Origin of the sequence: Chryseobacterium sp. FH1 (genome assembly GCF_000735135.1) — a bacterium.
Taxonomy (GTDB): domain Bacteria; phylum Bacteroidota; class Bacteroidia; order Flavobacteriales; family Weeksellaceae; genus Epilithonimonas.
Genome location: NZ_JPLZ01000001.1, coordinates 1 through 115,343 on the forward strand (window position 1 = coordinate 1; position 115,343 = coordinate 115,343).

The window sequence follows — 115,343 nt, forward strand, 5'->3', positions numbered from 1 at the left end:
GCACTGATATCAATGCCGATTGCCGTTTTTTTCATAATTTTGAATTTACCAATTAAACAAAAGGAAAGAGAAACTTTCATTCAATTCAACTCCTTAATAATGGGCTTAGATCCCTAATTTCTATTTGAATCTCAATGAAAGAAAGAGCATTTAATTCTAAATCAAGCCATCGGTTTTTCCCGGAGCGGAGCAAAGTTTAATTAAATGCTTTTCTCTTTTCTAAATTTAATATTTTCCAATCATATTTTATTATTGCAAATCTAAAGGAGCGGAAATCCTTTTTTGTGGCTGGAATTAGCGATGGCAAAAAGATTGGGAGCGGAAGACGGATAAAGGCGCCCAAATAATTACCAGGCTTTCTCTCTTGATTCTTTTTACTTTTCTCTTGTTTCTTCCTCAATTTCCTTGGCTTGATATTTTCATAGAACGGAATATCTAATTAAATAATTTGAAAAAATCTACATTCTTATGAACGGAACGATGATACAGTTTTTCCATTGGTACACCGATGGCGACTCATTCCTTTGGAAACATACAAAAGACCAAGCAACATATTTGTCGGACCTTGGGATTACTTCGGCCTGGCTTCCGCCTGCTTATAAAAGTACGAACGCAGGTTTTTCTGTTGGGTACGACCCTTACGATTTGTTCGACTTGGGGGAATTTGACCAGAAAGGTGGCGTTGCTACAAAATATGGAACGAAGGAGCAATATCTGGAAGCCGTGAAAGCGCTCAAAGAAAATAAAATTCAGGTGATTGCCGATGTGGTTTTGAATCACAAAGCAGGCGGTGACGAATTGGAGAAATTCCGTGTGGTGAAAGTGGACGAAAATGACCGCGACAAGGTGATTTCTGATGTGATGGAAATTGAGTCTTACACCAAATTTACATTTCCTGGAAGAGGTGACAAATATTCTAATTTCAAATGGGATTTCACTTGTTTCTCGGGTGTGGATTATGCGGAAGGTTTGGACCAGGCAATTTTTCAAATCTTCAATGATTTTGGCGATGGCTGGGATGAGATTGTGGATACGGAAAAAGGAAATTACGATTATCTGATGTACAATGACATCGAGCATCGCAGTCCGTTTGTGCGCGAAGAACTGAACCATTGGGGGAAATGGTTTCACGATGAGACGGGATTTGATGGCGTGAGATTGGACGCTGTGAAGCATATTTCGCCCGGATTTTACAGAGAATGGCTGACGCTCTTGCGCTCCAACACAGGGAAAGACATCTTTGCCGTTGGTGAGTATTGGGCGCCGGGATTGTTGCCACACTTGGAAGCCTATATTGATTCTACGGAAGGTTGTATGAGTCTATTTGACTCGTCGCTTCAGCATAATTTTCATACAGCTTCTAAAACGCCAGATTACGATTTGAGAAAGATTTTCAGCAAAACATTGGTAGGTTCTCATCCGGACAAATCTGTCACTGTGGTGGACAATCACGATACGCAACCGCTTCAGGCTTTGGAAGCGCCGGTGGAGACTTGGTTTAAGCCATTAGCTTACGCTTTGATTTTGTTGAGGAAAGATGGTTATCCTTGTGTTTTCTATCCAGACCTTTATGGCGCAAGCTACAAAGACAACGGGAGTGATGGGAATGAATATGAAATCCATCTCGAGAAAGTGGATGCGATAGAAGAACTCATCAAAGCGAGAAGGGATTTTGCTTATGGCGAACAGAGAGACTACTTTGAAGATGCGAATTGCTTAGGCTGGATTCGTGAAGGTGATGATGAGCATTCTGGTTGTGCCGTCGTTCTAAGCAACAAAGATGCTTACCACAAACCAATGGAAATCGGGAAGCGATATGCTGGGCAAATCTTCTATGACTTCACCGGACATTTGGAAGATAAAATCACGATTGACGAAAATGGCTGGGCAGATTTTCCTTGTCCTGCGGGAAATGTGAGTATTTGGGTGGCAAATTAATATTATATTTGATTTATAATTAATTTATGCCAATGGAAAACTCAAACAAACCTCCAAAAGTAACGGGCATAGGCGGAATTTTCTTTTTGTCTGATGATCCAAAGGAAACCAGAGATTGGTACGCAAAGAACCTTGGTCTTGATATGACCGAATGGGGCTCAACTTTCGAGTCCAGAAATATAACTGACCCAGACGAAGTGAATCAATTGCAATGGAGTCCGTTCAAAAGCGGAAGCAGTTATTTTGAGCCTTCCAAAAAGGAATTTATGGTCAATTACCGCGTTCAGAATATCGAGGAATTGGTGAAAAATCTAAGGGAAAATGGCGTCACTATCCTTGATGAGATTGAGGAATCTGATCATGGGAAATTTGTTCATATCCTGGATTCTGATGGGAATAAGTTAGAGCTTTGGGAGCCGACTGATAATTAAAATAATTGTAGCTAACACAATAAAAAAACCTCTCGAAAATCATTTCTGAGAGGTTTGCATTTTTATATTAAGGATTCAATTAATATCCACTTTCGCTTGAGCCTTCGCCAAGAAGTGCTTTTGCTGCAGACGTTCCGATTCTTTGGATTCCTAAATTTATCATTTTTTCTGCATCTTCAGGCGTTTTTACGCCACCAGCCGCTTTCACGGGAAGTTTACCTGCATTGTCCAACATGATTGCCACACCTTCAAAAGTAGCGCCGTTTGGTTTTCCGCCTTCTGTCACATAAAAACCTGTTGAAGATTTCACGAAGATCTTTGAAAAATCTTTTTCCTCAAAGTTTTCTTGTGCCCATTTCCAAATGCTGGCTGTCAGATCCGCAATTTGAGAATCTGTAAGTGCAGCGATCTCGATGATCCATTTTACAGTCTTGTCGAAATGCAGACCCAATTTGGTTCCTTCCACAAATTCTTTTTCGACCAAATCTAAATCTCCAGCTTTGAAAGCTTCATAATTAATGACGTAATCCAACTCGTCCACGCCATCCAAAACCGCTTGGTTTGCTTCAGCTAATTTTTCATCCAAAGAATAAGTGCCTTCGTGAAAGCCGATAACCGTTCCTACCAAAACTTCGGAATTCTGAGCTGTGAGGTAATCTTTAATTAACTTGACATAATTCGGACGGATCATTACTTCTTTAAAATTGTAAACGATTGCTTCATCTGTCAATTCTCTTACTTTTTCAAAGGTTTGTTCTTCTGACAATCCAGACTGAGCGGGCGTTTTGAGATATGTTGAATCTAAAAATTGATTGATTTCCATAGAAATATATTTATTGATTTTCACTAATAATGAATAAAGTTAAAGCCTATTGATCAATAGCAAATTTGTAATTACAAAAATAAAAAAAGGACACAAATAATTGCATCCTTTTTATGATTATATTGGTTCTTATCAAACTTTTAGCTGTCTGCTGATGCTTTGCTCGAGAGAAAGAATTGTTTCTGTTCTGGTAACGCCTTTCAGTTTTTGGATTTTGTTCAGAATCTCCATCAAGTGATCATTGTCTTTGCAAAGTACTTTTAGAAAAATGGTGTAGTTTCCGGTTGTGTAATGCGCTTCCACCACTTCATTCACCATATTCAAATTTTTGATCGCGTCTTGGTAATGGCTTGGTTGATCCAAGAAAATTCCTATATAAGAAACTACTTTGTATCCAATTTTTCTAGGATTAAGAAAAGAAATTGAATTTTCTATAACGCCTGCCTGTTCCAGTTTTTTGATTCTCTGGTGAACCGCCGTTGTAGAAATCCCTACATGTTTGGAAATGTGTGCAAGGGAAGTTTTTGCGTTATCCATCAACATATAGACTATTTCTTTGTCAACTCCGTCTAAATGGTATCCGGATTCAGATGCACTTTTCATAATTTATAATAGATTTTAATGTTTTAAATATAACAAAAATAAAACAACAAAATAATTCTCATTAAATTTTAATTTTTACATTAATTTAAAAAAAATTAAAATTTAATTAAAATAATTGTTTATTGTTTTTCATTTGGTTGTAAAATTATAGAAAATAATATGAATTATAAAAATATATCATACTTAATTTTTCAAAATCATATAAAATAGATTAAAAATAAACTTAGTTTCAAGTTGAGTTCAATGTTAAATTTGGGTTAATTCAAAATCAATAGATTATTAATAAAAAGATTAATTTTAAATTTAAAACAAACATAAAACATTATTAAACAACGAGTTAAAAACAAAAATCACCATTGATTAAAAAAAGTATTTTGAATCATGGAAAAATGATATATTTAAAAACTTATATATAGACCCAATGAAAAATTTTTACAACCTGATCGCATTCTTTTTTGCGATCCTAAGCTATGCGCAGACGCAGACGGTCACGTACTCGATCAGCCCACCTGCCTTCAACGAGGATGAATCTATTACCATCACTTTCAACGGTAGTAGCATCAATGAATCTACCTGGGGCGTTGCCAACAACGCTTTGTATCTGTGGAGCTGGTCATTTGACATCAACGATTCAAATAGCCAAGACTGTCCTACAAACGGATCATGGAATGCTTCCAGCGAAACCAACAAATTAACTTACAATGCTGGAAATGACACTTACAGCATCACATTTGTCCCAAGAACTTTCTACAACAGAAATGGAATTGGAAAAATCGGATTCCTCCTTAAAACTAAGACTGGAAACGGACAATCCCAAGACATCTTCTCCGAAGTTGGAAGATTCCAATTTGTGAATGCTAATCCGAAAAATGGATCCGTTAATTTCGCACCTTCCGGAAGCAATTATCCAATCATCTACAGTACATCTCTACCTGCAAATTATGAGATCAAAGCTAATGGAACAGTAATCCACACAGCAACAAATGTGTCATCCACAATTAAAACTTTTAGTTTGACTGCCGATACACAAGTCGAATTAACTGCAACCAGTGTTGCGGATGGAACAGTTTTAACCTCGAAATTTTCTGTTTCTCCAACACCGGCTGTACAGACAGCAACGATGCCTTCTTACATGAGGCAGGGAATTAATTACGATCCAAATGATCCTACAAAAGTTGGTTTGGCATTGTATGCGCCTTTTAAAAGCTATGTTCACGTGATTGGAAGTTTCAACAATTGGCAGATTTCTTCTAACTATGTGATGAAGAGAGATACAAACAACACCAATTTATATTGGTTAGAAATCACAGGATTGACACCTCAACAGGTTTATACTTTCCAATACAGAACCAGTGATGGTGTGAAAGTGGCGGATCCATATTCTACTTTGGTACTTTCTCCGGATGACGATCCTTGGATTTCTTCTACTACTTATCCTGGATTGCCCACTTACCCAGCAGGACAACAATTTGATGTTTCTGTAATCCAAACAGCAAAACCTGCTTACAACTGGACTGTTACAAGTTTCCAGAAACCAGCAAAACAAAACCTTATTATCTACGAAGCATTAGTAAGAGACTTCACGGCAGAACAAAACTGGCAGTCTATGATTGATAAAATCCCTTATATCAAAGGATTGAACGTCAACGCTATCGAGCTAATGCCAATTATGGAATTTGATGGAAACAACTCTTGGGGTTATAATCCTGGATTCCACTTAGCTTTGGACAAAGCTTACGGAACACCGGAAAAATTCAAAGAATTTGTAGACAAGTGTCACCAAAACGGAATTGCCGTAATTTTGGATATTGCACTAAACCACGCGACTGGAAGATCACCACTTCAAAGACTTTGGATGAATGATCCATCAGGAACTGGATATGGTTCTACAGCATCCAATAATCCTTATTTCAACCAATTGCCTACACACAGTTACAATGTGTTTAATGACTTCAACCATTCAAAACCAGACACAAGATATTTTGTGAACAGAGTTTTGGAACAATGGATCAAAGAATATAAGGTGGACGGATTCCGTTGGGATCTTACAAAAGGATTTACCCAGAATTGTACTGCTTCTGACGAAGGTTGTACAGGTTCTTACCAACAAGACAGAGTGGACGTTCTGAAATTATATTCAGATTACCAATGGTCTCACGACCCAACTTCTTACATTATTTTCGAACATTTGGGAGGAAATCAAGAAGAGAAAGAATGGGCAAATTACAGACTGAACGAAGGAAAAGGCGTAATGATGTGGGACAACATCACTGGACCATACGGACAAAACACGATGGGTTATGATGCCAACAGTAACTTCAACAGAGCTGATTTCGAAAACCACGAATTCAACGAAAGAAGAAATGTAACTTACGGCGAAAGCCACGACGAAGAGCGTTTGATGTACAAAAACCTAACGTTCGGAAACGGAAATGTGAAAAACCTTTCTACAGCATTGGAAAGACAAAAAGCATTTGGCGCAGTGTTTCTAACGGTTCCAGGTCCAAAGATGATTTGGCAGTTTGGAGAACTTGGGTACGAATTCAGTATCAACAGATGTGAGAATGGAACCATCAGCAACGATTGTAGACTTTCTCCAAAACCTGTAGCATTCTCATTAGGTTACGATACCAATGCAGAAAGAAAATCCATCTACGACACCTGGGCAAAAATCTTGGAAATCAGATTATCAAGCCAAGTTTTTGACACAACTACCTTCACTGTAGAATCTGGAAACTTGTTGCCAAGAATCTTCATTTGGAATGACGCTTTACCTACAAGCTCTTTGAAAAATGTTGTCGTAGTTGCCAACTTCACGACTACTGCACAGACAGTGACACCTAGCTTCCCATATTCCGGAACTTGGTACAACTTGATGAACAATACTTCTATGTCTGCAAGCGCTTCTACGACGGTAGTTCTACAGCCGGGAGAGTTTAGAATCTATGGTAACCAAACAGCTTTGGCAACAGACGAAACTAAAATTGACATCAACAAAACTTCACTTCAAATTACTCAAAATCCATCAACAGATGGATTGTTGAAAATCAGATACAACAAAGCGAAAAACGGACAAATCAACGTTTTCGATATCAACGGAAAATTGGTTAAAACATTCGGCGTAAAATCTGCCAAAGGAGACGAAACACTCTCTGTCAATGGATTGACTTCTGGCATTTATCTGGTCCAGTTGAAATCAGATGACGGCTTGGCAGTTTCCAAGCTGATCATCAAATAAGACAAAATAAATTTTTCAAATCAAAATGAAATCGCCTCGAACATTCGAGGCGATTTTTGTTTTTTATTTTTCTGCAAGTTCCTTCAGTTTTCCAAGACCTTCCGAGAATGACTTGTTCATTTGCCAGGTCATCATCGGTTTCATCGGTTTGAAAAGCGTTTCGATTTCATAATCAATATTCCAGGTCACTTTTGTTCCGGAACCTTCCGAAGCCAAAAGCAAATCAGAAGTTGCTGTATCATCCATTGGTTTGATGAAGTGCATACTTGTCGCCACTTTTTCATTAGGGACAATCGCAGTAATTTCCTGTTCGCCTTCGCCCACATCATCATTTCCTTTCCAAGTGTAGCCGTCACCCACTTCGCCAGTTGTGCCTTTGTAAGTCACAACCAGATTTGGGTCGTACTTCATCCAAGGATTCCAAGTGTTAAAAGCTTTCATAGAATTCACATTCTGCCAAACTTTTTCTTTCGGAGCATTGATAACGAGAGATTGTTCGTTATGACATTTGCTGTCGAAAAACAACATTGCAATCACGCAATAAGCAATGAAAATCGCTAAGATTATGCCAATAATTTTCAAAAATTTCTTCATAATTTACATAGTTTGAGTTACTAACAAATCTAAAAAGAAATTAAATACAAAAACTTTTCTTAGGGCAATATTTATTTGGGCGCCAATTTCCGCCTTCCACTCCCGCTTTTTTGTCATTGCGAACCACGTTTGGCAATCAGTAGAACTTTTACAAAATCGCAATGACAAAAAGAGCTCCGTTCAAACCTAACGAAGTGGTTCGCCGATTCAAATAAAATATATTCAAAATAGAGAGGCAAGTCGGGGCGCAATTTTGTCATACTTTCAACTTTAGGTACTAAATTTGTGATTTCAACCAAATAACAAAAAGGCTTCGACTCCGCTCAGCCTGACAGTTCGCATATAACAATTTATTAGCGATGTCACTCTCAGCGGAGTCGAAGAGTCTCACATTAAATTTAAATAGTAAAAATTCAAATCAAAATATGAATCCACTTTTAGAAAAATTCAACACCAAATATACCTCATCACCTTTCAGCGACATCAAAGAAGAACATTACCTTCCCGCATTTCAGGAATTGGTAAAAACCGCTGAAAAAGAAATCGACGAAATCACACACAATCCAGAAAATCCATCTTTCGAAAATACAATTGAGGCAATGGCATTTTCCGGCGAACAATTGGACAGAGTTTCCAGTATTTTCTTCAATCTTAATTCAGCCGAAACCAACGACGAAATCCAGAAAATCGCGCAAGATGTTTCACCACTTTTGACCGAATTCTCTTCCAAAATTTCTCAAAACGAAAAATTATTCGAAAGAATCAAAAACGTTTACGACCAAAAAGACACTTTGTCATTGAACGAGGAACAAAAAATGTTGCTCAATGAAACTTACAAAGGTTTTGTGAGAAGCGGAGCTTTATTAAATGAAGAAGACAAAAAGAAACTGGAGAAAATCAATATGGATTTGTCCATCAAGTCGCTTCAATTCGGACAAAATGCTTTGGCTTCGACCAACGCTTATTTCAAACACATCACAAAAAAAGAAGAATTGAAAGGAATTCCGGAAGCGATTCTTGAGCAATACGAGGAAGATGCAAAGGAAAAAGATTTAGAAGGTTACGTGATTACACTTCAATATCCAAGTTATCTTCCTGCACTGACTTATGCAGAAAACCGTGAATTGAGAAAAGAATTGGCATTAGCAAACGGAAAAAAATCCTTTGATGGCGGCGAATTTGACAATCAAAACCTCATCAAAGAAATCGTGAAACTTCGTCAGGAAAAAGCGGAATTGTTGGGTTATAAGAATTACGCAAATTTCGTTTTGGAGGAAAGAATGGCAAAATCGCCGGAAAAAGTGTTTGAATTCCTGAACGAACTTCTGGACAAAGCAAAACCATTCGCTCAAAAAGAAATCGAGGAATTAAAAACCTTAGCAAAAGCCGACGGAATCGAAGAAATCCAAAGTTACGACCACGCTTTCTACGCTGAAAAATTAAGAAAACAAAAATTCGATATTGATGATGAAGAACTGAAACCTTATTTCCAATTGGAGAAAGTTCAGGAAGCAGTTTTTGGGTTAGCAGGAAAGCTTTTCGGATTAGAATTTAAAGAAATCAATGACGTTCAGAAATACCACGAAGATGTGAAGACTTATGAGATTTTTGAGGTTGGAAGCGGGAAGTTGGAAGATGGAAATGCAGAAGGCTTCGAGAACCTCAGCCTGACAAACGAAAAGCAAGAAGCCAAAAGCCAATCGCTAAAAGCAATTCTTTACGTCGATTATCATCCTCGGAAAGGAAAACGTGCCGGCGCTTGGATGACGAGTTATAAAAATCAATACAAAAAAGACGGCGAAAATTCCCGTCCGCATATTTCAGTGGTTTGTAATTTTACAAAACCGACGAAAGACACACCAAGTTTACTGACTTTCCAGGAAGTGACTACCTTGTTCCACGAGTTTGGTCACGCACTTCACGGCGTTTTGGCAGACACACAATATCCGAATCTGTCCGGAACATCCGTGAAATGGGATTTCGTGGAATTGCCTTCTCAATTCTTAGAAAATTTCTGCTACGAACCAGAATTTTTGAAAACCTTCGCCAAACATTATCAAACCGGAGAAATCTTACCAGACGAAAAAATTGAGAAGTTATCTCAAAGCAAATCGTTTATGGAAGGCTATCAAACGATGAGACAAGTTGGTCTCGGCTTGTTGGATATGGCGTTTCATTCGGAAGTTGGAGAGTTGGAGCGTTTGAGCGTGAAAGAGTACGAAGTTGAAAAAACTGAGGCTACAAGTATCTATCCTTCGAATCCGGAAACGGCGACTGCACCTAGTTTTTCACATATTTTCCAAGGTGGATATTCGGCTGGTTATTATTCTTACAAATGGGCGGAAGTTTTGGATGCGGATGCGTTTCAATATTTCAAAGAGAATGGAATATTCAATCCGGAAATTGCTTCAAAATATAAAATCCTTCTTTCTTGCGGCGGAACCAAGGACCCGATGGAATTGTTCAAAGCGTTCCGTGGAAGTGAGCCGAAAGTTGAGAGTTTATTGAAAAGAGCCTTCGGATAGAATGAGAAATACAGAAAACAAGAGTGAAAATCACTTAATTTATTTAAAGAAAGTTGACTTAATAGAGGACAATGGTATTTCGTTAAAATTTGACAACTTACCTGATTGGAACAAAAAGAACAATTTTTACAGGAATGATAGGTTTTACGATTACTATGATACTATTGAAATTTATTTTATTAAAAACATTTCAAACTATTATTTGAATCTTAAAAGACTAATTGGCGAAATTATTTTCATTGAAAAAGAATCGATAAATATAATAAACTTTTGGGATGAGGATTTTGGCTCTGAAGATGCAAATACATTTGATTATTTGGACAATATCGAAATTAATAATTTGGAAATAAAAAGAATTCCGAAAACTGAATATGACTGGAAAACTGATTATGTAAATCTTGAGAAAGTTTACTTAGAACTAATAAATAAAAAATCTAACTATTGAATTGTCCCTGCTGTTCCGGAAAATCCTACAAAGATTGTTGTCAACCTTATCACAAAAAAGAAAAATCTGCACCAACTGCTGAAGCTTTGATGCGTTCTCGTTTTTCAGCGTTTGCCATTCCAAATGGTGAATATTTGTGGGAAACAACGCTTCCATCGAAACGGAAATTCCATAACAAAAAAAGCTTGCAAGAATGGGGCGAAATCAATGATTGGACGAAGTTGGAAATCGTGGATACGCCGTCAATGAACAAGGTGGAGTTCAAAGCGTTTTACACGGATGAAGATGGAAATCCGCAAGTTCATCACGAGTTATCGACTTTCAAGACGATTCAGAATCGCTGGTATTATGTGAGCGGAGTATTTTTGGATTGATTTTCATTAATGGGCTTCGAGAGCCTCAGCCTGACAATGGATAAAATTATCTACTCTTAGAAATGTCACTGAGGATGGAAATGTTCTTTACAATCCTTTTTTCTTCTTCTGTCTCAAAACATACAGATACAAACTTTCCACTTTTGCTCTTGCCCAATCGGTTTTTCTCAGGAATTTCAGTGAGGAATTGATGCTTGGATTGTCGGCGTTGAAACATCGGATGTTGATTTGTTTCCCCAATTCTTCGAAACCATTATAATAATCCACCAATTCTTCCAAAATCGCGTCGAGTCTTTTGCCGTGTAAAGGGTCTTTCGAAGTTTGTTCCATTTTGTAAAATTATTGATTTTAATGTAATTTTAAACGCAAAGTCTGCAAAGATTTTTTTTATAATGATTTAAAAAATATGTGAGGTTCGCAAAGGCGCTTCGCTCAGCTAAGGCTTGAAACGTATTAAAGCCTTTTTAAAATACTTAAACCACAAAAGTCACAAAAGAATATTTTACAAAAGCTTTTCAAAAAGAACAAAAAAGGAAAGCTTAAGTATTACTCTTTTTTGAACTTCTGCTAAAGTTAAAAAACGTCATCACCTTTTGTAACTTTTGTGGTTGATGTAGAACTCAAAAAAGCTGTTAAAGACATTTTATTTTCTTGATGTAATTTCCGCTTCTCCTTATTTCATATATTTGATTATAAATCAGAAAAAATGAAAATCCTAACTTTTATTATCCTTTTATTTTCTACAATGTCTCACGCTCAGGACTTCGCCAACTTCGGCAAATATCAGAAACAAAATCAAGAAGTAAAATCCAAAACAACAACACCAAACTCTGTATTGATGGGCGATTCTATCACAGAAGGCTGGTTTGCCACAGACCCGGAATTTTTCACCAAAAACAATTTCGTCGGAAGAGGAATTGGTGGTCAGGTGACTTCGCAGATGCTTTTAAGATTTCGGGAAGATGTGATTTTATTGAAGCCAAAACGCGTGATTATCCTCGCTGGAACCAATGATATTGCGGAAAATCAAGGTCCTATTTCTTTGGATAAAGTTTTTGGAAATATTGTTTCGATGGTGGAATTGGCAAAAGCAAATAATATTAATGTTGTCCTCTGTTCTGTACTTCCCGCTTCCGATTTCCCTTGGAGAAAAGGAATGATGCCCGCTGACAAAGTGATTACACTGAATCAAATGATAAAAGATTATGCTCAGAAAAACAAAATCACCTACATCGATTATCACACGCCTTTGAAAGACGACAAAAATGGTTTGCCTAAAGAAATCGCAGAAGACGGAATCCACCCGAACAAACTGGGTTACGAAAAAATGGAAGCCATCTTGATGAAAAATTTAAAATAATGAAAAAGGCAATTGTTATCCTATTCTTTCTTATAAACAGTATTTTATCATTCGCTCAAAATAAAATTGACAAAGATTTAGAAAAATGTTTGGCTCAAGATAATTCTACGGCTGGCCAAAGAAACTGTATCAATTCTGCTCAAAAATCCTGGGATAAAGAACTTAACAAATCATATATTTCATTAAGCCAAAAACTTTCAAAAAATGGAAAAAAGGAATTGGTGGAAGCGCAGAGAAATTGGATTCTCTTCCGAGATTCTGAATTCAAATTGATTGACAAATATTATTTTGATGTGAAGAAAGGAACAATATTTTACGTCATCGCAGAGAATAAAAAATTGGAGATTATAAAAGCAAGAGCAATTCAAATAAAAGATTATGATTATCAATATGACTACTAATAATCGAATATTTAAGTAAAGTTCTATATTCATATTGTTAAAAAATGTATTTTTAGGAAAATAATTCTCCATTAAAACCAATAACACTATGAAAATGAAACATCTACTTTTTGCTATCACTTTAGTATCGAGTTTGTGCCTCAAAATCAATGCTCAAATCCAGCCCACCAAAATACTCATCAATAATGTCGAGATTTTCAATGGGATTGACAACAAACTTGTAAAAGGAAATATTCTGATTGAGGGCAACATCATTTCCAAGATATCCCAATCTCCGATTCCTACAGACAAATCTGGCTCTACCAAAATCATAGATGGACAAGGCAAATTCCTGATGCCAGGATTGATAGATGCCCACGTCCATTTGCTTTTTGAATCTGTTCCCAAAATGCAGGCGATGACATCAGATTTTGCAATGTTGAACTTGCTTGCCGCAAAAGCTGCAGAAAAACAATTGCTAAGAGGTTTCACCACCGTTAGAGATTTGGGAGGCGGTTCTCTGTCGCTTGCCAAAGCTATTGATATGGGATTGGTAACCGGACCTAGAGTCTATTCCAGCGGTGCTTTCATCTCGCAGACCGGTGGACACGGCGACTTTGGATTGCCTACAGATGTTCCAAGAAAAATTGGAGAACTGTCTTACGCCGAAAGAAACGGAATGGTAGCTGTTGCAGATGGTGAAGATGCGGTATTATTAAGATCCAGAGAACAACTGAGACAAGGCGCAACGCAACTGAAACTGATGGCAGGAGGAGGCGTTTCCTCGGACTATGACCCGCTAGACGTAACACAATATACAAGCAAAGAATTTGCAACAGCCGTTTCTGCGGCAGAAAACTGGGGAACATACGTCACTGTTCACGCCTACACACCTTTGGCGATAAAAACAGCGATAGATGCCGGCGTAAAATGTATCGATCACGGACAATTGGCAGATGAAGCCACGGCAAAATTGATGGCACAAAAAGGAATCTGGTGGAGCCTGCAACCTTTTTTGGATGATGAAGATGCCAATCCACTTCCGGCAGGATCTCCTAATAAACTTAAACAAATCGAAATGACAAAAGGCACGGCAACAGCTTATGCCTTGGCCAAGAAATATAAAATCAAAACAGCTTGGGGAACAGATGTTCTTTTTGATCCAAAGTTGGCTGAGAAGCAAGGAAAGCAACTCGCCAAATTGATCAACTGGTATCATCCTTTTGAAATTTTAAAAATGGCAACTTCCACAAACGCAGAACTCTTGAGAATGAGCGGAAAAAGAAATCCTTACCAAAAAGGAAATTTGGGAGAAATCACAGAAGGCGCTTATGCTGATCTGATTCTCGTAGATGGAAACCCTTTGAAGGAAATCAACTTGGTCGCAGACCCTGAAAACAAATTCCTGATCATTATGAAAGATGGCGTGATCTATAAGAATATTTTGAAGTAATATCTAAATCTAAGATTCATATAATTTCCTGCCGTAAATTCTTACCGAAAAGTGTATTTTTAGGCAAAATTTTTTAGTAATGATCTACGGAATCGATACGCTTGGATATCAGGATGTTTTGGAAATAGCACAAAATCCATCGCTTGCAAAACTCAGTGAAAAATCAAAAGAACAAATTATAAAGTCGCAAAAGAATGTTCAAGAAATTGTAGCTTCTGACAGGACGGTTTACGGTATCAATACAGGATTCGGACCACTTTGCGACACCAAAATATCAGAATCGGAAACAGCTCAACTTCAGCACAATTTGATTATTTCTCACGCCGTTGGTGTTGGAAAACCGATTGATAAGAATATTTCCAAAATAATGATAATTGCCAAGATCCACGCTTTGTCGAAAGGATTTTCGGGAGTTTCTTTGGACGTGATCGAGCGATTGATATTGATGTTAGAAAAAGACATCATTCCTGTTGTTCCGGAGCAAGGTTCTGTTGGAGCTTCTGGAGATCTGGCGCCTTTGGCACATTTGGTTTTACCTCTTTTGGGATTAGGCCAGGTTTGGGAAAATGATAAAACGGTTGAAACAGCTATAGTTTTAGAAAAGCACAATATTCAACCTTTAAAACTTGGTCCGAAAGAAGGTTTGGGATTGATCAATGGAACACAATTCATCCTCGCTCACGCCATTATTGGATTATCAAAATTTGAATATCTTTTGGATCTGGCAGACTTGACTGCGGCAATGAGCCTTGAAGCTTATCGAGGCTCTGCAAGTCCTTTCAAAAAAGAATTGCACGACATTCGTCCGTTTGACGGAAGCCGAAAAGTGGCAGAAAGAATGCGAAACCTCCTGAAAGATTCCGACAATCTGAAGTCGCACGAATTCTGCGACCGCGTTCAGGATCCCTACTCGATGCGATGTGTGCCACAAGTTCACGGGGCTAGCAGAAATGCTTTTGAACATCTGAAGCAAATGGCAGACACAGAATTGAATTCTGTAACCGACAATCCAATTATTTTAAGTGCAGAAGAATCTATTTCCGGCGGGAATTTCCACGGACAATTGATGGCTTTGCCTCTGGATTATTGTTCATTGGCAGCAGCTGAACTTGGAAATATCTCTGACCGAAGAAGTTATCTTTTGTTGGAAGGGAAATACGGTTTACCTAAGTTATTAGTAGAAAGTTCTGGACTCAACTCTGGCTTTATGATTCCGCAATATACAAGTGCAGCATTGGTTACAGAGAACAAAACGCTTTGTTTCCCAGCTTCCGCAGATTCTATACCGACAAGTTTAGGTCAGGAAGACCACGTTTCTATGGGAAGTATTTCGGGAAGAAAATTCAATCAGATCCTTGGGAATCTTGAAAATATTTTGGCGATTGAATTAATGTTTGGAGCACAAGGTCTGGAATTCAGAAGACCTGCAGTTTGCTCGGAAATTGTTGAGAAGAATTATGCAATTATTCGTTCTGTAGTTCCGAAATTGGAAAATGACCGATTGATTGGTGAGGATATTTTGAAAATTGCTGATTTGATTAGAGAAAGAAAACTGATTGTAAATTAAAAAAATCTTCGACTCCGCTCAGACTGACACGTTTTTCTTATTTGAGATGTCATGCTGAGCGGAGTCGAAGCACATTTAATCATCTTTATATTAATGAAAACCCTAAGAACAACTTCCGAAAACCCAGACTTCCAAAATCTCGTAAAACAACTGGATGCTTATCTCGCCATAATGGATGGTGATGAACACGGTTTTTATGATCAATACAACAAAATTGATTCGCTAAAAAACTGTATCGTCATTTTTGATAATGATGAGGCCGTTGCTTGTGGCGCCATTAAAGCTTTTGATGAAAAATCGATGGAAGTCAAAAGGATGTTCACGCTTCCGGAACAACGTGGAAAAGGTCTGGCTTCTGCCATTTTAAAAGAATTAGAAACTTGGACTAAAGAATTAGGTTACGAAAAAACCATTCTCGAAACTGGAAAAAGACAAACCGAAGCTGTTGCACTTTATCAAAAATGCGGTTACAAAATCATTCCCAATTATGGGCAATATGCAGGCGTGGAAAACAGCGTTTGCTTTGAGAAGGAATTATAGATTTTCTCTCGCGGATTTGTAGATTTAGCAAATCTTTTTACAAATTAAATCTGCAAAATTTGCCTAATCTGCGGGAATTATTTTTAGAACAATTTAAAAAAATCAATTCCCAAACTGGTAATCCAAAGGCAACATTTTTGAAACATTTTGATTAGAAAAATGCTCTTCCAAAATCAACTGATCTGGCTCGGAAGAAAGACCTTCTTTGAAGATTTCAAATTCCAAAGCTTCGGGATGAAGGATCGACGATTGCGTGACAACTCCTCCAGATTTTACAAATTCCCCTTTTTTGATTTCATAGTAATACTTCTGATAATTCACCATCAGCAGATCTTCAAAGTCCAAAAACAACCTTCCATCTTTTCGTTTTGTAAACTCCGATTCCTTGATTTTGGTTTTTAGAATCGCCATCAGGAACTCAGAATTTTTACTTTTCTTTTGCGAAATGGCTTCTAATTCGTCCGTCCAAGGCAACGTCGAATTCTGTGTTTTCTTGATGTTGAAATGGTCTTTCAGTTTCTGCAATTCGGCTTCCGAAGGATAATTTGGGTTTGGGATTCGTTTGGCGTGATTCACGATGAACCCTTCTTTTTCCAGCTCGTTGTTGTAAAGACTTCTAAAAAAGTGCATCAGACTTCCCTTGTAAGCATTCATTCGATTCAGAACAATTTCTTTTCTGAAACTCGTCTCTTTGAAAAATGAAGTTCCAATATAACTGGTGCTTTTACTATTAAAATCTGCCTGAAAATTGATCAGATTGTACTGAATCGTGTAACCCAATTTTTTATTTTCGATGACCAAAGTTTGTGGCGCCTTCACCTTCAAGAACTTATTTTTTTTGTCGTAAGAAAACTTGAGCGTTCTTTGATTTTTGATTCTCACATCATCGCGATCGAAACCGATAAATTTATCCAAAAAATAATTAATAAAATCTTTGTAAGCCTTCTCTGTGTAAGGAATGATAATTACTTCCTCAATCTCGTTCTGCGGATTGATGACCACTTTTACGGTTTTCCCAATCGCTTGATTCAATGGGAAAATATTGGTTTCGTAGTTGTCTTTCTGGAAAATCAAGTTTCCACTTTTCTGACCTTGAACATCAAGTTTGAAACTTCCGTCATTGATTGAAAGTGTGGAGATCTTGGTTCCATCCAGATAAATATTGACATCAGAAACTGAAGAACCACTTTCGGTTTGAATCTTACCTGAAATGATCTGGGAATAAAACAACAACGTCCCAAAGAAAAAAAATAAAAACTGTAAAAACTTCACGTGATATATTTTTTCGAATATAATCAAATAAAAAAGAAATTTCTCCTAAGGAAAATCATTTTGAAGTTCAATTTTGTTTTAATTCTAAAAAGCAAACCCTTTTACTATCAAGTAAAACCCTCCAACCCTTTGTAAAATAATGAATTTCGCTTGACTCCCGTTACGCGGTTTATTAAACTGCCCGATGATTACTTCAACTAACAAGATGCTTAGCTCAATTGAACAGTTCTCCATTTCAATGAAATATTTGAATCCCTTAACTAATTTCGAGAGATTATATTTTTGAAAATCCCAAAGAGATGACCTATTAATAGAAAACGAAATTACACTGTAAATAAAAAGCTCCGTAGGAGCGAGATGTTTGTAGAAGCACAAGGATAAGCAAGTATAAGCTCTGTAGGAGCGACACATCCAATGCTAAATCACAGACAAAATATAGCACCTACGGAGCTCTAATATTTTGACGATTCACTTATTCTACAAACAGGTCGCCTCTACGGAGCTTTTTTATTTCTAATTTTGTTGTTTATTTAACAAATTTCTCCTGATGGAACATTCTTGGAAATATCTATCCGATTCTTAATGATGTCATACTCAATGAACCGCCAATCAACGAATCGTTGAACAAGGATAATTCTTCTGATTTGTCTTTCAGTCCGAGATTATATATCAACGGCAGATAATGGTCGGGCGTTGGAACGGCGTATTGCAAAAATGTACCTTGTTTTTGATAATCGATGAGTTTCTGAAAATCGCCGTCAAGAAGCCAATTGTTAGTTTTCTCGCGCGCTTCTATCGCCCAATCCCAGCCGGCACCAACAGTATCAATATTTTTCCAGTCGATCAATCTGAGGTTGTGAACGATGTTTCCACTTCCGATAATCAAGATTCCTTTTTCTCGAAGTTTGGACAATTTCTTCGCTAAGTCAAAATGATATTGTGGTGGTTTTGTGTAATCTATGCTCAACTGAATAACAGGAATATCTGCATCGGGATAAAGATGACGAAGAACCGACCACGCGCCGTGGTCCAATCCCCAATTGTGGTCTTCTTCCACCAAAACAGGAGACAATAATTCTGCAGTTTCTTTGGCCAATTCTGGATTTCCTTTTGCCGGGTACTGAACATCAAACAAGGCTTGTGGGAAACCGCCAAAATCGTGAATGGTCTTCGGAAGTTCCATTGCTGTGACAAATGTACCGTTGGTAAACCAATGCGCCGAGATACAAATGATGGCATTCGGTTTTGGAATCTCTTTGCTGATGTTTCGAAAACCTTGCACAAAAATATTTTCTTCGATGGCGTTCATCGGAGAGCCGTGTCCGAGGAAAAGGACGGGCATTTTTTGTGTGGTTTTGAAGTTATCGGAGATGTTGGAAAGGTCGTTGAGGTTCATTTTTGTTTTGTAAAAAGTAAAATGTATTGATGTAAAATGTATTTTCAAACCATTTTTCTACTCCTTCGACTCCGCTCAGGATGACAGTAGAAAATAATTTGAAAATTTAATTAAAATTACTCCCTTTTAGGGTTGGGGAAATAATTTTGATGAAATTTTTCTCGCAGATTTGGCTGATTAAGCAGATTTTTATTGACATAATATTGTCATTCCGTAGGAATCTAAACTGTCGAGATTGACTTCGTAAAACACTTCGTTAGGTTTCCTGTGGAATGGCAAACTTCGTGTTTATAACAAAGCTTGTTTTTATGTAGAATCTGCAGCCCGACTTGAGTGGAAATCCTTTTTTGCGTCTGCTCAAGTTCTATTTAGACAGAAATAGTCTGCAAAAAAGATTGGGAACGGAAGGCGGAAAAGCTGCCCAAATCATTACAATTGAAATCAAAAAAGCGTGAACAAAGTTGCTCTTGTTCACACTTTAAAAACTCAAACTATAAAAATACTATGATGTATTATTGTTTTACGAACTGCAGTTCTCCTGCAATTTTCACTTCTTCGCTCACCATCACACCGCCTGTTTCCAATGCTGCGTTCCAAGTAAGGCCGAAGTCTGACCTTTTGATCTTTCCTTCGAAGGAGAAACCTGCTTTAGTATTGCCCCAAGGATCCGAATTGATACCTCCGAAGTCCACGTCCAAAGTGATTTCTTTGGTAATGCCGTTCAATGTTAGGTTTCCAGTCACATCGCCGTTCAAAGTTGAAGCTTCGAAAGTGATTTTCGGGTTAGCTTCTGCGTTGAAGAAATCTGCTGATTTCAGGTGGTTATCTCTGTCTGTATTGTTGGTGAAGATAGAATCTGTATCGATGAAAGCGGAAACTTTCGCGCTTGTGAACGTGTCATCTTCTGCGTCGATCTCTGCGTTAAAAGTTGTGAATTCTCCTTTCACGTTGGAAATCATCAAGTGTTTTACTTTGAAAGTGATCTCGCTATGCGTTGGGTCTAATAACCATTTAGTTGCCATAATTTTTAATATTTTGTTGATTAATTATAGTGCAAATTTATAGCGCCGAGCTCCGCCTCACATTGATGTAAGTTAAGAATTACTTTTTTGTGAATTTTTTAACGATTGCCTTGTTTCGGCACAAAGATTTCTGTGTTGAAACAATGAAAAAACTTTCCTTTCTATTTCTACTTTCCAGCGTGTTTTATTTTTCCCAGAAGAGCGATTCTGTGGCTTTGATTTCGGAAGTCAAAATCGATGCTTACAAAAAACCGGTTTCATTTATTGCCTCTACCAAATCGGTTTCTGTGGTTTCGGAAAATTTGCTTTCTCAGAATCCGCCTGACCGCTTGTTGGAATCTGTCAACCAAATTGCTGGTGCGAGAATGGAAGAACGTTCGCCGGGAAGCTACAGGATTGCGGTGCGAGGCAGTTCTTTGCGTTCGCCGTTTGGCGTTCGGAATGTGAAAGTTTATTTGGATGATTTTATTTTGTCTGATGCTTCGGGAAATACTTATTTTAATCAGATTTCGCCGGATTTAATTCATAAAATCGAGATTTACAAAGGTCCGGAAAGTGGTGATTTTGGTGCGGTGACTGGCGGAACTTTGTTGCTTCAAACTCAGAATTCTGATGACCTGTCTTTGAATCTTTCGTCTGGAAGTTATGGGACTTTTAATGAAAGTATAAATTTTTCAAAGCAATTGGGAAAGCACTTTTTCCAGGTTTATCAAAATTACTACAGAACCGATTCTTACCGCGAACAATCGGCGGTTGAGCGAAAACAGATTTTCATTAAGGATAATTTCAAATATTCTGACAAAGGAGAATTGAAGGCGATGCTCCTCTTCTCCGATTTGGATTATGAAACGCCTGGCGGACTGACTTTGGCGCAGATGGAAGCCAACAGAAAACAAGCCCGACCAGCAACGGCAACGCTTCCCGGAGCGAAAGAACAGAATGCAGGAATCAGTAACAAAATGGTTTTGGCCGGACTTTCCAATCAATATCAATTGACGAACGGACTTTCACATTTTGTTTTGATTCAAGGCTCTTATGTCGATTTTGAGAATCCTTTCATTACCAATTTTGAAAACCGTTTTGAAAGTAATTATGCGTTGCGAACACACTTCAATTATAAAAAAAACTGGGACAAGGTTTCTGCGGAATGGCGATTGGGTTACGAAGGTGCGACCAATCCAATCTTCATCAAAAACTTCGACAATAACCGCGGAACAGAAGGCAATCCGCAGAATTTTGATAAGCTGAGAAACAATTCCGGATTCTATTTTCTGTCGCAGAAATTGAATTTTAATGAGCGGTTATTTACTGATATTTCCATTAGTTTAAATTCTAATGCTTACAAATGGGAAAAGATTTTTCCGACTTCTGAAACTGGAAATGTAAAGTTCAAAAACCAATGGTTGCCGAATTTTGGGATGACCTATGTTTTGGACAAAGGATTTTCTGTGAGAGGGAAAATCGGGAAAGGAAACTCGGCGCCGACGAATGAAGAGATTCGTTCTTCCAACCAGGAATTCAATTTCAATCTCGTTCCGGAATATGGTTGGAATAAAGAAATTGGCGTACGGAAACAATTTGGGAATAGCATTTTCTTGGAAGTTAATTATTTCGATTTTCGAATGAAGGATGCGATTGTTCGAAGGCAGAATGAAGCTGGACAGGAATATTTTGTAAACCAGGGAAACACGGTTCAGAAAGGTTGGGAATTTCTTTTGGAATCGAAGCGTTTTGATTTAGAGAATAATGTTTTGAGTCATTTCAAATTCAGATTTTCGGGAAGCATTTATGATTTTAAATTTAAAAATTATGTTCAGGGAACTTCTGATTTCTCAGGAAATACCTTGACCGGCGTTCCGAAAACCAGCATCAACAGTTTGTTGAATTTTACTTTCTTTAAAAAATTAGCCGTTGATTATTCTCAATTTCTGACTTCAAAAATTCCTTTGACAGACGCGAATTCTGTTTGGTCGGAACCAAGTTTGGTTTCGAATATCCAATTTCGTTATCCTATTAAATTCGAAAAAGCAAGGTTGGATTTGTTTTTTCAAATCCAAAATTTGTACAATGAGGAATATGTTTTGGGATTTGACATCAATGCTTTTGGAAACCGATTTTATAATCCATCGGCAAAACGGAATTTTGTATTGGGCGCGAATATTCAGTTGTAATTTAAATTGAAAAATGTCTCGCAGATTTTGCTGATGACGCAGATTTATCATCTTAACCTGCTCGACTTGCAAAATCTGCGCGAGTTTTAAAATTTCTCTGTTAAATATTTCCAATAACGTTTCGGGACGTGCTGAACGTGGAGTTTGATATTTTTCCGTTCCTTGATATTGGTCTTCGTGAAATAACTTTTCCAAAGTTCCTGATAATTGACTTCTTCCTCGTGGAATTTCTGCTGATATTGATTCAGATTGAAGGACGAATCCGGATAGAAAAATTCACAATCCTTTAAATCATAAAACAATCCGTAATGGCGTTTGAGGTCATAAATCATCCATTTCTGGTCAGCATATCGGTCTTTGAAATGTTTCCGGATCAAAGGCAGAACATCAAAATCAGGGTCGATTTTGGCGAAATAAATATCGTCTTTCATTTTCTCAAACCTGACAAACGCAGTCATCCGATGTCTTTCTCGACTGACTGATTTACAGATTTTTGAGATTTGAAGAATATCATCATTAGCGAAATTCTGCAAGACATTATCATCTGGACTTTTAATCGATTGCTGGATGGCAGAAAAAATCAAATCTTCGGATTCCGGAAGTTCTGAGAGGAAAACCATCAGCAATTGTTTGATGCCAGACTTTCCGATGCTTGTTTCTAATTTCTTTAAAACTCTGTCAGATTTTTTGTTTTGCGTCACAACCTCGTGGATTTCGGCGAACATATTTTCCTGTTGAAATCTTTCTCTGTTTCTGATTTCCACGTCTTTATACTTGTATTCAAAAACTTCGAATACTGCGGTTAAAAGTCCGTCGAAACTGCCGTCGTAGAGGAGGGTTGTCATTTTTAAATATATTGTTAACACTTCGACTCCGCTCAGTGTGACATCGTATATCATTTCATTAGAATTGTCAGGCTGAGCAGAGTCGAAGCCTTTAAATTAAAACAAAGTCAACTTCTGAGAAAATTGTTAAATTAAAAATATCTCGGAACATCTCGACTTCCGTGGAGCACTCTTACAATTCGGATATCATTGTCCAAAATCCTGTAGAAAATGAGATGGTGGTCTTTTGGAAAGCTGTACAAACCTATTTTTATTTCATTTCGCGCTTTCCCTACTTCTGGATTTGTAAGCAAACTTTGAAAAACGTCTTCAATCTCAGTGAGATATTTTTCCGCTTGTTCAAATCCAAACTCATTCATTGTATAATCGAAAATATCTTCCAAATCTACATCAGCAATTTCTGATAGAATGTAGAATTCTTTAGACATTGCTATTATCTTTCTTCTTAGATTTGATGATATCTTTTATCGACCTGAAACTTGAATTACCATCCCAACCTTTCTCAATTTCATTTCTCAAATCCTGAATAATGCGATGGCGATAAACTTCGTGGAGACGCAAAGCATCACGTACAACCTCGCTGGCATTCTGAAAATCCCCAGACTCTATCTGTTCGGAAATATAATTTTCCTGCTTTTTTGTGAAACTGACATTCATTTTAAATTCTTTCCTCGAAATTACAATTAATATCCAAATTTAGCAAATATGGACATATGAAAATGATTCTTTTATAATGTCAAAAGCGATATTATTTCCTGTTTGTCAGGCTGATGCTCGCAAAGCCCAATATTTAAAATAAAGTCAACTGCTGGGAAAACTGATTTTGGAACTTGGATTGACTTCCGCCGATAATTAATTTTCTCAAATTCAAATCGGTCAAATGTTTCAAGAATGGATTGCCATAACTAAAATCGATGAAATATTTTGCACGATTGACAGCTGCACCTAACTTTTTCAAATTATCAATATTCAAAACCTGGAAACGTCTGGAACTGACAATCTTCATCGCCGTTTTCACTCCAATTCCCGGAATTCTTAGAATCATTTTGTAATCCGCCGTTTGAAGATTGACAGGAAATTGGTCTAAGTGACGCAACGCCCAACTCAATTTTGGGTCCACTTCCAAATCCAGAAATGGCATATTGGAATCCAAAATCTCATCCGCTTTGAAACCATAAAAACGCATCAACCAATCGGATTGGTACAGACGATTTTCCCTCAAAACAGGAACTTCCGCAGTGATTGCCGGCAAGCGATTGTCCGACGTGACAGGAATATAACCCGAATAATAAACGCGTTTCATTCCGTAATTTTGGTAGAAATGGTCGGCGACTTTGATGATTTGCAAATCGTTTTCGTTGGTTGCGCCTACAATCATTTGTGTGGATTGACCGGCTGGCGCGAACTTCGGAACGCTTTTGATGATTTTCTTCTCGTCTTTATATTGTTGAATTCCTTTTTGCACGATTCGCATCGGTTGTAGCATATCTTCCCGATTTTTGTCCGGCGCTAAAAGTTTGAGGCCAGATTCAGTCGGAATTTCAAGATTAACGGAAAGCCGGTCAGCGTAAAGTGCGGCTTCCTGCATCAAAATATCACTTGCTCCAGGAATCGATTTGAGATGAATATAACCATTGAAGTTATGTTCGTTTCTCAGTTTTTTCGCGACACGAACCAAACGTTCCATCGTAGTATCTGCATCTTTGAAAATCCCGGAACTCAAGAACAAACCTTCGATGTAATTTCGGCGGTAAAAACTGATGGTCAAATCCACCACTTCTTCCACCGTGAAAGCGGCACGTTTGATGTCATTCGATTTTCTGGAAACGCAGTAGATGCAATCGTAAATGCAGTGGTTCGTCAAAAGGATTTTGAGTAGCGAAACGCATCGTCCATCCTCTGTGTAAGTATGACAAATTCCACTGGCTGAACTGTCGCCCAATCCCCCATTATTTTTCCTTTTTCCGCCACTTGATGAGCAAGAAACGTCGTACTTTGCAGCATCAGCAAGTATTTCCAGTTTTTCTTTTGTGCGGTCAAAGTTCATATTTTGGAAAATTTTATTTAGAAGAATTGAGCTATAAATTTACGTCAAAAATAAGTCCAATTAATTACAATTTTGATAGTTTTTGTCAATTAAGGTACTAACGAAGAGACTTTAAACTTTATCAAAATATGCATTATATTTAGAAATATAATGGTCAAATTTTTCATAGGCAATTCTCAAACGATTGAAATTATTGTGTAAAAGCATACTTTTCTTACTTACAATTCTTATATCATTTTTTAAATTAATTATTTGAAACTGATAATCTTTTAATATTTCCTCATCATTCAATTCTTTCATTATAGACTCAATCCTATTTATTTCTTCATAAAATAATGTTATCTGATTTTCATAAAGTGGTTTTAGAATGTCATACTCTTCCTTCTTATCTAAGTAAATGAGGGTTATTCTCTCAAACTCTTGTAATGCAACAGGAAAAAACATTTTTGATATCTTTTCAATTTCTATAATATAAGATTGCAAATTAATTAAGTCATTAATTTTAGTAATATCTTCAATAAAATCAATTGCGCCTAAAATTTTCTCTGTTCTAAATTCAAGCAATTCTTCTCCTCTCAAATTGACTCTTTTAAATGCTGGTATTTCATTTAAATTATTTTTTGAATAAATGTCATAAAAATCAAAATTATCATATTTTGAAATATTGATTAACCCTTCAATCATCAATCTCAATTCATCAATAATATAATTTTGAATAAATGTATCTAAATCATCTTCAATTAATTTAATTGTTTTATATGCAAAATCAACAACTTCATTCCAAGAACTATAGAATATGATTTTTTTATTCAAATCTCCTATTGAGTGATATTTTTTTGTATAACCATTTATTTCAAAAAATTTACAAAATCTATAATATAACCAATCCGAAAAGGGTGTTATATTAACATTCTTATATTTAATAGTTACATAAAAATAACTTGCTCTTCCATAGCCGAAATTACTTTTAACTTCAAGACTAAAGTCTTCAGGGATTTGATATTTTGGATTTGACCAGCCTCCAATTTTATTTGAAATAATGAGAACATTCTTAGTTTCTCTTAATTTGGAAAAAAACAAGTAATAATTAATTATATTTTTACGAGATTCCAAATATTCCAAAGCTTTTACTTTTAAAGAATTATAGGAAAATTCAGTTTTATCTTTTTTAATTTCAATAGAAAAAAAAGTATTAATTTTTACATAAAAATCAAATAAACTTATTTCAAGATTAACGAATGAATCACTTAAATCTCGACAATATGTAAATGATTTATTTTGATATGGAAGAAAGATATTCCTAAGTGTATTATGAAAAAAAATAAAATCGTCTTTATCTTTTATAAATTGATTTTTAAAAACATCTAATTTTTCAAATAAAAGATTCGGCACATTCAATTTTTCTTTCAAATATTCATTATTAATTTTTTTTAAAATATAAATTTTTTCATTCTCAAGTGTTTCCATAAAAGTTAGTTTTGTAACAACAAATCTACGAAAACTCACGCAAGCTATATTCAGCGTCCACCGAAATCCTTATCTTTACAAACATAAAATTTTACTATGAACCATCAACCGGTTGAAGGTTTTTCCAAATTGTCAAAACAAGGAAAAATCGATTGGCTAATCAAAGAATATCTCGACGGAAACAAAGAACACGAAACGGTTCTCACTCAATATTGGAACGAAAATCCAGACCTTCAAAAACTGCACGACGAATTCTCGGAAAACACAATTTCCAATTTCTTTATGCCTTACGGAATTGCTCCAAACTTCCTGATAGACGGTAAACTTTTGGCGCTTCCAATGGCGGTTGAAGAAAGTTCTGTGGTGGCGGCAGCTTCCAAAGCGGCAAAATTCTGGATTGACAAAGGTGGTTTCAAAACAACGATTATCAACACAGAAAAACTGGGTCACACGCATTTTATCTTCAAGACCGAGGCTCATAAACTGCTTCATTTTTTCAATTTTAAACTGAAGAAAAAATTATTGGAGGCCACGGAAGATATTACCAAAAATATGCGTAACCGTGGTGGCGGAATTCTGAATATCAAACTCATCGACAAAACTGCTGAACTGGAAGATTATTTCCAATTGAAAGCGAGTTTTGATACCGTGGATTCTATGGGCGCGAATTTCATTAATTCTTGTCTTGAACAATTCGGCAAAACTTTGAAAGAAGAAGTTGCCAACGAGGAAAGTTTCTCGCAGGAAGAAAAGGATTCGTTGCAAATCGTGATGAATATCCTTTCCAATTACACGCCGGATTGCATCGTAAGAGCCGAAGTTTCCTGCAAAATTGAAGATTTGAAAGACGATAGCGGGATTTCCAATGAAGAATTTGCGTGGAAATTCAAACGTGCGGTGACAATTGCAGAGATCGAACCTTACAGAGCAACGACGCACAACAAAGGAATTATGAATGGTGTTGATGCTGTGGTCATTGCAACCGGAAATGATTTCCGTGCGACGGAAGCTTGCGCACACGCTTATGCCGCAAGAAACGGAAAATATTCTTCGTTGACACATTGCACCACGGACAATGGGATTTTCAGATTTTGGATTGACTTGCCAATTTCGGTTGGTGTGGTTGGCGGATTGACAAATCTTCATCCGTTGGTAAAATTCTCATTGGCTTTATTAGGAAAGCCATCTGCTCAGGAATTGATGAGTATTTTGGCGGTTTCTGGTTTGGCGCAAAATTTTGGAGCGCTTCGTTCTTTGGTGACAACAGGAATCCAGAAAGGTCATATGAAAATGCACCTATTCAACATTCTGAATCAATTTGGTGCGACGGAAGAGGAGAAACAGCATTTTGTGACCTACTTCAAAGACAAAACGGTGAGCCATCACGAGGTTATTGCGGAGTTGGAAAAATTGAGAAATAAATAGATTTATGTTTGGACTCGCATTATCAGTATTAATCTTGATTTTCGGAATATTTTTGAGAACGACAAACAATCCCGGATTCGCAAGTTCGAAACGATTTTCTTGGCTGTTCATCATCTTGGGAATTATCACATTGGTTGGGAAAATTGTTATTTTATATCAAAAAGGGGAAATGTAAAACAAATCCTTTGAAGAGGTAAATTTCCAAGTTGGGAATATTGAGCAAGAAATAATTATATTTGTATAAATAGTTGAAAATGGAAACTTTAATTTTAAATAACGGCACAAAAAAAGATTTGGAGTTGCTTTTAGAGATTGCAAAAAAATTGGGTTTAAACTTAACTTTAGCAAAAAATGAATCTTCTGAAGACAAAAGAAAACGCCTTTTGGCACTCGCTGAAAAATTAGACAATTCTATCACTCCAAATAATATAACGATGGAGGAAATTGTGGAAGAATGCAACATCGTAAGAAAAGAGAATTATGAAAAAAGGAAAAATAATTCTTGACACCAATATTTGGGTCTCTTATTTTTTCAACGGAAAGCTTAATGAATTATCTAAAATCATATTAGACAATGAATTGAGTGTTTTTACAACATCATTTTTAATTGATGAATTGAAAGATGTTCTTTCCAGAGAAAAAATCAAGAAAAAATTAAAATTCTCTTTAGATTCCTATATTGATTTTCATCAACAAGTTACCGAACATTTTCAAATTACAGAAGAATTTGAAGGATGTCCTGATCCGAAAGATAATTTTCTTTTCGACCTTGCAATACAGTCAAAAGCAAAAACAATTGTAACTGGAGACAAAAAACTTCTTGATTTCAAAACTGAAAATATTTCTGTAATCTCACTTTCAGACTTCTTGCAGGATTTACTATAAAATCAATATTTATTAAAATTTAAATGAAAAACCTTACTCTAATCATCGGCGGAATCTACGGTTTATTGTCCGTAGTTCTTGGTGCATTTGGTGCGCACGCCTTCAAAAAAATATTATCAATCGAAAGACTGGAAAGCTTCGAAACGGGTGTTCGTTATCAAATGTATGCGGCGTTTTTCCTTTTGATTGTAGGTTATATTCTAAAATTCGAAACGACTTCTGAAAAATGGATTTCCATTTTGATGATCGCGGGAACTTTTATATTTTCCGTGAGCATTTATTGTCTGGCTTTTCAGGATGTTTGGGGCGTTAATTTGAAATTCCTTGGACCTATCACGCCACTTGGCGGATTGTTTATGATCATTAGTTGGGGAATGTTGATCTGGTATTTTGCTAAAGCTAAGTTTTAATTAGTATATTCACCACATAGACACATAGTTATTTGTAGATTTTTAAGATAAAATAGTTGGACACTTGATTCTATTTTATCCTTAACAAAACAAATATTTCGTTTTTCTATGTGTCTATGTGGTTTAGTAATTTTAAATAGACTCTAAATGTTCTTCATCTTCGGAATCAAAACCAAACTCGTAGGAAAAGAAGACCGTAAAGTACTGAAAAATGGCTTTATGGCAAATGCTATTGTGTCGGTTTACAAAAATTATTTCGAATTGTTTTTCATTCCGATATTTCCATTCAGTAAGAAATACAGCATTTACATTCCACATTCGGATGAGTATTATGAGACCGGATTTGGCTCTTCGAATATGCCGAAAGAATATCTGGAACTTTGTAAAGAAGTTGGAAGGAATTACTGAAAACCCAAGCTGTGTGAGCGATGTTAGCGAAAATCCCAGAATACACGCTGGCTAAAGCCAGGCAATGAGGAATTGCAGCGGTCGTAGCGACCCAAGCGGCTGGAACTTAGCGCTGGCGAGGGACACACCCAGATAATAGTGAAAACTGATTTCAATCAGACATTTATATAATGTAATTCATCACTTTTTCTTAAATTTGTGAATCTTATAAAATCTAAAAATTAATCAATAATATATTATGAATCTTCACGAGTATCAATCAAAAGAGATTTTAGCAAAATACGGGGTTAATATCCAACGTGGTTTTGTTGCAAACAATGTGGACGAAGCTGTGTCTGCTGCCGAAAAACTTACTGCTGAAACTGGAGCGCAAGCTTGGGTAGTAAAAGCTCAGATCCACGCTGGTGGTAGAGGAAAAGGTGGCGGTGTAAAGTTCTCTCCAAATATGGACAAACTGAAAGAAAACGCTGGAAACATCATCGGAATGCAATTGATCACACCTCAGACTTCTGCTGAAGGTAAAAAAGTACATTCTGTTTTGGTAGCTGAAGATGTATATTATCCGGGAGAATCTGAAACTAAAGAATTTTACGTTTCTATCCTTCTAGACAGAGCTTTAGGGAAAAACACGATTGTTTATTCTACAGAAGGTGGGATGGATATCGAGCACGTTGCAGAAGTTACGCCTCACTTGATCCACAAAGAAGTGATCGATGCGGCTTACGGATTGCAAGGTTTCCAAGCTAGAAAAATTGCTTTCGGACTTGGTCTTGAAGGGAATGCTTTCAAAGAATTCACAAAATTCATTACGTCTCTTTACAACGCTTACATCGGGATCGATGCTTCTCTTTTCGAGATCAACCCGGTTCTAAAGACTTCTGACAACAAGATCATCGCAGTAGATGCAAAAGTAACTTTGGATGACAACTCATTGTTCCGTCACAAAGACCTTGCTGAATTGAGAGATACAAGAGAAGAAGATCCATTGGACGTAGAAGCTGGCGAAGCTGGTCTTAACTTCGTGAAGTTGGACGGAAACGTGGCTTGTATGGTAAACGGAGCTGGTCTTGCAATGGCGACTATGGATATCATCAAATTGTCTGGTGGAAATCCTGCAAACTTCTTGGACGTAGGTGGAACAGCTGATGCACAGAGAGTTCAAACCGCTTTCGGGATCATCTTGAGAGACCCGAACGTAAAAGCGATCTTGATCAACATCTTCGGAGGGATCGTAAGATGCGACAGAGTTGCGCAAGGTGTTGTAGATGCTTACCACGCGATGGGAAGCCTTCCAGTACCATTGATCGTAAGATTGCAAGGAACCAACGCTGTAGAAGCTAAAAAACTAATTGACGAGTCTGGACTTCCTGTTCACTCTGCAATTACTTTGGACGAAGCCGCAAACAAAGTAAAAGAAGTTCTTGCTAGCTAAGAATTTTCTAAAATAAATATCAGATCCGTTCAATTTTTTGAGCGGATTTTTTTGTGTTTTGATTTGGGACAGCTATTTGACATTCGTCGAAACCGATTTATAGTCTTTTTTTATGGCAGCTTTTCCGCCTTCCACTCCCGCTATTTTTCCCGTCGCATTTCCCGTCGCAAAAAATGAGCTTCGTTCAAGTCGGGCTGCAACTTCGCGAAATACAACATTTGTCTGTAAATCCAAAACGGTCATAAGTTTGAGCTTTCCTTTCAAATTTGTTTTATTCGCCACATTTTCAGAATCAAATTACCAAAGCATCTATTTTTAATTTATATTTGTTAGAGAAAGAACACATATGGAAGTAGTATTACTCTTAGCGATTTTGATTTTCACCTTGATCATTTACAATAGAACAAATCAAAAACCCGCAGATCAGCAGCAAAACTTTAAACAACTCAATAACAAGATCGATGATCTGAAAGAACAGATCTCAACCTTGCGATTCATCTTAAATGACTTGTCACGAACAACATCTAAAGAAGAAAAGCTTCCGATTGTTGAGGAAGAAAAACCTACAACAGACGTAGAACCAAAAATTGAGGAGCCGATTTTTGAGAAAACAATTATTGAAGAATCGATCACAGAGGAACAAGAAAGTGTAGAAAAAACAATTCCACAAGAAGAAGCACAAATCTCTCAAGTCGCCTTCAGTTCAAACGAAAATCCCGTTGTGGTCAGAGAAGAAATTCTTGAACCTGCAATTCCTATTATTTCAGAACCGATCGTTCCAAAAAAATCTTGGATAGAAAACTTTAAAGAGAAAAATCCAGACATCGAGAAATTCATCGGTGAAAACCTCATCAACAAGATTGGAATTTTGATCTTAGTTCTAGGAATCAGTTTCTTTGTGAAATATGCGATTGACAAAGATTGGATCAACGAACCTGCGCGTGTCGGAATCGGGATTTTAAGTGGCGCCATCGTGATGGTCATCGCCCACCGATTGAAGAAAAACTACGTGGCGTTCAGTTCCGTTTTTGTGGCCGGAGCTATCAGTATTTTTTATCTCACAATCGGAATTGCCTTCCACGATTACAAATTATTCAGCCAAACCGTTGCTTTCATCATTATGGTGGTGATCACCATTTTCAGTGTGCTGTTTTCGGTTTCGTATGACAGAAAAGAATTGGCGATTCTCTCCTTGATTGGCGGTTTTGCCGTTCCATTTATGGTCAGCACCGGCGAAGGCAACTACAAAGTTCTCTTCACCTACATTGCAATCCTGAACATCGGAATGTTGATCATTGCCTATTTCAAAAAATGGAATCTAGTGACTTTGTTGGCATTCATTTTCACTTGTGTCTTGTTCTCCGGATGGTTTGGCGTCGAGTATTCTGATAACAAGCTTCCGTATCGTGGTGCATTATTTTTCGCGACCATTTTCTATATCATCTTTAGCATTGCGACGGTGATCAACAATATCCGAAACAAAGGCGGATTCACGAAGATGGAATATTTCCTGATGCTGGCGAACACATTTTTCTATTTCGGAATGGGCGCAAGCATTATCCAAAGCTGGAAACCTGAGTTCAAAGGGCTTTTTACAATTGCTTTGGCTTTGTACAATTTGGTTTTCGCAATGGTTTTGTACCGAAAATTTGGGATCAACAAGAATGCGATTTACTTTTTGCTGGGCTTGGCTTTGACTTTTGTAACCTTGACGATTCCTTTCCAGTTCAATGGAAATTACATCACCTTGTTTTGGGCTGGCGAAGCGGTTTTGCTATTATGGCTTTCTCAGAAATCGAAGATTTCGACTTTCAAATTTGGCGCGATCGTCGTTCAGATTCTGATGCTTTTCAGTCTGTTCATAGATTGGAATCAGTATTATCATGAGTTTACAGACATTACTTTAAAACCATTTTTCAATAAGATCTTCATCACAGGATTGGTGGCGTTGGCTTCTTTGGTGGCAACCTATTATTTATTAAAAAAAGAAAAAGAGATCACACATTTCTACTTCCTCGAGATCGATCCGAAAACATATCGAAATTCGGCGATTATCTTGTCGGTGATCATTGGTTATTTTGTTGGAATGTTCGAGGTCTTTTATCAGTCTAATGAATATATTACAAATTATTATTCGGCGACATCGCTTCCGGTTTTGTATCATTTTATCTTCAGTGCAGGATTGATTTTCTTTGTTTTAAAACGGAAAAACAACTTCAATACAAGCTTCGCCATTAGTTTGGCAGGAATCAATATTTTGCTTTACCTGATCATCTACTTCCAACTGACGACAAATGAAATGGTTGAAAACATCACGCAATACACCTCAAACAAAACCGCTTATTTCACACACTATCTATTGTTGATGTGTCTAGGCTATTTCCTTTACATCATCGTTACAAACAGAGCAAACAACGAGTTTTCAAAATTCTTGAATCACAAATTTGCGCTGTGGCTTTTGGCTTTTTGTGTGGTCTATATTTTGAGCAACGAGGTGATGATCCACAGCTTGATATTCTCCGGCGACATCGTGGATCAGGCAGAATTGGCGAAAACCTACCCAATGAAAGACGGCCTTTACAATGCTGACAAAGTCTCATTTATCGACAATAAAATCTCATTAGCAAAAATTCAGATCATCAAAATTGGTTACCCTATTCTTTGGGGCGTTCTCTCTTTCATTTTCCTGATTGTCGGGATTAGAAAACAGAACAAACCTTTGCGTATTATTTCTCTTTCTTTATTAGGTTTGACGATTGCAAAACTCTTCTTATTCGACATTACAAACGTGTCAGAAACTGGGAAAATTATTGCATTTATTTTGCTGGGCGTTCTTATCTTAATTATCTCATTCGTTTATCAGAAAATCAAAAAACTTGTGATCGATGAGCAACCTCAAAACACAGACAATGAAGACCATATTTAGTATACTTTCCATTCTTTTTGCGTTAAGCTTTTCCTCTGCGCAAAATTATCAGGGGAAGATGAATCCAGTTTCAGAAAGTGGTTTGCATCAAATTGTGATTTCTCCAGAATTGCGTTCTGCTTCTCAAAATAATTTAGATCATCTGAGAATTTTCGATGCGAAAAATAATGAAGTTCCTTACGTTCTTTTTGAGGGAAAATCTACGGATTTACAATATGAGAATTTGACGATTTTATCAAAAAACGCAGTTCCAAATAAAGTCACGTCCATCATTGTTTCCAACGAAAAAGCGTTGAACCTAGATCATCTCACTTTAAAGATCGCCAACACAGATGTTGATAAAACCTACAGCATCAGCGGAAGCAATAACAACTTGGAATGGTTTGGCTTGGTCATTAATCAGAAGATCATAGGACTGAACGATGCTGGTGAAAACTTCGTGGAGCGTGATTTTTCCTTTCCTTTGAATAATTACAAGTTCTTGAAAATTGATTTCATTGATAAGAATTCGCTTCCAATCAATGTTTTGGAAGTTGGGTTGGAGAAAAATTATGCAATTAAAAAATCGAAGATAGAACTTCAAAATTTCGAGCAGAGAATCACGACTGATAAAAAGAATAAACAAACGAAGATCCACTTCAGCTTCAAAGATCCTCAGGTGATTGACGCCATCAGTTTTGATATTTCGGCACCAAATTTCTATTTGAGAGAAGCACGAATTGTCATTAATAAAACTCGAATTCAGAAAAGAGCTGAAGTCAATTATGCTGAAACCATCAGCAATTTCCAACTCAATTCTAAAGTCAAAAACAGCTTTGAAGTTTCAGAATTGTTGGTCAAAGAATTCACGATTGAAATTGATAATCAAGACAATCCGGAATTGGAAATCAAGAAGATCTCATTTTTTCAAAATCCAGTGAGCATTTTGTCCGACCTTAAAGCCAATGAAAATTACATTTTTAAAATCGATTCGAAGCTTTCTGCACCAGCTTACGATTTGGCACAGTCGGGCATTGATTTCAATCAAAGTTACCCAGTTGCGACCATTTCAAATTTAAACAAAATCGACAATCCGAAAGATGCTGACTCATCTAAAACCTTTTGGCAAACACCTTTGTTTATGTGGCTTTGCATTGGTCTTGCGGTTTTGATCATTGGTTACTTTGCCATGACGATGATCAAGGATTTGAATAAGGAAAATTAAAATTCCAAATGTGAGTTTAATGATTTAATCTTTCGGAGGTTCGGAATTGGTGATGTTGATGCTTGTTGGCGTCACCAAGCTAATGTTTTCTTTCATTAACCTGTCATTGATTTTAATGATGGCTTCGCTCTTTAGCTTTCCAAAATCACTTCCAATCTCCAGCCAGAATTTGACCTGCAAAGTGAAGACACCTTGCTTCACGGTGGTAATGATGACATCTGCAGAATCTGCCTTATCGACGTGTTGCAAACTTTTGATCTCATCCAATATCGCATCTTTTGCTCGACTTACATCTTCGCCCATCGGAACTTCGAAGTCAAAAATAATTCGGCGTTGAGGCGAAGCTGTGATGTTAAAGAATGGCGAATTGAAAATCACCTGATTTGGGATGTAGACTTTTTTTCCATCGTCGGTAATCAACTTCGTCGTGAGCAATCCAATATCCTGAACAGTGCCGGAATTACCTCCAATCGTGACATAGTCGCCAATCTTGAAAGCCTTGTCCACACTGACCAACATTCCGGAAAATATACTGGAAACCAAATCTTTGAGCGCAACCCCAGCAATTACACCGGCAACCCCCAAACTTCCCAAAAACTTCATAAAGAATCCACTGAATCCCATGATCTCCAGTGCGATGAAAGTTCCCATGAGGATAATCAGGAATTTGAAAACCGAAATCAATGTTACAACTGAATCATTTTTAGTTTTCGGGAAAAACTTGTGGAATAACATTACAGACCATCGGCTGAGATATTTGCTTGTGGTGAGGAAAAACAGGAAAATCAAAATTCCTACAACAAGCCTCGGCGTGAGCTGTGCAAAACTGATGTACCATCTTTGTAAGACGTTGTAAACTGTGTTTATATAATCCATTCTTAAGATTTTATGATTTCGTGCAAAGTGTCATTAAACTAAAAAACCGACAATGATGCCGGTTTTAGTATGTGTGTAAATCTAAGTATTATTTTGCTTCGTTAGCAATTCTTTTTGCTTGTCCGCTTGGCAAATAGATACTAAATCCTACGTTGAAAGTAATGTTAGAATTAAGTCCTTCGTTACCGAAACCTGATTGTCCTACATATTTTACAAGACCTTCGATACCGATGTTAGGTGTAATGAAGTAAGAATATCCTGGACCAACTCCGAAATCTAAACCTGTAGTTGAGTTTCCGCTTTCTACGGAAGAACCTCCAACACCTAAGTTACCTTCGAAGAAGAAACGGCCGTGGTTCAATAAATTATCAACACCAGCTTCTCCCGGAGAGATGAAGTAACGGCCTAAAGCTCCAACACCATAGTCGAATCTTGTTGGTGAACCATTAGTCACTTTTCCAATCCCAAGGTTTACATAACCCCCTAAAGCTACATTATCCTTGATGAAATAAGCGGCCTTTGGCTGTAAAGCAATGCTGTAACCTCCACCTGTATTAAGTCCAAAGTTACTTGAAAGTAAGCTACTTCCTACCATCCAATTTCCTTCTTGTATCTGTGCATTTGCGGTTGAGAATAATCCTGCTCCTAAAACTACTGCTCCTAATAATAATTTTTTCATATTGTTAAATTTTTCGTTAATAATTATATAATCTTCATTTTACAAAGGTTGTGCCATTTCTATAAAATGTGATTTATAACAGCTATTAGACTTATTTAACTATAATTGTGATAAATTGAAAATCAGTATTAAGCAACGATTTGTTGCTTAAACAAAAAATAAGATTTTTTTGTAGTTGGATGCAGACAGAAAAGCATAGCTCAAGATTGATAAATTGATCTTTAAAAGTTAACATTAAAAGTTTAAGAACCTATTTAAAAATTATTGAAATATTCATTTTTAATTAATTTTTGTCTGCCCCCAACGCTAAAGGGAGCAAAAAACAATTAAAAATTCTTTCAAAATCACTCCCTTTAGCGTTGGAAAAATAATTTTGAGAGAGTTTTAGACAGACTCTAATAACTCAGTGTATTTTTCTTTTAGTAATTCCCAAATCAACTCTTGTTTATAAATCATTATACTGGATCGCGATTGTGATTGGAGTCGCGTATGAATATCTTTTTTGATGCCCAAAGACATAGCCTCCAAAAGTTTTTCTTTATTTTTGGAAGGAAAGATCAATCCGTTGTGCTGGTTCTGTATAATTTCGTTACATCCATTGATATCAGATACCAAGGCTGGGATTCCCATTGCCAAAGCCTGTAAAACCACATTAGGAAAACCTTCCCTGTAACTGGGAAATACCAGCGCATTGCTGATGGCAAAGTAAGGCCTGACATCTTTCTGAAAACCTACCGAAACTATGTCGGGATTTGTTTCTATCTCATTTAAAACATCTTGAGACAAAGGATCCAGATCTTGTTCCAAAGGACCTACTAGGAGGAGTTTGAGATTTGGGGAGTTGGTGGGTTGGAGAGCAGGTGGGTTGGAGAGTTGGAGGGTCTGGAATGCAGAAATCAATTCGTTGATTCCTTTGTCTCTTACCAATCTTCCTACGAAGATAAAAACGAAATCATCTTCTGCAATATTTAAGTCTTTTCTTAATTGTGTTTTGGTCTCCTCAGAAAACAGAGCAGGATCAAAATGACCAAGGTCTATGCCGTTCACATTTCCATTTCCAATAATGGTCAATGGTTTGTCTGTGATTTTAAAATTTTCCAGATCGGACTTCACACCTTGTCCTTCGGGAAAAATATTTGTGGCACAACGGCAAAGGATCTTGTCCATAAGGATCAGAATTTTTTGTAATACTCCTTCTTTGTAGGGGAAAACCAAGCCAGTAAAGGTATGAATTCTAACCGGGACGCCAGCCAGCTTCCCAGCTATCATAGACAACAAACCGGCCTTTGGTGTGATAGAATGGATGATATCCGGTTTTTCTTTTCTGAAATAAATGTAAAGCTTAATCAGTGAAATCAAATCTTTGACGGGCGAAATCTGACGCTGAATTTCGATCGGATGTACTTTTACACCTTCTCTCTCCCTAACTTCATCCAAATCTGCACCTGAACCAGAAATTGCAGTAAGATCATAATACTGGTTGAGAAACTTGAGTTGCCCTTTGAGCAATATATTGAGAGACATGGGAACCGTTGCAATTCTGAAGAGCTTTTTCATTCGCTGGGAAATTTCTGCAAATATAGGAAAAGGTTGTGGGTGATGGATGTGGACTGCAGTTTCGACTAATAAGTAGTTTTCTAATAGCGCAAAGATTTCAATTTGCATGAGCAACATGTACCCAAGTGTAAAAAAGTATCATTTTTTAATAGTCGTAGCATCAGGTAATTTTTTCCCTGGAAAATGTATCACGCTGTGTGTTGATATCGTTTACCAAACCCCGTAATCTGACCGGCACCAAGTCGCATTATCCAAGCCTTATCGTGCGTTTATCCATACACCAACCCGCAAGGAGACGAATTTGACATCCCTCCCCAGACCTAAAGGGGGTTACTTTTGATTTTACCCCAGCCCTAAAGGGGAGTCGCGACAGTACGCCAACCGTAGAGGGAGACGAATTTGACATTCTTCCCCAGCCCTAAAGGGAGTCGTATTGACGATTGCTTACTGTTGACCGCATGAAGTGGGTTACCCCAGCCCTAAGGGAGAATTTTCCACGGTGGGTATCGGGTTATAATTCTTTGGTTTGGCTTTGCTTTCTATTTTTGAATTTGATCAATGTATACTCGAAAAAAAGTGGAAAACTTTCGCCCCAGTCCTAAAGGGAGAATTTTCCACTTTGAGTATCGGGTTATAATTCTTTGGATTGGCTTTGCTTTCTATCTTTGAATTTGATCAATGCATACAGCATGATTTCCGCTGGGATTACTAGGGTGGTGGGTCGCGATTAGAAGATTGAATCAGTAATGTGCATCTTTGGACAATGATTAAAATCTAATAAATTAATTTCCTTTTTATCGAATAATTCTGGACTGAGAAAATTTTGATTTAAAAAAACTTGTTATCTTCTTTTCGAAAACTAAATAATAAATATAGCTAATAAAACAACAAACTGCTATTAATGTGAAAAATTCCAGTAGGGCTATAGGTTTAGATTTGGTAACTGGTATCAACCTAAACATTATCCCAAAAAATAATGTGTGTACAAGGTACAGGGAATAGCTCGAATTACCAATCAACATTAATATGTTTTTCTGATTTATTTTCCAATTCCATACATGTATAGACAAATAAACTAAAATCGAACATGAAAGGGCTATAATAAGATGAGAAGAAAACTTAAAAAATTCAAACTGATTTGTTCTCATCCACACGAAGGCACACAATAATAAAAGCACAGAAAAAACAGTTAAGTAAACATTAAACTTAATTTCTTTTTTTATTAAAACGGCAACCAAAAAACCTAGTATAAATTCTAAATTATACAAATTAAAAATTAAGTTAAAAAAAACATTATTAGATAGAGTCCCAAGGTAATTAACCAGAATTATTGCCACAACCCAGAAAGGAACAAAAACATTCCAGACTTTTGATGAAAAAAAATTGACGCTAAAAATAATATAAAAAAAAACTTCAAATACTAATGTCCACGCCACAACTAATGCCGTCTCTCCAAGTGGAAATAACGTTAATGAAGTTAAAACACTTATAGGCCGATCTACATTTGTAAGTGGTGTAAACTTATAAAGCAATAATACGATAACGGATATCGGGAGGTAAGGAATATAAATTTTAAAAATTCGGTTTAATATATAAGTCTTCAAGTATGTTTTATTATTTTTATATTTATACGTTGTATAGGTAATAATGAAACCAGAAAGGACAAAAAAGAAGTCAACTCCATATTTGCCGTTTTTAGAAATAAATTCTATAAAAGGTACGTTTAACTTGTAAATAAAATATTCAAAGTTAGCATATCCATGGTGAAACACTACTAATAAGCATGCTATTCCTCGAAAAATTTGTAACATATCAAAATGTTGTTCTTTTATCATATCTTAATATAAATTAGGCGTAAAATTAAACAATGAAATATATGAATCAGCAGTAGTGCATTATAAAAAAGGTTATGTAAATCGCGCTATTTAGCGGGATATCATGAGTTTTTTAATTTCAGAGTTGTATGAATAACACTTGCCAAAAGGTAAACCCCGATTGCCGATTTTCTTTTTGCAAATCCATAAAACAGCTTCCATTGCAAAGGCATTACAGCAACATCAAAATTTCTAAATGATTGTAGGTAAATTGGATCATCCAACAAAGATTTTATCTTCTGATATTTTTTGTATTCAGATTTTTTTGAGAGAACCTCGTTGAGAGAAACGCCAAGAAGTCCTAATGAAATTCTGTTATTAAGCGCTACTTGAAAACTTTCATCGCGATTGCTAATTTCCTTTTCAATCAATGAATATAGATTTTTCCATTTTTTGAGAAGGTCTGCATTATAATTGCTTGTCAGGGAAGTTTCGTTGTACTTTCTGTAGTAGTACAGGGGTTTATCCGTAACAAAAACATTACTGCAATGTCCCAGATATTGAATGTTAAAAAAAGCATCTTCGGTTCCAATAAGTTTGGAATCCAAAAATTTGATATTAAAGTCTTTTATCAATTTTGCCCTATAAATCTTCCCCCAAGCTGTTACAAGACTATCAGCCTGTGTAGGATCTGCTAATTCTTTATCTGTAAGTCCTACCAATCGTCTTTGAATTATTTCGGCATTATAAAATCCTGATAGATTCAACACTCTCGGAAGTTCCTTATTTTTAAACATCCTATTATATGAGCAACAATACAAATCTACCTTTTGATTTTGTTGAAAGGTTTCCTCAATCAAGTTGTGGGCAATCCAGTCATCATTATCAACAAACATGATCCAATCGCTGCTAGAATTTTGCACTCCTACATTTCTGGTCTCAGACAAGCCTTTGTTTTTTTGATCAATTACAACGATACGATCATCCTGAGTTTTGTAATTTTCTAATATCTCTAATGTATTATCTGTAGAACCATCATTGACACAAACAATTTCTAAATTCTTATATGTCTGACTGATAATGCTATCAATACATTGATGGATATAATCTTTACCATTGTAGCAAGCAATTACGACTGATATTCTGGGATTATCTGCGACTAGTGACATAAGAAAACAATTTGTTTGATGTAGTAACTCCTAAAATTTTTATTATCTGAGATAATATTTTATTTCGTAATGATAACGGGTAATCTAAAACACTTATGTTGTTTTGGATAGTTTTTATTTCGTCAGAATTAAATGATTTTGCGAATATGACCAATAACAAAAAATGGAAGTTCAAATTGTAATAAAGATACTTGAGATCTGGATTTTCCTTAATTTTGGGCATCCACTTTTGGAGTGTGTAAAGGATACCCAAAATACTTTTGCTATCAAAACTAAAAGTTGCAGAATCCTTTCTGTTTTTTCGATAGATATAGAATGTGCGATTTAGAAAAGCAATCTTTTTGCTGAACAAAAGAACAGAATATACCCAATCTATATCTTCAGCTTTGATTCCTTCCTTAAATGTAACATCATTACTTATCAGCAGTTCTCTTTTTGCACAAATGATCCAAGCCGCACCGGGGAATTTATTTTCTTTCACCAATTCTTCAATCAGCTCACTTTTTTTATAGCGCTCCAGCTTTTCGACATCATAATTGCCCCTACTGATTATCAATTCTCCAGTTGTTTCGTTCCTATCTTTACAACCATATATAATAATATCTGGGGCTTCCTTCATCTTGTTATCCAAAGCCTTTAATGCATTACTATCATCCCAATAGTCGTCCCCGTCCATAAAAATAATGTAATCACCTATCGCTTTTTGAAGTCCAAAATTTCTTGCTGATGATGCTCCGCCATTTGATTTGCTGTAGTACTTTACTTTCGTACTTGATAAATATTTTTTACAAATCTCCTCGCTGCCATCAGTTGATCCATCATTTACAATGACGATTTCATAATCATCAAAATCCTGTCCTATCAGTGAGTCTAAACAATGTGATATGTATTGCTCTAAATTATAAACAGAAATAATTATGCTTATTTTCATTAATTTCTTGTTTTAATTTTCAAATAAATAGTGAGTGCAATTCCAAAAGGAATGGCTAGCAATGTGTATGCTTTTTTGGGAGAATCGGAGAACCAATCTCTTTTTTTTGCAATAATAGAACTCGAAACATAATGAACTGCATTTTTGAAAATAAATGCTGGCGTCACACGTGACATGCTCATATTCAGTTTCCTTAATTCGGCAAAACTTCTTGGACTGTTCATAAATTGATTCAGAATATTGTTTGCCATCCCGGTTTCCTGATAATCTACAAAGCAAAAATTCTTGTTGAGAACCAACATTGGTAGCTTTTCATCAACTTTCAAAAACAAATAGATGGGATTAAAGTTTTTTTCGCCTGGGAACACTTTCATAGGAGCCACCTCTTTTAGCAATTTGGTTTTATGAACCATTTTGACATCAGCATCGAACTTATATTTCGTTGCAAGCTCTGTAATGTACAGTTTATCAACCTCAGGAAGCATTCTGTTTTTAAGAGGTTTACCATCTAGATCATAATCTAATCCAATAATCCCTGCGACATCTTCTGATCCATTTCTTTCCCAAAACTTAGTTATATTTTCTACTCCATCTTCCGGCATAAAATCATCGGAATCTATGCATATGAAAAGTTCCGTGTCTGCTTTCTCAATTCCTAAATTGTATGCTGTATGGATTCCACCGTTTTCTTTAAAATAGCATTCTATTGGAATTTTATTTTCGGCCTTCCAATTTTCCACAACCGATTGGGTATTATCAGATGAGCCATCATCTATAATGAGCCATTTGAAGTTAGCATTTGTTTGACTCAAAAGACTGTTATATAATCTCTCTAAAAGATCTGCGCGATTGTATGCTGGTGTAAAAACGGTAAGTATTGGCATCAAAATAAATTGTTTTAGGTGAATAGTTTGCGTATTAGTATTATATAGATTTCATATACATCAAATAAGTAAACATAAAATAAATCCAGATAATAATTCCCATCGTTTTATAATGATCATCCCATAACTTATAACGCAACATGGGATATGCAATAACCGGCGCCATCAAAAACCACGATAGATATGCAAATCTATTGCTGTAATTAGCTGTGATCACTAAAATCCAAAATGCATTGGCTATTGTGTAGGTACCAAAAAGATGGATGTAAAAAATATCTGAGATCTTCTTTTTAAAAATAAAATAGATTCCTGACATAATTCCAAAACTGCTGTAAAAGACAAAATCCCATCTGAAACCACTGGCAGAGAACGATCCTTCTACCTGCTCCCCAGTAGCATAGCCTGCAGTTCGATCTTCGAACCCCAGCCCAAAAAAAAGACTCTGCCAAAACCCACCCCCTGCTAACGAAAGCGGAATGGCAAAAAGCCAGATATAAAGATATATTTTAGGGTTTTTATAAATTCCCGAAATGATAAATGCAGTGATCGGAATAATTAATGATGAGTGCGTCAGGAATGACAAAATGAATAGTGCATACATCCATATTTTCTTTTTATAATAACAAAGTGCTAAAAGAAAAAGAGAGGTCCCTATTCCGTTTCTAATGCCATTGACACCGTAAGCCCAAAAAGAAAATGAACAGACCAACATAAAAAAAGAAAAGAACCAATATTTTTTGAAATACTTCTTTGAAAAAACGTAACATGGGAGTAAATATAAGAGTGCACACAGGAAGAAGAAATACTTTACAGGCATTATTTTAGAGCACAATAGCATAAAATAATTAAAAATATAATCATTTGTGATTTCTGCTTTACCAGCATTCATCAAACTATAACCTTGTGCATAAGTACCTGTATCACCAAAATATCTACCGCTAATAGGTCGAAAACCTATATATAAAACTAGTAATATTAACAATACGCCTCCAAAAATTGAAAAAAACTCCAAAGATTTACGATCTCGAATATCAAATATTAAAGAATGTCCCAGAACAAGCAAACTTACTATCAGCATGGTCTGATAATATATAAATGTATAACTCGATAGTGGTATAAAATCAAACATATTAATTTATATAGCTTTCTGCCGTTTTTTCTATCCTAAACTTTTTTAACAGTTCATCTTTATTATCTTTGAGCATACCCGTTATTTCCAAATAATTATCCTGGAGATAATCAAGTCCTTTCTGATATTGTTCTTCTTCTATGTTTAATATGTAATCTTGAGGTATTTCTATTTTTTCTGTGTTGAAACTAGGGCTTATGACCCCAGAATCTGTTATTACAAGACCTCTTATCTCTTCATTCTGTTCGAAGATCATCATTTCTTTTATTCCATCTGTACAGTTCGAGGTAATAATTGGCGTATCCAACGCAATAGCCTCTACAATCACATTTGGCGTACCTTCGTATAGTGATGACATTGCTAAAACTTTTGCTCTGACCAAGTATTTGTAAGGATTATTTTTGCGTCCCAAAAAATGAATGCGATCTTCTAGCCCCAATTCTTTGATTTGCTTTTCAAGAAAATCTATTACATCTTGATTCCCGTCGCCAATAAAAACTAATTTTGTCTGATCTTTAAATTTGGAAATTGCATAGGCATTAATCAAATGCCAGGGTGACTTCTGAATCGTCAAACGTCCTAAAAATAAGATCACATTATTATCATCAAAAAGATCTTGTTCAAAATCGTTTTCTAGAGGCTCTTTGCTCAATAGTGCAATAGATTCGATATCATGAGGATTGTATATAACATCCAGATTATCAAACTTATAATTAAAATTAGCAAGCAGATCTTCCTTGATAGCATTGCTGATTGCCACTACTTTCCAAAGTCTTTTATAAATCGTTTTATAGCTCAATTTGAAAAACCTGTCCATCAGAGAATTGTTTGCCATCTCTATGCTTTTAACGGCGTGTATGCTTGCAATTTTCTTTTCTTTGGTTCGTGTCAAAGCACTGAAGCAATTTGCCATGTCACCAAAAGAAATGGTATAATCAATTTTTTCTGATTTGATAATGTCAGCTAATTTTCCCGGAATCGATAAATAAAACTTCAGTCTTTCAAACTTGGAATAAGCGCTGAAATCTTTTTTTGAGATAATAATCTCATCGTCCCCGAAATTGATAATATCAGATTCTTCCCCTATTATCTTAATACCTATTACTTTGTAATTTTTCTTCTTATAATACTGATAGAAGGAGTAAGCCACTCTTTCCATTCCTCCTACACTACCGTAGGGCATAAACAATGCTATCTTCTTCATACCAGATTTTTAAAAAGTTGATCCCATTGTTTTGCTATCTCGGTTGGTTGATAAACGGTTACATTTTCTCGCGCGCTTTTACCGAAACGTATTCTTTTCTCTTTATCCTTTATCAAATCCATTATCTTAACTGCCAATTCTGAGATATCTTCTTTTTGTACTAGTAGACCATCTACATTATCTTCGATGATATCCGAAGGCCCATAATTACAGTCAAAACTCACACAAGGAACACCACAAGCCATAGCTTCTATCAGCACCATACCAAAACCTTCGAAACGGGACGACATCACAAATATAGAGCTATTGAGATACTGTTGTTCGATATGTGGATCCGGCGGAAAATGTTTTATATTGACGTGATCTAAGTCTTTAGTATTTAAAAAAGCCTGGTCTTCCTTACCATATAGTTCCAAAGTCCAGTCAGGAAATTGCTTATTTACAATTCCCCACGCTCTAACCAATAAGTCCTGTCCTTTCTGATAGGAAATTTTACCTACGCAGATCACTTTTTTGTTTTCCAAAGTAGATGTTTGGTCTGGATAAAAAGATAGAGGATTTGGAATCACCATCATATTCTTTAGGCTTTGCCACTCATTTGTATTTCCATGAGTTAAAACAACAAATTTTGAAAAGTCCTGTGCTAAACTTTCCATAGCCATCCACTTGATCTTGTTGATGATCTTCTTTACGAAATTATCGTTTTCATTGGCCTCAATGAGTTTTGAGACATGTCTTTCATAAATGATTTTGCGTTTTGACTTCAAAATTTTTGGCACAAAAAAACCTTTCAGTCCGTCATCACAAACCGAGATGACATCTGGATCAATCTTTTCTATTTCTTGTTGTATCCCTTTTTTGTAAGATTTCCAATATTGGATTGGATTTCCACCTACTTGGATTGATCTGGTTTTGATCCTATCACTAAACTTATAAAAACAATTTTCATCTTGATTGTTCAGCACCAAAATCGTCACATCATAACCTAAATGATCAGCCAAAAATGAAGCTTTTACGGACAATACCCTTTCCAAGCCTCCGGCTCCATTGACGCCGTTGGTTATATAAAGTAACCTCATTTGATGATTTTTAAAAGTTTATGATTGAAAAAGTTTATGATAAACGAGCTTCCTACGCACAACAAAACTAAGACAAAAAATATGATTATGGGATATCGGAATGAGTAGATGAAGCCGGGAAAAAAGATCATATAAAAAAACATATGCGTCAACCACATATTTGTAGAATGAGGTACCAGAAAATCCAAACCTTTTGACAAAGACTTATTCAGATCCAATTGGCAAAACAAGAATATGAAGCACAATCCTGTAAATGGCGCAATAATAAAATTTGGAACGATGGCATGAGCCACAACTAATCCTAAAATTAATATGAAAATGATTGTGTTTTTAAATTTAATTTTTTTAAACAAGCTACTTACCAGCGTGTTCCATTTATATTTCAGCGCAAAAGCGCCTAACATAAACTGAAAAAGAGTACAGAAGAAATAAGTAAGATTCTCAATTACAACATTTAGGATTTCAAAGGTTGTTCTGCGTTCCCAGAATTCATTGAGTCTTAAATAAAAACAGATAACGTAAACAAAAAACAATATAATCAAATAAAGGAAAGGATTCAGCTTTTGCATCAATTTGAACCAGAAATTACTGGAAAGCACAAAAATAACATATGTTGTAAAAAACCACCATGCACCATTGTATGATGTTTTAAAACCAATAAAATTCTCAACAAACTTTTTCATAGTACCAGGATATCCTGGATAATGTAAAATGAATCCGACAATCACCGGAAAAATTAAAACAACAATCCAATAATTGATATAAAGTTTTTTCAGTCTGATGAAGTTTTCTCCAGAATAAACAGTTCTATTCTGTTGATACTTGTAATATAGTCCATAACCGCTCACAAAGGCAAAAATTGGCACACAGGCGTCGCAGAATAATGAGACATAAAAAGAAATGGGATGTTTTCCGATAAATAATAGGGGTTCAAAAAGCCCCTTATGACCTCTATTGAAAAGATGTAAACAAAGCATCATCAATATAGCGACGACTTTTAAATGATTAGATTGCTTAATGGAGATTTCCAATTTTATGATTATTATTTTAAAAATTTGTTTGTATAATTCTAGCTCAATACATCCCTCTCGTTCTCTGTGTTAAAATATTTTAGAGAGTTTCAGTGTGTAGATTTTTTATAATCATTTTTCTTCGATTTTAAAAAAAACATCTTTAATCTAAAAGATATAGGATTTTCAAAATATCTGAATGAGAGCAATCCAAAAGCGAACGAAACTATAATCATAAATATACCAATTATCCAATTATATATACCAAAGTACTCGCTTAATTTCACAATTGCTAAAACGCCCACATTCTCATGAATGAGGTAAACAGCATATGATGCAATACCTAGTTTACTTATAAAAGGTAATCCCAAGAAAGCCAAATAAGCTGGTCTATATATAAAAATTAAAAAAACAAAATAACTGATAAAACAAAATAAAATTGTTTGCCATTTCAACCCCAACAAAAGTGTCTGCACAAGAAACACCACCGTGAAAATTATTAAGTTTTTTGTTTTCTTAAACTTATACAATTGAAGCAGTTGCATTCCTAAAAAAAACCATAATATATATTCTGAAATATTGAAAATACCTATCAATTTTCTCATAAACTGATAGATTTCGTCTCCTATAATTGGTGCTAAAAAGTTCTTTCCCGTAGCTGAAATAAAAACATAATGGCATACAATAAAAAAAACAGATAGAATACCAAAATTTCTATTTAAACTTATTCTGTTTATAAAGAACAGCATTGCAACAATGATATAGAAACTAATTTCTACCCACAAAGACCAATAAGCCCCATCGATATATGCAAAATCCCACCCGGTAAATTCATTAATCAATGCAGGCGAAAGAAAGGAATTCGAAAATATCAGATTACTTATTTTTTGAGATTTTACAAACAATCCTTTATCATCAAAAATAGTCATAATTAAAAATGTAACGAATGAACATAAGGCCATCGCAGGCCATAATCTGATCCATCGTCTTTTCATAAAATCTATAAAACCAGTACTCTTATCTAATGTAAGCGTTATTACAAAACCCGAGATAATGAAGAAAAACTGGACACCTAGGTAACCGTATTGAAATATCCCTTTGTCGATGTTTTCATACTCAATATAACCTTTCACAGAATAACGGCTGTAATAATGGTATAATAAAACCATTAGTATGGCTATCACTCTTAAGCCGTCTAAAATATTGACTCTTCTTTCCACCCTATTTCTTCTTTAGATTCAATACCAAATTAGTAAGCCTTGGGAAATTGTTAAGTCCCCATTTTACCAGATGCATCTTTCCTGTTGTTTGTGCCTTAATAGGAAAAAAATCAGCCTTTTCTAATAAATCAATATTTTTGATAAAATCCTCGTTTTTGTACTTATAAAATACCAAATGGTTGAATACGATCTGCTTCAAAGATTCCAATTTTTTCTGTATCCCTAGATACAATTCTGGATCATGAGCTTCTATGGTTTTTCCAAACTTTACAAGTGAATTTCTTACTTCTATAATCGATTGGAAATATTTGTAACGCTTTCCAGCATCTTGAGTATTGGTAAAAGAATTTCTATATTGGACATAATTATAACCAATCAGATCCAAATATTTCACTGTTTTGACATAAAACAAGATCTTCGGCAGAATCTCAGAATCCTGCATATTAATCCTCTCTTTGAAAACAATATTATTCTTCAAAAACAAATCCTTCCTGAAGATGTATTGCCATGTGTAATTCTTTTCATAATTGAGAACATAATATTCTGACCCCGAAAGAATGGAATTGATATAGTTATCTGGATAGGCTTTGTATAGAACTTTACCACTTTCATCTGAGACATTATAATTAATACAATACAGATCTAGATCTTGCTTGATATTCTCTACTATAACTTCTAAGCAACCAGGTTCAATATAATCATCACCATCAATCATCCAAACATACTTTCCATTTGCATTCCGGACACCGACATTTCTGGATGCACCCAGACCTTGATTTTTTTGTTGAATGATATTCAGATTTTGATTATCTGCTTTCATTCTCAAAATTTCTTGTAATGTCTGGTCGGTGGAGCCATCATCTACTACCAAGATTTCAATATTTCTGTACAGATTTTCATCATAACAGGAAAGGATACATTTTTCTATGAATGCTTCTACGTTGTAAGCGGCGATGATAATAGATAAAAGCATTAGAAGATATTCTTTATTATTTTGGGGTTATTTATCAATTTTCTCAAAAAGGAATAATTTGTTTTTAATCGATTGATGAAATGGTCTTTGGTTTTACTATTATATTCCGTCCAAGTGTAAAGTGCTGCATTTTCAAAATACCAAAGATAACAATCTGCAAAAACCCTTTGGTATATTTTTTTGTACTTATTAAGATTATATTCTTCGGTTTCTAAATAAAGAAGAATATCTTTTCTCAAGCCAATATAATTATTGATTATTGATTTTACTTTATTTTTATCTTGCGTTCTGGTAATGGAAAACTCTGTCGCGTAGATATTTGTTAAAATTTTATCCAAAGGTGAAAAACGACTGTTATTCTTCAATAATGCAAATGCCAAAGCTGAGTCTTGTGAGGAAGATAGATTTTCATCCCAACCATTGACAGATACCAAGGCTTCCTTCCTAAATAAATTAGAACTTGTAATACCAATTTTGCTCATCATCAATGCTTCCCAAATGTCATTTTTTATGATGTAATGAGAATTTACAGAATCTATTTTTACTGAATGATAGGGGGAATATACTGCATCCATACTATCGTCTATATGAGCGATTTGAGTTTGTAATTTCTCTGGCAGTAGCTCATCGTCAGCATCTAAGAACTGAATCCATTCTCCTCCTGCTTCATACAAACCTTTATTTCTTGCTGCAGGAGCACCTTTTTTCTTTTCGTCAAGAACAATAATATTTTTAGTAGAATTACTTTTCTGAATATCTAGTAATCTTTCCCATGTATCGTCCGTAGAATTGTTATTCACTAATATCAATTCCCAGTTCTTCCAGGTTTGAGAAAACACGGAATTTACTGCTCGGTCTATTGTAGTAACAGAATTGTGACAGGGAATGATAATGGAGAGAAGCATATTAACTATTTGAAAAGTGATATCATAAGTAACAGATTTTTCTTAAATCCACTCAAAAAGTTTTCCTTAGAATAGGAATTATAAATCAATATTGTTTTGAAAGGAAAATCCCGAAAGGTTTTAAATGCATTAAACTCTAATGCATTATTATATGTATTTTTATAGAAAGAATATTTTTCGTTAAGTTTTAAATGCTCTAATATCTTGCTTCTTAAAACAGCAAAGTTTTTAAATCTCTCCAGAATCTTGCTTTTTTCATTAGAGATAGAGTTTTCCTGATCGTGAATGTATGCCAAAGGCGTATTGTATGGAATTGCAATACCCGTTTTCTTAGAAATCCTAAACATCAAATCATATTCTTGGGAAGAAGTTAAATTTTCGCTCCATCCGTTAACCGCTAAAACAGCCTTTCGCCTAAAAAGATTTGCGCTAGTAATACCCATTTTGCTTAAAATCAAAGCTTCCCAATAATCTTCAGAAATTTCCTTATCTACAATTTCTTTTTTATTGTTTAATTCATTGATCCTTTTGTAGGGAGAATAAACAATATTGACATTTTCACTTACAATAGATAATTGTTTCTCTATTTTCTTAGGCAATAATTCATCATCCGAATCCAAGAATTGGATCCATTCTCCTTTTGCGGCATGTAAGCCTTTATTTCTCGTTGCGGGCGCACCCTTCTTCTTTTCGTCTAGGATTGTAATCTTCCTCTCAGGATTAAGATTTTTGATTTCATTTAATTTTTTCCAAGTAATATCCGTAGAGTTATTGTTTACCAATATCAATTCCCAATTCTGATAGGTCTGAGAAAAAACAGAATCAACAGCTCTATCTATTGTTGATGCACAATTATGACAAGGTATTATTACTGAGACTAGCATCATACAAATGTTTTGGAGATCATGTCTAAAATAGAACGATCATTGTTATTTATGAGATCCTTAAGACCTAGTTTATGAATATCTTTATCTTTAATAATTTCAGCCATTTTCAAAATATTTTTTGAATGATCATCTAAGGATGATAATAAATAATGATTTAAGTTATTATCCTTATAAATATTAATTATTTTATCATTATCTCCTGATATTATTAAAGGGAACGCTATCGTCTGTTGCACCATTCCCAATAAAAGGACATGCAATCTATTACTAATGATATATTCCGCATCTCTGTATAAATCGGATGCATCTTGTAAATTTAGCTTCTTATCAATAAATTCTATATCAAATGTATCTGAGAGATTATCAAATATCTCTACTGCAGGGTCTCTATCAAATTTGACCTGGTAGACCATCTTTATTTTTTTGTCTTTAGGTAAAATTTGCTTCAAGTGTTCTATAATTGGTCTGAGATAATTCGAATCATGTTGAGAGCCGAATTTATTAGATCTAAAACTAAGAATAATATAAGGATCTTCTTTGTCTTTTAATGAAGAAGTATTTTTATAGCTCCATGCAAGATCAGGCATTAGTTCCATATTACGAAAATGAAATTTTTTTCCTAAAGAAAATGATTCTGCATCTCTAACAGCGTATTTTTTATAAACTGTCGTGTAGAAAAACTCTGCCAATGTGTTCAACCAATCAAAAGGACCAATTGAAAATCCAAATCTCAATATAGTAAGACCATTTCTTTTTAATTTTCTTAGAAATCTGGTGATCAAGAATCCATGGTCTCCATAAAGTGCACTTTTGTATCCGCTACGACTTGTATGACCTGGATGGATGACCAAAAAAAATTTGTAAAGATCTTTCTGTTCATCCATTTGAGATTGTAGATAATCATAGAATTTTGATGAAGTGTTAGATGACAATCTCTCTGCTTCTAATACACCGATTTCTTCCAAAAACCAATCAGGTTTCTTCTCATCATTGATAATGAGCTCACCTTGCTTTCTTAATTCGTCTAATAATACTTTATTGATCAAGACGTCACCTGTATTATCTATCTGAGAAGCTGGTAAAAAAAATATTTTATTCTTCATTAATTTAGATTTTGCAATTGCACCATTCTATTGAATTTTGGTGATTTCGTCATCACTTCTTCAAAACTCCCTACCGCTTCTATGTTACCATTTTCCAAAAGACATATTTTATCTGCCTCTTTGATTGTTGAAAGGCGGTGCGCCACCACTATGATTGTATAATATCCATGAAGATCATTGATACTATTCTGGATAAAATTTTCTGTTTCAGAATCTAATGCAGATGTGGCTTCATCCATTACTAAAATATCCACGTCTTTGAAAAGTTCTCTTGCGATTGTAATCCTTTGTTTCTGTCCGCCAGATATTAATAATCCATTATCTCCTAATGGGGTATTTTCTTTCTCGGGAAGATCATTCATAAATTCTAGTAATGAAACTTTTTCCATCACCTTTTGGAATTTAATCCTATTTTCTGGTGATCTGTCTGCCCAAAATGTGACATTGTTATAAACGTCATCATTATAAATCACTGGCTCTTGTGTAATGTATCCTATTCTACTTCTGAAGCTATTCAGTTCCAATTGACCATATGATTTATGATCAATTTTGATCTCACCCGAAATTGGTTCTATCAAACTTACTATTAAATTAGCGATTGTCGATTTGCCTGAACCACTTTCACCGACAAAGGCAATAGTTTCGTTTTTCTTAATTTCCAAATTAATATTATTCAGTACTTTTTTTGATCCATAAGAAAAATCGATATTTTCTAATTTTATTGCAGTAGTAAACCCACTGTATGACTCTTTACCAACAAAAATTTCTTCACTTTTTTTCAATTGTAGATTGAAATCATTTATCAGCTCTATAGAACCAACATTCTGCATAAAAGACTGCCAACCACTTTGGACTATCATTAATCCACTCAGTGCTCTGTAAAATAATAAAAGGGCAAGAATAATTGAACTCAATGTTGCACCCATCCAATAGATCTGTATAAGAATAGCACCTGAAATAATCACCATCAATAATGGCTCACGGACGCTTGCTGTAATTGCCTGATTTTTCCCAATGCGTCTGTTCATTCCTTCTATATCTCTCATCACATCAACAATCTTATTGGTGTAAAGGCCAAAACCAGAGGTTGATTTGAGATATTTGAAAGATTGAATGGCCTGGATGATATAGCCACTAAATAAATTGCCACGTTTAGAAATTAGGACAGACGTTTCTTTAATCAATTGATTCATTCTTTTGAAAATCATATTGGAAAGAAAACCTCCTACAATAATAAACAAAGCAAACTGCCAGTTAGCTATGAAAGCTAGAACCACATAAGTACTTAAAAGTATAATTGCTTTTGATGTGTTCAGAAACTGAATCATTGCATTGAGGTTTTTTCCCACTTCTGCAGTTACCGTATTTTGGATAATACCAGAGTCCAGTTTGAGAAAGCCTTTGTAACTCAATTTTTTTAATAAATCAATCTGATTTAAACGCAAAGAAATCATATACTTTTGGCGAAGGTCTACTTGCTCCATCATCAAAACGTAATTGAGCAAACCTTTTAGTGAAAAAATAACAATAATGAGTAAAAGTACCGTCAGCAAATTAACAGGGATACCTAAAGATGCATATCCATCCAAGATAAAAGACATCCCACCAAGACTTTCCGTTTGAGAATTCGGGGCATCACCTCCCACCATTTGTAAAAGAGGTATGAACAAAGCCAAACCAATCCCATCAAATAACCCTAATAAAACCGATAGAAAAATATTGACTATCAACTTTATTCCCATGGCTTCGTAGAAATACTTGAAATAACCGATTGGGGTATGTTTTAAAACTTTACTCATTTTCTTTAATTTTATCAATCACCCATTTGTTATAAACATCCACTCCTTTCTGATTGATATGGCTGTCATCCATAAAATATTGTGAAGGTAAAAATCCAACATCATTATAATTGTAGTACTTCCCGATAGAATGCATAATGCTGTTTATCTCCTTATTGTTACTATAGCTCTTGTATCTCTCTTCTGGTAGCGGAGCCTGAAAAAGAAAAACTTTAATTCCTTTCTTTTCTGCATCTGTAACAATATTTTTAAGGGCTACAATATTCTTTTCTTTAATTTCCAAAGCTGTTACTTTGTATTTTTTCTTATCTTCTTTCACTCCAAAATTAGATACATAACCACCATCTACATACTTGTCATTATGAGAAATTCTACTTTTCACATTCCGTGCATTACCAAATACCTGAAAATATATTAATGAATTTATAACTCTAATATCGCTACCATTAATACCCTCTGCAATAAAACCAAGATTATTATAAAATATAGGTAACACATTCAAGTCACCTTCTTCACTATTTTTTGTCAAGAGAATAGGATAAATATCTATTAATATAATTTTAGGGGATATTTCAACTATATAATTATTATAAATAAATTCTGTTAAAATTGGTGTTTGAGAACTGCTTCCTAAATTTAAGGTTCTCATTCCAACATTGTTGAAAATTCGATTATCGTAACCTCGGTAAGCATGTGAAGAACCAAAGATAGCTAAATCTATAGAATCACTTTTTTTTAAATCTAAATATCTCTTTTCAGAAAAATCGTTTGCGGAGATTTTATTCTCTACCAAAATATTTCCATTTAAAATTTTAGGACTAAGCTTCCCTACAAACAAAATTGCAAGAACATAAAACAGACTTGCAAATAATGAAAAAAGCACTACCGACTTTATAAACTGTTTCATATTAAGGTTCTAAAATTGGAAATAGATAAACTCAGCACTTTCGGACGGCATGTACATCCCAATTAAGAAGATAATTATTGCATAAAAACCCCATCTGAGAATTCTGTAATTGCCTAAACCAAGCTTCTCAATAGCAAAATTATTTCTTCTTCCCGACCATTCGATAATGATGAAAAACACAAGCAACAAGACTGTTATAATCGCCCTTTTATCAAACAACACAGATGGTACAGAAATTAAGCTTTTTGAGAACATCCCAGATATATATTCTATCGCATGTCCCACAGATTCCGCCCGGAAAAAAATCCAAGCAAAGCAAGCCAATGCAAATGTAAGCAACATTTGGAAAAACTCTTTGAGGTTTGGCAAAGAAGAATCATTTGCAACAATCTCAATATTGTTTCGATTGGTCCTCATTAACATTGATGGTACGATAAACAAAGCGTTAAGTGCGCCCCACACGATAAATGTCCAATTGGAACCGTGCCAGAAACCACTCACAACAAATATGATAAAAGTATTCCTAATTCTCATCCAATTGCCTCCTTTGCTACCTCCCAATGGGATATACAAATAATCTTTGAACCAAGATGAAAGTGAGATATGCCATCTTCTCCAAAATTCTGCAATGTCTCTGGAAAAATATGGAAAATTAAAATTCTTCAGCAATTCTATTCCCAATAATCTGGCACTTCCCAAAGCAATATCGGAATAGCCAGAGAAATCACCATAGATCTGAAATGCAAAAAATACAGCTCCTAAAACCAAATTGCTACCAGATTGATTTGCAGAATCATTGAAGATCTGATTTGCAAACACCGCACAATTATCCGCAATCACCATTTTTTTGAACAGTCCCCAAAGTATCTGCCGAAGACCATCTGCCGCCTGAGTATAATCAAAGACCCTGGGCTTTTCTATTTGTGGCAATAGATGAGTCGCCCTTTCTATAGGCCCCGCAACCAATAGCGGAAAGAAGCTAACGAAAAGCGTGTAATCTACAATGTTAAAGGTCGGTTGAATCCTCTTGTTATAGATATCAAAAACATAGGACAAGCCGTGAAAAGTATAGAACGAAATTCCGACAGGTAAAATAATACTTAAGGTAAAATAATTTGCTTGGAATCCAAAATTAGCGAGCATCTCGGAAAAACTATCAATAAAGAAATTGTAGTATTTAAAAAATCCTAAAAACCCAAGATTGATCCCGACACTTAAAATTAACCAAAATTTTTGGAGACCCTTTGTCTTGGCTTTGTAGATCATTATTCCTGAATAATAATCCAGAGCAGTAGAAAAAGCCAGCAAGAATACGAACCGCCAATCCCAGCAACTATAAAAATAGTAGCTAACAGCTAAGAGAAAAATATTTTGAAATTTCAGTCTCGTATTGAGTACAAACCAATAAACAACAAAGACAAAAGGTAAAAAACAAGCGTAAGCCAGCGAGTTAAAAAACATATCAATTCTAAGATTTATTTCTATTAAAAAATTTTCTCAGTCGATTTTGTGGTTTGTTGTAGGAATAATAGCCATAGCCATATTTGTAGCCATACTTGGAATATTCTGGTTTTACATTATTCAGCGCAAACACCATATTGTGAATCTGGTTGTCTCTTCTGAAATTTTGGGCAAATGATAACATTTCATTATCGGTAAATTCAGATTTGACAGTGTAGATGACCAGATCTGCGATATCTACCAAGTGCAAAGAATCACTTACCAGCATTACTGGGGCAGAATCTAATATAATATAATCATACTCTTTTTTAAGCAAATCAATCATATCATCAAACTTCTTCATATCCAGCAAATCATTTGGATTGGGTGCTGATGCCCCGCTGAAAAGAATATCCAAATTATCATCAAGACCTGACTTTACAATAAAATCTTGGACCATCCCATTATTTGACACGAGATAATCTGTCAAGCCTTTTAAACTTTTATTGATGAAACGGTGCAACTGTGGATTTCGGATATCTGCGCCTATCAACAGTACTTTACCGCTTCCAGACAAACTGAGTGCTGTGTTCGCAGAAATTGTCGTCTTACCTTCTCCTTTTACAGAAGATGTAACTAAAACAACACCGCCACTGTGGATCTCCTTGGATCTGAGTATAAACTTTAGATTAGAAATTAGGATCCTGAAAGACTCTGCAAATATTGTAAAATCGTTTTTTTCTATCAATGCATTGCTATTGTCTGAAATTGGAATCTCAGCAATAATAGGAATTTGTGGCACCACATTTTCTAAATCCTCTTTTGTTCTGATTTTATTGTCTAATATCCGTATCAGAAAAATGATTGCCAATGGTAATAGAAAACCGACTACAAGTGAACCGGTTCTGATCTGGCTGTAATTAGGAGAGACTACGCCGACGGTGTAGGCAGGATTTACGACTTTGGTTTTTGGAGCCGTCACCGCCAAAGTGATTGCATTCTCCTCTCTCTTCTGCAAGAGATACAAGTATAGCGACTCTTTTAAATTGCGCTGTCTCTCTATGTTCCTAAAAGTTTTTTCCTGCGTTGGATACTTGTTGATAGAAGCCTTGTCCTCGCCCATTTCAAAATTGGTCTGCCCCAATCTTCTCTGGATCTGTGTCCGGTTTTCGTTGATATTTTTACGTATTGCCAAAGCAAGCTCTGATAACTCCTTGTCAAAAGCCTTGATCGCCGGGTTGGCTGTGGTCGCTTGTTTTAGTGTCCTCTTTTTCGTCAAAAGTAGGTCATTATATTTTGACAAAAGCGTTTCTGTAGGCGCGGAAAGTCCAAGTCCAGTTGGAAACAATTGTTCTTTTCCTGTATCCATCATGTTTGCTAACGCATTAAAAACCTCTAGTTGCACTGATTGGTTAAAAACATTTTCTACATTACCCGACAATCTGTTGACCGCAATATTTGCCTGCACATCTAAGTCTGTAATTTTGTTTGCCTTCTTGAAATTTTCTTTATCCGTCTCAATAACGTTCAAATCTGCAGAGATCAAATCCAATCTATCATCAATGAAATCAGCCGTGTTCTGCGCTTCGATATTCTTATCATTTACGCCATCTATATTGTATTGGTGGCAAAGTTCGTTTAGGATATCCTCAGATCTCTTCGGCACAAAACCAACGAGGCTCAAATCCATCAACAAGCCTGTGACTATCTGAGGTTTAACGCCACTTTCCAAAGATTTCACAACACTATCTAGGCTTTTAAATGACACCTTAAGTCTGTATGGTGTAGAATCTGGTTTTCTGCTAATAATTACAGTTCCAAGGGGTAGCAATGCAGGCTTGCCATATTGAAAAGTATTTTTTCCATGTGATAGAGGCCCTTCTACCAGTCTGTAAGAATCATTGTTAACAGGCTCTATATAGTATGAAGCACCGCCAAAATCAGGTTTTTGAGAAACAATCTGACCATAAAATGGTGATTTATCATATAATTCTACTTCTCTGATCTTGCCGGTCACAGAAAATACAACATTAAGATTTAGATTTTTTGTAACTTTCTCCAGAATTGGTTTTGATACAATAATTGCAGTTTCACCCTGCAAGTCATCTCCTCCACTCACGCCCATTCCAAGGCTTTTAAGATCCCCTAATGCGCCTGCACTAGCTTTGGATTCCTGAAACAAAAGTGTGGTTTTGGAAAGATATTGTGGCTGTGTGTATTTTAAGTAGAAATAAGCTGCCAGATAAAATAATATCATGCTAACAACTACCAATGGCCAAAATTTCAAAAAGCGTAATATTTCTTTTTTGAAATTTATGCTTTTTCTCTGACTTATGTCTTGGTCTAATAATTCCATTTAAAATATTAACGGGTGAATCTAATTAACAAAACTGCTAAACTCATTGCCACTGCTAACAACTGCAAAAATAAAGCTCTGTTGGGGTTGGTATTATTGGCTGCGATCTGTGCATTTTTGTCTGGCTCCACATACAAAATATCATTCTGTTGCAAGTAGTAATAAGGTGAATTCACAATGCTTCGGTCTGAAAAATCCAAACTGATCAATGTATCCTTCTGACTTTGTTCAGAATACCGGAGGAGCTTCACATTTGTCCTGTCTGCTGAAGGACTCATATCGCCAGCCAAAGCCATCGCCTGAAATAGATTCAACTTTTCGTTGTTGGTTGTTTTCTGACCAGGATTGCCAACTGACCCTAGAACACTAATGCTAAAATTGGTCAGCTTAACATCTACTCTCGGATCTGTCAAATAGATTTTCAAACGTTCCTCCAAATCTTGCTCCAATTGCTTTTTTGTCATTCCAAGACAGTAAACCCTACCCAAAACCGGCATTGAAACATAGCCTTCTGTTGAAACTGTATACTGACTTGCCGAAGCTGCTGAAGCCGTGGCCTCCGGATCATTTGTAGAAGTCATCGAAGGCAAATTGAATGGTTTGACCGCCAACTCATCGAAGGCAGAAACTTTGATATCCAAAACATCTGCTTCTTTAATTATTAGCCCTGTATATCTTGCCTGATTCACTTCCTGCTCGAAGTTATGATTGCTCATGTAGATCATATTCTGTTTTGGCTTACAAGCAAAAGCCAGTAAAAAGATGAGCAGTAGAAATATCTGTTTTTTCATTTTAAAATCTGCAAAACTAAGTTTTTTTTCGCAGTCGTAGTCGGAAGATTAGTTAGTCTCGCCAATATAGTAGCTAAGTCCAACACCTAAAAATCTGTTGTATGTATTCTGCAGCGTGTAATCTGAGTATACTGTGGAAAGACCTCTGTCAAATCTAATAAATACCTCGATTTGGTCATTGATTCTTGAACCTGCTTTCACTGACAGTCCATAGCCAAATGTATTGATCTTTCTGCCCAGTCCAAATTTCGCAGGATCCTGACCAGCCAATGTAGCCTGCATCACCGCATTTCCTTCGTCCTGTTTTTCTGATACTAAAAATTCTAGTTTTGGCCCAGCCATAAAATAGATGTCGCCTTTGTATCCTTGACTTCTCATGTAATATTTGATATACAACGGTACTGCAACATAAATATTACTATACTTCTGCATATCAACTTTGTCCTCATTCCAATCTCCACGCTCCCCTATCGTTGAAACCTCCAGTTGTGGCGTCAAATACAACCAAGCTGAATCATAAATATCGTTAGGCACTATCGCAAAATCTGCAAATATCCCAAGACTTCCTCCAAAATTACTTTTAGAAATACCATGAATACCTGCAATAGAGCCATTGTGAAAACTTCCTGTTGCACCATACTTAATCGCCTGTGCATTGGTAAACCCTAATATTAATAGAGCGAATATGATCGATAGTTTCTTCATTGAATTTTAGTTAATCAAATTTGGGACGAAATTAAGAATATTTTATTAATTTTAAGAAAATAATTTAAAACAGTTATCAATTGATATATTAAATTAAGTTAACTTTAAATCTTTATCATTTATTAATCAGGTCTAAAACCACATCATATTCATACCCTTTAGATAATAAGTGGCTGATGGTCTTGCTCTTTTTCTGGTAATCTTTCAAACCTTTTTTCGTCGCAGAATAATTTTCAAACAGCCGAATGATTGTTTTTTCATAATCTGAAGAATCAATCTCATCCATACAATTGGCGATCAGTTTTTCCGTGATTCCTTTCATCTTAAGATTCATCTTGATCTTGTTTTTGCCCCAATGCTTGATGTAAAACTTCCCACGGATATAACTGCGTGTGAACCGTTCTTCATTCAGATAATTCTCCTTCATCAAATAAAGAAAAATCTCATCCTTGGCTTCAGGAATCAACAAAAAATCCCGCATCTTCTGTTCCACCTCAGCATGACAGCGATCCTGGTAAACACAATAATTCACCAGTTTCTGCCTGATCTCTTCGAAGGTGTAGGATTTTTTTTCCATTGGATTAGCTATATTGTCAAATTTAAACGCAAAGGCACAAGGCTATTTTTAAATACTGTATGTTTTAAGGCACAAAGTTTAACTTTCTAAATAATGGTGTACTCGATTTTCTTTGCCCCGACCCTAAAGGGTGGAAAATCGATTTTACATAATTAGAAAATTAAGTTTAACACAAAGACACTAAGAGCAATTATGAAAAGCTTTGTGTTTTAAGGCACAAGGTTTAACTTCGTTAAAAGGACTTTGTCTGCTTTCTAAATAATGTGTGCAAGTCGATTTTCTTTGCCCCGGCCCTAAAGGGTGGAAAATCGATTGGCAACGGATAAACCCAAACAAAAAAGAATGGACGAACTTGCCCATTCTTTTATTGTCAAGTCTGATATTTTATTAATAATTGAAAAGTGCGTGACCTTCCATTAATTCATTCACTTTCTTTCTTACAGAAGTCAAAACCTCGTCATTTGAGATATTATCAACCACTTCGGAGATCAAGCCTGCGATTGTCTCCATATCATTTTCTTTCAAGCCTCTGGTTGTGATTGCCGCTGTTCCAAGTCTGATTCCGGAAGTTGTAAATGGTGATTTGTCATCAAACGGCACCATATTTTTGTTACAAGTGATGTCGGCTTTTACTAAAGCTTTCTCCGTTTCTTTTCCGTTCACATTTTTATTGCGAAGGTCGATCAACATCAAGTGGTTGTCTGTTCCACCACTTACGATTTCGAAACCATTATCCACCATAGATTTTGATAGTGCCTGAGCATTAGCCTTAACTTGCTTAGCATACACTTCAAATTTAGAATCAATCGCTTCAGCAAATGCCACCGCTTTCGCCCCAATCACGTGCTCCAAAGGACCACCTTGGATTCCCGGGAAAACGGCACTGTCCAAAACAGCACTCATCAATTTGGTTTCGCCTTTTGGCGTTTTATGTCCATATGTATTTTCGAAATCTTTGCCCAACATAATCATGCCGCCTCTTGGACCTCTCAAGGTTTTGTGAGTCGTAGTCGTCACCACGTGGCAATGTTCAAATGGATTGTTTAAAAGTCCTTTAGCTACCAAACCAGCTGGATGTGCAATATCTGCCCAAAGCGTCGCACCGATTTCATCTGCTACTTCTCTGAATTTTGCATAATCCAAATCTCTGGAATATGCTGAGAACCCAGCGATCAACATTTTCGGTCTTTCTCTCAAAGCGACTTCTCTCATTTGGTCATAGTCGATCAAACCAGTTTCTCTCTGCACGCCGTAGGAACAAACTTCATATTGGATTCCGGAGAAATTAACCGCAGAACCGTGCGTCAAATGTCCTCCCATAGAAAGATCCATTCCCATCACCTTATCGCCTGGCTTTAGGATTGAAAGATAGATCGCCGCGTTGGCCTGAGAACCAGAATGTGGCTGTACATTCACATAATCAACACCGAAAAGTTCTTTCGCTCTGTCGATTGCCAATTGCTCCACCTGGTCCACCACTTCGCAACCGCCGTAATAACGTCTGCCAGGATAGCCTTCTGCATATTTGTTGGTTAATACACTTCCCATCGCTTTCATCACATTTTCGGAAACAAAATTTTCCGAAGCGATCAATTCGATTCCGTGGGTCTGTCTTTCTCTTTCTTTTTCAATGAGGTCAAAGATAGGGTCTTGCATTTTAGATTTATTTTTGTCAAAAATAAGAAATTCTGAAGATATTTTTATAACTTTCGCCGATTAACATTTAGTTAATATCATTGACATCTTTTGGAAATTCAAACTTTCCTTAGTGCGATGCCACAACATTTGACCTTTAAAAAAAATAATAAATACCTACAATATGAATTCTAAGAAAAAATATAAAAAAGAGCTTCTGAAATCTTTAAAATATATGGAAGCGGCGGAAAGTACTTCTCTGAAAGTAATGACCAATCTAATGTTGCTTAAAGAATTAAAGGAAAACAACATCAGCTTCAAAAAAGGCGATGTCTTTTCTTTTGAAGACAATATCTTCGACTACAGCGAGGACAAAAACGTCCGCATCCTTGCCAAACTTCGCAAGAAGACGATGAAGGCGATGAACAAACTGGTTGAGAATAATAATTTCAAGGACAAGGAGCTGAAGTTTTTGGCCTAAGCTTGTTTTTGGTCTTCGAGAGCCTCAGACTGACAATAACCACCCCGACAAAAATTCAAAGAATTTTTGTCGCCCCTCCAAGGGAGGGGAATTTTATAAAACAAGAAAGCCGGAATTGTAATTATTCCGGCTTTCTTTTATGTTATTTTTTAATAATCTTCTGTGCTTTATTATCATTGATCTTTAGATAATAAACATCTGGAGCAAGACTTTCCACATTGATTTCCGGATTTTTACTATCAAATTTCTGCTGTTTTACTAATTTTCCAGAAACATCGGTAATTGCGATGGAAGTAATCCTTTCCTGACCTTGAATTTTCAGGATTTTCTGTACAGGATTTGGATAGACTTTGAAAGCGAGATTTCCAGTTTCTGTTGTAGAAAGCAGGTCCGTATTTCTAAAAAACATTTTGTCACCGACTGGATTTGTGATGGTCAAATATTCTGCGTTTGTTTCCACCAAATATTCATAATTATATTTCTGACCAACGTAAAGTCTGTAAAAATCCAACATTCTTGTATCATAGGCATTTACAGCATCGCTGTTTTCGCCTTGATAAATAAATGGAAACTGACTGTATTGGTATGTAAAAGAGTTTTCATTACTGGTAAAAGTTACCGCACAAGACCCTGAATTGTAATATCTTGGATAGAAATAATAATTCCCATTGCTGTAGAGCATCTGAGATTCTAAAATATTTACAGGAGCCGGTGGTAAGTATTCAGTTTGGTTGGATGTGATTTTGAATAGTCGCCAGTCTTTTCCCACAAGCGTCTGTGGGTTGATAACCTGAGAATAATAAAGTAGACTAATAAAAGTCAGAATCAACGTGTAGAAATGTTTCATTTTATTTTATTTTTCAGACGTTAGTCAAACTATATGCCACGAAAAAAGAAATATGTGAAATAAATCTCTAAAAATGATTTGCTATCATTGCGATTCTAATTTTCTTAAAACAAGGTCGGCTGACCATCTGACATTACAGGAATGTGAATATCTGTTTTCCAATCTTCATTTATTTTTTGAATCAAATGGGACGATAATAATGGTGAGGCTTTTTCGATATTTTGATGAACGAAGAAGTACAAATTCTGCAATCCTTCTTTCTTCCATTTGGTCAGTCTTTGCAGCCAATCTTCCAATCTTTCGTAATCACTATCAGCATTTGCGCCAACGTAACGGATAAAAGCATGTGGCGTCGTCAATCGCATATGAAGCATATCTCGTCTTCCGGCTGTATCGACGATGATATTGGTAATGTTATTCATCTCAAACAATTCACAAACGGTGTTGAAAACCTCTTCATCCGTAAACCATTCGGTATTTCTGAGTTCTATGGCTAAAGGCACTTCTTTTGGCCAGTCTTTTACAAATTTCTCCAATCTTTCATAATCTTTCGGCTTGAAGTTATCGTGAAGTTGCAGGAAAACCATTCCTAATTTCTCATCAAAATTCAAAACTGCTGAAGCGAATTGTGTCACCACATCTGTGATATTCAACAATCTTCTAAAGTGGGAAACGGTGTTGGTGATTTTCGGGAAGAACTTGAAATCTTTTGGTGTTTTCTCTTTCCAGGTCTGGACTTGTTCGGCAGTTGGCATTCCATAGAACGTCGCATTCAACTCAATCGAATTGAATTGTGTGGAATAATAGGTCAACTCATCTTTAGTTCCTTTCGGATAAAAACCTTTGAGGTCGGTTTTGTTCCATTTTGCACAGCCAATCGAAATATTCTCAAGCCCTTTTTTATTCTGCTCGAGAATGAATTTGGTTTGAGGATGGTCTTTAGGCAATGTAAAATCTATCTGCGAAGGATCTGGGACTTGTCCGAATTTCATTTTGTAAGAAGTTAGAGGTTAGAAACTAGATGTTAATTTTAGAGGTTTAAAGTTAGGGAAAAGAGTTGAATTTCAAATTGATTTTCTTACCTCAACCCTAAAGGGAGGAAAATCAATTTAAAATTCATCGAAATTACTACCTTTAGGGTCGGGGAAAATAATTTCGATGAATTTTGTTCCAGCATCATTAAATGAAATAATTTCAAACTGATTTTCTTTTCCCCCAGCCCTAAAGGGTGGAAAACCACTTTGAAATTTCATCGAAATTACTCCCTTTAGGGCCGGGGAAATAATTTCGGTGAATTTTAGCCAATGCCAGTTATACTTTCAAAACATCATTGAAAGAATTTCAAAATGATTTTCTTTTCCCCGACCCTAAAGGGTGGAAAATCAGTTTGAAGATTCAGTTCCTCGGAAAGAACATTTCAATTTCTTTTAAAACTTTTTCTATGTTCGATAAGATTTCATCATTAGAAAATCTAATTACATGAATACCGTTAAATTCAAGAATCTTGGTTCTTTCTTCATCTTTAGGAATTTGTTCTTTTGTGTAGTGATATGCTCCATCAACTTCGATTATCAATTTCAATTTATAACAATAGAAATCAGCAATATATAAACTTATCGGATGTTGTCTTCTGAATTTGAAACCCCCTAGTTGCTTATTCCGAAGTTTTTCCCAGAGAATTTTTTCAGCATCTGTTTCATTTTCTCTCAGAAATCTCGCTTTTCCAAAGCTGGAAGCTGGAGCACCTTTCCATATTCCATCATCATAATTTGTTGTTAGTTTTTTCACCTTTGTTGTTTTGATAAAAATAGGAAATTCAAATAAATTAACTAATAAAAATTTCAAATCGATTTTCTTTTCCCTAGCACTAAAGGGTGGAAAACCATTTTAAAATTTCATCGAAATTACTCCCTTTAGGGTCGGGGAAATAATTTCGGTGAAATTTTAATCAATGCAAGTTATATTTTCAAAACATCATTGAAAGAGTTTCAAAATGATTTTCTTTTCCCCACCCCTAAAGAGTGGAAAACCACTTTGAAATTTCATCGAAATTACTCCCTTTAGGGCCGGGGAAATAATTTCGGTGAAATTTTAATCAATGCAAGTTATATTTTCAAAACATCATTGAAAGAGTTTCAAAATGATTTTCTTACCCCAACCCTAAAGGGTGGAAAATCAGTTTAAAATTCTGCATAAAAAAACCACAGAAAATTCTGTGGTTTCAATTATTAATTCTATTTATAAGCAATTACGCTTCACAAGCAGAGCAAGTCACAAAGTTGACCATCATTTCTTTTGAAACTGACGAACTTCTTTGATAATACAATGTTTTCACACCTTTCTTCCAAGCTTCGATCATCACGTAGTTGACGTCTTTCACTGGCATTGTAGAAGGAATCTGCAAGTTAAGCGACTGCGCCTGATCGATGTATTGTTGTCTTTGAGCCGCCTGAGAAACAATCTCCATTGGAGAGATCTCACGGAATGTTTTGAACACTGCTTTTTCCTCATCAGACAAGCCTTCAAGATGCTGTACAGAGCCGTGGTTTAGCATAATTGTTCTCCAAGTTTCTTCGTTGTCCAAACCTTTTTCATCAAGCAATTTTGCCAAATATTTGTTCTTACGCATAAAGTTTCCTTTTGCAAGACCAGCTTTGTAATAGTTGGAAGCAAACGGCTCGATTCCAGGAGAAGTTTGTCCAAGGATCGCAGAACTAGAAGTGGTTGGTGCAATCGCCATCAACGTCGTGTTTCTCAATCCATAACCTTTCAACATATCTGGTTCGCCGTAGATGTTCGCTAATTCTTTAGAAGCAATCTCAGACTGCTCTTTGATGTGACGGAACGCTCTCGCATTGAACTGAGTCGCTTCGAAACTTTCGAACGGGATCATATTTTTCTGCAAATAAGAATGGTATCCTAAAACACCCAAACCTAAAGCTCTGTGACGCATCGCAAAATTCCTAGCTGATGTCAGGTAATAATTACCTTCAGTTTTATCAATGAATTCTGAAAGAACCGCATCCAGGAAATAGATTGCCAATTTTACAGCATTCGTATCTTTCCATTCGTCGTACAATTCCAAGTTCATAGAAGACAGACAACAGATGAAAGATTCGTTGGCTGTAGAAGGCAACATGATCTCGGAACAAAGGTTACTTGCGTTCACCATCAATCCAGAATCCTTGTACACCTGAGGCTTGTTTCTGTTCACGTTATCCGTGAAGAAGATGTAAGGCAAACCTTTCTGCTGACGGCTCTCCAAAACTCTTGCCCAGATTTTACGCTTGTCTGCATCACCATCGATCATATCCTGCATCCAGTAATCCGGAACACAAATCCCTGTGAACAAGTTTTGAATTGGACTTCCAATATCTTTGATACTCAAGAATTCCTCGATATCGCCGTGGTCGATGTCAAGATACGCTGCAAATGCACCTCTTCTCACGCCACCTTGCGACACCACATCCATCGCGGTGTCATATAATTTCATAAAAGAAACTGCTCCGGAAGATTTTCCGTTGTCTGTCACCGCAGTTCCTCTGTTTCTTAATTCTCCAAAATAACCGGACGTTCCACCACCGATCTTCGTCTGCATGATCACCTCTCCCAACTTGTGCGTGATGCCTTCGATATTATCCGGAACGTGAACATTGAAACAAGAGATCGGCAAACCACGCTGTGTTCCCATATTCGCCCAAACAGGAGAAGAGAAACTGATCCAGCCTTTCACAATCATTTCCTTGAAAGCCGGTTGCAATTCCGGTTTGTAAAGACGTTTTGCTGCCGCTGTTGTAATACGGTCGATTGCGCCATCTACAGTCTCACCTTTCAAAAGGTAGCCTCTGTTCAACATTTGCTCAGACTCTTCGTTGAGCCACCAGATATCTATATTTTCGTCCATCATAACTTTTATATTTTGCTTATTGTATTGGCTTATTGTTTTTTAAATCATTTTTTGGGCGCCTATTTCCGTCTGGAGTTTATCCTGAGCGGAGTCGAAGGGTTTCCGCTTTGTCACTCTGAGGCTCTCGAAGAGTCCACTCAAGCCGGGGCGCGCTTCGCCACTATTGACGATTTCACATAAAAAAGAAAACTCCAAGAATTAAAAATCGTTCTCAAAATTTTCTTTTTTACACCTTTCTCAGTTTGAAACTTTGAAAGGATTTGTTTATAAATTCAAGCTTATTATGTCGGTGCTTAGCACCTTAAATCTGCTGTGTTTGAATTTTCTACCAATATGTCACGACTTCGTCGCTTTCTATTTTCACCTTTGTCATTCCGTAGGAATCTCGACAGCTTTGTTTAGATTCCTAACGTAATGACAAATATTATGTTCTTTTTGGATGTTGAAATCCTTCGACTCCGCTCAGGATGACACGTTAATATTAAAAACGCAGATTCTTCCAGCTTCAGACATCCAACTTCCTGACTTTAATTAAAACAAATCGTTTGCGGTAATCGACTTATCGTGTTTTGTATAATCTACCGGACGTTTTGCGAAGAAATCATCCATAGAGTTGGCGAAAACTTCCTCTTCGAACCAAACCATTGGCTTGTAATCTTCTTGGGAAACATTGTACCTTGTTTTCACCCCGATTTTCTTCAAAGAGTCATCTACTCTGTATTTCATAAAATCAAGAAGATTCTTTTTGGACACTTTTTGCAATTCACCTTGCTCGAAGATCCAGTCCAAAATGTTAGATTCCATCTCGATAGATTCATCTACCAAATCATAGATCGCTTCGATGTCCTCATCTGTCAACAGGTCAGGTTGCTCTTCCCGGATCTTATTGATCAAATAGATTCCGCCATTGGCGTGGATCTGCTCATCTACAGAAGTCCAAGCGATGATGTTGGACACATTTTTCATATAACCTTGGAATCTCGTAAACGACAAAATGATCGCAAACTGACTGAACAACGAAACATTTTCTATCAAAATACTGAACAGCAACAATGAGGAAACGTAAGCTTTCGGGTCTTGGGAATTGGCGTTCTTGAGCATTTTTCCAAGATATTCGATCCTATCTTTTACAGCTGGAACATTGACTACTTCCAAGAAGTCATCATTGTAACCCAACACTTCCAACAATCTGGAGTAAGCTTCAGAATGGCGGAATTCGCATTCAGCGAAAGTTGCGCCTAGACCGTTGAGTTCCGGCTTCGGAAGGTGGTCATAAAGATTTCCCCAGAAGGTCTTTACATTGACCTCGATCTGAGCGATTGCCAGCAAAGCATTCTTCACGGCGTTTTTCTCGTGAGGCTCCAGCTGGGAATGGAAATCCTGAACATCGGCTGTAAAATCCACTTCGGAATGTACCCAATAAGACTTGTTGATAGCCTCTACAAATTGCATTACTTCTGGATATTCAAAAGGTTTGTAGCTTATTCTTTTATCGAAAATTCCCATTATCAGCCGTATTTATCAGTTTATTAAAAATTCTATGAAAAGATAGTGATCGGTAACAGGATATTTCCAGTTTGGAAACTTGTTACTTTTATCTTTTAAGTGAATACAAAAATAGAAATTGAAGTCTATAAATGAAAGGGCAAAATGCGGAAATGAGTCAAAAAACTGACAATCATCAGCAAAAGTTTTCCACATTATGTTAAAAGGTGGATGGATAGGGAATTCCTGATAAATTGTAATTGTCTAACAGCGTTAACTTGTCAAATTTAATTTAAACAATAACAATAAAACATCAGTAATAATAATATACAACAACTAAACAATAAGAATTGAAATTCCCATTCCAATGTTAATTGGCATTATTATGATTAAAAATATTAACCTTCGGAAACTTTCTTGGAGAAGTTGTGTGTCTTGAGGTATTCTTCAAATGCGACTTTGAGTCTAGATTCTATCGCTGCTCGGTTGAAGTTCTTTCTATAATTTTTTGAGAGCTCGTGCGCCTCATCTGCAAAAGCCAGGAAAATATCAAAGTCATATTCGTCCAAGCCGTATTTTGCGTAATCTAGAGTGATAACAGCTTTTACACGTTTGTAAAACTCCTGCTTCTCGGCATAATTGGCCGTGGTTTTTGGGGAACTCACGGATTTTTTTGCCAAGCCAGCAAGTGCGCCTACAAGTCCACCGCCACCGGATCCGATGGAAAGTAGATTGAGTTGTCCTTCACCAGGATTTCTGGGTGCAAACAAAGAAGGAATCCTCGCAGAAGGTGCCACTTCGTTCAGAGGCGTTCTCATGTAGTCGTTGAGTGCCATATTAAGCGCCGTAACTCTTGGTGGCGGATTGAGCTTTGGGACGTCTTTTTTGAGATTGCCAGTTGGAACAAAGCCTATCGTGACCTCATCTATCTCTATCGGAATTATGGATAATTTTACGTCCAGACTTTTTGAGAAATCGTTGGCGTTGAGTTTTACACTTTTGCGTTCGTAGCCCTGCCTTGCAATCCGGAGTTCGTCAGAATTCTTTGCAGCAATGACGAAGTTTCCCATAAAATCCGAAACCACCACTTGATCCGTACGAAGATTGACTATGCTGGTATTCGGTAACTTGTCACCATTCTCGTTGGTAATATTTCCCATCACGTATTCTGATTGGGAAAAGGTTTTGATTGAGATAATAATCAGCAGGAGAAAGAATAATTTTGTTTTCACGGACCTTAAGTTTTAGCAAAATTAGATTTAAACGCGTGACTTATTGTTGATAAAGGATTTTTGCGATGATAGTTTAACCGACTTTAAGGAGTTTTGTGATTTTTTTTGAAATTGGGGGTTTTGGTTTTGTTAAAATTTTTCTGAGTTTTCCTCTCCCCAGCCCTCACCAATGTAGAAGGAGTTAGGTTCTGAAAAGCGCTTAACTTTGCAAGGGTTTGGAATCTCTCGCGGATTGGGCTGATTGTGCAGATTTTTGATTTGATGAAATGCTCACGAAGAAAATATAATGTTAGTATTATTTAAATTTCTGAAAAAGTTCTATTCTTTGGGTAAAGTTCAAAGTATTGGAAATGGTGGATTTTTGCGAAGCTGCGTAAGGGATGGTAGTGGAAATCCTTTCTGTCATTATCAAATCGTCTTTCGTAGACCAATGTTGAATGACAAAAAGATTGTAGCCCTTCGACTCCGCTCAGGATAGACTACCAGCCCGACCCGAGCGGTCGGCCCTTCGAGAGCCTCAGGATGACAGCGGTGGCGAGGGATACGCCCAAATTATAATAAATGATGATGAATGATAAATGATAGACTATGAATTTTAAAGTGATGATTGGGATTGGATTGGTAAATTAATTTTTTGTAAATTTGTAGTCTTATTTAAAATTGGGGTTGACTGGTTTCGACAGCAAGGCCAATGGGTAAGTAAGCATGCAGAGAACCGTAGCGCGATCTCTTAAATCCCTTGCTACAAACTTTTAACTGGCAACGAAGAGTTCGCTCTTGCAGCTTAATCCGAAGTTTAGTAGGATCCAGCGCTTTCCCGAAGATAGTAAGGAAGCAAGATGTCTCACAAACGCTCTGTTCTGCGGCGTTTGATCCTGGGGCATAGCAATGCAGAAATAAGGTTTTGGGCACTTCGACCAAGATTCGAAAATCTCAGAAGATAAGGTTTAGGTTGGGTGTTTGCTCTCTGCCTGGGCTCGAAAATCAATAGCGAAATAAGCATGTAGAAATCTTATGTATTGCTTGTTTGGACGAGGGTTCGAATCCCTCCAACTCCACTTTACATAAAAGGATTTAATTCCTTTAACAACAAAAACACTCATCATCATTGATTTTGAGTGTTTTTTATTTTTCATCCATTTTCATTTTTTATGGTGATTGGAATTAATAGATTAAATTTACAAAAATTAAGTGTTTGAGTGCAATTAAAAGAAATAACGTTGTCGTAAGTGGAAGCGGCGAAAATGTAATGATGTTTGCACATGGTTTTGGTTGCGATCAAAACATGTGGCGTTATGTCTATCCATCTTTTCAGAAGGATTATAAAATTGTACTGTTCGATCACGTTGGTGCAGGAAATTCTGATATTTCTGCCTATTCATTCAAAAAATATGATAAACTCGAGGGCTATGCTGAAGATATTGTAGAAATTGCCAGAGAATTAAATCTTAAAAATGCAATTTTTGTCGGACATTCTGTAAGTGCTGTGATGGGAATCATTGCAACTGGCATGGCGCCTGATATTTTCAAAAGTCTAATTCTCATCAGCCCTTCCCCATCTTATATTAATGATGAGGATTATGTTGGCGGGTTCAGCAAATCGGAAATTAACGAATTGCTTGAGTCTTTGAACAACAACCATCTTGGCTGGTCCATGGCTATGGCTCCAGTTATAATGGGCAATCCCGAAAGAGTAGAGCTTGGAAATGAATTAGCAAACAGTTTCTGCAAAACGGATCCTGAAATCGCTAAACATTTTGCAAAAACTACTTTTTTGACGGATAAACGCGATATATTGAAACATACAAAAATCCCTGTTCTCATCCTTCAGTGCAGCAGTGATGTGATAGCACCTGTGGAAGTAGGCCATTATATGCACGATCAAATCCCCGACAGTAAATTGGTAGTAATGAAGGCTACCGGACATTGTCCTAATTTAAGTGCTCCCGAAGAAACCATCTCTGCCATCAGCAATTTTTTAAATGATTAATAACCGAGCAAACTCTTTCACTGAAGATTTTGACGATTTTTTCGAATCGTCCTTGAATGGTTTTATCATTACAGATGGCGAAGGAAGGATCGTAAGAATTAATAAACGCGCTACAAATTGGCTCAATAGCGACTCTGAAAAATTTCTGGGAAAACGTTTTTCTGATGTCCTATCAATAGGCGGGAAAATCTATTTTGAAACACATCTTTGGCCTCTGCTTCGTATGCAGGGATACTTTGACGAGGTAGCGGTAGAACTTGTAGATTCAGGAAGTGGAAAAATTCCAATTTATATAAATGGCTACGAGAGAAGAGACGACAACAGTAAGCCAACATCTATGTGCTTTACTTTGTTCCGAGCTGCAGACAGGCGTTTATATGAGCAAAATCTTCAAATAGCCACGCAACTTGCCGAAACAAATTTGAATATTGAAAAACAAAATGCCATAATCCGCGAACAGTTTATTGCAGTATTAGGCCATGATTTACGAAATCCGCTTAGCGGTATCATGAGCGCCACACAATTACTCGAACGATTGGACTTGGGTGATCGTGAAAGGAAAATGGTCAATATTTTGAAAATCAGCTCCAAAAGGATGCACGAAATGATCGATAATATTATGGATCTTGCACGTGGCCGCTTGGGTGGCGGAATTACCATAACTCCAATACCTGTAGATTTGGAAGAACTGCTTAATCAGGTAAGTGACGAATTAAAGATAACCTGGCCGGAAAAAATAATTGAATCCAACTTCAACATTCATAATCTTGTAGATTGCGACCCAGCAAGGATGTCACAATTGGTTTCCAATCTGCTTGCCAACGCCATCACTCACGGTGCTCCTGATAAACCTGTACATTTTAAAGCTGGAGTGCAAGGTGATTTCTGGGAAATATCTGTATCCAATCAAGGTCTGCCAATTCCAAAAGATGCTTTGCAAAATCTATTTCATCCTTTTCACAGAGAAGATTCTCACTCCAGCCACAACGGTTTAGGTCTGGGACTATATATTGCTGCCGAAATTGCAAAAGCTCATGATGCAACCCTAACGGTTACTTCCGATGAAAAGCAGACCTGTTTCACATTTCAAAAAAAATAACCTGCTGAATCAGCAAGTCATTTCTTGTATTTTTTATTTAAACTGAATTATTTCCTCGAAGAACTATTCTTAATAATCATATAAGACAATCCCAATCCAATGCCTGCCAACAAAGCCAACTTCGTCTTTCTGCTCGGAACTGGCAAACTGGTTTCGCCGTAGATCCTATGGGGTTTTGGAGATGGCCACATAATGTTTCCAGGTGTCGGGTCTGCATTTTTGATTTTCATCATTGTGCGCATTGCTGCAGACGCAGTGTTAATAATTGTTTTTGGAAAAATACCGTACAGATTTTTGATGATAAGCGATTGGATATCTGGAAACAATCCTTTTCTTGGATTTTTTGCTAATTCAACGATTTTTGCGGCTGTGTCCCTCGGGTCGGCTGCGAAAGGTGGTACTTTGAAATCCAATCCAGAGAATTTAGCAGAGTGTGCATTTCCCGTCGAACGTTGGATTTGAGGAAATAGATTGCAGATATGAACATTAGCAAAATCAGAAATTTCACCTTGCAAACCTTCCATCATCCCACGGATTCCGAATTTTGTCGAGGAATAAACTGCACTGTAAGGCGCCGGCATAAATCCACCAATCGAAACATTATTAATTAAAATCCCTTCCTCTTGTTTTTTGAAAATCGGAAGGACGCTGTATGCGCCGTGCATATAACCGAAAAGATTAGTTTTAATGACCTGCTCATTGATTTCCATTGGGATTTCTTCGAATTTCCCGCTGGACATCACACCTGCGTTATTCACCCAAATATCAATTCTTCCGTTGAATTGCAACGCTTCTTCTGCTAGTTTTTGCACTTCTTCTGCTACAGAAACATCGGTTTGAACGCCTAATGCGATAGCTCCCAAATCTCTGCAGAGACTTACGGTTTCGTCCAAAGCTTCCTTTCCTCGCGACGCAATTACGACATTACAGCCTTCCAATGCAAATGCTTCCGCGGTCGCTCTTCCTACCCCACTGCTTCCGCCTGTGATGACGACTGTTTTTCCTGCTAGACTTTTTTCTATAATATGATTTGATTCCATAGTCCTGATTTTGAAAATTTATTTTAATTAATAAAAATTTATAACTCATTAGCAATCAATTCTAATACCATATGACAAAGCCCAAATATTAAAACCCACAAAAACAAGCTTTTAAAAAAAAGGCACAGAATATGTATAGTGTAAAATCAAATAAACAAAAAAAATAAAAGTTATGAGAAGTCTATTATGGTTAGTAGCAGTGATTTGTATTATAGTCTGGCTACTTGGAATGTTAGGAGTTGTACCAGGAATGGCTACAGGAAATTTGGTACACGTTTTATTGGTAATCGCAATCATTGTGGTGTTATTTAATATCATCTCAGGACGTAAGCCTTTGGATTAAATCTATCCCAACTGCATTTGCAAAACTACTGTAAATGAAAAAATTTAAAACCCACTTCTTCGTGGGTTTTTTTGTTGTCTTAATTTTATTGAGTTCTGACTTTTATCATCAGTCACTCAAAAGATAATGCTTTATATTTGTATTAATATTCAGCATTGAAAAGTCTATTTACCTTTTTCATCATTCTCACCATTGCATTGCGTCCGCTGATGCCATTAATGGATTATGCGGTAAACTATGATTTCATCAACAAAAATCTCTGCGAAAACAAAGCGAAACCAGAATTGCTTTGCAACGGAAAATGTTATTTGAAAAAGGAAATCGCGAAAGCATCCGGCAATCAAACTAAAAATGATTCTCGAATCAACATTTCCGCTCTGGCAGACACTTTTATCATTAATGACACCTTTGTTTTTTCATCTAATCATTTTAATATAATTGAAAACCTGAAAATCAATTCCGAGTTTTCTGATTCTTATAATTTTTCTCTATTCTCAAAAATTTTCCATCCGCCGTTGGTTTGATTTTAATATTCTAATTCTCTTCTATAAGAGTAATTTTTTAAATTTCATTAAAGTTAAAATCAACATCAAATGAAAACATTCATTTTCACGATACTCCTTTCTGTATCTGCATTTTCCTGCGCTCAAGAAACACCAAAGGTCAAACACGTTTCGAAGATGAAACCTGCAACAGACCTCAAAAATGTCAAAGTCGTCAACGCCGAAGACCCAGTCTGCAAAATGAAAACAGCAGATTATCTGAAAGATACCGCAGACTACAAAGGAAAAAAGTACGGTTTTTGCAGTGACCATTGCAAAGCGGAATTCAAAAAGAATCCTGAGAAATATGCCCAAAATGCGAAATAAGAAACCAAAACAAACCAACAAGAACAAAATCCTGATTCCGATTGTTGTTTTAGCTTTGATTTTTGTAACGATTGGCGCCGGAATGAGCTATTTCAAAAAGAGCCTTTTCACCGTGATGAAAGTTCCTGATTTTGAACTGACAAATCAAAACAATCAGAAAATCAGCAACAAAGATATGCTTGGCAAAGTCTATCTGGTAGAGTTTTTCTTCAGCAAATGCCCAACGATTTGTCCCGTGATGAATTCCAATATGAAACACATCGAGGAAACCATCAACGACAAGAATTTCGGAATCATCTCCATCAGCATCGACCCGACGAATGACACGCCAGAAGTTTTGAAAAACCACGCCAGAATGCTTGGAACCAAATCGCCGAACTGGCATTTTTTAACAGGAAACAGAGATTACATCGATAACTTGGCAGACCAGTTCAATATTTATGTCGGCGAGAAGGAAGACCAAGCGGAAAGCCTGAACCACAGCGGAATGATAGCACTCGTAGACCAGGAAGGAAATCTCCGTTCCAGATTCGATGAGAACAACAGCCCGATTTTATACTACTCTGGCTTGAATTATGAAGACCCAGAAGGTAAGACAACTTCGCTCACCGGAAAATACCATCCAGACCGTGAGAAGTTGATAGAAGACATTCGAAAATTATTAAAACAATAAAATGCTGACGGCGGTTGGCTTTTTGCTACTAGCTTTTCGCATTTAAAAATTTAAATATTAATCTAAATCCAATATTATGAAAATCAAGAAATTATTTCTCGCAAGCGCGCTTTCTGTAGCCACTTTTGCGACGGCACAATTCAAGCAAACGCCTTTGCCTTACGCCTACAACGCTTTGGAAGGTTCGATTGACGCAGAGACGATGGAAATCCACTATTCCAAGCACGCCGCGACCTACGTTTCCAACCTGAACAAGGCCATCGCCGGAACACCATTGGAAAAAGAAAGCATTACCAAAATCCTTTCCCACATTTCCAAAGAAAGTCCAGCCGTGAGAAACAACGCCGGTGGACACTACAACCACGAGTTATTCTGGACCGTTCTAACGCCTGAGAAAAACACGCAACCATCAGCAAAATTAACGAAAGCCATCAACGAATCTTTTGGAAGTTTGGACGCTTTGAAGGAAAAATTGAGCAAAGCTGGCGCAGACCGTTTCGGTTCCGGTTGGGCTTGGTTGGTCGTGACGGCTGACAAAAAACTGGCGGTAACTTCCAGCGGAAATCAGGACAATCCATTGATGGATATTGCTGAGGTCAAAGGAACGCCAATCTTGGGCATCGATGTTTGGGAACACGCGTATTACCTGAAATATCAAAACAAAAGAGCCGATTATTTGACCGCATTCTGGAACGTCACCAACTGGAAAGAAGTGAGCAAACGCTACGAAGAAGCTACAAAATAAGCCCTCCTTGAAATTAATTTGCAACATATTCCTCATCCTTTATCTGGTGTGCAAACCCGCATTTCCACTGGCGGAATATGTTGTAAATTATAATCAAATCCAAGTTCTGTGCGTCAACAAAGCGCGACCGGAACTCAATTGCAACGGAAAATGCTACCTCGGAAAAGAACTGGCAAAATCCAGCGAATCCGATTCGTCACCACTTTCCAAAGGCAAAAACCAAGTCCAAAAAGTATTGGATTTCTACATTCCGACTGAGATTTTCAAAGCCTCAATCGAACACAATTTTTCCCTCCCAAACCTGACTTTCACGTACAAAACAGGTTACACCTTCCTTTTTCTGAGCCATATTCTCAGACCCCCAATTTTTTAGTTGAACATATCAATCATTTGGGCGATTCCCTCTCCGACGCTAGTCCAGCACCTCGGGTCGGGCTGTCCACTACTATCTTTTTGTCTTGCCACATTGAGTCTATAAAACGACGTTTGGTCAAAAGACAAAAAGGATATCCGCTACCATCCCTATCGCGGGATTCGGTATAAAATCAACGTTTCAACTAAAAAATCAACAATGAAAATTTATAAATTCTTATCATTATTTCTTATTGCCTTTACCTTAATCACAATCTCATCTTGTTCCAACAACGATGATGATGATATCCAGAACACAGAACCAGGAAATCTCCAACTCAAATTCGAAAACGGATTCAACAATCTTGGAAACATCGTCCTGACTCAAACCACGCAAACTTCATCAAACGGACAAAAACACCAATTTTCCACTTTGAAGTACATCATCAGTAACATTTCTCTCATCGATGAAAATGGCAACGAGTTCAAATATAATTACAACAATCCAGACAAAGGCGCCTTCATCATCAATCAAGCCGAAGCAAAAGGCGGAATCGTCTACGCCAACCTTACCGAAATCCCAAAAGGGAATTACAAAAAAATCAAACTCGGATTGGGAATTAGTCCAACTGCTTACTTGATTGGGCAAGACGGACAAGGGATTTTCTGGGAAAAAGCAAAACAGGAAGGAATGGCTTGGTCGTGGTCAGCCGGTTACATTTTCGCAAAGCTTGAAGGGAAATACGGAACATCTTCCGCCGACACAGAATTTATGAACCACACCGGAAATATGGGCGATACAACCATCAACGGAACTGCCGACCTTTACCGAGAAGTCGTTTTGGATTTGCCAACAACCGCGAGAGTCAGCAAAGACATCACACCATCGATTCATATTCTGGCAGATTTCAACCAATATCTGAGTGGACAAACCGCTTTGACATTAAACCAAGCCAACCAAATGGCGATGGGAAGTAGTCCGCATCTGGTAAGCGTGAGCAACAACTTAATCCAAATGTTCAAGGTTGACCACGTTCATAATGACTAATCCATTTCAACAATTCCAGAGAGGCCGATTCCGTTCTCTTTGGATTTTCCTTGTTTTCATTTCAGGAATTTTAACGTCTTGTTCCAACGAAATTGAAGGCGAAGTTTTCGAGGAAGACAAACTTTACAATCTGGAAATCCCAACTTACTTTCCGGCTTTGGCTTTTGATACGGATAAAAATCCGGTCACAGTCAACGGCGTTGCGCTGGGAAAGAAATTATTTTACGAAGGAAAATTGTCCCGAAACAATACGATTTCCTGTGGATTCTGTCACATTCAGGAATATGCTTTCACGCACCACGGACATCCCGTCAGTCACGGCATAGACGACAAATTGGGAATGCGAAATGCGCCCGCAATTCAAAATATGGCTTGGCTGAAAAATTACACTTGGGACGGCGTGAGTCATAATTTGGATGAACGTTCGTTAGTTCCCATCACCACAGATTTTGAAATGGACAGTTCGATTCCGGAAGTGATTTCGAAGTTAAGTGCAGATGCGAATTATAAAAAAATGTTCAAATCGGCTTTTGGTGATGACCAAATTAATGGCGAAAGAATCCTGAAAGCTTTGTCACAGTTTATGGTCACAATGGTTTCCGCAGATTCCAAATATGACCAGGTCAAAAATGGAAAAGCGAGTTTTACGAATGAAGAATCTCAGGGAAAAACTTTATTCGAAAACAAATGTTCAAGTTGTCATTCAGGCGAATTATTCACGGATGAAAGTTACCGAAATACAGGAATGTATTACAATTCGCAATACGATGACCGCGGACGATATCGCGTGACTTTGGATTGGAATGACCATATGAAATTCCGTGTTCCGAGTTTGAGAAACGTCGAATTGACCGCGCCTTATATGCACGACGGCCGATTCTATTCTTTGGAAGCCGTTCTTAATTTCTATTCCGACAATGTGGAAAACCAACCAAACCTCGACCCAATTTTAAAACAAAATGGACACTTAGGAATTGCAATGACGAGCTTGGAAAAACAATACATCATTGCTTTCTTGAAAACCTTGACCGACCAAAATTTCATCACCAACAAAAAATTTGCAGAATAATGAAGAAGCTTATTTTAATTTTATTTTCAATCCTAAATATCTCAATTTCAGCAACGGAAAAAGACAGTCTATATATTCCGAAATATGACACACAAAATATTTTAAAAACTCAGGAATTCTTTTGTGACGCTTGCGGTTGCGGTGCTGGAAATGGTTCTTCGGGCTTCGAATCTTTGTTGAATCCACAATTCATCGGCATCAAATATTTTTCGCAACATTATAAAGCGAAGGAAAATCTCTTCACGAATGAGTTGACACAAGACCAATATTTCAACACGATTCAGATTTGGGGAAAGATTCCGATTACGGAAAAGCTGAGTGTTTATGGAAGTCTGCCATTTCAATTTCACGAGAAGAAGACTTTGCAAGGCGACATCAAAATCAATGGAATCGGCGATGCGAGTTTGATGGGAATTTATCAAATCCTTAATTCTAAAAATACATTTCATCAATTAAATGGAGGATTTGGCGTCAAAATTCCGATTGGTATATTTGATGAGAGAGGAATTTCTGGCGTGAATCCAAGTTTTCAGTTGGGAACGGGAAGTTGGGATTTTCAGTTGGCTCTTAATTATAAATTTCAGAAAAATCTTTTCGCATTGCTCATTAATACAGATTATACGATTAAAACAGAAAATAAAAAATATTATCAATTCGGGAATCAATGGAATTATGCGTTGACTGGATTTCAGCAGATTTGGCGAAATGAGAATAGTATCATCTCAGGAAAATTGGGATTGCAAGGTGAAGTTTATGATTGGAACAAACAGTTTGGCGAAGTGATGCCGAGAACAGCCGGAAGTGCGCTTTACGGAAAAATCGGTCTCGAAGCTTCGTACAAAAAATGGAGCATCGGAAGTGAACTGATGTTGCCAGCTTACACGAATCTTGCAGGCGGAGATATTGAGGCGAAATCGAGATTTGGGTTGTTTGTGAACTTTGGAATTTGATAGATTATAATTTCTCGCAGATTGAGCAGATAGAGCAGATTTAAGATAGCAGATTATCATTAGTAAATTATACTCTTCTTCGTTTGGCTCAGATTGGAAATTAATTTTATATTCACGTTCTTAAAAAAATTCATAAAATGAGTGTTCACATTAGTGCTAAAAAAGGAGAAATCGCGAAAACCGTTTTGATGCCGGGCGATCCATTGAGAGCAAAATATATTGCCGATAATTTCTTGACCGATGCAAAATTGGTAAGCAAAACAAGAAACATTTTCTTTTACACGGGACTTTACAAAGGAAAAGAAATCACGGTTGGCGCCAGCGGAATGGGATTTCCAAGTATCGGAATCTATTCTTTTGAACTGTTCACAGAATATGAAGTGGACACCATCATCAGAATCGGAACTTGCGGTGCTTACACAACAGATTTGAAACTATTCGATATTCTGAATGTAGAAAATGCAGCCAGCGAAAGTACCTATGCAAAATTTGCTTGGGGAATCGAGGACGATCTTGTTTCAAATCAGGGATCTGCTTTTGACAAAATCAATGAAACGGCAAAGGAATTAGGCTTGGAGGCTAAAGCAACAAACATCCACTCCAGCGACATCTTTTACAGAAAAGATCCCGCGGTTCCGGAAATTGCGGTTCGACACAATTGTCCTGCGGTAGAAATGGAAGCTTTTGCTTTGTTTGCAAACGCTCAACATCTAGGGAAAAATGCGGCAACTATTTTGACCGTTTCGGATATTATTCCAACAAAGGAATTCATCTCCGCAGACCAGAGAGAACAAGCCTTGAGAACGATGATGGAATTGTCTCTGGAGACGGCTCTGAAATATTAGTTTTATCAATAATTAAAAATAAAAAAAATGCTTCTGAAAATCCAGAAGCATTTTTCTATTGGTTGAAGATCTTGAATTACTTCTTGATCACTTTCACAGAATTGCTTTCTGTTTCTGAGTTTACTTTCAAGATATAAGTTCCGTTGATCAACTGGCTCATATCCAAAGACGTATTTTTGGTATTATTATTCAGATCATATTTTTGAATCAATTGTCCCGCAACATTGTATACTTCTACATTCTTCAAATTAGAATTTTTAATATTCTGAATCGTCACAAAACCTGAAGTTGGATTTGGATACACTTGGATGCCATTTTGTTTTTGAATATCGCTCACTTCAAGAGTTGCGCAATTGTAAACGTAGATTTCATCTAGATACCAACCCTCTATTCCGTTGCAACCATCAGTTCCCATTTCGAAACGGAATTTGATGTTAGACCCTGAAACTACGCCAATCTTAGAAAGATCGATCACACTCTGTCCCCAACTTCCGCCAAGCGATCCGCCATCTGTCCCCGTAAAAGCACGTTGACCTTTCAAAGGATTGTCATTACTGGAAGTTCCGTCTAAAGTACTGTTATAGCCATTTTGAGAGAATGCTGTAACTGGCAACAAAGTCCATGCACCGCCATTCAAGCTGTATTTAATATTACCTCCATCCCATGTAGATTCTGTAGCAACGTAGTGGTTGAATGCCATCTCGTATTTCCCTCCAGAGAAAGCTGGAATGTTAATCTGCGGACTTTCCAAGCGTAAAATACCGTTTTGAAGATTTGACGCGCAATCACCGTTGATAGGATCTACGGCAAAGATTGCATTTCCGGTTCGGCTTTTTGGCAAATTACCTTTAACGCTCCATTCTCTTGTTTCCCAAGTTGAAGGTTTTGATGCTATGCTGGAAACTGTCCAGTTGCCTAATCCATTTTCCCAATCTTCCTTAAACAATGGATTGGAAGTGGCGCCAGAACATAGATCTGGAACCGCCTTCAGGATTGGCACATAATTACATTGTGCTGCTGGAGACATTCTTAGCTGAACTGCCAAGATCCCATTTTTCACATTTTGAACATCAGCAGAAGTGAATACTTGTCCAGTAAGTCCCGCAGCTGTAGTAGTTGTAGATAATCCCTGAAGATTGACGCCAATAAGATCATTAGCTGCCGCTTCCAAAGCGTCTGCAAAGTTGGAAAAATCACTGGTAGCGGTCAAATAATTCCTTTGAGCTCTCCACCATAGATGTGCTGCTTTTACGAATCCAATACTTGCCATCGTATAGCCATTGTAAGTGCCTCCATCTACGAGAAGTGCATATAAATGATTGGTGACCCCAGAATTGCGGTGAACGCCACCACTGTCTCCAGTTCCACAATAGTAATAAGCAGTATCTAAAACTGATCCTGGATTATTGTTACAGTTAGGATTCCACATATCACGAATCGGCGCTCCAAAAGCTGTAGCGTCCTCACCCATTTTCCAACGGAGAGATTCTGAACATGAAGTGGTAGTTCTTACATTTAAGTTCTCGCCTTCATCTTCATAATTATTCAAAATGTCAATTGTTTCTCCCCAAACATCTGAGTAAGACTCATTGAGCGCGCCTGATTGGTATTGATAAATTAAACCACTCGTATATTCTGTGTAAGCGTGACCCCATTCGTGAGCCACAACATCGTCTGAGGCAGTTCCCGTACAGTAATTAGCTGTTACACCGTTCCAGTTGGCGTTTGGGCAATTGATATTTGGATTATTATTGATGGTGATCATTGAGCTGTCTCCATTGTTAAAAGAGACATATCCGAATGCATTTTTAAAGAAATTATAAACATGTTCAGACGTCACCACTTCATTTCTTTGCCATTTATCTAACGTTCCTGGCAATGCATCGCCTTCTTTCCACTTGAGATTTGAAGCGTTGGTATTCGTCTCATACAATTTTCTATCGATTGGGTGAATTCCTGTAAACTGCTCAACCAATTCTCCTGTATGGGCGTCTATGAAAAGGAACTCTCTGACATCATTTTTATTAGTGACTTCGACTTCGTAAGCTAGATATGAAGTGACCACACCACCTTGAACTAAGTTTTTTGGGAAGATCAAAAGATTATTTTTGCCAATTTCGAAAGGAACATTATTAGTCGTAAGATTCTGTTTTTCAACAAGACCTTTCGCAATACTTGCCGCTTCTGCTGAAGAAATATCTGGTGTAGAATTCACTTTGATATTGGAGATTGAATTACCGTTTACAGAAGTCAATTCCTCTTTTCCATTAAAATGAAATTTCAAGAGTCCATCGTAAACAGGAACACCTTGATGTTGTTGTCTGTAGATGACATTTTTCAGTCCATAATTGTCTGTAATTTCTTCTACAAAAACCAAATCATTGATTGATTTCAAGTTGAAGGCCGCAAAGTTTTCCGACAAGAATTCAGCAGTTTTAGCTTTTGCACCAATAGACTTCAGTTGCAGTGCAGTAGAATTTCCGAAAAGGATAAAATTGGGATTGGATGTGCTGTTACTGATTGTAACGTTGGCATTGGTTTGTTTTTTAAGTTTGGTCAATTGTTTTGATTCCTGAGCGAAACCGTACACATTAACCAAAGCAAAGAGTAAAATTACTGACTTCTTCATTTTTAAAATTTATTGAACGCAAATATACCTAATATATCATGTAAGATTGCTAACGATAAAGATTAAAAATTAAAGAATCACTAAAAGCTCAAACCCGAGACATTCATTTGTAATTGAGCTTTGGTGTCGATGACAATTGTGATGTATTTTTCTGACAGAAGAAATTGCGTTGGTTTCAAGTCCAAAACGTTTCCTTGCAACTTGATGCCTTTCACATATTCCTTGTTGAAGTTTTCGACCATACTTTTTCTGGACGCATTCTCGATGTCCAAAAGTGGAATGCCGTAATCCTTTTCTATCATTCTTCGGATTTTTCCTTCGAACAAAACTGTCAAAGCTTTTTGGAAAAAGTTTTTGGTCTTTAGATTAAAATCTGTGACATTCAGTTTGATCTTATGCTCTTCTGCACTGTAGAATGGTTTTCCTTTGATGAAAGCCGTTCCGTTGACTTCGCCAGTCGTCTGGGCTTCTATCACAATATTTTCTTTTTCGTGATAGACTTTGATGTCTGTAATTTTCACTTTTTTATCCTCGCCACTCATCGCAAATTCTTTATTGAGGAATTGTTGTGTGGCAATTCTCGTGGCTTCATCGAAACTGATATTCGCAGTCGTTTGCAGGTTGAAGATGTTTTGAAGATTTGGATTTAATGTGAAATTAGGAACTGTGTTGACATCTCTCGTTGCAAGCGGAATTTGCCCGACATAGGTTTCGGAATAAAGGTCGATCCCGATGGTCATTTTGATCTTATCTTGAAAAACCTGAAGTGGCGACATATAAGTGCTTTGAGGCGAGATCTTCAACCAAGTGTTGTACTCTTCCGAAACATTGATCGGTTTTGAAAATTGATTCCAGGCCATCACGAGATAAGGCTGAAGGTTGAACTGTGATTTGATCTGCTGATCGATGATGGTCGTAAATTTATTCTGCTGTTCTTTCAACGTACTCTCGATCAAAGGTGCAATCGGGATCTTGATTTTCCCATAATCCAAAACAGGTTTTTGCGTCCATACAAATCCTGCCGTTGTGGTTTTGGTATTCAGTCTCCAATCAGATGACGCCGAAATATTCGTAATGAAATTCATTATCAGATTGAAGTTCGTGTCCTGATAAACATAATACCCGAAAGTTCCATAGCCTTTTTGTGCCCATATTTTCAGCGGAACAGATATCATCAATCGGTTTCCTGTCAACGCTTTTATGGCGATGTTGCCTTGCTTCTCGACTTTCACTTTGAACTGGTCATTGTTGTTGTCTGTGTAGGATTGATCCTCGTACAAAACACCTTTCACAGATTGATTGATCAAACTATTGATCTCCGAAATCGGAAGCGAAACCGGCAAAGTGATATTCGATTTGATCTTTGGCAACGTGTAAACCGGCTCTGCTGATTGGGAAAAAGCAATGAAACTGATCAATAAAAAATATAAGTATGTGAACTTTCGAATTGGATTCATAACTGTTTTAATGAAATTTAAAACGCAAAATTAATGGTTTTATTGATGCTAAAAACAAAAGAGAGTAGGGAAATCCTACTCTCTTTTTTGAAGTTTTAATAATTATTTAAATTGAAAAAACATAATCTTGCAAGTTTGATGAATAGGATATTTTGCAAAGGCATCTAAAAATGCACGTATGTTTTGTTAAAAATCTCCTTATGTTTTAATGAAAACGTCCTTATCTTTCTTGCAAAACATCAGGACGTTTTTACAGGTCGCTCCTCTGTAGCTTGATTTTTATTTTCTATTCTTTTCTACAAACAGGTCGCCACTCTGTGGCTTTGCCCGTAAAACGAAGTGTAGATTATTGCCTCGTCAAAATCATCGCAACACCACCACTTCTCGCCAAGTCAACCGACAAGATCGTTTTGCTGTCCACTTCTTTCTCCTCGATGATGATTGGATACGGATTCGTTTCGTAATCGGCTCCTTTCCCGTCACGGAAGATCTTCGCTTTGTATTTTTTATTTGGATCCAGGAACTTCAAATCTAGTTTTACAGTTCTTGCATCTTTGTTGGTAATGCTTCCCAGGAACCAATTATCGGTCGCTTTATCTCTTCTGGCAATCGTCACAAACTCACCGATCTTCGCATCCGGAACTACCGTTTTGCTCCAATCTGTCGGGCAAGAGGTGATGAATTCGAAAGCTGGATTGTTCTCATAATTCTCAATCATATCAGACGCCATCTGAAGCGGACTGTAGATGACAACTGACAATGCCAACTGTTTCGCCAAGGTCGTGTGAACCTTCGTATTTGGCAATACAGGATTTGTGAAATTGAAAGTTCCCGGCGTGAAGTCGATTGGACCAGCCAAACCTCTCGTAAAAGGAATAATGGTCGTATGTTCTGGCGGATTGCCTCCATCTTTGGACCAAGCATCCCATTCCTGACCTCTCACGCCTTCCTGCGTCATCAGATTCGGGAGTGTTCTCTGCAAGCCTGTCGGCATTACGGGTTCGTGATTGTCGATCATTATTTTGTGCTTCGCCGCTTCCTCAATGACTTTTCTGTAATGGCGAACGCCGTATTGGCTGCTGTGTGGTTGTTTGCCATCCAATTTTCCGCCAACATAGCCTGTTTTCACTACATCAACACCGTACTTTTTGTAATAAGCAAAAGCATCGCTCATCTGGTTTTCGTAATTCACGGTGTTTCCTGCCGTCTCGTGGTGACCGATCAAGGTTACATTTTTGGATTTCGCGTAATCTGTGATCTTCTTGATGTCAAAATCTGGATACGGTTCTGTAAACTTGAAATCTTTCCAATCTTCCCAACCTTTGTTCCAGCCTTCTACCAAAACACCAGAGAAATTATGTTTCGCAGCAAAGTCAATATATCTCAAGACATTCTCGGTATTTGCACCGTGTTTTGGTCCGGCTTTCCAAGTGTACTTTTCCATATGGATCGCCCACCAGATGCCGATGTATCTTCCAGGTTTGATCCACGACACGTCTCCAAGTTTGTTTGGTTCGTTCAGATTCAACATCAATCTAGAAAGCATCAAGTCACCTGCAGAATTGGCAATAATCATTGTTCTCCAAGGTGTGTTAAAAGGCGCTTTCGCAAAAACTTTCTCGCCAGTTGCCCAAGGTGTCAAATAACTTTTTAGTTTGGTTGAATTTCCAACTTTTGCAAGATTCATTGAAGCGTAATCGGTTAGATTTGCTTGATGAACGGTGAGGAACAAGCCTGACTTGGTTTCCATCGTCAAAGGCGTTGCAACTGTGTCTATCTTTGAAATTGGATTGGACTTGAACAAGCCTTCGTAAAATTCTGTATTGTAAGGAATCGACCAGGTTTTGTGGTCCTCAGGAAAATTGAATTCCGTCAACTCATCCATTATGACAAATTCATTCAGATTCTTTTGTTTAGGAAATTCGTATCGGAAACCGAAGCCGTCGTCATAAACTTTAAAATCGATGATGAATTCTCTGGAAAGCTTTGAATTGTCCTTAACCAAGACCTTCATCTCGTTGTAATGGTTTCGAACCTCGATCTCTTCGCCCCAAGGTTGCTTCCAGGTTTCATCAAACTTAGAATGAGAAATATTCTTCACAGAAAGATTGTCCTTAAGCGAACCATCTTTCAATTCAAATCCTAGAAAAGATGGATTTAGAATGGATTTTCCTCCTTTGGAAACTTTGTAATAGATCTTGGATTTGTCCAATCCTACTTCCAAGACGATCTTCCCATCGGGTGACTTGACTTTGCTATTCTTGAGAGTCTGTGCGAATGTCAGTGGTGAAAATCCCATCAACACGACAAACAGGCAGAAGACCTTGAGCAGATCTTTGTGGTGTCCTTTCATTAATATTATTTTTAAGGTTTATATATATCTACAAAAATACACTATTGAAATCAACCCATAAAAAAAACCATCCCTAAAAGAGATGGTTTTATATTTAAAAACTTAGAATTCTTATTCTTCAGTTTTTTCTTCTGTAGAAGTTTCAGCAGCAGTCGTTTCTTCAACTTTAGCTTCAGTAGCTTCCACAGTAGCAGTTTCCTTTTTAGGAGCTGCAGTAGATCTTCTACTTCTTCTAGTTGTTTTCTTCTCTTCTGCATTTGGATTGTAGATCTCGTTGAAATCTACCAACTCAATCATTGCCATATCTGCAGCATCACCAAGTCTGAAACCAGTTTTGATGATTCTTGTGTAACCACCGTTTCTTTCAGCGATTTTAGGAGCTACAGTTCTGAACAATTCAGTTACAGCTTCTTTGCTTTGTAGGTAAGAGAAAACTGTTCTTCTATTGTGAGTTGTATCTTCTTTAGCTTTTGTAAGGAGTGGTTCCACGTAAACTCTTAAAGCTTTCGCTTTAGCAACAGTGGTGTTGATTCTTTTATGTTCAATTAGTGAACAAGCCATATTAGCAAGCATTGCTTTTCTATGAGGGGCTGTTCTCCCTAAGTGATTTATTTTTTTACCGTGTCTCATTGTAAGGATTATTTATCAGCGTCTAACTTATATTTTGCAACATCAAACCCGAAATTAAGTCCTTTTGAGTGAACCAATTCTTCAAGTTCTGTTAAAGATTTTTTACCAAAATTTCTGAATTTCATCAAATCAGATTTACTGAAAGATACCAATTCTCCAAGCGTTTCTACTTCAGCTGCTTTTAGACAGTTTAGGGCTCTTACAGAAAGATCCATATCTGCTAATTTTGACTTAAGAAGTTGTCTTGTGTGAAGGGTTTCTTCATCATATTGGATAGAAGCTTTTACAGCCTCTGTCTCTAATGTGATTCTCTCATCGGAGAACAACATAAAGTGATAGATCAAGATCTTAGAAGCTTCTGTTAAAGCGTTCTGAGGTGTGATAGATCCATCAGTCTCAATATCCAATACTAATTTTTCGTAATCTGTTTTTTGCTCTACACGGTAATTTTCGATACTATACTGTACTTTCTTGATAGGTGTAAAGATAGAGTCGATAGCAATGGTCCCAACAGGCGCATTGTTTGATTTGTTCTGATCGCTCGGAACATATCCTCTTCCTTTTTCTACGTTGAAAGTAATTTCAAACGTTACATCTTTAGCCAAAGTTGCGATAACCAAATCTGGGTTAAGGATCTCAAAATTAACGATTGAGTCTCCTAGATCTCCAGCAGTTACGACTTCTTTCCCAGTGATCTTTGCAGTGATCTGCTCGCTTCCTGGATTTTCAGTTTTTGATTTAAGACGAAGTTGTTTAAGATTAAGAATGATTTCAGTAACATCTTCGATCACTCCTGGTATAGTTGAAAATTCGTGCTCTACGCCTTCTATTTTGATAGATGAAATAGCATATCCTTCCAGAGAAGATAATAAAACTCTTCTCAATGCATTACCGATTGTAAGCCCGAAACCTTGTTCAAGAGGTCTGAATTCAAATTGACCTTTAAAATCAGTCGAGTTTAAAAGGATTACTTTATCGGGTTTTATAAATGTTAAAATTGCCATAGTCTGGTTGAGCAAAAATTTGAAAAAATTATTATTTAGAGTATAATTCGACGATTAACTGTTCTTTGATGTCCTCAGGAATCTGAATTCTCTCAGGCGCAGTCGTAAAAGTACCAGTTTTTTTCTCGTCATTGAATTGTAACCACTCATAATTTGCTTTGTAAGCTAGAGCGTCAGCAATTACTTCAAGAGATTTTGATTTCTCTCTGATTGCAATCACGTCACCAGCTTTTAGCAAATAAGAAGGAATGTTTACTAGCTCTCCGTTCACAGTGATGTGTCTGTGAGAAACCAATTGTCTAGCTCCAGCTCTGGTTTTAGCAAAACCTAATCTGAAAACGACGTTATCCAATCTTGATTCGCAAAGTTGCAATAGGACTTCACCTGTTACCCCTTTACTTCTATGAGCTTTGTCGAAAAGGTTAGCAAATTGTTTCTCAAGGATACCGTACGTGTACTTAGCTTTTTGCTTTTCCATCAACTGTACTGCATACTCAGATTTCTTTGATCCTCTTCTTTTGTTTGCACCGTGTTGTCCAGGTGGTTGATTTTTTCTTTTCTCGAAGTTTTTGTCATCTCCGAAAATTGCTTGACCAAATTTTCTAGCAATTTTTGTTTTAGGGCCAATATATCTTGCCATTGTTTTAGATTTGAGGTTAAAAGATTATACTCTTCTTCTTTTAGGTGGACGACATCCATTGTGTGGCATAGGCGTCACGTCAACGATCTCGCTTACTTCAATCCCTGAGTTGTGTAGTGTTCTGATTGCAGACTCTCTACCAGCACCTGGACCTTTTACAAACACCTTAACTCTTCTAAGACCAGCTTCGAAAGCTACCTGAGAACAGTTTTCTGCAGCCATTTGAGCTGCGAATGGAGTATTCTTTTTAGAACCTCTGAAACCCATTTTACCGGCAGAAGCCCAAGAGATAACTTCTCCTGCTTTATTTGTTAAAGAAATGATGATGTTATTGAAAGAAGCTTGAATATGCGCTTCACCAATAGCCTCAACTTTTACTTTTCTTTTCTTAACTACTTTTGTTTGTTTTGCCATAATTCCTAACGATTATTTACTTGCTTTTTTCTTGTTAGCAACTGTTTTTCTCTTTCCTTTACGGGTTCTAGAGTTGTTTTTCGTTCTCTGGCCTCTTAAAGGTAGTCCTAGTCTGTGACGTATTCCTCGTTGGCATCCAATGTCCATCAATCGCTTGATGTTCAATTGCACTTCAGAACGCAATTCTCCTTCAACTTTGATGTTGTCTAAGATATAAGTTCTGATTGCTGCCAATTCATCGTCATTCCATTCGTTGACTTTCTTGTCTTCGCTGATTCCAGCGCTTTTCAAAATTTCTGAAGCTGTTCTTCTTCCAACACCGTAGATGTAAGTAAGACCGATAACGCCTCTTTTGTTCTTTGGTAAATCAATACCTGAAATTCTCGCCATAATTTAATTGGTTCTTAACCTTGTCTTTGTTTAAATTTAGGGTTCTTTTTGTTGATCACGAAAAGCACGCCTTTTCTACGTACAATCTTGCAATCAGCACTTCTTTTTTTGATAGATGCTCTAACCTTCATTTTGTTATTTTTAATATCTAAAAGTTATTCTCCCTTTAGTTAAGTCATAAGGAGAGAGTTCGAGTCTTACCTTGTCTCCAGGTAAGAGTTTAATATAATGCATTCTCATTTTACCAGAAATATGGGCAATCAATACGTGCCCATTTTCTAGCTCTACACGGAACTGCGCGTTCGAAAGTGCTTCCGTGATCACGCCGTCTTGTTCTATATGTTTCTGTTTAGCCATTTATTCTATTAAGAGTTTGATGATCTTGATAATTTAGATTGCATCAACCCATCATAATGATGGTTCAGCAGATACGTGTTAATTTGTTGAACAGTGTCTAAGACAACACCCACCATAATTAACAACGATGTACCCCCAAAAAAGAGAGCAAATCTATCTGTCTGAACAAACGCTCCGTGCACTACTGCCGGAAGGACTGCAAAGATAGATAAAAAAATTGCACCTGGCAAGGTTATCTTGGATAAAATATCATCCAGGTAATCTGCCGTTTCTTTTCCAGGTCTTACTTTCGGGATCAACCCACCATTACGCTTCAAATCATCAGCCATCTGATTCACCGGAATGGTAATTGCCGTATAGAAAAATGAGAATATTATAATCAATAATGCAAACAATACATTGTACTGCCAGCTAAAAACATTTTTGAAACCAGCCAAAAACGTGTTAGATTCATCAACTTTTGTAAGCAATCCCGGTACAAACATCAATGCTTGAGCAAAGATGATTGGCATTACACCCGCTGCATTCACCTTCAATGGGATCCATTGTCTAGCGCCATCCATCAAGTTTCTGCTTACGCCACCTCTTGCTTGGGCTCTACTTACATACTGGATTGGAATCTTTCTTACTGCAACCGATAAGATAATCGCTAGTAAAATGACCAATAGCCAGAAGATAATCTCTATCAAAATCATAATAGTTCCTAAGCCACCTTTACCATTCTGTGTCAAAACTTCCTGATAAAAAGCTGTAGGAAGATCCGCAAGGATACCCACCATAATCAAAATAGAAATACCATTACCAATCCCTTTGTCCGTAATCTTCTCTCCCAACCACATTGCAAATACAGAACCTGCTACCAGGATAATGATACTTGGCAACCAGAACATCACAGAGTTTGGATCTATGTAATATGCTGATGCAAATTGTGAATAAGGCAAGAAAAATTGCGTCACCGATGTCAAATAGGAAGGCGCTTGTACAAGACAAACGGCAATCGTCAACCATCTGGTGATCTGGTTCAAAGTGTTTCTTCCACTCTCTCCATCTTTCTGCAACTTCTGAAGATATGGGATCGCCATACCCATCAGCTGTACAATAATCGATGCAGAAATGTATGGCATAATTCCTAGTGCCATAATGGAAGCACGGCTAAATGCTCCACCTGTGAAAGATGACAATAAACCCAAAAGGCCGGCACCTTGTTGGTTCCCGCCTTGGTTTTGATAATGTTGTAGTAAGTTTCCTACTTCTGCCGTATTAATTGCAGGAAGAGAAACATACGATGCGAATCTATACACAAGGACCAACAAAAGCGTCAAGCCAATTTTGTCTCTAAGCTCTTTTAGGCTCCAAATGTTTTTTAGTGTTTGTATAAATTCTTTCATCAGTTAATAATTAAAGAGTCGTGATTGCTTTACCTCCAGCTTTGTTGATTGCTTCTTCAGCAGATTTAGTAAACTTGTCAGCAGTGATAGAAATACCAGATTTCAAGTCACCTCTTCCTAAGATTTTTACTAATTCGTTTTTAGATGCAAGACCGTTTTCTACCAATACGTCTCTGGTGATTTCACCAGTGATGTTTTTAGTATCGATCAAAGTTTGGATTGTATCAAGATTGATTGCTCTGAACTCTTTTCTATTAACGTTTTTGAAACCAAATTTTGGTAATCTTCTTTGCAAAGGCATCTGTCCACCTTCGAAACCGATTTTCTGAGAATAACCAGCTCTAGCTTTTTGACCTTTATGTCCTTTTGTTGAAGTACCACCGTATCCACTTCCCTGACCTCTACCAATTCTTTTTGTGCTGAATGTAGAACCAGTTGATGGTTTTAAGTTATTTAAATTCATTGTTGTATTGAATATTATGAGATTAAAAGATTTGAGTTTTGAGATCGAAGAACAAGCCTTCAATCTCGTCTCTCATGATCTATTATTATTTTTGAACTTCTAATAAGTGGCTCACAGCAGCGATCATTCCTAAGATGGAAGGCGTAGCTTCGTGCTCTACTACTTGGTGAAGTTTTTTGAATCCTAAAGCTTCAAGCGTTCTTTTTTGGGTCTTAGATCTGTTAATAGCGCTTCTAACTTGTTTTACTCTAATTGTTGCCATTATTATATTTATTAACCGTTAAACACTTTATCTAAAGAAACTCCTCTCATTCTTGCAATCTCTTCTGGTCTTCTGATGTCCAACAATGCATTGAAAGTAGCTTTCACCACATTGTGCGGGTTAGAAGAACCTTTAGATTTTGACAATACATCGTGTACACCTGCAGATTCTAGTACTGCACGTACTGCACCACCAGCGATAAGTCCTGTACCGTGAGACGCAGGTCTCAAGAAGATATCAGCACCACCATATCTTGCAGAGGTCTGGTGAGGAATTGTATGGTTGATAACAGGAACTTTCACTAAGTTTTTCTTAGCATCTTCAACAGCTTTCGCGATTGCAGAAGCAACTTCTTTAGATTTACCTAGTCCGTAACCGATGATTCCGTCCTCGTTTCCTACAACAACAATTGCAGAAAATCCGAAAGCTCTACCACCTTTGGTCACTTTAGTTACTCTGTTAACATCAACTAGACGATCTTTTAATTCTAATCCTCCAGGTTTAACTCTTTCTATATTACTATCTACCATGTTTTCTGAATTTTTAAAATTAGAATTTAAGACCAGCTTCTCTAGCACCGTCAGCAAGAGCTTTCACTCTACCGTGGTACACGAATCCGTTTCTGTCAAATACAATATTCTCGATACCAGCTGCTTTTGCCTTTTCAGCAATCGCTTTACCTACGGCTGTAGATACTTCTGTTTTTGTACCCTTAGCGTCTACTCCTTTATCTCTAGAGGAAGCAGATACTAATGTTTTACCTTCTTTATCATCTACTAATTGTGCGTAGATCTCTTTATTACTTTTGAATACAGATAATCTTGGTAATGTAGCAGATCCTGAGATCTTACCTCTTACTCTTCTTTTGATTCTGTTTCTCTTCTCAACTTTTGTTAATGCCATTTTCTTAAATTTTATGCAGATTTACCGGCTTTTCTTCTAATGATTTCACCTACGAACCTAACACCTTTTCCTTTGTACGGCTCAGGCTTTCTGAAAGATCTGATCTTTGCAGCCACCATTCCAAGAAGTTGATTATCGTAAGAAGATAATGTAACGATCGGGTTTTTCCCTTTTTCAGTCAATGTATCTAGTACAACTTCTTTTGGAAGTTCTAGAACGATACCGTGAGAGAATCCAAGAGCCAATTCTAATCTTTGGCCATTGTGAGACGCTCTGTATCCAACTCCTACCAATTCTAATTTCTTAGTAAATCCTGTAGTAGTACCAACAATCATGTTGTTGACTAGCGCGCGGTACAAACCGTGAAGCGCTTTGTGCTCTTTTGAGTCAGAAGGTCGGCTGAACGTAAGTACGCCGTCTTCCTGTGTGAAGGTGATCCCTCCTGTAAGTTCCTGGATCAATTCGCCCTTTGGACCTTTAACTGTTACAACGTTATCTTTTTGAGAGATTGTAACACCAGCAGGAACTTCTATAATTGCTTTACCAATTCTTGACATTTTCCTTGTTTTAAAAAATTAATATACGTAGCAAATTACTTCACCTCCTACTTTCTCTTGTCTCGCTTTTTTATCTGTCATTACTCCTCTAGAAGTAGAGATAATAGCTACACCTAATCCGTTAAGTACTCTTGGAAGTTCTGTAGAACCTTTGTACTGTCTTAGACCTGGTCTAGAAGCTCTTTGGATAGACTTGATAGCCGGCTTGCTAGTTTGCTTGTCGTACTTAAGAGCGATCTTGATCGTTCCTTGAACCGCGCTATCCTCGAACTTGTAGTTCAAGATGTAACCTTGGTCAAAAAGAATTTTCGTAAGCTCTTTTTTGATTTTTGATGCAGGAATTTCCACCACTTTGTGGCCTGCGCTTTGTGCGTTCCTTACTCTTGTTAGGAAATCTGAAATTGGATCTGTTACCATTTCTTTGTTTTAAATTATTGGTTAATGACAATCAGTATTGAAAAGACTTGAAGATTAAAGACTTATGTGGATCCGAATAATTCTTCACCCGATCTCTTTACCTTCAGTATCTCAACAACTTAATTGTCACTTTGATTTTCTTAATTTCATTATATTCTAATAAACAAAGTCAAAAAGAATAATAGTCACCCAGAGAAATAATAATTTTCTGAGCGGGTGCAAAAGTACAAAAAAAATTAATAGTATCTATTTTTTTCTTTGTCCTTGAGTCGATTCAATTTATCCTCTATTTATTAAAATACAGCTGACTTATAAAAATATAGAAGTCAGCTGTAAAAATTTTAATTGCTTACCAACTAGCTTTTTTCACGCCTGGGATAAGTCCGTTGTTTGCCATTTCTCTGAAAGTTACTCTGGAAATTCCGAATGTTCTCATATATCCTCTAGGTCTTCCTGTCAATTTACATCTGTTGTGCAATCTTACAGGAGAAGCATTTTTAGGTAACTTCTGTAGTGCATCATAATCTCCAGCTTCTTTCAAAGCTTTTCTTTTTTCAGCATATTTAGCTACAGTAGCTTCTCTTTTGCGCTCACGCGCTTTCATTGATTCTTTAGCCATCTTAGTTCTTTTTGAACGGTAAACCGAAGTGAGTTAATAATGATTTTGCTTCTTTGTCAGTTTTCGCAGTCGTTACGAAAGTGATGTCCATCCCTTGGATCTTCTTCACTTTGTCGATCACGATCTCTGGGAAGATAATTTGCTCAGTGATTCCTAAGTTATAATTACCTCTACCGTCGAAACCATCAGCTTTGATACCAGAAAAATCTCTAATTCTTGGTAGTGCAGAAGATGTCAATCTGTCTAAGAATTCATACATTTTATCAGCTCTAAGAGTTACTCTAGCTCCGATCGGCATTCCTTTTCTTAGTTTGAAAGCAGCCTCATCTTTTTTAGATAAAGTACCTACAGCTTTTTGTCCAGTGATTGCAGTCAATTCTTCTACAGCATAATCCACGATCTTTTTATCTTGAACAGCTGCACCAAGTCCTTGGCTGACAACGATCTTCAATAATTTAGGAACCTGCATTACAGATTTGTACCCAAATTCTTCCATCATTGCAGGAACAATTGTGTCTTTATATTGTTGTTTTGGTCTTACTATATATTCCATCGTAAATTTTAATTATAAAGTTTCTCCAGTAGTTTTCGCTACTCTTACTTTTTTGTCTCCTTCTACTTTGGTTCCAGTCTTAGTAGCTTTCCCGTCTTTGTCAACAAGTGCTACGTTTGAAATGTGTAAAGAAGCTTCTTTTTCAACAATTCCACCTTGAGGGTTGGAAGCAGACGGCTTAACGTGTTTTTTCACGATGTTGATACCTGCAACGATCACTCTTGGATCTTTACCTTCTTTTCTGATTACTTCAAGAACTTCACCTTTGCTACCTTTATTTTTTCCAGTAGTTACCAGTACGTTGTCTCCTCTTTTTATTTTAACTTTTGTCATTTTTTCTAAAATTTTAAAATTAAAGTACTTCAGGAGCTAATGAAATAACCTTCATATATTCTTTGTCTCTCAACTCACGAGCAACCGGTCCGAAAACACGTGTTCCTCTCATCTCTCCTCCAGCGTTTAGCAAAACACAAGCGTTGTCTTCGAATTTGATGTATGAACCATCTTTTCTACGTACTGCTTTCTTAGTTCTTACTACTACCGCTTTAGATACTTGACCTTTTTTTGCGTTTCCTGATGGTGTAGAATCTTTGATAGTCACTACAATTTTATCACCAACAGAAGCATATCTTCTTCTAGTACCACCTAGAACTCTGATCACTAGTACTTCTTTAGCACCTGTGTTATCAGCAACTTTTAATCTTGATTCGGTTTGTAACATTATTTAGCTTTTTCTATGATTCTTACTAATCTCCATCTTTTGCTTTTACTCAAAGGTCTAGTTTCTGTGATCAAAACTGTATCGCCTTCTGTGCACTCGTTGTTCTCATCGTGTGCAGTATATTTTTTCGTTTTCAAAACGAATTTACCGTACATTGGATGCTTTACTCTCGTAGTTTCACTAACAACAATAGTCTTTTCCATTTTATTGCTGGAAACTATTCCGATTCTTTCTTTTCTTAAATTTCTGTCCATTGTAAAAAGGAATTATTGTTTGTTAGTTAACTCTGTGTTAAGTCTTGCGATTGATTTTCTCAAATCTCTGATTAAGATCGGATTCTCAAGTGGACTGATCTTGTGAGCTATCTTCGTTTTCGCGTAGTTAGCTTTAGCTTCAGCCAATTGGTTTTGTAGATCCTCTTTGCTTAAATTTTTGATGTCAGCGTTTTTCATTTTAATAGAGATTATAGAGGTTTAACAAAATCATTAGCAACTACGAACTTGGTAACGATCGGTAACTTCTGAGCAGCAAGCCTAAGTGCTTCTTTTGCTACTTCGTAAGGTACTCCACCAACTTCGAACATAATTTTACCAGGTTTCACTACGGCTACCCAATATTCTACAGCACCTTTACCTTTACCCATCCTTACTTCGGCTGGTTTTTTAGTAATAGGCTTGTCTGGGAATATTTTGATCCATAACTGCCCCTCTCTTTTCATATATCTTGTCGCAGCGATACGAGCTGCTTCAATTTGTCTTGCAGTAATCCAAGCTCCTTCAGTAGCTTTGATCCCGAAAGTTCCGTAAGCGAGTTGATTCCCTCTTTGGGCAATCCCCTTCATCTTCATCTTATGAACTCTACGGAATTTGGTTCTTTTTGGTTGTAACATAATTTTAAATTTTAGATTTTAGAATTTAGATTTTAAAAAAGTAACGGTCATTTAAAAACTGGCCTCTAAAATTTTATTAATTATTTCTTCTTGGTTTTCTGTCGCCTCCTCTGTTCTCTCTGTCTCCGCCTCTGTCATTTCTGTCATTACGTCCTCCAGAAGGTGCTTTTTTCTGTTGTCCTACAAGTGGAGTAAGGTCTCTTTTACCATACACTTCTCCTTTCATAATCCAAACTTTCACTCCTAGTTTACCATACTGAGTCAATGCTTCACCGATGTGATAATCGATATCTGCACGGAAAGTAGATAAAGGAATTCTTCCGTCTTTGAAGTTTTCAGAACGTGCCATTTCAGCGCCATTCAATCTTCCAGAGATTTGAACTTTGATACCTTCTGCACCCATTCTCATTGTAGAAGCGATAGCCATTTTCACAGCTCTTCTGTAAGAGATACGGTTTTCAATTTGCTTCGCAATGCTGTCAGCAACAAGTACTGCATCTAGCTCAGGTCTTTTGATCTCGAAGATATTGATCTGGATATCTTTTCCAGTCAATTTTTTCAACTCTTCTTTTAGTTTGTCTACCTCTTGTCCTCCTTTACCGATAATTAAACCTGGTCTAGCAGTTGTGATAGTTACAGTTACTAATTTAAGTGTTCTCTCAATATATATTTTTGAAATACCACCTTTAGCTAATCTTGCTTCAAGGTATCTTCTGATTTTGTAATCTTCAGCGATTCTATCACCGTAGTTTTTACCTCCATACCAGTTAGAATCCCATCCTCTGATGATACCTAATCTGTTACCGATTGGATTTGTCTTCTGTCCCATACCTTGAATTAATTTTTAGTACCTAAGATTAATGTAATGTGGTTAGATCTCTTTCTGATTCTGTAACCTCTACCTTGTGGTGCTGGTCTTAGTCTCTTCAATTGTCTTGCGCTATCCACAAATATTTCTTTTACAACTAGGTTTGCCTCCTCGATGTCAGCACCTTCGTTTTTTGATTGCCAGTTGGCAATTGCAGAAAGTAATACTTTTTCCAATTTCTCAGAAGCACCTTTCTTAGAATATTTTAGAATAGACAAAGCTTTTTCTACCTCTACTCCTCTAATGATATCAGCAACTAATCTCATTTTTCTTGGAGAAGATGGGCAGTCGTTGTGCAACGCTTTTGCCACATCTTGGTTTGCTATTTTACGTGCTAATGCACTTTCTCTTTTTCTTGATCCCATGATTATCTACCTCCTTTATTTTTGTTACCACCGTGACCTCTGAAAGATCTTGTCGGAGAAAATTCGCCTAGCTTGTGTCCTACCATGTTTTCTGTAACATAAACCGGGATAAAGGATTTCCCGTTGTGTACTGCGATAGTCTGACCTACGAAGTCTGGAGAGATCATAGACGCTCTAGACCAAGTTTTGATTACAGTCTTTTTATTAGACTCTATATTTGCCTGAACCTTTTTATCTAAAGTATGATGAATAAATGGTCCTTTTTTAAGTGATCTTGCCATAATTATTTACGTTTAGATATGATATGACGGTTAGACGCTTTGTTTTTCTTTCTAGTTTTGTAACCTTTAGCCGGCATACCGTTTCTAGATCTTGGGTGACCTCCAGAAGAACGTCCTTCACCACCACCCATTGGGTGATCTACAGGGTTCATTACTACTGGTCTTGTTCTAGGTCTTCTTCCTAACCATCTGCTTCTACCAGCCTTACCTGATACAGTCAACTGATGGTCTGAGTTAGAAACAGATCCAACCATTGCATAGCACTCAGTAAGGATCATTCTAGATTCTCCTGAAGGCAATTTAACGATTGCATATTTACCGTCTCTTGAAGTTAATTGAGCGGATGATCCAGCACTTCTAGCAAGAGTAGCACCTTGTCCTGGCTTCAATTCGATACAAGAAATTACAGTTCCTAGTGGAATGCTTTTCAGTTTCATGGCGTTACCTACATTAGGCTCTACGCTTTCTCCTGAGATGATTACTTGATCTACTTTGATCCCGTTTGGAGCGATGATATATCTTTTCTCTCCGTCTGCGTACTCCACCAATGCGATGAAAGCAGTTCTATTTGGATCATATTCTACAGTTTTTACAGTTGCTTCAACATCATGTTTGTTTCTTTTGAAGTCGATAATTCTGTATTTCTTTTTGTGTCCACCGCCGGTGTAACGCATGGTCATTTTACCAGTTTGGTTACGTCCACCTGACTTACTAATACCAACTGTTAGAGATTTCTCTGGTTTGTTGGTAGTAATTTCCTCAAAGTTGTTTACAACTCTGAATCTCTGTCCCGGGGTGATAGGTTTTAATTTTCTAACAGACATTACTCTTATTTATAAATTAATTAATTAGTTGCGAAAATATCAATAACTTCTCCAGCTGCCAATGTTACGATAGCTTTTTTCAATTTATTGGTTTTCCCAACTTGAAGTCCTTGTTTAGTGTTTTTAGTAGAAACTTTAGGCGCATAAATCATCGTTCTAACGTCCGCTACTTTTACACCATAATGTGCTTCTATTGCACTTTTGATCTGAATCTTATTTGCTTTTGGAGCAACTAAGAAAGAATAAGCACCTCTCAACTCTGTAAGATAGTTTGCTTTTTCTGAAATGATTGGTTTAATAATAAGTGACATGATTTATTTCTTTAAGTTTTCCTGAAATTTTTCTACTGCATCTTCCAAGAAGATAATCTCACCTGCGTTGATCAAATCGTAAGAAGAGATCTCGTTGTAAGTTAAAACTCTCGTTTTAGGTAAGTTTCTTGAAGATAAATATACATTCTTGTTAGACTCAGGAAGAACGAATAATGATTTTTTACCTGTAAGGGTCAAAGCATCCAACAATGTGATGAATTCTTTGGTCTTAGGCGCATCAAAACTGAAGTTTTCCAATACTCTAACGCTGTTGTCTTTCAATTTTTGAGAAAGTACAGATTTCTTAGCTAATCTTTTCAAAGACTTGTTCAATTTGAAACGGTAATCTCTTGGTTTTGGACCAAAAACTCTACCTCCACCTTTGAAAGTTGGCGACTTGATATCACCATATCTAGCAGATCCAGAACCTTTTTGCTTCTTAAGCTTTCTAGTAGAACCTGTGATCTCGCTTCTTTCTTTTGATTTGTGAGTACCTTGACGCTGAGCAGCAAGATATTGTTTAACCTCTAAGTAAACCGCGTGCTGGTTTGGCTCAATTCCGAAAACTGTTTCGTCAAGAGTTACTTTTCTTCCGGTTTCTTTTCCTGATGTATTTAATACTATTAGTTCCATTTTCTGATAATTACATAAGAATTTTTCGCTCCCGGAATAGCACCTTTTACTACTAAAAGATTTTGTTCCTCATCTACTTTTAACACCTGAAGGTTTTGAACAGTTACCTGCTTACCTCCCATTCTGCCTGCCATTCTCATCCCTTTGAATACTCTAGATGGATCTGAACCCGCACCGATAGAACCTGGAGCTCTAAGTCTGTTGTGCTGTCCGTGAGTTGCCTGCATTACACCTCCAAAGCCGTGTCTTTTAACAACACCTTGGAAACCTTTACCTTTTGAAGTACCTGTAACATCCACGAATTCTCCTTCGCCGAATAATTTTACAGTCACATCTTCTCCTACTGTTACTTGGTCTACGAATTCTCTGTAGAATTCTACCAACTTAGCTTTAGGAGTTGAACCAGCCTTTTTAAAGTGGCCGGCTAACGCTTTACCAACGTTCTTCTCACTCTTGTCATCGAAACCTAACTGAACAGCTTTGTAACCGTCCTTCTCAATGGTTCTGACCTGTAAAACCGAGCATGGACCTGCTTGAATAACGGTACAAGGCAAGTTTTTGCCGTTCTCGTCAAACAGAGATGTCATCCCGATTTTTTTTCCAATAATACCTGACATTATTTATATATATCTATTATATTAAAACTTAACATTTTAGCGGTGTTCGTAATGTACTATGTTTGAAATAGGCATACTCCTTCCCTAAAATGAGTGTGCAAATGTAAGAATATTTTTTATATTGACAAATAAATATTCGGAAATTATTTGATAATTTGTGAGTTACGTAATTTTGGGAAAATATTATCCCGGAAAGGATGTTATGAGTGACAGATTTATAATTCCTGATTTTTGTCCTGATACTTATTCTTGTGTTTTTTCACAGCCGCATCTATCGAGTAACATTTATGGATATTCTCTGCCTGTTTAGACAATTCGGCGATTTTGACAAAGTAATCGTGAAGTTGATCGAGTTCTTTTTCTGTAAGGTCTTCGATATCAACCATTCTGTTGCTCGCCTGTTTGCTGGCCGCGATAAGTTCGTTAAGTTTAAGCTGAATAGCTTTTCCATCTTTGTTCTGTGCTTTTTGGATCAGGAAGACCATCAGAAAAGTAATAATTGTAGTCCCAGTATTGATGACGAGTTGCCAGGTTTCGGAATATTTGAAGATTGGTCCGGTGACTGCCCAGAGAATAACAATCAAAACGGCGCCTATAAACGCGTGAGAACTTCCCGTAAAAGTCGTGGCCCAGTTTGAGAATTTTTCAAACAAATTTTTATTGTTCATTTTATCATATTTAAGAATTCGAAGTTATCATTAATAAAAGAAAAAGACCTCCAAAAAGTCGAGAGTCTAAAGAATTATGTAAACTAATTTCGGAATGTTAAAAATGATAGAATTTATCCTCGTAATACTTAAAGTATTTTCATCGCTTCCTCAATTTTTTAAGATGTCCAGCAGGGATTTAATTTGGTTATCACATGACGTGATGCACTTTCGCGATATGTGATTTGTTGTCGATTTCTTGTATTTAGATTACTTGATTATGAAGCTAGCTTTACTTTCTAAAATCAAATAACCTCCTGTACATTTGGAACATTTTTCAAAAATTAACGTTCTGTTGCGTTTTGGCATATATGTAATAAACAGATTTCATCTTTTGAGAAGAACGAATTCACTTCGGAAATTGTTGCATTGCTTGATCTGAGTTGAATTACTTTAATAAAAAAATCCCCAATCTTACGAAAGGGGATTTATATTTAAGGTGTTGCTGAAAAACTTCCGACTTCCATCATCCATCTTCCGGCATTTATCACACTTTAATTTCTACGTCAACTCCTGAAGGAAGTTCTAATTTCATTAGAGCATCAACAGTTTTAGAAGAAGAAGAGTAGATATCCATCAATCTCTTGTGAGCTGACAATTGGAACTGCTCTCTTGCTTTCTTGTTTACGTGCGGAGATCTTAGTACTGTAAAGATTCTCTTGTTCGTTGGCAATGGAATTGGTCCGTTTACAACAGCACCAGTAGCCTTTACCGTTTTTACGATCTTCTCAGCAGACTTGTCCACCAAGTTGTAATCGTAAGATTTTAGTTTTATTCTGATTCTTTGTGACATTTCTTTGATTTAAAAAATTAACCTTTTGCTTTAGCAATGATATCTTCAGCAACGTTTTGAGGAGTAGCCTGGTACTTCTCTAATTCCATAGAAGAAGTAGCTCTTCCTGATGAAAGTGTTCTTAGAGTCGTAACATATCCGAACATTTCAGATAATGGAACTGAACCTTTGATTACAACGGCACCGTTCTTTTCTTCTTGTCCACTGATCGTACCTCTTCTCTTGTTAAGGTCACCAATGATGTTACCCATATACTCTTCTGGAGTTACAACCTCCAATTTCATAATAGGCTCCATGATTACTGGCTTAGCAGCACGTCCCGCTTCTTTAAATCCTAATTTTGCAGCCAATTCAAAAGAAAGTGCATCAGAATCCACCGCGTGGAAAGATCCGTCTTTAAGAGTAACTTTAATACCTTCAACTTCGAAACCAGCCAAAGGACCGTTTTTCATTGCCGCTTTAAAGCCTTTTTCAATGGCAGGAACAAATTCTCTAGGAACGTTACCACCTTTGATCTCATTGATGAATTCTAAACCAATTTTACCTTCGTCAGCTGGCCCAAGATCGAATACGATATCCGCAAATTTACCTTTACCACCAGATTGTTTTTTGTAAACTTCTCTATGGCTGGCAACTTTTGTAAGATTTTCTTTGTACTCTACTTGAGGCTGTCCTTGGTTAACTTCAACTTTGAATTCTCTCTTCATACGGTCAACAATGATATCCAAGTGAAGCTCACCCATACCAGAAATGATCGTTTGTCCAGAAGCTTCGTCAGTTCTCACTGTGAAAGTAGGATCCTCTTCAGCCAATTTAGCTAGAGCGTTACCCATTTTATCCTGGTCAGCTTTAGTTTTAGGCTCAACAGCGATACCAATTACCGGATCAGGGAAAACCATCGATTCTAGAACGATCGGGTTTTTCTCATCACACATTGTATCACCAGTTTTGATAGATTTGAAACCTACCGCTGCACCAATATCTCCTGCTTCAATATATTCTACAGGATTTTGCTTGTTAGCGTGCATCTGATAGATTCTAGAGATTCTCTCTTTATCTCCTGAACGGGTGTTCAAGATGTAAGAACCTGCATCCAATCTTCCAGAGTATGCTCTGAAGAATGCCAATCTTCCTACGAAAGGATCGGTAGCAATCTTGAATGCCAAAGCCGCGAAAGGCTCTTTTACGTCTGGTTTTCTAGTGATCTCAGCGTCAGTTCTTGGGTCTGTACCTTTGATATCATCTTTATCCAGTGGAGAAGGCAAATATTTACATACTGCATCCAACATAAACTGTACTCCTTTATTTTTGAATGAAGAACCACAAGTCATTGGGATAATAGAAAGATCGATAGTCGCTTTTCTAAGTGCTTCGTTGATTTCTTCTTCAGAGATAGAATCCGGATCTTCGAAGAATTTCTCCATCAAAGTATCATCGTAGTCAGCCACAGCTTCTACTAATTTTTCTCTGTATTCCAGAACTTCAGCTTTCATATCCTCAGGAATTGGAACTACCTCGAAAGTAGCACCTTGTCCTGCCTCATCCCAGATGATCGCTCTGTTTTTGATCAAGTCAACAACACCTTTGAAATCTTCTTCAGCACCGATTGGTAAAACGATTGGAACTGCGTTTGATCCTAACATTGTCTTAACTTGGTTTACCACGTTAAGGAAGTCAGCACCTTGACGGTCCATTTTGTTTACGAATCCCATTCTCGCCACTTTGTAGTTGTCTGCAAGTCTCCAGTTTGTTTCAGACTGAGGCTCTACTCCATCTACTGCAGAGAAAAGGAAAACCAATCCATCCAATACTCTCAAAGATCTATTAACCTCTACTGTGAAGTCAACGTGTCCTGGTGTATCGATGATATTGAAGTGGTAAGGCTTAGTATCAGCTAATGGCTTACCTTGGTCTGTTGGGAAATTCCAAGAACAAGTAGTTGCAGCAGAAGTAATCGTAATACCTCTTTCTGCTTCCTGCTCCATCCAGTCCATTGTAGAAGCACCATCGTGAACCTCACCAATTTTGTGATTTACTCCAGTATAGAATAAAATCCTTTCTGTAGTGGTAGTTTTACCAGCATCAATGTGCGCAGCAATACCAATATTTCTTGTAAATTTAAGATCTCTACTCATTTCTAATTAGAATTTAAAGTGTGAGAAAGCCTTGTTAGCTTCCGCCATTTTGTGAGTATCAGATTTTTTCTTGTAAGCTGCACCCTCTTCTCTTGAAGCTGCTACAACCTCGTTAGCCAATTTCAAAGCCATTGATTTATCATTTCTCTTTTTAGAGTAAAGGATCAACCATTTCATTGCCATAGAAATTTTTCTATCAGCTCTGATCGGCATTGGGATCTGGAAGTTAGCACCACCTACTCTTCTAGAACGTACTTCTACGTGAGGCATAACGTTTGTCAATGCATCTTTCCAGATTTCAAGGGCCGTCTTTTCAGTTTCTCCTTTTTTAGTTTCTACGATGTCTAGTGCGTCATAGAATATTTTGAATGCGATAGATTTTTTACCATCTAGCATCAAGTTGTTTACGAATCTAGTTACCAATTGATCATTAAACTTTGGATCTGGTAACAACGGTCTTTTTTTCGCTTTTGTCTTTCTCATTGTTTCTGTACCTTATTTAATGATTACTTTTTCTTTCCTTTAGCTGGTGCCGCTGCCTGACCTGGTTTTGGTCTCTTAGCTCCATACTTGGATCTTCTTTGCGTTCTTCCACTTACACCTGCAGTGTCTAGTGCTCCTCTTACGATATGATAACGTACTCCCGGTAGGTCTTTCACCCTTCCGCCGCGTACCAATACTATCGAGTGCTCTTGAAGATTATGTCCTTCGCCCGGGATGTAGGCGTTGATCTCTTTACCGTTTGAAAGTCTTACCCTTGCAACTTTTCTAAGTGCAGAGTTAGGTTTCTTAGGAGTGGTAGTATATACTCTCGTACATACACCTCGTCTTTGTGGACAAGAATCAAGGGCAGCCGATTTACTCTTCTTGGTGAGTGCGACTCTTCCTTTTCTAACTAATTGTTGAATAGTAGGCATTTAATTGCTTTTTATTTTAGGGTGCAAAAATATGAATAATTTTTTAATGCACAAGTAGTTAGAAGAAAAATAATTAGCGATTGGAATTTTCAAAATAAAAAAAGAAAAATCTGATTTCTATTTTAAAACAACCTCAGAAGTGTACAAAACTTGCGACTTATCTTTAATTGTATCATATTTCAACCATTTTATCTTCGGATTGAGTGTGCCAACGATCGATTGCTTTACATCTCCTTTTTGGTTGTTGGTATGTTTGTATTCAAATGTTTTGTTGATGATGGGTATAACATATTTAGTAGGAATCTCTGCCTCAAACCTTTCATCGATATAGATATATTTTTTATGACTGAATTTTGACATTTGAGGTTCTATCTGCTTTCTGTTTTGAAAATAATTAACAGGATTTTTCAAACTATAAGCAGTATTGAAAATTAGGAAAAAGCATCCAACTCGAAAAACAACTTTATCCGAACGTAAGTTCTTATAATAAAGAATTAAAAAAGAGAAAAAAATGCAAACATTAGTTGCCGCCATCATCCGTATATTCATCTCTTCGATTTGTTGAAGCCAACCTGAAATCAACAAAGAAACCGCATAAACCGTAGCAATCACCCACAAAAGAATATGAAAATAATGCAAACTCGTTTCTTTCGCTTTTTTGAAGTATCTTATTAAATAAATAAAAACAAAAGTATCTATCAACAAAACAAAAAATTGAAACGCCATACTTGCAAAACTGTTGGAAGATGGTTTCAAACCAATATAAGGATTTACAGAATTCGCTAATCCTAACAGATCTCTTATTACATAAATAGTAAGAATCTCTGCCGGTTTTCCTCTGAGGTTTTCTCCTGTAAAACTCCCGAATTCCATTAGATTAAATAACAGATATCCTGCAATTCCAAATCCAGACAACAAAACGAACAAACCAATTTCTTTGATTTTCGACTTATCTTTTCCTTTAATCAATAAAAATCCAGCAAACGCAACGACAGAGAGATAAACATAAATCCCAGAATACCTCACTGTAAACATCGCAAATAAAATTAGAGAAGCTGAAATCGCATCTTTGTAGGAGCTTTTATTATCATTTAGGATTTTATAGAGATAATAAATAAGGAAGTAAAGGAGAAATACAAATAAACTTTCCGATATTGCGATGGAAAAAACAAACAAAGCCGTTTTCCCAGCGAGAAGCAACACCGTTTCTTTAAAATAAAATCTCTTGAAATATGAGAATAGCAGGATCACAGTGATCATTAAAGTATTTAATGCCTTGGATGCCCAAAAAAAATCTCCGAAGATTTCGAAAAAAAGCCTCAACATCGTAGGATAACCTAATGGGAAAAGATTGGTAACTGGATTCGGCAAGTCAGATGCAATTCCAAAATAGGAGAGACTATCTGCATAAATGCCCCCCGAGGGGAGAAAAAAACTTTGAATGAAATTTATTACTACTATAAATATTGCCAGAACTAGATACTTTGCCATTCTTCATTTGTTTATGTTAAAAGCAATATTAAGGATTTTTTTGATTTTTCCTTTCCAACAATTGATTAACATTAAAGTTTGCAAAGATTTTCGGCACAATATTTTCTTAAAACCACACAACTATTATAAAATTAAATTATGAAAAATTCAGCATTGATCGGACTTAAAGAAACCGATTGTAAAAACATCTCTGAAAAATTAAATATCCTGCTAGCCAATTATTCTGTATTTTACCAAAATACAAGAGGATCGCATTGGAACATCAAAGGTGAGCAATTCTTTACACTTCATCCAAAATTCGAAGAGCTATATAATAGTCTGGTTCTTAAAATTGATGAAATTGCAGAAAGAATATTGACGTTAGGTGCGACACCTGGTCACAATTACTCAGATTATCTTCAGGTTTCAACCATCAAAGAGAGCAAAGAAGTGAGCGACGGAAACAAAAGTGTCGAAATAATTCTGGAATCTTTCAAAGTAGTGATTGACCTGCAGAGAGAGCTCTTGGATATCACGGATGCAGCAGGAGACGAAGGTACCAACTCCCAAATGAGTGATTACATCACCGAGCAGGAAAAAGAAGTTTGGATGTACAATTCTTATCTGGGAAAATAAAATATTTGAAATAAAACGATCTGCAACGGTCGTTTTATTTTTTGTATAAGACCTCTTCTTTTACATTTTTATTCAACTTGAATCTGCTGATATTAAGCCTCAGATTATCCGCCTCATTCTTATCGAAAGCGTACCAAACAATCTTGTTTCTAGCGGTAGCTCTGTTATGATCTATCGTCCAAGATGCCACGGCAATCCAGTCTTTCGGAGGTTCATTTGGAAACCATTCTGGATAGATGACTGCAATTTTATATTGATGATCTCGGATGTAGTTAGCTAAAAATGTATGGAATTTTATATTTAGTTGATCCTGGTCTAATGTCTTGTTTTCAACGAAAAACCGGGTTACATCTGTAGATCCAAGTCCCAAGATGTCCAGCAATTCCACATTAGAAAAATAAGAAATCGCACCAATATCATTGGCCACTATTTTTTGTCCTTTGTAATTATCGTGCAAAAATCGAGACATTTCCACTTGTTGCTCTTGGATATTTTTAGATGAAACCTGCATCACCGGCTGAAAATAAGCAACCAAATAAACTCCAACAATTCCAAACAAAGCCAACGATCCTAAAAATGTAATTTGGCGGAAATTATTTTTAAAAGAAAAACCTTTCGGTAATTTCAAATACGGACCAGCGACAGAAATCGCAACCATGAAGAGCATTAGCACCAAATAATTTTCATAGCGATGTCTTATCAATCCAAACAAACTCTGCAAAACTGCCGTGGCCACAACCACAATAATTAACATTTCGTTTTTGAAAACATCAGCAATCTCCCTCCTATCATATCTATCGAAAAGATAAATTCCAAAACAGACAAATGGAAAGAAGAAAAGTTTGTAAAAGGAGAGATTCGTCAAAATCCCTTTTTTGAAAATCATCCAAAGGCTCAGCAACAAATTTCCTCCCGGATAATTTCCTTTGACAAGTACAGAGTTTGGAAAAAAATAACCACCTCTATCCATCGAGATCAGTCCGAAAATAACAATCGGCAAAAAGCCGGCGATCAAAATCAAAACAGATTCTTTAATTTTTTTATTGATTAATAAAACACCCGACAATGCTGTCACAAAAAACATACTTTCGAAACGCACCATTCCTAATAGCAAGATCACCATCAGCAATTTCAAAAAATCGTTTTGAGAATAGTTGCTATTGATGTTTTTCTTGATATAATACAAAGCCATCACACACAAAAGCATGTGCAAGGTTTGCTCCATCCCGACGACTACCATTAGATATAATAAGGACAATAAACTGACGCTCATCCCAAGATAAAGTGCTCTTTCTGAATAAAAATCTTTGAAAAATTTATAAATCCAAAACACGGCACCGTAACCCGCCAGAATATTTATAATTAATGGATGGTAAAAATTATCGCCAAAAACATAAACCATCGAACTTAATAACAATGTGTAAAGAATAGATGAAGAAGCACTGTCGAAACTGCCTGGATTCACAGACCAAAATCCGGACTCCGCAAAGTTTCTCGCAATAGACAAATGGATGTAAACATCATCCAAAGGATAAATGAAAACATCACCTTGGATTATAGAAAATGAATAAATAAGATAAAACGCAATGAAAACAGTAAAAAGTAGCAAGTAGTAAAATAGTATTTTTCTCATTCTTTTTCTTAAAAGCGTAAAAATAATCATTAATTTACTAAAAATCACATCAACTAATTTGATTATCTATTATATTTGCGTTTTAATTTTGCACACACTTGAAAAAAACTTTATTCTTTTTACTGATTTCTAATTTCTTTTTTGCGCAATGGAGCATTTCCAATGCCGAGAGAAGCGCGCTTATTAACATCTACAACGCAACAGACGGCGAAAACTGGAACAGAACTTGGGATTTGGAAAAAGACCCGAGAAACTGGTTTGGCGTCTCTGTGAAAAATGGGGTTGTATCAGAACTCAATCTTTCTGGCAATGCGCTAAGTGGCTATTTTCCTACTTACATTTCCTCACTCACAAAACTGACAAAATTAGACCTCAGCAACAACAAACTGACTGGCGAAGTTTCGATGGGCTTGTCTTCTCTTAGTTCATTGGTAAGATTGGACGTCAGCAACAACCGATTGATAGGCAATCCCAACACAGCTTTGGCTGGACTTGTCAAACTGGAAGACCTTGGCTTGGGCGGTAATCAATTTATAATTTCTGATGTCAACGGAATGCTTCAAAGCTTCAACAACATCAAAATATTGAATATCGCAGATTTAGGCTTGACTACCGTCCCTGCAAAAGTCGCAACATTTACAAATCTTGAGACTTTAATTTTAGACAACAACCCAATTGCCCCAAACGGATACGGAAACATCGCAGGACTTACAAACCTGAAAACACTTTCGCTTTCCGGAAATGGCTTGGCACAAATCCCAACCCAAGTTTCGCAACGCACACAAATCCTAAGTCTTAATCTTAGCAACAATAATCTTACAGAGCAAACACTTACAGGACTTACCAATCTAGTAAATCTCCAATGGCTTTCTTTGGAAAACAATCAATTGGCTCAGATTCCTGCGCAACTTCCGCAACTTACAAAACTACAAACGCTAAATCTCGGTAGGAACCAAATCACTGGAGGTATTGCAACACTTAGCTCACTATCCAGCCTTCAGCAATTATTCCTAAACAACAATCAGATTTCCGGCGGTTTTCCCTCGGCTTTGTTGGGAATGTCCAGATTGATGATGCTAAACCTTAACAGCAACCAGCTGACAGGTGACCTTCCAGATCAGTTGCCCGCAATTACGCACCTTAGCAACAACCGTTTTTCAAGGAACGATCTTTATAATTACATCACAGACTTTTCTGAGCAGACAGATTTCAACTACTCACCTCAGCGCTACGATGATTTGAAAACCGTCTTGGCAGTTGTTGGTCAGCCAGCAACATTGGATCAATCGCTTAGTGGAGACTACACTTTCACATGGTACAAAAATCTAGATCAAAAACTGAATCCGACCACAGAAACCCTCAACTTCAACAGTGTAGAAGAAACAGACTTTGCCGTTTACACAGCCGAAGCTTACAGCCGTTCCATCATAAATGGCAACACTCCCTTCGACTTATCAATGTTCCGCGAACCAATCACGCTTGGCGATGCATTGGCAACTTTAGGCACCTCGGATCTTCGCGACCTCAGCATCTACCCAAATCCCGCAACGGATCATGTCAACATCATCAACCTGAAGCACAACATACAAAAAGTAGTGATTTTCGACTTGAGTGGCAAGCAAATGCTATCAGACAGCAAACAAAGAATCAACGTTTCCAAATTACCATCCGGCGTTTACGTTTTATCCGTAAAAACCGACAGTGGCATCAAGAATTTCAAATTCATCAAGCAATAATTTAGGAGCTTAATCCCGCTTTCCACTATATCTTTTTTGTGATGGCGAAAGACGACAAGTATCTTTTCCGAGAATTTCCATCGCCACCACAAAAAAGGATGCCGTTGCAATCGGGGCTATGGGTTTGCGTTTCCAAATCACCGTAGATATAAACTTCCACCCTCCAAACATCCATCTTCCATCATCATTGCCATTTCCCAAAAAATATTATCTTTGGAAACATCGATTTTAAGAAATGGAAAACCAAAAATATACACCAGCAAACAAAGTAAGAATCGTTACCGCAGCTTCGTTATTCGACGGGCACGATGCGGCCATCAATATTATGCGCCGTGTGATCCAGGGAACGGGATGCGAAGTCATTCACCTTGGCCACGACAAATCTGCTGAAGAAGTAGTAAACACAGCAATTCAGGAAGATGCCAACGCCATTGCACTGACTTCTTATCAAGGCGGTCACAACGAATATTTTAAATATATCTACGACCTTTTAAGAGAAAAAAATTCACCACAGATCAAAATTTTTGGTGGTGGTGGCGGTGTAATTCTGCCCGAAGAAATCGAAGACATCATGTCTTACGGCATCGACAGGATTTATTCTCCGGATGACGGTCGCGAACTTGGTCTTCAGGGAATGATTGACGATTTGGTGAAAAGGTCAGACTTTGCAACCGGAAAAGAAGTGACTGCTGAAGATTTGGATAACATCAGTTTTGAAAACTCGACCAGCATTGCTAAAATAATTTCTGCCGTTGAGAACTTCTCAGAAGAAAAACCGGATCTGGTAAAAGCCATTGACGAAAAATCAAAAGATTTAAAAATTCCAATCATCGGGATTACAGGAACCGGTGGAGCTGGAAAATCTTCTTTAACAGACGAATTGGTAAGACGTTTCTTACGTTCAAATCCGGGTAAAAAGATTGCGATTATTTCCATCGACCCTTCAAAAAAGAAAACAGGAGGTGCACTTTTGGGTGACAGAATCCGTATGAACGCCATCAATGACCCTAGAGTTTATATGCGTTCGATGGCTACCAGAGAAAACAACGTTTCTGTTTCTCCGTTCATTCATTCCGCTTTAAATGTATTGAAATTAGCTCATCCTGATGTCATCATTTTGGAAACTTCAGGTATTGGACAATCCGGTTCGGAAGTTTCAGATTTTGCCGATGTTTCAATGTACGTGATGACGCCTGAATATGGAGCTTCCACACAGTTGGAAAAAATCGATATGTTGGATTATGCTGATTTGGTTGCTTTAAATAAATCTGACAAACGTGGCGCACTTGATGCACTTCAGGCGGTAAGAAAACAGTTCCAGAGAAACCATTTGTTGTGGGAAAGTCCATTGGATGACATGCCGGTGTATGCGACAAAAGCATCTCAGTTCAACGACCACGGAACAACCGATTTATACAATAGATTAGTCGATAAAGTCAACGAAACCCTTCGACAGGCTCAGGGTGACAATGCTCCAAAGTTTCAAGGATTTGTTGAACAGGAAATTTCTGAGGACATCACGATTATTCCACCAAAGAGAGTTCGTTATCTTTCTGAAATCGTTGAAAACAACAGACAGTACGATGCCAACGTTGAAAAGCAGGCAGAATTAGCAAGAAAAATGTATCATATTGAAGGGGTGAAAAGTTTCCTTTCAAACGAAACTCTGGATGCTGAATATCAGAAAGCTGAAAAAGACCTTCAACAGGAAAATATCGACTTCCTAAAAAATTGGGATGATACAAAACAGGCTTTCAAAGCTGAATTTTATTCTTATTTCGTTCGTGGAAAAGAAATCAAGGTGGAAACCTCAACTGAATCTTTATCTCATTTAAAAATTCCAAAAATATCTCTTCCAAGATATACCGATTGGGGAGATTTGATTAAATGGAAAGGTCAGGAAAATCTTCCGGGCGGATTTCCTTACACCGCAGGAATTTATCCTTTCAAAAGAACCGGGGAAGACCCGACGAGAATGTTTGCCGGAGAAGGCGGACCGGAAAGAACCAACAGAAGATTCCATTACGTTTCTGCGGAAATGGACGCAAAACGTCTGTCAACAGCGTTTGACTCCGTGACTCTATACGGACAGGACCCTGCCCTACCACCGGATATTTACGGTAAAATCGGAAATGCGGGAGTGTCTATCGCCACTTTGGATGATGCGAAAAAACTGTATTCCGGATTTGATTTGGTAAATGCAATGACTTCCGTTTCAATGACCATCAATGGACCTGCGCCGATGTTGCTGGCTTTCTTTATGAACACGGCCATCGACCAGAATGTTGAGAAGTATATTACTGAACATAAGCTTGAAGCAAATGTTGAAAAAGCTTTAAAAGCAAAATTCGACGACAAGGGCTTGGAAAGACCAAAATATAATGGAGAACTTCCACCTTCAAACAATGGTTTAGGTTTAAAATTATTAGGTTTAACGGGAGACGAAGTGATTCCTGCCGAAGCTTATGCTGAAATTAAAGCTAGAACCATCGCTACCGTTCGTGGAACTGTTCAGGCAGATATTTTAAAAGAAGACCAGGCTCAGAATACGTGTATTTTCTCTACTGAATTTGCCTTGAGATTAATGGGTGACGTTCAGGAATATTTTATCACAGAAAAAGTGAGAAACTTCTACTCGGTTTCTATTTCCGGTTATCACATTGCAGAAGCGGGCGCAAATCCGGTTTCTCAGTTGGCATTTACTTTAGCAAACGGTTTCACTTACGTTGAATATTATTTGTCAAGAGGAATGGACATCAATGATTTTGCACCGAACTTATCTTTCTTCTTCTCCAATGGTATCGACCCTGAATATTCGGTAATCGGACGTGTGGCGAGAAGAATCTGGGCAAAAGCAATGAAACTGAAATACGGAGCCGACGAAAGAAGCCAGATGTTGAAATATCACATTCAAACTTCAGGACGTTCGCTTCACGCTCAGGAAATTGATTTTAACGATATCAGAACAACACTTCAGGCACTTTAC

The 115,343-nt window shown here is 36.9% G+C and carries 120 protein-coding genes and 1 other RNA gene (1 of these 121 running past the window's edge); 37 read left to right on the plus strand and 84 right to left on the minus strand.

The genetic code is table 11. The annotated features are described in order from the left end of the window. The first annotated feature begins 468 nt into the window (after positions 1–468). Positions 469–1,938 carry an alpha-amylase gene (locus tag IO90_RS00005; protein ID WP_034962696.1) on the plus strand — a complete coding sequence of 490 codons (1,470 nt, stop codon included), beginning with the start codon at positions 469–471 and terminating at the stop codon, positions 1,936–1,938. A 32-nt stretch (positions 1,939–1,970) separates the two neighbouring features. Beyond that, on the plus strand, positions 1,971–2,369 hold the full coding sequence (locus tag IO90_RS00010) for a VOC family protein (RefSeq protein WP_228374621.1): 399 nt from the start codon (positions 1,971–1,973) through the stop codon (positions 2,367–2,369). A gap of 79 nt (positions 2,370–2,448) precedes the next feature. On the opposite strand, the gene deoC is transcribed toward IO90_RS00010, so the two are convergent. Next, entirely contained in the window at positions 2,449–3,192 is a 744-nt protein-coding gene (gene deoC / locus IO90_RS00015) for a deoxyribose-phosphate aldolase (RefSeq protein WP_034963126.1), read from the minus strand. A 132-nt stretch (positions 3,193–3,324) separates the two neighbouring features. Then, on the minus strand, positions 3,325–3,795 hold the full coding sequence (locus IO90_RS00020) for an Lrp/AsnC ligand binding domain-containing protein (RefSeq protein ID WP_034962700.1): 471 nt from the start codon (positions 3,793–3,795) through the stop codon (positions 3,325–3,327). A gap of 421 nt (positions 3,796–4,216) precedes the next feature. Here IO90_RS00020 and IO90_RS00025 point away from each other — a divergent pair, with 421 nt between their 5' ends. Continuing rightward, positions 4,217–7,033: an alpha-amylase family glycosyl hydrolase gene (locus IO90_RS00025; protein ID WP_034962701.1), complete on the plus strand. Its 2,817-nt coding sequence runs from the start codon at positions 4,217–4,219 to the stop codon at positions 7,031–7,033. Between the two features lie 63 nt (positions 7,034–7,096). Here IO90_RS00025 and IO90_RS00030 read toward each other — a convergent pair whose 3' ends face one another. Further along, positions 7,097–7,627, minus strand: a complete 531-nt coding sequence (locus tag IO90_RS00030; protein ID WP_034962703.1) for an SRPBCC family protein — start codon at positions 7,625–7,627, stop codon at positions 7,097–7,099. Between the two features lie 425 nt (positions 7,628–8,052). Between IO90_RS00030 and IO90_RS00035 the strand changes: the two genes are divergently transcribed. The 3 genes from IO90_RS00035 to IO90_RS00045 are packed head-to-tail and all read left to right on the plus strand — an operon-like array spanning position 8,053 to position 10,971. Beyond that, positions 8,053–10,152, plus strand: a complete 2,100-nt coding sequence (locus IO90_RS00035; RefSeq protein WP_034962706.1) for a M3 family metallopeptidase — start codon at positions 8,053–8,055, stop codon at positions 10,150–10,152. Between the two features lies 1 nt (position 10,153). After that, positions 10,154–10,597 (plus strand): hypothetical protein, encoded by a 444-nt coding sequence (locus tag IO90_RS00040; RefSeq protein WP_034962708.1) that lies wholly within the window; start codon positions 10,154–10,156, stop codon positions 10,595–10,597. Continuing rightward, positions 10,594–10,971: a YchJ family protein gene (locus IO90_RS00045; protein ID WP_034962710.1), complete on the plus strand. Its 378-nt coding sequence runs from the start codon at positions 10,594–10,596 to the stop codon at positions 10,969–10,971. Before IO90_RS00040 ends, IO90_RS00045 begins: the two co-directional genes overlap by 4 nt. Before the next feature lie 87 nt (positions 10,972–11,058). Here the strand turns inward: IO90_RS00045 and IO90_RS00050 are convergent, their stop codons facing one another. Beyond that, positions 11,059–11,301, minus strand: a complete 243-nt coding sequence (locus IO90_RS00050) for a VF530 family DNA-binding protein (RefSeq protein WP_034962712.1) — start codon at positions 11,299–11,301, stop codon at positions 11,059–11,061. 376 nt (positions 11,302–11,677) lie between these two features. Here IO90_RS00050 and IO90_RS00055 point away from each other — a divergent pair, with 376 nt between their 5' ends. The 5 genes from IO90_RS00055 (at position 11,678) to IO90_RS00075 (ending at position 16,271) form a co-directional block, all read left to right on the plus strand. After that, positions 11,678–12,331, plus strand: coding sequence for an SGNH/GDSL hydrolase family protein (locus IO90_RS00055; RefSeq protein WP_034962714.1), 654 nt, complete (start codon positions 11,678–11,680; stop codon positions 12,329–12,331). Beyond that, complete coding sequence (locus IO90_RS00060; RefSeq protein WP_034962716.1) at positions 12,331–12,732, plus strand: lysozyme inhibitor LprI family protein; 402 nt, start codon at positions 12,331–12,333, stop codon at positions 12,730–12,732. Before IO90_RS00055 ends, IO90_RS00060 begins: the two co-directional genes overlap by 1 nt. Positions 12,733–12,826: 94 nt before the next feature. Further along, the gene (locus tag IO90_RS00065) at positions 12,827–14,164 is read left to right on the plus strand and encodes a metal-dependent hydrolase family protein (RefSeq protein ID WP_228374622.1); all 1,338 of its coding nucleotides are present in this window, start codon (positions 12,827–12,829) and stop codon (positions 14,162–14,164) included. Between the two features lie 79 nt (positions 14,165–14,243). Then, positions 14,244–15,731: a histidine ammonia-lyase gene (gene hutH / locus IO90_RS00070; RefSeq protein WP_034962720.1), complete on the plus strand. Its 1,488-nt coding sequence runs from the start codon at positions 14,244–14,246 to the stop codon at positions 15,729–15,731. Positions 15,732–15,824: 93 nt separating this feature from the next. After that, positions 15,825–16,271, plus strand: a complete 447-nt coding sequence (locus IO90_RS00075; protein ID WP_034962722.1) for a GNAT family N-acetyltransferase — start codon at positions 15,825–15,827, stop codon at positions 16,269–16,271. Between the two features lie 102 nt (positions 16,272–16,373). Here IO90_RS00075 and IO90_RS00080 read toward each other — a convergent pair whose 3' ends face one another. The 3 genes from IO90_RS00080 to IO90_RS00090 all read right to left on the minus strand — a co-directional run bounded on the left by IO90_RS00080 (position 16,374) and on the right by IO90_RS00090 (position 19,961). Further along, on the minus strand, positions 16,374–17,543 hold the full coding sequence (locus IO90_RS00080) for a hypothetical protein (RefSeq protein WP_131450795.1): 1,170 nt from the start codon (positions 17,541–17,543) through the stop codon (positions 16,374–16,376). A gap of 568 nt (positions 17,544–18,111) precedes the next feature. Continuing rightward, positions 18,112–18,939, minus strand: coding sequence for a 4,5-DOPA dioxygenase extradiol (gene ygiD, locus IO90_RS00085; protein WP_034962725.1), 828 nt, complete (start codon positions 18,937–18,939; stop codon positions 18,112–18,114). Between the two features lie 512 nt (positions 18,940–19,451). Continuing rightward, positions 19,452–19,961 (minus strand): YceI family protein, encoded by a 510-nt coding sequence (locus tag IO90_RS00090; protein ID WP_034962727.1) that lies wholly within the window; start codon positions 19,959–19,961, stop codon positions 19,452–19,454. Between the two features lie 143 nt (positions 19,962–20,104). Here IO90_RS00090 and IO90_RS00095 point away from each other — a divergent pair, with 143 nt between their 5' ends. Then, on the plus strand, positions 20,105–22,132 hold the full coding sequence (locus IO90_RS00095; protein WP_034962728.1) for a TonB-dependent receptor: 2,028 nt from the start codon (positions 20,105–20,107) through the stop codon (positions 22,130–22,132). 86 nt (positions 22,133–22,218) lie between these two features. Here IO90_RS00095 and IO90_RS00100 read toward each other — a convergent pair whose 3' ends face one another. The 5 genes from IO90_RS00100 to IO90_RS00120 all read right to left on the minus strand — a co-directional run bounded on the left by IO90_RS00100 (position 22,219) and on the right by IO90_RS00120 (position 26,491). Then, positions 22,219–22,977, minus strand: a complete 759-nt coding sequence (locus IO90_RS00100; RefSeq protein WP_034962730.1) for a TIGR03915 family putative DNA repair protein — start codon at positions 22,975–22,977, stop codon at positions 22,219–22,221. 131 nt (positions 22,978–23,108) lie between these two features. After that, the gene (locus IO90_RS00105) at positions 23,109–23,405 is read right to left on the minus strand and encodes a type II toxin-antitoxin system RelE/ParE family toxin (protein ID WP_034962732.1); all 297 of its coding nucleotides are present in this window, start codon (positions 23,403–23,405) and stop codon (positions 23,109–23,111) included. After that, positions 23,398–23,634 carry a type II toxin-antitoxin system ParD family antitoxin gene (locus tag IO90_RS00110; protein WP_034962734.1) on the minus strand — a complete coding sequence of 79 codons (237 nt, stop codon included), beginning with the start codon at positions 23,632–23,634 and terminating at the stop codon, positions 23,398–23,400. The genes IO90_RS00105 and IO90_RS00110 overlap by 8 nt, the downstream gene beginning before the upstream one ends. A gap of 133 nt (positions 23,635–23,767) precedes the next feature. Continuing rightward, positions 23,768–25,024: a putative DNA modification/repair radical SAM protein gene (locus tag IO90_RS00115; protein ID WP_034962736.1), complete on the minus strand. Its 1,257-nt coding sequence runs from the start codon at positions 25,022–25,024 to the stop codon at positions 23,768–23,770. Positions 25,025–25,135: 111 nt separating this feature from the next. Beyond that, positions 25,136–26,491, minus strand: a complete 1,356-nt coding sequence (locus tag IO90_RS00120; protein ID WP_034962739.1) for a hypothetical protein — start codon at positions 26,489–26,491, stop codon at positions 25,136–25,138. Between the two features lie 96 nt (positions 26,492–26,587). Here IO90_RS00120 and IO90_RS00125 point away from each other — a divergent pair, with 96 nt between their 5' ends. The 6 genes from IO90_RS00125 to sucC all read left to right on the plus strand — a co-directional run bounded on the left by IO90_RS00125 (position 26,588) and on the right by sucC (position 31,051). Continuing rightward, positions 26,588–27,916 (plus strand): hydroxymethylglutaryl-CoA reductase, degradative, encoded by a 1,329-nt coding sequence (locus IO90_RS00125; RefSeq protein WP_034962741.1) that lies wholly within the window; start codon positions 26,588–26,590, stop codon positions 27,914–27,916. Between the two features lie 254 nt (positions 27,917–28,170). Continuing rightward, positions 28,171–28,422, plus strand: coding sequence for a hypothetical protein (locus IO90_RS00130; RefSeq protein WP_034962743.1), 252 nt, complete (start codon positions 28,171–28,173; stop codon positions 28,420–28,422). Continuing rightward, complete coding sequence (locus IO90_RS00135) at positions 28,397–28,801, plus strand: putative toxin-antitoxin system toxin component, PIN family (protein WP_034962745.1); 405 nt, start codon at positions 28,397–28,399, stop codon at positions 28,799–28,801. Before IO90_RS00130 ends, IO90_RS00135 begins: the two co-directional genes overlap by 26 nt. A 23-nt stretch (positions 28,802–28,824) precedes the next feature. Next, on the plus strand, positions 28,825–29,211 hold the full coding sequence (locus IO90_RS00140) for a DUF423 domain-containing protein (RefSeq protein ID WP_034962748.1): 387 nt from the start codon (positions 28,825–28,827) through the stop codon (positions 29,209–29,211). Positions 29,212–29,358: 147 nt separating this feature from the next. Next, positions 29,359–29,619, plus strand: coding sequence for a hypothetical protein (locus IO90_RS00145; protein ID WP_034962750.1), 261 nt, complete (start codon positions 29,359–29,361; stop codon positions 29,617–29,619). A 238-nt stretch (positions 29,620–29,857) separates the two neighbouring features. Continuing rightward, positions 29,858–31,051, plus strand: coding sequence for an ADP-forming succinate--CoA ligase subunit beta (gene sucC / locus IO90_RS00150; RefSeq protein ID WP_034962752.1), 1,194 nt, complete (start codon positions 29,858–29,860; stop codon positions 31,049–31,051). 72 nt (positions 31,052–31,123) lie between these two features. Here the strand turns inward: sucC and IO90_RS00155 are convergent, their stop codons facing one another. Beyond that, positions 31,124–31,333 (minus strand): hypothetical protein, encoded by a 210-nt coding sequence (locus tag IO90_RS00155; protein ID WP_034962754.1) that lies wholly within the window; start codon positions 31,331–31,333, stop codon positions 31,124–31,126. Between the two features lie 64 nt (positions 31,334–31,397). Here IO90_RS00155 and IO90_RS00160 point away from each other — a divergent pair, with 64 nt between their 5' ends. Both IO90_RS00160 and IO90_RS00165 read left to right on the plus strand, forming a co-directional pair. Further along, positions 31,398–33,977, plus strand: a complete 2,580-nt coding sequence (locus IO90_RS00160; protein WP_034962757.1) for a DUF2339 domain-containing protein — start codon at positions 31,398–31,400, stop codon at positions 33,975–33,977. Continuing rightward, a complete protein-coding gene (locus IO90_RS00165; protein WP_228374623.1) occupies positions 33,961–35,181 on the plus strand; it encodes a hypothetical protein in 1,221 nt (406 codons plus the stop codon). Before IO90_RS00160 ends, IO90_RS00165 begins: the two co-directional genes overlap by 17 nt. A gap of 24 nt (positions 35,182–35,205) precedes the next feature. Here IO90_RS00165 and IO90_RS00170 read toward each other — a convergent pair whose 3' ends face one another. From IO90_RS00170 to glyA, 24 genes are all read right to left on the minus strand, one after another. Further along, positions 35,206–36,057 carry a mechanosensitive ion channel family protein gene (locus tag IO90_RS00170; protein WP_034962760.1) on the minus strand — a complete coding sequence of 284 codons (852 nt, stop codon included), beginning with the start codon at positions 36,055–36,057 and terminating at the stop codon, positions 35,206–35,208. An 88-nt stretch (positions 36,058–36,145) separates the two neighbouring features. Continuing rightward, the gene (locus tag IO90_RS00175; RefSeq protein WP_034962762.1) at positions 36,146–36,736 is read right to left on the minus strand and encodes a hypothetical protein; all 591 of its coding nucleotides are present in this window, start codon (positions 36,734–36,736) and stop codon (positions 36,146–36,148) included. A 384-nt stretch (positions 36,737–37,120) separates the two neighbouring features. Beyond that, entirely contained in the window at positions 37,121–38,293 is a 1,173-nt protein-coding gene (locus IO90_RS00180; protein WP_034962763.1) for a glycosyltransferase family 4 protein, read from the minus strand. 794 nt (positions 38,294–39,087) lie between these two features. Continuing rightward, entirely contained in the window at positions 39,088–40,128 is a 1,041-nt protein-coding gene (locus tag IO90_RS19200) for an acyltransferase family protein (protein ID WP_034962765.1), read from the minus strand. A 101-nt stretch (positions 40,129–40,229) separates the two neighbouring features. Then, entirely contained in the window at positions 40,230–41,276 is a 1,047-nt protein-coding gene (locus tag IO90_RS18550; RefSeq protein WP_076768745.1) for a glycosyltransferase family 2 protein, read from the minus strand. After that, positions 41,257–42,207: a glycosyltransferase family 2 protein gene (locus tag IO90_RS00195; protein ID WP_034962769.1), complete on the minus strand. Its 951-nt coding sequence runs from the start codon at positions 42,205–42,207 to the stop codon at positions 41,257–41,259. Before IO90_RS00195 ends, IO90_RS18550 begins: the two co-directional genes overlap by 20 nt. Then, positions 42,207–43,091: a glycosyltransferase family 2 protein gene (locus tag IO90_RS00200; protein ID WP_034962771.1), complete on the minus strand. Its 885-nt coding sequence runs from the start codon at positions 43,089–43,091 to the stop codon at positions 42,207–42,209. Before IO90_RS00200 ends, IO90_RS00195 begins: the two co-directional genes overlap by 1 nt. A gap of 40 nt (positions 43,092–43,131) precedes the next feature. Then, positions 43,132–44,169 (minus strand): EpsG family protein, encoded by a 1,038-nt coding sequence (locus tag IO90_RS00205; protein ID WP_228374624.1) that lies wholly within the window; start codon positions 44,167–44,169, stop codon positions 43,132–43,134. A 52-nt stretch (positions 44,170–44,221) separates the two neighbouring features. Then, the gene (locus tag IO90_RS00210) at positions 44,222–45,424 is read right to left on the minus strand and encodes a glycosyltransferase (protein WP_034962774.1); all 1,203 of its coding nucleotides are present in this window, start codon (positions 45,422–45,424) and stop codon (positions 44,222–44,224) included. Further along, entirely contained in the window at positions 45,421–46,503 is a 1,083-nt protein-coding gene (locus IO90_RS00215) for a glycosyltransferase family 4 protein (RefSeq protein ID WP_034962776.1), read from the minus strand. Before IO90_RS00215 ends, IO90_RS00210 begins: the two co-directional genes overlap by 4 nt. Next, positions 46,500–47,534 (minus strand): acyltransferase family protein, encoded by a 1,035-nt coding sequence (locus IO90_RS19205; protein WP_076768746.1) that lies wholly within the window; start codon positions 47,532–47,534, stop codon positions 46,500–46,502. Before IO90_RS19205 ends, IO90_RS00215 begins: the two co-directional genes overlap by 4 nt. A gap of 89 nt (positions 47,535–47,623) precedes the next feature. Further along, positions 47,624–48,733, minus strand: a complete 1,110-nt coding sequence (locus IO90_RS00225) for an acyltransferase family protein (RefSeq protein ID WP_034962778.1) — start codon at positions 48,731–48,733, stop codon at positions 47,624–47,626. 1 nt (position 48,734) lies between these two features. Beyond that, positions 48,735–49,706, minus strand: coding sequence for a glycosyltransferase family 2 protein (locus IO90_RS00230; RefSeq protein WP_034962780.1), 972 nt, complete (start codon positions 49,704–49,706; stop codon positions 48,735–48,737). Then, positions 49,706–50,611 carry a glycosyltransferase family 2 protein gene (locus tag IO90_RS00235; protein WP_051878127.1) on the minus strand — a complete coding sequence of 302 codons (906 nt, stop codon included), beginning with the start codon at positions 50,609–50,611 and terminating at the stop codon, positions 49,706–49,708. Before IO90_RS00235 ends, IO90_RS00230 begins: the two co-directional genes overlap by 1 nt. Before the next feature lie 5 nt (positions 50,612–50,616). After that, positions 50,617–51,498 carry a glycosyltransferase family 2 protein gene (locus IO90_RS00240; protein WP_081871754.1) on the minus strand — a complete coding sequence of 294 codons (882 nt, stop codon included), beginning with the start codon at positions 51,496–51,498 and terminating at the stop codon, positions 50,617–50,619. Next, entirely contained in the window at positions 51,495–52,601 is a 1,107-nt protein-coding gene (locus IO90_RS00245) for a polysaccharide pyruvyl transferase family protein (protein ID WP_034962782.1), read from the minus strand. Before IO90_RS00245 ends, IO90_RS00240 begins: the two co-directional genes overlap by 4 nt. After that, complete coding sequence (locus tag IO90_RS00250; RefSeq protein WP_034962784.1) at positions 52,601–54,400, minus strand: ABC transporter ATP-binding protein; 1,800 nt, start codon at positions 54,398–54,400, stop codon at positions 52,601–52,603. Before IO90_RS00250 ends, IO90_RS00245 begins: the two co-directional genes overlap by 1 nt. After that, entirely contained in the window at positions 54,393–55,307 is a 915-nt protein-coding gene (locus IO90_RS00255; protein ID WP_034962786.1) for a hypothetical protein, read from the minus strand. The genes IO90_RS00250 and IO90_RS00255 overlap by 8 nt, the downstream gene beginning before the upstream one ends. A gap of 9 nt (positions 55,308–55,316) precedes the next feature. Next, complete coding sequence (locus IO90_RS00260; RefSeq protein WP_034962788.1) at positions 55,317–56,768, minus strand: MBOAT family O-acyltransferase; 1,452 nt, start codon at positions 56,766–56,768, stop codon at positions 55,317–55,319. A 7-nt stretch (positions 56,769–56,775) separates the two neighbouring features. Next, positions 56,776–59,019 carry a GumC family protein gene (locus IO90_RS00265; RefSeq protein WP_165570226.1) on the minus strand — a complete coding sequence of 748 codons (2,244 nt, stop codon included), beginning with the start codon at positions 59,017–59,019 and terminating at the stop codon, positions 56,776–56,778. Between the two features lie 92 nt (positions 59,020–59,111). Beyond that, on the minus strand, positions 59,112–59,894 hold the full coding sequence (locus tag IO90_RS00270) for a polysaccharide biosynthesis/export family protein (RefSeq protein WP_034962790.1): 783 nt from the start codon (positions 59,892–59,894) through the stop codon (positions 59,112–59,114). A 48-nt stretch (positions 59,895–59,942) separates the two neighbouring features. Continuing rightward, entirely contained in the window at positions 59,943–60,599 is a 657-nt protein-coding gene (locus IO90_RS00275; RefSeq protein ID WP_034962792.1) for an outer membrane beta-barrel protein, read from the minus strand. Positions 60,600–60,714: 115 nt separating this feature from the next. After that, entirely contained in the window at positions 60,715–61,176 is a 462-nt protein-coding gene (locus tag IO90_RS00280; RefSeq protein WP_051878134.1) for a regulatory protein RecX, read from the minus strand. A gap of 387 nt (positions 61,177–61,563) precedes the next feature. Beyond that, positions 61,564–62,832 (minus strand): serine hydroxymethyltransferase, encoded by a 1,269-nt coding sequence (glyA, locus tag IO90_RS00285; RefSeq protein WP_034962794.1) that lies wholly within the window; start codon positions 62,830–62,832, stop codon positions 61,564–61,566. 163 nt (positions 62,833–62,995) lie between these two features. Between glyA and IO90_RS00290 the strand changes: the two genes are divergently transcribed. Continuing rightward, a complete protein-coding gene (locus IO90_RS00290) occupies positions 62,996–63,292 on the plus strand; it encodes a hypothetical protein (protein WP_034962796.1) in 297 nt (98 codons plus the stop codon). Positions 63,293–63,434: 142 nt separating this feature from the next. Here the strand turns inward: IO90_RS00290 and IO90_RS00295 are convergent, their stop codons facing one another. The 7 genes from IO90_RS00295 to IO90_RS18220 all read right to left on the minus strand — a co-directional run bounded on the left by IO90_RS00295 (position 63,435) and on the right by IO90_RS18220 (position 70,763). Next, positions 63,435–64,139, minus strand: coding sequence for a T9SS type A sorting domain-containing protein (locus IO90_RS00295; protein ID WP_034962798.1), 705 nt, complete (start codon positions 64,137–64,139; stop codon positions 63,435–63,437). A gap of 104 nt (positions 64,140–64,243) precedes the next feature. After that, a complete protein-coding gene (locus IO90_RS00300) occupies positions 64,244–65,131 on the minus strand; it encodes a DUF72 domain-containing protein (RefSeq protein ID WP_034962800.1) in 888 nt (295 codons plus the stop codon). A gap of 117 nt (positions 65,132–65,248) precedes the next feature. After that, positions 65,249–65,392, minus strand: a complete 144-nt coding sequence (locus IO90_RS18925) for a hypothetical protein (protein ID WP_165570227.1) — start codon at positions 65,390–65,392, stop codon at positions 65,249–65,251. 142 nt (positions 65,393–65,534) lie between these two features. Next, positions 65,535–65,927: an endonuclease domain-containing protein gene (locus tag IO90_RS00305; protein ID WP_228374625.1), complete on the minus strand. Its 393-nt coding sequence runs from the start codon at positions 65,925–65,927 to the stop codon at positions 65,535–65,537. A 460-nt stretch (positions 65,928–66,387) separates the two neighbouring features. Further along, positions 66,388–68,055 carry a ribonucleoside-diphosphate reductase subunit alpha gene (locus tag IO90_RS00310; protein WP_260260360.1) on the minus strand — a complete coding sequence of 556 codons (1,668 nt, stop codon included), beginning with the start codon at positions 68,053–68,055 and terminating at the stop codon, positions 66,388–66,390. A 522-nt stretch (positions 68,056–68,577) separates the two neighbouring features. Then, positions 68,578–69,552: a ribonucleotide-diphosphate reductase subunit beta gene (locus IO90_RS00315; RefSeq protein WP_034962801.1), complete on the minus strand. Its 975-nt coding sequence runs from the start codon at positions 69,550–69,552 to the stop codon at positions 68,578–68,580. 377 nt (positions 69,553–69,929) lie between these two features. Next, the gene (locus tag IO90_RS18220; protein WP_051878135.1) at positions 69,930–70,763 is read right to left on the minus strand and encodes a hypothetical protein; all 834 of its coding nucleotides are present in this window, start codon (positions 70,761–70,763) and stop codon (positions 69,930–69,932) included. Positions 70,764–71,425: 662 nt separating this feature from the next. On the opposite strand from IO90_RS18220, the gene ssrA reads away from it, so the two are divergent. The 3 genes from ssrA to IO90_RS00335 all read left to right on the plus strand — a co-directional run bounded on the left by ssrA (position 71,426) and on the right by IO90_RS00335 (position 73,852). Next, positions 71,426–71,824: a transfer-messenger RNA gene (gene ssrA / locus IO90_RS18555) on the plus strand. Between the two features lie 134 nt (positions 71,825–71,958). Then, a complete protein-coding gene (locus tag IO90_RS00330) occupies positions 71,959–72,753 on the plus strand; it encodes an alpha/beta fold hydrolase (protein ID WP_034962803.1) in 795 nt (264 codons plus the stop codon). Then, positions 72,746–73,852: a PAS domain-containing sensor histidine kinase gene (locus tag IO90_RS00335; RefSeq protein WP_034962804.1), complete on the plus strand. Its 1,107-nt coding sequence runs from the start codon at positions 72,746–72,748 to the stop codon at positions 73,850–73,852. Before IO90_RS00330 ends, IO90_RS00335 begins: the two co-directional genes overlap by 8 nt. Positions 73,853–73,899: 47 nt before the next feature. Here the strand turns inward: IO90_RS00335 and IO90_RS00340 are convergent, their stop codons facing one another. Beyond that, positions 73,900–74,892 carry an SDR family NAD(P)-dependent oxidoreductase gene (locus IO90_RS00340; RefSeq protein ID WP_034962806.1) on the minus strand — a complete coding sequence of 331 codons (993 nt, stop codon included), beginning with the start codon at positions 74,890–74,892 and terminating at the stop codon, positions 73,900–73,902. A 172-nt stretch (positions 74,893–75,064) separates the two neighbouring features. Here IO90_RS00340 and IO90_RS18805 point away from each other — a divergent pair, with 172 nt between their 5' ends. The 10 genes from IO90_RS18805 to deoD all read left to right on the plus strand — a co-directional run bounded on the left by IO90_RS18805 (position 75,065) and on the right by deoD (position 81,785). Then, positions 75,065–75,235: a lmo0937 family membrane protein gene (locus IO90_RS18805; protein ID WP_034962807.1), complete on the plus strand. Its 171-nt coding sequence runs from the start codon at positions 75,065–75,067 to the stop codon at positions 75,233–75,235. A gap of 155 nt (positions 75,236–75,390) precedes the next feature. Next, entirely contained in the window at positions 75,391–75,759 is a 369-nt protein-coding gene (locus tag IO90_RS00350) for a hypothetical protein (RefSeq protein WP_034962809.1), read from the plus strand. 69 nt (positions 75,760–75,828) lie between these two features. Beyond that, positions 75,829–76,104, plus strand: a complete 276-nt coding sequence (locus tag IO90_RS00355; protein ID WP_034962811.1) for a YHS domain-containing protein — start codon at positions 75,829–75,831, stop codon at positions 76,102–76,104. Then, a complete protein-coding gene (locus tag IO90_RS00360) occupies positions 76,085–76,777 on the plus strand; it encodes an SCO family protein (RefSeq protein ID WP_034962813.1) in 693 nt (230 codons plus the stop codon). The genes IO90_RS00355 and IO90_RS00360 overlap by 20 nt, the downstream gene beginning before the upstream one ends. Positions 76,778–76,853: 76 nt before the next feature. After that, positions 76,854–77,522 (plus strand): superoxide dismutase, encoded by a 669-nt coding sequence (locus IO90_RS00365; RefSeq protein WP_034962815.1) that lies wholly within the window; start codon positions 76,854–76,856, stop codon positions 77,520–77,522. A 7-nt stretch (positions 77,523–77,529) separates the two neighbouring features. Beyond that, positions 77,530–77,895 (plus strand): hypothetical protein, encoded by a 366-nt coding sequence (locus IO90_RS00370; protein ID WP_034962817.1) that lies wholly within the window; start codon positions 77,530–77,532, stop codon positions 77,893–77,895. 198 nt (positions 77,896–78,093) lie between these two features. Further along, positions 78,094–78,921 (plus strand): MbnP family protein, encoded by an 828-nt coding sequence (locus IO90_RS00375; protein ID WP_051878137.1) that lies wholly within the window; start codon positions 78,094–78,096, stop codon positions 78,919–78,921. Beyond that, on the plus strand, positions 78,914–79,990 hold the full coding sequence (locus IO90_RS00380; protein WP_034962819.1) for a cytochrome-c peroxidase: 1,077 nt from the start codon (positions 78,914–78,916) through the stop codon (positions 79,988–79,990). The genes IO90_RS00375 and IO90_RS00380 overlap by 8 nt, the downstream gene beginning before the upstream one ends. Next, entirely contained in the window at positions 79,990–80,940 is a 951-nt protein-coding gene (locus tag IO90_RS00385; RefSeq protein WP_034962821.1) for a hypothetical protein, read from the plus strand. Before IO90_RS00380 ends, IO90_RS00385 begins: the two co-directional genes overlap by 1 nt. 137 nt (positions 80,941–81,077) lie before the next feature. Beyond that, positions 81,078–81,785 carry a purine-nucleoside phosphorylase gene (gene deoD, locus IO90_RS00390; RefSeq protein WP_034962823.1) on the plus strand — a complete coding sequence of 236 codons (708 nt, stop codon included), beginning with the start codon at positions 81,078–81,080 and terminating at the stop codon, positions 81,783–81,785. A gap of 76 nt (positions 81,786–81,861) precedes the next feature. Here the strand turns inward: deoD and IO90_RS00395 are convergent, their stop codons facing one another. The 37 genes from IO90_RS00395 to IO90_RS00570 form a co-directional block, all read right to left on the minus strand. Beyond that, on the minus strand, positions 81,862–84,414 hold the full coding sequence (locus IO90_RS00395) for a M4 family metallopeptidase (protein ID WP_034962825.1): 2,553 nt from the start codon (positions 84,412–84,414) through the stop codon (positions 81,862–81,864). A gap of 80 nt (positions 84,415–84,494) precedes the next feature. Next, positions 84,495–85,871, minus strand: coding sequence for a DUF4403 family protein (locus IO90_RS00400; protein ID WP_228374626.1), 1,377 nt, complete (start codon positions 85,869–85,871; stop codon positions 84,495–84,497). Positions 85,872–86,217: 346 nt separating this feature from the next. After that, positions 86,218–88,224, minus strand: coding sequence for a glycoside hydrolase family 97 protein (locus IO90_RS00405; RefSeq protein WP_034962827.1), 2,007 nt, complete (start codon positions 88,222–88,224; stop codon positions 86,218–86,220). Between the two features lie 111 nt (positions 88,225–88,335). After that, positions 88,336–88,854: a 50S ribosomal protein L17 gene (rplQ, locus tag IO90_RS00410; protein ID WP_034962828.1), complete on the minus strand. Its 519-nt coding sequence runs from the start codon at positions 88,852–88,854 to the stop codon at positions 88,336–88,338. An 8-nt stretch (positions 88,855–88,862) separates the two neighbouring features. Then, positions 88,863–89,858: a DNA-directed RNA polymerase subunit alpha gene (locus tag IO90_RS00415; protein WP_034962831.1), complete on the minus strand. Its 996-nt coding sequence runs from the start codon at positions 89,856–89,858 to the stop codon at positions 88,863–88,865. Between the two features lie 31 nt (positions 89,859–89,889). Next, the gene (gene rpsD / locus IO90_RS00420; RefSeq protein WP_034962833.1) at positions 89,890–90,498 is read right to left on the minus strand and encodes a 30S ribosomal protein S4; all 609 of its coding nucleotides are present in this window, start codon (positions 90,496–90,498) and stop codon (positions 89,890–89,892) included. 24 nt (positions 90,499–90,522) lie between these two features. Next, positions 90,523–90,912 carry a 30S ribosomal protein S11 gene (rpsK, locus tag IO90_RS00425; RefSeq protein ID WP_027383298.1) on the minus strand — a complete coding sequence of 130 codons (390 nt, stop codon included), beginning with the start codon at positions 90,910–90,912 and terminating at the stop codon, positions 90,523–90,525. Between the two features lie 12 nt (positions 90,913–90,924). Beyond that, complete coding sequence (gene rpsM / locus IO90_RS00430) at positions 90,925–91,302, minus strand: 30S ribosomal protein S13 (protein WP_034962838.1); 378 nt, start codon at positions 91,300–91,302, stop codon at positions 90,925–90,927. A gap of 14 nt (positions 91,303–91,316) precedes the next feature. After that, complete coding sequence (gene rpmJ / locus IO90_RS18560) at positions 91,317–91,433, minus strand: 50S ribosomal protein L36 (RefSeq protein WP_007839480.1); 117 nt, start codon at positions 91,431–91,433, stop codon at positions 91,317–91,319. A gap of 10 nt (positions 91,434–91,443) precedes the next feature. Beyond that, complete coding sequence (gene infA / locus IO90_RS00435) at positions 91,444–91,659, minus strand: translation initiation factor IF-1 (RefSeq protein ID WP_027383300.1); 216 nt, start codon at positions 91,657–91,659, stop codon at positions 91,444–91,446. An 8-nt stretch (positions 91,660–91,667) separates the two neighbouring features. Next, a complete protein-coding gene (gene secY / locus IO90_RS00440; RefSeq protein WP_034962840.1) occupies positions 91,668–93,047 on the minus strand; it encodes a preprotein translocase subunit SecY in 1,380 nt (459 codons plus the stop codon). A gap of 10 nt (positions 93,048–93,057) precedes the next feature. Next, on the minus strand, positions 93,058–93,510 hold the full coding sequence (rplO, locus tag IO90_RS00445) for a 50S ribosomal protein L15 (protein WP_028122183.1): 453 nt from the start codon (positions 93,508–93,510) through the stop codon (positions 93,058–93,060). Between the two features lie 85 nt (positions 93,511–93,595). Continuing rightward, on the minus strand, positions 93,596–93,772 hold the full coding sequence (rpmD, locus tag IO90_RS00450) for a 50S ribosomal protein L30 (protein WP_034962842.1): 177 nt from the start codon (positions 93,770–93,772) through the stop codon (positions 93,596–93,598). Between the two features lie 11 nt (positions 93,773–93,783). Next, positions 93,784–94,302 (minus strand): 30S ribosomal protein S5, encoded by a 519-nt coding sequence (gene rpsE, locus IO90_RS00455; protein WP_028122181.1) that lies wholly within the window; start codon positions 94,300–94,302, stop codon positions 93,784–93,786. 19 nt (positions 94,303–94,321) lie between these two features. Further along, the gene (gene rplR / locus IO90_RS00460) at positions 94,322–94,675 is read right to left on the minus strand and encodes a 50S ribosomal protein L18 (protein ID WP_034962845.1); all 354 of its coding nucleotides are present in this window, start codon (positions 94,673–94,675) and stop codon (positions 94,322–94,324) included. Positions 94,676–94,686: 11 nt separating this feature from the next. Next, entirely contained in the window at positions 94,687–95,232 is a 546-nt protein-coding gene (rplF, locus tag IO90_RS00465; RefSeq protein WP_034962847.1) for a 50S ribosomal protein L6, read from the minus strand. Positions 95,233–95,250: 18 nt separating this feature from the next. After that, on the minus strand, positions 95,251–95,649 hold the full coding sequence (gene rpsH / locus IO90_RS00470) for a 30S ribosomal protein S8 (RefSeq protein ID WP_034962849.1): 399 nt from the start codon (positions 95,647–95,649) through the stop codon (positions 95,251–95,253). 349 nt (positions 95,650–95,998) lie between these two features. Next, positions 95,999–96,268, minus strand: a complete 270-nt coding sequence (gene rpsN / locus IO90_RS00475) for a 30S ribosomal protein S14 (RefSeq protein WP_034962852.1) — start codon at positions 96,266–96,268, stop codon at positions 95,999–96,001. Between the two features lies 1 nt (position 96,269). Continuing rightward, positions 96,270–96,821, minus strand: coding sequence for a 50S ribosomal protein L5 (gene rplE / locus IO90_RS00480; protein ID WP_034962854.1), 552 nt, complete (start codon positions 96,819–96,821; stop codon positions 96,270–96,272). Positions 96,822–96,833: 12 nt separating this feature from the next. Continuing rightward, a complete protein-coding gene (gene rplX / locus IO90_RS00485; RefSeq protein ID WP_034962856.1) occupies positions 96,834–97,154 on the minus strand; it encodes a 50S ribosomal protein L24 in 321 nt (106 codons plus the stop codon). Positions 97,155–97,173: 19 nt separating this feature from the next. Further along, positions 97,174–97,542 carry a 50S ribosomal protein L14 gene (gene rplN, locus IO90_RS00490; protein ID WP_028122174.1) on the minus strand — a complete coding sequence of 123 codons (369 nt, stop codon included), beginning with the start codon at positions 97,540–97,542 and terminating at the stop codon, positions 97,174–97,176. Continuing rightward, positions 97,542–97,796 carry a 30S ribosomal protein S17 gene (gene rpsQ / locus IO90_RS00495; RefSeq protein WP_015806738.1) on the minus strand — a complete coding sequence of 85 codons (255 nt, stop codon included), beginning with the start codon at positions 97,794–97,796 and terminating at the stop codon, positions 97,542–97,544. Before rpsQ ends, rplN begins: the two co-directional genes overlap by 1 nt. A gap of 12 nt (positions 97,797–97,808) precedes the next feature. Continuing rightward, positions 97,809–97,994: a 50S ribosomal protein L29 gene (gene rpmC / locus IO90_RS00500; protein WP_028122173.1), complete on the minus strand. Its 186-nt coding sequence runs from the start codon at positions 97,992–97,994 to the stop codon at positions 97,809–97,811. 11 nt (positions 97,995–98,005) lie between these two features. After that, positions 98,006–98,431: a 50S ribosomal protein L16 gene (gene rplP, locus IO90_RS00505; RefSeq protein WP_028122172.1), complete on the minus strand. Its 426-nt coding sequence runs from the start codon at positions 98,429–98,431 to the stop codon at positions 98,006–98,008. A gap of 76 nt (positions 98,432–98,507) precedes the next feature. Further along, entirely contained in the window at positions 98,508–99,260 is a 753-nt protein-coding gene (gene rpsC, locus IO90_RS00510) for a 30S ribosomal protein S3 (RefSeq protein ID WP_034962859.1), read from the minus strand. An 8-nt stretch (positions 99,261–99,268) separates the two neighbouring features. Continuing rightward, positions 99,269–99,664, minus strand: coding sequence for a 50S ribosomal protein L22 (gene rplV / locus IO90_RS00515; protein ID WP_034962861.1), 396 nt, complete (start codon positions 99,662–99,664; stop codon positions 99,269–99,271). Between the two features lie 2 nt (positions 99,665–99,666). After that, positions 99,667–99,945, minus strand: a complete 279-nt coding sequence (gene rpsS, locus IO90_RS00520) for a 30S ribosomal protein S19 (RefSeq protein WP_028122169.1) — start codon at positions 99,943–99,945, stop codon at positions 99,667–99,669. A 2-nt stretch (positions 99,946–99,947) separates the two neighbouring features. After that, on the minus strand, positions 99,948–100,769 hold the full coding sequence (gene rplB, locus IO90_RS00525) for a 50S ribosomal protein L2 (protein WP_034962863.1): 822 nt from the start codon (positions 100,767–100,769) through the stop codon (positions 99,948–99,950). 20 nt (positions 100,770–100,789) lie between these two features. Then, on the minus strand, positions 100,790–101,080 hold the full coding sequence (gene rplW, locus IO90_RS00530) for a 50S ribosomal protein L23 (protein WP_034962868.1): 291 nt from the start codon (positions 101,078–101,080) through the stop codon (positions 100,790–100,792). Positions 101,081–101,083: 3 nt separating this feature from the next. Beyond that, positions 101,084–101,713 (minus strand): 50S ribosomal protein L4, encoded by a 630-nt coding sequence (gene rplD, locus IO90_RS00535; protein WP_034962869.1) that lies wholly within the window; start codon positions 101,711–101,713, stop codon positions 101,084–101,086. Continuing rightward, entirely contained in the window at positions 101,704–102,330 is a 627-nt protein-coding gene (gene rplC / locus IO90_RS00540) for a 50S ribosomal protein L3 (protein ID WP_034962870.1), read from the minus strand. Before rplC ends, rplD begins: the two co-directional genes overlap by 10 nt. Positions 102,331–102,545: 215 nt before the next feature. After that, a complete protein-coding gene (locus IO90_RS00545; RefSeq protein ID WP_034962871.1) occupies positions 102,546–102,998 on the minus strand; it encodes a low affinity iron permease family protein in 453 nt (150 codons plus the stop codon). A 526-nt stretch (positions 102,999–103,524) separates the two neighbouring features. After that, positions 103,525–103,830 carry a 30S ribosomal protein S10 gene (gene rpsJ / locus IO90_RS00550; protein ID WP_002661363.1) on the minus strand — a complete coding sequence of 102 codons (306 nt, stop codon included), beginning with the start codon at positions 103,828–103,830 and terminating at the stop codon, positions 103,525–103,527. A gap of 17 nt (positions 103,831–103,847) precedes the next feature. Then, positions 103,848–105,965: an elongation factor G gene (gene fusA / locus IO90_RS00555; protein ID WP_034962873.1), complete on the minus strand. Its 2,118-nt coding sequence runs from the start codon at positions 105,963–105,965 to the stop codon at positions 103,848–103,850. A gap of 6 nt (positions 105,966–105,971) precedes the next feature. Then, the gene (gene rpsG / locus IO90_RS00560; RefSeq protein WP_034962875.1) at positions 105,972–106,448 is read right to left on the minus strand and encodes a 30S ribosomal protein S7; all 477 of its coding nucleotides are present in this window, start codon (positions 106,446–106,448) and stop codon (positions 105,972–105,974) included. 23 nt (positions 106,449–106,471) lie between these two features. After that, positions 106,472–106,882, minus strand: coding sequence for a 30S ribosomal protein S12 (rpsL, locus tag IO90_RS00565; protein ID WP_034962877.1), 411 nt, complete (start codon positions 106,880–106,882; stop codon positions 106,472–106,474). Positions 106,883–106,999: 117 nt separating this feature from the next. Beyond that, positions 107,000–108,373 (minus strand): hypothetical protein, encoded by a 1,374-nt coding sequence (locus IO90_RS00570; RefSeq protein WP_131450796.1) that lies wholly within the window; start codon positions 108,371–108,373, stop codon positions 107,000–107,002. Positions 108,374–108,511: 138 nt separating this feature from the next. On the opposite strand from IO90_RS00570, the gene IO90_RS00575 reads away from it, so the two are divergent. Beyond that, complete coding sequence (locus IO90_RS00575) at positions 108,512–108,988, plus strand: Dps family protein (protein WP_034962883.1); 477 nt, start codon at positions 108,512–108,514, stop codon at positions 108,986–108,988. A gap of 34 nt (positions 108,989–109,022) precedes the next feature. Here the strand turns inward: IO90_RS00575 and IO90_RS00580 are convergent, their stop codons facing one another. Beyond that, positions 109,023–110,621: a glycosyltransferase family 39 protein gene (locus tag IO90_RS00580; protein WP_131450797.1), complete on the minus strand. Its 1,599-nt coding sequence runs from the start codon at positions 110,619–110,621 to the stop codon at positions 109,023–109,025. Between the two features lie 98 nt (positions 110,622–110,719). Here IO90_RS00580 and IO90_RS00585 point away from each other — a divergent pair, with 98 nt between their 5' ends. Further along, entirely contained in the window at positions 110,720–112,357 is a 1,638-nt protein-coding gene (locus IO90_RS00585; protein ID WP_034962886.1) for a leucine-rich repeat domain-containing protein, read from the plus strand. A 25-nt stretch (positions 112,358–112,382) separates the two neighbouring features. On the opposite strand, the gene IO90_RS18930 is transcribed toward IO90_RS00585, so the two are convergent. Next, complete coding sequence (locus tag IO90_RS18930; protein WP_165570228.1) at positions 112,383–112,532, minus strand: hypothetical protein; 150 nt, start codon at positions 112,530–112,532, stop codon at positions 112,383–112,385. A gap of 60 nt (positions 112,533–112,592) precedes the next feature. Here IO90_RS18930 and IO90_RS00590 point away from each other — a divergent pair, with 60 nt between their 5' ends. Then, positions 112,593–115,343, plus strand: partial view of a methylmalonyl-CoA mutase family protein gene (locus IO90_RS00590; protein WP_034962888.1) — the 5' portion only. Its footprint extends 615 nt past the window's final position; 2,751 of the gene's 3,366 nt are visible here — the first part of the coding sequence; it begins with the start codon at positions 112,593–112,595; its stop codon lies off the right edge, out of view.

What these genes read in the sequence shown, in the direction of transcription:
- IO90_RS00005 (WP_034962696.1), top strand. Translation starts at nt 469, where the DNA reads ATGAACGGAACGATGATACAGTTTTTCCATTGGTACACCGATGGCGAC.
- IO90_RS00010 (WP_228374621.1), top strand. Translation starts at nt 1,971, where the DNA reads ATGGAAAACTCAAACAAACCTCCAAAAGTAACGGGCATAGGCGGAATT.
- deoC (WP_034963126.1), bottom strand. Translation starts at nt 3,192, where the DNA reads ATGGAAATCAATCAATTTTTAGATTCAACATATCTCAAAACGCCCGCT.
- IO90_RS00020 (WP_034962700.1), bottom strand. Translation starts at nt 3,795, where the DNA reads ATGAAAAGTGCATCTGAATCCGGATACCATTTAGACGGAGTTGACAAA.
- IO90_RS00025 (WP_034962701.1), top strand. Translation starts at nt 4,217, where the DNA reads ATGAAAAATTTTTACAACCTGATCGCATTCTTTTTTGCGATCCTAAGC.
- IO90_RS00030 (WP_034962703.1), bottom strand. Translation starts at nt 7,627, where the DNA reads ATGAAGAAATTTTTGAAAATTATTGGCATAATCTTAGCGATTTTCATT.
- IO90_RS00035 (WP_034962706.1), top strand. Translation starts at nt 8,053, where the DNA reads ATGAATCCACTTTTAGAAAAATTCAACACCAAATATACCTCATCACCT.
- IO90_RS00040 (WP_034962708.1), top strand. Translation starts at nt 10,154, where the DNA reads ATGAGAAATACAGAAAACAAGAGTGAAAATCACTTAATTTATTTAAAG.
- IO90_RS00050 (WP_034962712.1), bottom strand. Translation starts at nt 11,301, where the DNA reads ATGGAACAAACTTCGAAAGACCCTTTACACGGCAAAAGACTCGACGCG.
- IO90_RS00055 (WP_034962714.1), top strand. Translation starts at nt 11,678, where the DNA reads ATGAAAATCCTAACTTTTATTATCCTTTTATTTTCTACAATGTCTCAC.
- IO90_RS00060 (WP_034962716.1), top strand. Translation starts at nt 12,331, where the DNA reads ATGAAAAAGGCAATTGTTATCCTATTCTTTCTTATAAACAGTATTTTA.
- IO90_RS00065 (WP_228374622.1), top strand. Translation starts at nt 12,827, where the DNA reads ATGAAACATCTACTTTTTGCTATCACTTTAGTATCGAGTTTGTGCCTC.
- hutH (WP_034962720.1), top strand. Translation starts at nt 14,244, where the DNA reads ATGATCTACGGAATCGATACGCTTGGATATCAGGATGTTTTGGAAATA.
- IO90_RS00075 (WP_034962722.1), top strand. Translation starts at nt 15,825, where the DNA reads ATGAAAACCCTAAGAACAACTTCCGAAAACCCAGACTTCCAAAATCTC.
- ygiD (WP_034962725.1), bottom strand. Translation starts at nt 18,939, where the DNA reads ATGAACCTCAACGACCTTTCCAACATCTCCGATAACTTCAAAACCACA.
- IO90_RS00090 (WP_034962727.1), bottom strand. Translation starts at nt 19,961, where the DNA reads ATGGCAACTAAATGGTTATTAGACCCAACGCATAGCGAGATCACTTTC.
- IO90_RS00095 (WP_034962728.1), top strand. Translation starts at nt 20,105, where the DNA reads ATGAAAAAACTTTCCTTTCTATTTCTACTTTCCAGCGTGTTTTATTTT.
- IO90_RS00100 (WP_034962730.1), bottom strand. Translation starts at nt 22,977, where the DNA reads ATGACAACCCTCCTCTACGACGGCAGTTTCGACGGACTTTTAACCGCA.
- IO90_RS00105 (WP_034962732.1), bottom strand. Translation starts at nt 23,405, where the DNA reads ATGTCTAAAGAATTCTACATTCTATCAGAAATTGCTGATGTAGATTTG.
- IO90_RS00110 (WP_034962734.1), bottom strand. Translation starts at nt 23,634, where the DNA reads ATGAATGTCAGTTTCACAAAAAAGCAGGAAAATTATATTTCCGAACAG.
- IO90_RS00115 (WP_034962736.1), bottom strand. Translation starts at nt 25,024, where the DNA reads ATGAACTTTGACCGCACAAAAGAAAAACTGGAAATACTTGCTGATGCT.
- IO90_RS00120 (WP_034962739.1), bottom strand. Translation starts at nt 26,491, where the DNA reads ATGGAAACACTTGAGAATGAAAAAATTTATATTTTAAAAAAAATTAAT.
- IO90_RS00125 (WP_034962741.1), top strand. Translation starts at nt 26,588, where the DNA reads ATGAACCATCAACCGGTTGAAGGTTTTTCCAAATTGTCAAAACAAGGA.
- IO90_RS00130 (WP_034962743.1), top strand. Translation starts at nt 28,171, where the DNA reads ATGGAAACTTTAATTTTAAATAACGGCACAAAAAAAGATTTGGAGTTG.
- IO90_RS00135 (WP_034962745.1), top strand. Translation starts at nt 28,397, where the DNA reads ATGAAAAAAGGAAAAATAATTCTTGACACCAATATTTGGGTCTCTTAT.
- IO90_RS00140 (WP_034962748.1), top strand. Translation starts at nt 28,825, where the DNA reads ATGAAAAACCTTACTCTAATCATCGGCGGAATCTACGGTTTATTGTCC.
- IO90_RS00145 (WP_034962750.1), top strand. Translation starts at nt 29,359, where the DNA reads ATGTTCTTCATCTTCGGAATCAAAACCAAACTCGTAGGAAAAGAAGAC.
- sucC (WP_034962752.1), top strand. Translation starts at nt 29,858, where the DNA reads ATGAATCTTCACGAGTATCAATCAAAAGAGATTTTAGCAAAATACGGG.
- IO90_RS00160 (WP_034962757.1), top strand. Translation starts at nt 31,398, where the DNA reads ATGGAAGTAGTATTACTCTTAGCGATTTTGATTTTCACCTTGATCATT.
- IO90_RS00165 (WP_228374623.1), top strand. Translation starts at nt 33,961, where the DNA reads ATGAAGACCATATTTAGTATACTTTCCATTCTTTTTGCGTTAAGCTTT.
- IO90_RS00170 (WP_034962760.1), bottom strand. Translation starts at nt 36,057, where the DNA reads ATGGATTATATAAACACAGTTTACAACGTCTTACAAAGATGGTACATC.
- IO90_RS00175 (WP_034962762.1), bottom strand. Translation starts at nt 36,736, where the DNA reads ATGAAAAAATTATTATTAGGAGCAGTAGTTTTAGGAGCAGGATTATTC.
- IO90_RS00180 (WP_034962763.1), bottom strand. Translation starts at nt 38,293, where the DNA reads ATGAAAAAGCTCTTCAGAATTGCAACGGTTCCCATGTCTCTCAATATA.
- IO90_RS19200 (WP_034962765.1), bottom strand. Translation starts at nt 40,128, where the DNA reads ATGATAAAAGAACAACATTTTGATATGTTACAAATTTTTCGAGGAATA.
- IO90_RS18550 (WP_076768745.1), bottom strand. Translation starts at nt 41,276, where the DNA reads ATGTCACTAGTCGCAGATAATCCCAGAATATCAGTCGTAATTGCTTGC.
- IO90_RS00195 (WP_034962769.1), bottom strand. Translation starts at nt 42,207, where the DNA reads ATGAAAATAAGCATAATTATTTCTGTTTATAATTTAGAGCAATACATA.
- IO90_RS00200 (WP_034962771.1), bottom strand. Translation starts at nt 43,091, where the DNA reads ATGCCAATACTTACCGTTTTTACACCAGCATACAATCGCGCAGATCTT.
- IO90_RS00205 (WP_228374624.1), bottom strand. Translation starts at nt 44,169, where the DNA reads ATGCTGATAGTAAGTTTGCTTGTTCTGGGACATTCTTTAATATTTGAT.
- IO90_RS00210 (WP_034962774.1), bottom strand. Translation starts at nt 45,424, where the DNA reads ATGAAGAAGATAGCATTGTTTATGCCCTACGGTAGTGTAGGAGGAATG.
- IO90_RS00215 (WP_034962776.1), bottom strand. Translation starts at nt 46,503, where the DNA reads ATGAGGTTACTTTATATAACCAACGGCGTCAATGGAGCCGGAGGCTTG.
- IO90_RS00230 (WP_034962780.1), bottom strand. Translation starts at nt 49,706, where the DNA reads ATGCTTTTATCTATTATCATCGCCGCTTACAACGTAGAAGCATTCATA.
- IO90_RS00235 (WP_051878127.1), bottom strand. Translation starts at nt 50,611, where the DNA reads ATGCTTCTCTCCATTATCATTCCCTGTCACAATTCTGTTACTACAATA.
- IO90_RS00240 (WP_081871754.1), bottom strand. Translation starts at nt 51,498, where the DNA reads ATGATGCTAGTCTCAGTAATAATACCTTGTCATAATTGTGCATCAACA.
- IO90_RS00245 (WP_034962782.1), bottom strand. Translation starts at nt 52,601, where the DNA reads ATGAAGAATAAAATATTTTTTTTACCAGCTTCTCAGATAGATAATACA.
- IO90_RS00250 (WP_034962784.1), bottom strand. Translation starts at nt 54,400, where the DNA reads ATGAGTAAAGTTTTAAAACATACCCCAATCGGTTATTTCAAGTATTTC.
- IO90_RS00255 (WP_034962786.1), bottom strand. Translation starts at nt 55,307, where the DNA reads ATGAAACAGTTTATAAAGTCGGTAGTGCTTTTTTCATTATTTGCAAGT.
- IO90_RS00260 (WP_034962788.1), bottom strand. Translation starts at nt 56,768, where the DNA reads ATGTTTTTTAACTCGCTGGCTTACGCTTGTTTTTTACCTTTTGTCTTT.
- IO90_RS00270 (WP_034962790.1), bottom strand. Translation starts at nt 59,894, where the DNA reads ATGAAAAAACAGATATTTCTACTGCTCATCTTTTTACTGGCTTTTGCT.
- IO90_RS00275 (WP_034962792.1), bottom strand. Translation starts at nt 60,599, where the DNA reads ATGAAGAAACTATCGATCATATTCGCTCTATTAATATTAGGGTTTACC.
- IO90_RS00280 (WP_051878134.1), bottom strand. Translation starts at nt 61,176, where the DNA reads ATGGAAAAAAAATCCTACACCTTCGAAGAGATCAGGCAGAAACTGGTG.
- glyA (WP_034962794.1), bottom strand. Translation starts at nt 62,832, where the DNA reads ATGCAAGACCCTATCTTTGACCTCATTGAAAAAGAAAGAGAAAGACAG.
- IO90_RS00290 (WP_034962796.1), top strand. Translation starts at nt 62,996, where the DNA reads ATGAATTCTAAGAAAAAATATAAAAAAGAGCTTCTGAAATCTTTAAAA.
- IO90_RS00295 (WP_034962798.1), bottom strand. Translation starts at nt 64,139, where the DNA reads ATGAAACATTTCTACACGTTGATTCTGACTTTTATTAGTCTACTTTAT.
- IO90_RS00300 (WP_034962800.1), bottom strand. Translation starts at nt 65,131, where the DNA reads ATGAAATTCGGACAAGTCCCAGATCCTTCGCAGATAGATTTTACATTG.
- IO90_RS18925 (WP_165570227.1), bottom strand. Translation starts at nt 65,392, where the DNA reads ATGAAATTTCAAAGTGGTTTTCCACCCTTTAGGGCTGGGGGAAAAGAA.
- IO90_RS00315 (WP_034962801.1), bottom strand. Translation starts at nt 69,552, where the DNA reads ATGGGAATTTTCGATAAAAGAATAAGCTACAAACCTTTTGAATATCCA.
- IO90_RS00335 (WP_034962804.1), top strand. Translation starts at nt 72,746, where the DNA reads ATGATTAATAACCGAGCAAACTCTTTCACTGAAGATTTTGACGATTTT.
- IO90_RS00340 (WP_034962806.1), bottom strand. Translation starts at nt 74,892, where the DNA reads ATGGAATCAAATCATATTATAGAAAAAAGTCTAGCAGGAAAAACAGTC.
- IO90_RS18805 (WP_034962807.1), top strand. Translation starts at nt 75,065, where the DNA reads ATGAGAAGTCTATTATGGTTAGTAGCAGTGATTTGTATTATAGTCTGG.
- IO90_RS00355 (WP_034962811.1), top strand. Translation starts at nt 75,829, where the DNA reads ATGAAAACATTCATTTTCACGATACTCCTTTCTGTATCTGCATTTTCC.
- IO90_RS00360 (WP_034962813.1), top strand. Translation starts at nt 76,085, where the DNA reads ATGCCCAAAATGCGAAATAAGAAACCAAAACAAACCAACAAGAACAAA.
- IO90_RS00365 (WP_034962815.1), top strand. Translation starts at nt 76,854, where the DNA reads ATGAAAATCAAGAAATTATTTCTCGCAAGCGCGCTTTCTGTAGCCACT.
- IO90_RS00375 (WP_051878137.1), top strand. Translation starts at nt 78,094, where the DNA reads ATGAAAATTTATAAATTCTTATCATTATTTCTTATTGCCTTTACCTTA.
- IO90_RS00380 (WP_034962819.1), top strand. Translation starts at nt 78,914, where the DNA reads ATGACTAATCCATTTCAACAATTCCAGAGAGGCCGATTCCGTTCTCTT.
- IO90_RS00385 (WP_034962821.1), top strand. Translation starts at nt 79,990, where the DNA reads ATGAAGAAGCTTATTTTAATTTTATTTTCAATCCTAAATATCTCAATT.
- deoD (WP_034962823.1), top strand. Translation starts at nt 81,078, where the DNA reads ATGAGTGTTCACATTAGTGCTAAAAAAGGAGAAATCGCGAAAACCGTT.
- IO90_RS00395 (WP_034962825.1), bottom strand. Translation starts at nt 84,414, where the DNA reads ATGAAGAAGTCAGTAATTTTACTCTTTGCTTTGGTTAATGTGTACGGT.
- IO90_RS00400 (WP_228374626.1), bottom strand. Translation starts at nt 85,871, where the DNA reads ATGAATCCAATTCGAAAGTTCACATACTTATATTTTTTATTGATCAGT.
- IO90_RS00405 (WP_034962827.1), bottom strand. Translation starts at nt 88,224, where the DNA reads ATGAAAGGACACCACAAAGATCTGCTCAAGGTCTTCTGCCTGTTTGTC.
- rplQ (WP_034962828.1), bottom strand. Translation starts at nt 88,854, where the DNA reads ATGAGACACGGTAAAAAAATAAATCACTTAGGGAGAACAGCCCCTCAT.
- IO90_RS00415 (WP_034962831.1), bottom strand. Translation starts at nt 89,858, where the DNA reads ATGGCAATTTTAACATTTATAAAACCCGATAAAGTAATCCTTTTAAAC.
- rpsD (WP_034962833.1), bottom strand. Translation starts at nt 90,498, where the DNA reads ATGGCAAGATATATTGGCCCTAAAACAAAAATTGCTAGAAAATTTGGT.
- rpsK (WP_027383298.1), bottom strand. Translation starts at nt 90,912, where the DNA reads ATGGCAAAACAAACAAAAGTAGTTAAGAAAAGAAAAGTAAAAGTTGAG.
- rpsM (WP_034962838.1), bottom strand. Translation starts at nt 91,302, where the DNA reads ATGGCGAGAATTTCAGGTATTGATTTACCAAAGAACAAAAGAGGCGTT.
- rpmJ (WP_007839480.1), bottom strand. Translation starts at nt 91,433, where the DNA reads ATGAAGGTTAGAGCATCTATCAAAAAAAGAAGTGCTGATTGCAAGATT.
- infA (WP_027383300.1), bottom strand. Translation starts at nt 91,659, where the DNA reads ATGGCTAAACAGAAACATATAGAACAAGACGGCGTGATCACGGAAGCA.
- secY (WP_034962840.1), bottom strand. Translation starts at nt 93,047, where the DNA reads ATGAAAGAATTTATACAAACACTAAAAAACATTTGGAGCCTAAAAGAG.
- rplO (WP_028122183.1), bottom strand. Translation starts at nt 93,510, where the DNA reads ATGAATTTAAATAACTTAAAACCATCAACTGGTTCTACATTCAGCACA.
- rpmD (WP_034962842.1), bottom strand. Translation starts at nt 93,772, where the DNA reads ATGGCAACAATTAGAGTAAAACAAGTTAGAAGCGCTATTAACAGATCT.
- rpsE (WP_028122181.1), bottom strand. Translation starts at nt 94,302, where the DNA reads ATGGTAGATAGTAATATAGAAAGAGTTAAACCTGGAGGATTAGAATTA.
- rplR (WP_034962845.1), bottom strand. Translation starts at nt 94,675, where the DNA reads ATGGCATTAACAAAAGTTGAGAAGAGAAACAGAATCAAAAGAAGAGTA.
- rplF (WP_034962847.1), bottom strand. Translation starts at nt 95,232, where the DNA reads ATGTCAAGAATTGGTAAAGCAATTATAGAAGTTCCTGCTGGTGTTACA.
- rpsH (WP_034962849.1), bottom strand. Translation starts at nt 95,649, where the DNA reads ATGGTAACAGATCCAATTTCAGATTTCCTAACAAGAGTAAGGAACGCA.
- rpsN (WP_034962852.1), bottom strand. Translation starts at nt 96,268, where the DNA reads ATGGCTAAAGAATCAATGAAAGCGCGTGAGCGCAAAAGAGAAGCTACT.
- rplE (WP_034962854.1), bottom strand. Translation starts at nt 96,821, where the DNA reads ATGGAATATATAGTAAGACCAAAACAACAATATAAAGACACAATTGTT.
- rplX (WP_034962856.1), bottom strand. Translation starts at nt 97,154, where the DNA reads ATGACAAAAGTTAAAATAAAAAGAGGAGACAACGTACTGGTAACTACT.
- rplN (WP_028122174.1), bottom strand. Translation starts at nt 97,542, where the DNA reads ATGTTACAAACCGAATCAAGATTAAAAGTTGCTGATAACACAGGTGCT.
- rpsQ (WP_015806738.1), bottom strand. Translation starts at nt 97,796, where the DNA reads ATGGACAGAAATTTAAGAAAAGAAAGAATCGGAATAGTTTCCAGCAAT.
- rpmC (WP_028122173.1), bottom strand. Translation starts at nt 97,994, where the DNA reads ATGAAAAACGCTGACATCAAAAATTTAAGCAAAGAGGATCTACAAAAC.
- rplP (WP_028122172.1), bottom strand. Translation starts at nt 98,431, where the DNA reads ATGTTACAACCAAAAAGAACCAAATTCCGTAGAGTTCATAAGATGAAG.
- rpsC (WP_034962859.1), bottom strand. Translation starts at nt 99,260, where the DNA reads ATGGGACAGAAGACAAATCCAATCGGTAACAGATTAGGTATCATCAGA.
- rplV (WP_034962861.1), bottom strand. Translation starts at nt 99,664, where the DNA reads ATGGGATCAAGAAAAAGAGAAAGTGCATTAGCACGTAAAATAGCAAAC.
- rpsS (WP_028122169.1), bottom strand. Translation starts at nt 99,945, where the DNA reads ATGGCAAGATCACTTAAAAAAGGACCATTTATTCATCATACTTTAGAT.
- rplB (WP_034962863.1), bottom strand. Translation starts at nt 100,769, where the DNA reads ATGTCTGTTAGAAAATTAAAACCTATCACCCCGGGACAGAGATTCAGA.
- rplW (WP_034962868.1), bottom strand. Translation starts at nt 101,080, where the DNA reads ATGTCACTTATTATTAAACCAATCATTTCAGAAAAAGCAAACTATCTT.
- rplD (WP_034962869.1), bottom strand. Translation starts at nt 101,713, where the DNA reads ATGGAACTAATAGTATTAAATACATCAGGAAAAGAAACCGGAAGAAAA.
- rplC (WP_034962870.1), bottom strand. Translation starts at nt 102,330, where the DNA reads ATGTCAGGTATTATTGGAAAAAAAATCGGGATGACATCTCTGTTTGAC.
- IO90_RS00545 (WP_034962871.1), bottom strand. Translation starts at nt 102,998, where the DNA reads ATGAACAATAAAAATTTGTTTGAAAAATTCTCAAACTGGGCCACGACT.
- rpsJ (WP_002661363.1), bottom strand. Translation starts at nt 103,830, where the DNA reads ATGTCACAAAGAATCAGAATAAAACTAAAATCTTACGATTACAACTTG.
- fusA (WP_034962873.1), bottom strand. Translation starts at nt 105,965, where the DNA reads ATGAGTAGAGATCTTAAATTTACAAGAAATATTGGTATTGCTGCGCAC.
- rpsG (WP_034962875.1), bottom strand. Translation starts at nt 106,448, where the DNA reads ATGAGAAAGACAAAAGCGAAAAAAAGACCGTTGTTACCAGATCCAAAG.
- rpsL (WP_034962877.1), bottom strand. Translation starts at nt 106,882, where the DNA reads ATGCCTACTATTCAACAATTAGTTAGAAAAGGAAGAGTCGCACTCACC.
- IO90_RS00570 (WP_131450796.1), bottom strand. Translation starts at nt 108,373, where the DNA reads ATGGCAAAGTATCTAGTTCTGGCAATATTTATAGTAGTAATAAATTTC.
- IO90_RS00575 (WP_034962883.1), top strand. Translation starts at nt 108,512, where the DNA reads ATGAAAAATTCAGCATTGATCGGACTTAAAGAAACCGATTGTAAAAAC.
- IO90_RS00580 (WP_131450797.1), bottom strand. Translation starts at nt 110,621, where the DNA reads ATGAGAAAAATACTATTTTACTACTTGCTACTTTTTACTGTTTTCATT.
- IO90_RS18930 (WP_165570228.1), bottom strand. Translation starts at nt 112,532, where the DNA reads ATGGATGTTTGGAGGGTGGAAGTTTATATCTACGGTGATTTGGAAACG.